The organism is Erwinia sp. TECH1 (genome assembly GCF_054057575.1).
Genome location: NZ_JBSRZK010000001.1, coordinates 228,400 through 343,742, shown reverse-complemented (window position 1 = coordinate 343,742; position 115,343 = coordinate 228,400). Strand labels below are relative to the sequence as shown.

The window sequence follows — 115,343 nt, the reverse complement described above, 5'->3', positions numbered from 1 at the left end:
GGTCTTTAACGACGGCGAACTGATGCAGCGCTGGCTGGATGAACGGCAGAAGAGCGCGGACGCCCGCACCGCCACCTTCTATAACCTGATCCCACTGCACGACGGCACCCGCGAGCTGGGCAGCACCAAAACCGCCGCCTGGCAGCCGCGCGCTAAGCTGCTGTTCGATCAGCTTGATACCTTCCTGACCAATCTGGATAAATCGGGTCGTCGGGTAATGGTGATGATCGTGCCGGAGCACGGCGCGGCGCTGGAGGGCGATAAAATGCAGATGTCCGGCCTGCGCGATATTCCCAGCCCGAACATCACGCACGTGCCCGTCGGCATTAAGTTTGCCGGGATGAAAGCGCCGCACCAGGCGCAGCCGATGACCGTGGAGGCGCCGACCAGCCTGCTGGCGCTCTCCGATCTGGTTTCCCGCGTGGTGGACGGCCAGGTGTTCAACGCCGCCAACGTCAATATGTCGGTGCTGACCGAAAACCTGCCGCAAACGCAGGTGGTGTCGGAAAACGACAACGCGGTGGTGATGATGTATCAGGGCAAGCCGTGGATCCGGCTGAACGGCGGCGACTGGGTGGCCTATCCGCAATAGCGGAAGGGGCATCGGCAGATGCCCCTGAGGTTGTTGACAAACTCATTCTCCGCCATCAAGTCGCTTTCAGGCCGGTGAAAAGCAGCAGAGGCAGATCGGAACACGGACACGCCGTGAATCCGTCCATGGAGGCTCGTTTCGCGCGTCCATGCGCGACCGCCTATCCGCTCAGCCTCTGCCGCTGAGAAACAGCTGAGTTGCTGTAAAAAACGCCAGGATACCTCGGCTATTTAGGTTTGTCAGCAGTCTGAGGGGCATCGGTCGATGCCCCTTTTTGCTCAGGTCATTTTTTTGCCGTTAAGATCGTACACCGTGCGCCGCCAGCGGTTATCGGGACGATTAACGAAAGCACCCTGCTCAACCGGCCTGACGGCATGAATAATGTTGCCGTCAGCATCGGTTTGCACCTCGTTCCAGTTGGCCGAACAGTGCAGATAGTCTGCCGCCAGTAAAGCGATTTCCTCCTCGCTGAAGCCGACCGCTTCCCGCCCGTGGCGAGCGGCATGGCTCAGCGCCAGCGCTTTGTCACACAGCTGCAGCAGCTTATCCGGTAACGCCAGCGCCTGGTCGGCTCCATCAATAGCGGTAAATACCACGCCCGCCGCCCGGGCCGCCTCCATCATCACCCTCAGCGCCACTTTCGCCCAGTCGTTGCGCACGGTGCGCCGCAGTACCGCCGCCGCGCCGCTGCGTTTTTGCAGCATTCCGTAGCGATCGGCGGGCATCCTGTCGTCAAACCAGCTGCGTATTTCTACCTCGCCGTTATCAACGTAAGGCGCAATCGCCGGATAGCCGCGCAGGGCCTCCAGCGCTTTGCTGGCGGCGCGGTAGACCCTGGTCTCTTCGTCCGGGGTAGAGAGCGGCACGGTTTCAAACTGCGGGCGGGTCAGAAAACAGCTTTCCTGTTCGACAGCGTGATAGCCGCCGCCGATATCCGAATGGGCGCCCGGCAGCGCCACCTCAGGCCAGGCAGGCCGCACGCTGTTCAGCGCGAAGTTAAAGCGGCATTCGTGCTGCGCGGTAAGATGAAAGACTTTCTCCGCCACGCCGGGCCGCAGCGCCAGATTGACGTCGCCGCTGTCCGCGCTGTTAGGGTTCAGACCGTTCGCCAGCGTCGCCACGGCGGCTACCGTATCAAAGAGGCCCAGAAAACGGGTTTTCCCGGCTGGCGAACCGCGATATTCCACGCCCTCCAGCCCTCTTTCGATCGCTTCAATAAGGGCGCTGTCGCCATTAAACACGCGATTGGCAAAATGGCGCGCGGCGGCGGCGCCCCGGCTGAAGCCGAAAAGATCGAATTGCAGCTCGTTGATAACCAGGTTCGGCTGGCGGATAGCGTAATTGCGCAGCGCCTCAACCAGCGCGGCAACGGCTTTGTTGGTTTTCGCCACGATGCCCCGGCTGCCCGTGCCGAACGCCATATTCAGCGCCCTGTCCGCCGCGCCCGCTTCCGTGCCGATGCCGTCGATATAAAGACGCTGCTGGCTCTGCCCACCCGCAAGGTCGGTAGCGTACAGCGAATGCAGCCGATGGATGTTGGTGTAGTGACCAATATGGCTGCCGAGGGCGCTATCGCGAAAGCCCAGCGTCTGCTTTGCGGCCTGCCGCCAGGCCGCCAGCGCTTCGCTGTCCTCCGGCGCAGGGCCGCCCGTCTCCAGACTGCTGCGGGCGTTCAGCGCGTTATTGCCCGTGCCATCAAAAAAGATGCCGAGGGTGAGAGTGACGACGGCTTGCTGCTGTGCGCTCTGGTCGTCCGCAGAGGCGCGCAGTAGCAGGCTCATCTGGGTATCCGGTCAGTTTCAGGGGCGGCCAGTAAGCCGCTATAGCCGGATCAATACAAGGGGTTTACCGTCGCCAATTTTGCCGGGCACGCGGTAAAAATTAGTAGGGTATTCAAATTGTTAATTATTTCAGGCGGGGAAGGAGGTGGTCTTGTATCGCCGAAGAGAACGCGCACGACGGCTGACGGGAAACCTTCCGCAACAGACAGGCCGTTGCGGAAGGTCAATCGTCACGGAAAGGATATTACTGGCTCTTATAAGCCAGCCAGGCCAGCAGCTGCAGGCTGGCAGAGTAATAATCCTGATCCTCCGTCAGCTGGTCGCTGAGGTAGCCGGTCTGATTCAGGGTTAAATCACGCACCGCCAGCAGGCCGCCAGCCATATTGTAAGGCGCCTTATTACCGTTGCTGACGTCGATCCACGCGGGCGTTTTACCACGCGCGAAGCCCGTCCAGAAATGCTGGAAAGGCACCAGCCGCAGGCTCTGCGCATCGTACCAGTAGAGATAAAGCGGCACGCGGATAGCATCGTAAGAGAAGCGCGGCGGCCAGCCAATGCCGGGCGCGACGCTGCCGTCAGCGTTCAGCGCTACCCAGTCGGTTGGCAGCGCGGCGTCGCCGAAACGCATTTTCGGCAGCAGATCCATCCCGCTGTCGATCAGGTTCGTCCACACCTTAAGATGGCTGCGCGCGGCAAAATCCCGCCAGGCCGGGAACAGGAAATAAGAAGGATTCAGCACCACGTAGCTGGTTTTATTAAACCCCCGATCGCCCGGCAGCATCACGGTGTGGCCCGCGTAGGTAATCACTTCTTTGGCGACAATGGCGCGCTGAATAGCATCGGACGCCTGCAGCCAGGCGTTGTTCTGCCATTTCTGGCCCGCTTGCAGCAACGCCCAGGCGATCAGCACATCGCCGTCGGAGGCGCTGTTCTTATCCGCTACGGGATCGGTCGCGTCAGGCACGTATTTCCAGTAGAACAGCCCATTTTGCGGGTTTTTCAGGTGCTTTTGCGTCCAGTTCCACAGGTTAGCGAAGCTTTCGCGATCGTTATTGGCGACCGCCAGCAGCATGCCGTAGCCCTGGCCTTCGGTGTGGCTGATATTTTTGTTGCCGGTATCCTGAATACGGCCTTCACTGGTTAAAAAGCGGCTTTTAAAGGTGCTCCAGCCGTCGGCGGCGCTGGCCTGCATACAGCCCAGCACCATTACAATCATCAATACGCTCGCCCTGAGCAGAGTCATGGATAGATTCCTTACAGCTGATAGCGAAAAGTAGCAGTCGTGCTGCCGGTATCGAGGCAGGTCAGCGAAACGGTCGGGCTGCCGCCCTGCTCGCCCAGCCAGCGGGCGTAGAGGCCGCTCAGCACCGCGCCCAGCGCCTGCCGCCACTGTCGGTCATCCATCTGACCGCCTGCCGACGGCAGGGCCATATGGTGGATCAGCATCGCGGTTTCATGCGGCTGCACGTCGACAAAACCCCAGTTAAAACGCGCCAGCGCCAGATTGATCTGCTGTTCCAGCTCGCCAACGGTGCGCGCCGCGCCCAGCGGATAACGACCGGCCAGGCTGTCGCCCATCTGCCGTAAAAACGCGTGGCTTTCCTGCTCGCCCGCGTTGTTCAGCATGCCGTTAATCATCAGGCTCAGCAGATCGAACCAGCCGGGCTGATACTGCTGCTGGCGGTAGTAGTTCAGGGTACGTTCCTGAAATTCACTCATTATTTGTCTCCGAGCCTGTAACGGAAGTAAAGTTGAGCCGTGCTCTCGTTGTAGTCACCAAAGGTGTCGTAACCCAGCTGACCGCCAACGGTGACGTCCTTGCTGACCTTATAATCCGCGCCCGCATGAAGATTATAGCCAATGCCGTTTTTACTGCCGCCCGCGTAGTAAGCCTCGGTGGCGTAACCGGCGTCATAGTAGCTTTGCAGCTCTGCCTGTTTGCCCGGATCGGTCGGGAAGTAGGCGCTGCGATCCTGGGAGTAAGACTGATAGCCCACGGAACCGCCCATTTTCACCTTCAGATCGTCGTAGTTTTTGCTCCAGTCCACCGGGAACGACACGGCCACGAAATCCTGCGGGCTGAAGTAGCCGCCCTGGCCGTAGCTGTAGTAGCTGAGGTTCTTTGAGAAATCCATCCAGCTCATGCTGATGCCGGTTTTCAGCTCGCTGTTACCGTCGTGATAAGGACGCACGTAGGCGCCGGCCGTGCCGTTCAGGCTCTGGTTGCTGGCAACGTTCTCACCGATATAGCTGTAGCCGCCTGCGCCAACATAAAAACCGGCGTCGCCGTTGTCATAGCTCAGCAGCGCGTTGCCGCCGTTTTTGGTGACGGCGCCCCATTTTTTACCGCTCAGCTTGTCTTCGGTGCCGACATAAGAGAGCAGGCTGTCGGTGACGGCGCGCCGTTCGCCGGTCAGGATCAGCGTCAGATAGTCGGTGAGCTTCGGCGACCACTGGATGCCGCCCACCAGCGTGCTGAGATCCTGGCCCAGCGGCGTCGATCCCAGGTCGATCTTAAAGTTGTCATTGGTCAGGCCCAGGTTGACCTCTACACCGGAGGCGGTCTGCGATCCTGGCGAGTTGAGCAGCACGGCCGAAGGCGCGCTGTTATTCGCCTGGGCGATGCGGCCCTGCTCCAGCGCCTGGGTGCCGACGCGCGCGAGCGACGTGCCCGACGCGCTGCCCGCGTTCAGCGTCACCGGCGTCAGCGTAAAGTTGAAGCGCGTATCGCCGTAAGGCACGCTTGACCAGCTCAGCGGCGCTTTGGCCTCGGTCAGCTTGCTCAGGCCCGTTTCGCCGTCGCGTCCTCTGACCTGCACACCGCCCTGCGCCCAGCTGCCGGTACGTTCCTGTAAGCCGTCTATCATGGTATCGATCTGGTGCAGCGTTCGCGCCTGCTGTGAGGCTGCTTCGGTGTCGGCACCATTACCCGTCGGCGCCTGCTGCCACGGCATTACGCCGCCGTAGGCGGAAGGCGATTTGCGCGCTATCAGCGTGGTGCGATCCACAAACGGGTTATCCGCCAGCGCCATGCCACCAATCACCGGCGTCGGGCCACCCTGCACACCAATCATCCTGCCGCGCGCGCTGCGCAGATAAGCCAGCGCCTGCTGGTGGTCACCGTCGGCTTCGGCCACGCGCGCCATCAACAGCAGGCGCTCCGGCGTCTGTTCGCCCTGTAATCCCGCCATCAGCGCTTTGGCTTTCGCTAGGTCGTGCGTCGCCAGCGCCACGTCGATAGCGCCCACGCGCGCATCCTGCATTGGCGTGTCGCGGGTCATCAGATAGTCATAAACCACGCCCGCTTCTTTGTTCATTTTGCCGGACTGATAAAGGCGGCCCATCGCAAACATCAGATCGCTGTTCTGCGGATCGCGCTGCAGCGCGCCGATCAGCTTGTCGTAGGCCGCCGCATATTTGCCCTGAGTGCGCAGACGTTCGGCTTCGTTGATCAGATAGCCGTTCTGGATACCGGCCAGCTGGTCTGGCGTACTGTTAGCCTGAAGCGTCGGGCTGCTCAGGAAGCTTTGCGCTTCGCCGCTCAGTCCGGCCTGGTTCAGCACCGCGACCTGAAGCGCGTAATCGCCCGCGTTGCCCTGCACGCCGCGCTGCATATTGCCGCGCACCACGGCGACGGCCGCATTGAGATCGCCCGCGTCGGCCAGCCCTTTCGCCAGGCTGCCCGCATCCGCCGGGTTGGTTGGCGGATTCACCGTCAGCGCCCGCAGCGTGTTGGCCGCTGCGACCGTCGATCCCTGCGCCAGATACTGCTGCGCGACCGCCATTTGCAGATTGAAGTTCACGCGGCGAGAAAGTTCACGCATGTCGCCGTTCTGCTGATGAACGCGCGCCAGCAGCGACTGCGCCTGCTGCCAGGCACCGCTTTCGCTGGCGAACAGCGCGGCGGCATAGATTTCACTGCTGCCGGCGCTGGCGCGGAAAGCGGGCTGCATCACGCCAGCCGCCTGCGCGGTGTCTCCCTGCTGCTGATAAAGGCGAGCCAGGTCAAGCCGCAGCCAGGCATCGTTCGGAAAACGCTGCATCCCGGCGGACAGCAGCGCAATAGCCCGCTGAGGATGGCCGGACTGCGCCGCCTGTTTGGCTTCGCGGCGCAGCGGATCGCTGGTAACACCGGGACGCGGCGCGACGCTGGCCCGCACGCTTTCCGGCAGCGCGGCGAGCAGCGCGTTGGCCTCGCTGCCCCGGTTCTGCTGGCGCAGCACGTAAAACAGGCCTTCCTTCGCCGGACGGTTATCCGCATCGCTTTGCAGAATGGCGCGATAGGTTTGTTCGGCGGCGTCCAACTGATTGTTGCGGCGCTGCACGTCCGCGCGGAACAGCTTCGCCGCCATGCCTTTTTCGCCTTCCGCCTGGCTCAGCGGCTCGCTCAGACTCAGCGCCTGCGCGACGTCGCCCGTCTTCAGCGCCTGCTGCGCGGCGGCCAGCTGGCCGTAGAAACGGGCATCGGCAGCCTGCTGCTGGCGCTGCTGGCCGTTATCGCCGCCCTGCTTCGCCGCGCGTTCGAGGTAGTCGGCGGCCGCCGCATAGTTGCCGCTGCGCTGCGCCACATAGCCCAGCCCCGCCAGCGCGTCGGCGTCTTCGGGATTGGCCTGCAAGACATGATCGAAGGCGTTCTGTGCACCGGACACGTCGCCGCTGTTCAGCGCGGTAAAGCCTTCGCCTTTTTCCGCACCGCCCGCGTTTTTACGGAAATAGTCCATTACCGCGCTGTCCTGCGGATGGCGTTGCTGCCACGCCTGGTAGAGCGGCGCATCTTCCGGCTTCGCGGCCAGCCACAGCATCGCCTGGCGCAGCGAGCGATCGGCATCGTCATTGCCCTCTGCCATGCCGCTTAACGTCTCCATGCCTTCGCGTCGGGTGGCGGCGTCGTAGGTCAGCGCCTTGCCCAGCGCCAGCCTGGCACCGGTATCCTGCGGATGGGCGGCGGCGAACTGGCGCAGCGCGTCAACCGCCTGCGGCAGCAGCGTGCGGTCGCCCGCCATCGTCAGATAGTATTCGGCGGCCACGCTGGCCGGCGGCTCGTTGCCGCTGAAGGTGTTGCGCCAGGTTTGCAGCGAGGCGGCGATATTGCCGCTGCGGGCCTGCTGACGCGCCAGCGCCAGCTGCGCCGCAGGGATGGACTGAAGCTGACGGGCGTTATCCAGCTCGCTCAGCCGTGTATCCTCTGGCGACGCTTTGCTGAGCCGCTCGCGGAAGGCGGACGCCGTTGTTTTATCGCCGCTCTGCTGCGCCCACAGCGCCATCAGATACAGAGCCTGGACGTTATTGCCGTCCACCATCAGCACCTTATTCAGCGCGTCACGCGCCAGCTCGTCATGCGCCTTCTGATGCCAGTAGTTAGCCTGGTCGAACAGCGCCTGCAGGGCCGGATTAGCGCCGGTGGAAGCCGCGCCCGCCGCCAGCGTAATGCACGGCAGGCCCAGCGCGATAAGCGTTTTGATCGTCATAGTCATTTTTTCTCGCCCGGCGTCTGCCGCTCGTGCTGCGGATTCAGCCGTTTCCAGGCGTGCCGCTTCAGCAAAATAAAGGTGCTCAATCCCACTATGGTGGAGAGCAGCAGCGCTATCAGCGCCAGCACGACCGCGTGCTGGCTGGCATACCACACCACCATCATGTACCACGGCATTTCCCCGCTCGGGAACTGCGCGCCGACGCGGAAACTGCGGATGCCGTTTTCGCCGGTGATTATCGCGGTATCGCCCCGGATCCCGGCGTTAATGCGCTGCAATTTCAGGTCATTATGCAGGCTCGCCAGCTGCGCATCGTCGGTCGCTACGGTCGCCACCACCACGTGTGAAGGGCTCCACGGCGAGCGATAGCTGATAAAACCGCGCCAGTCTTCGTTAGAAGAGAAATAGCGATCCGCATCCACCGCCTGGCGACTCCAGTCGCCGGCCAGCCAGCCGCGCAGGTTATCCAGCAGCGTCGGCTCTTTCACGCCCAGGGTGTGGCCGTTTACTTCAAACGGCGAATGCCGCAGCAGCGCCTGGTTGAAGTCGCTTTGCGCCAGCGTGGAGAACGCCAGCACGTCGCTGTTGCGCAGCCAGTCAGGCTTGCCGGCGGGCACGCCGAACAGCACGCGGTTGCCGCTCAGCGCCACGCCGGTAGCGCTACCGGCACGTCCCGCCATATCCAGCAGCGCGCCGATCTCCGCATCGCTGGGCGAGGCAGGCAGCAGCAGCACGGTTTGCGAATAGTCAGCAAAGCGCGTAAACGGAAAAGCGGCGCCGACAAAATAGGAAAGATTCGGCAGCAGAGTGAAGTGGCGCGTATGGCTCAAATCGATCCAGGCGTCATCCTCGATGCGGCTTTTGATGTTGTTATTGGTCAGTACGCTGCACGGCGCGCTGGCCTTCGGCTTGATGTTGAAATAGAGCTGGAGCTGGTTGTCGCCGTAAATCAGATAAGGGTCGAACTTCAGGGTGTATTTCTCCTGACGCGCGTCGCCGCCCAGCCGGTGCCAGATGTTTTCCAGCAGCCCGACTTTATTTACGGTCAGATTGCGCAGGAAGGTGCCGTTCAGACTGACGTTGAGGAAGGAGTTATCTTCATCAATCCAGCTTTCCGACGGGAAACGATAGTTCAGCTGCACCGGCACCGTTTCGCCATCCCACAGAAATAAATCAGGCGCGGCGCGGAAGTTTACCTTCAGGGCATCGTGCCAGAGGCCGGTAGTGGTCAGGCTTTGATCCTTGCGCAACAGCTCGCTCAGGCGCACCGGCCGATCGGTGTTGATCCAGCGCGGCGCATCATAGGCCTTGCTCGCGGGAATTGCCTGGCGACCGACCGCCAGCGAGTCGCTGTCAACGCTCAGCGGCTGGGTCAGTCGCCACGCGGCCTGACGCAGATCGTCATCATTATTGCCGATCACCAGCATCAGCTTGTAAACCGGGTTAATCGGGTTATCGACCATCTGCAACGTCGGCCCGTTCACCTGCGGCACGGTTAAGCCTGCGATGGTTTCGCCTGGCTTCGCGAAGACAATGCCGTTTTTCTCCGGCATATCGTTACGCAATACCGGGAAGTTGACGCCGCGATAGTCGGTCTGGATCCCCAGCCAGGAGGAGACGGTCGCCGCCGCGCTGACTTTGCCCGGCGTGACGGCCGCGCCAAACACCATCGCGATGCTGGCGGGCGTCATGCGCTGCGCATCAATAAACGGGCGCGGGAAATTACGCAGTTTATTGCCGATATTCAGCTGCTGCCCTTCAAGCGCCAGCGTGGTGGCAGGCAGAATAGTCACCTGATAGCGATCGTTATCGCGCTCGCACAGCAGCCGATCCGCGTCGTTGATCTTAAAGCTCAGGTTGTTGCTGGACACCACCATCGCGGCCGGAATATCCAGCTGATACTCTTCGCTGGCGCTGTCGGAAGCGCTCAGCGGCAGCGTGCCCAGCGGCTGACCGTTCAGCATCAGCTGCATGGAAGCGTTGCGCGCCGCCAGCGCTTTGGAGACCCTGAGCGACAGATTCAGCCGCGCATTGGTGATCACCTCATCAGCGGGCAGCGTAAAGACGATGCCGGACTGCAGCTGGCTGCCGGTCAGCAGAATGCCGTTGGCCTGGCCCATCTGCGCCACGGAGATGGTGCTGGTCAGCGGCTGATTCAGCAACGCCACCGGCGCGGCGTTATCGGCGATGGGCGGCAGCGGCGGCAGATCTTCTGCCGCTCCGGTTCCAGCCGGCGGCGGGATCTGCGACAGCGCGCTGCTGTCCTGCGTCACGCTGTCGGCGGCATACGCCTGTCCCAGCGTCATTACGCCAAGACAAAGGATGGCTAAAAGCTTTTTCATGCCGCGCTATCCTCATTGGCCTTGAGTGCCTGACGTTTGGCGCGCCGGTCTTTCCAGGTGAGCCAGAACAGTTCGAAGACGGTGCGGACGATGGTCAACAGCGAGCGCAGCGGCTTGTCCTTCGGCCCTTCCGGCTTGATCCACGCATCGGCGCGGGCGAGCACCACGCGCACCAGTTCACGACGGCGCGACAGCGGGATTTCAGCAAATTGCAGGCGGATCACGCCGTCATCTGCGCCAATCGTGCTGACAGGAAGCGAGATCGCGCCGGAGTGCAGCATCAAATCGATCGCCTCAATAACATCCGTTTCATGACGGCTGTCCGGCGCCGTGACCTGCACGCCGCCCATAGAAAGGTTCACCGTGGTGGAGCGCGACGAAATGCCGCTGGCGTAATGCATGATCACCGGAATATCGACGTCGATACGAATGGTTTTGCGCGTCTGTTTGGTTTCACGCGCCACGGCAATCGCGGCCATCAGAATAATCAGGCTGAACAGCGCCCAGCCAACGTTAAGCGCGATAACGTAAGGATCGACGCCAAAATAGTTATGCGCTGCGGCGCGCACGACGCCGCTGACCACGCCCGCCAGCAGCAGGGCGGCGCAGATTACGTGCGGACGCACGATGTTAAAGTCGAAAAAGCCGGTATTCAGCAGGCCGCCTTTGTCGGTGACGTTGAATTTGCCGTGCTTCGGCGAAATCATGGTCAGCAGCGTGGGGATAACCAGATGGAAAGCCATCACCGTTTCGTAGATCTCGCCCCAGAAGGTGGCGCGGAAACGCCCGTTCATCCTGGAGTTGACGTACAGCGACATCACCAGATGCGGCAGCACGTAGGCGAAAATCAGGCTGGCGGAAGAGTGAATAATATTCAGGTCAAACAGCAGGTAAGCCAGCGGCGCGGTCAGAAAGATCACGCGCGGCAGGCCAAACTGGAAGTGCAGCATGGCGTTCAGGTAGCACAGACGCTGCTGCCACTTCAGACCGCGCCCCAGCAGCGGATTATCGACGCGGAAAATCTGCGTCATGCCGCGCGCCCAGCGGGTACGCTGAATAATATGCAGGCCCAGACGTTCGGTCGCCAGACCGGCGGCCAGCGGCAGCGCCAGGAAAGCGGATTTCCAGCCGCGACGCTGCATTTTCAGGGCGGTATGCGCATCTTCGGTCACGGTTTCGGTGGCGAAGCCGCCGATCTCTTCCAGCGCGCTGCGGCGGATAACCGCACAGGAGCCGCAAAAGAAGGTCGCGTTCCAGTTATCGTTGCCCTGCTGAACCGGGCCATAGAACAGCGCGCCTTCGTTCGGGATTTCACGCGCGGCCTTCAGGTTACGCTCGAAGGGATCCGGCGAATAGAAATAGTGCGGCGTTTGCAGCAGCGCCAGCTCGGGATCTTTCAGGAAAGGCGCGACGGTGGCCTGCAGGAACGTTCGGGTCGCCACGTGGTCGCAGTCAAAAACGGTAATCAGCTCGCCTTTGGTGATGGTCATCGCGTGATTCAGGTTGCCCGCCTTGGCGTGGCGGTTGTCGTCGCGCGTGATGTAGCCCACGCCGACATCGGCGGCGAAAACCGCGAACTCGCTGCGCTTGCCGTCGTCCAGCAGATAAATTTTGAGCTTGTCGCGAGGGTAATCGATGCACTGCGCGGCCAGCACGGTATCACGCACCACGTCCAGGCTTTCGTTATAGCTCGGCACGTAAATATCGACGGTCGGCCACAGGCTGATATCATCCGGCATCGGCTCAATGGTTCTTTTTAACGGCCATGACGTTTGCAGATAGCCTAAAAGCAAAATTACCCAGACATATACCTCGGCAATAAATAAGCCGACGCCCAATATAGCTTCGATTTCGGAATTAAAAGCCAGGGTCTCCGTCGCGCGCCAGTATATATAGCGCGTTGACATCAAGGCCGAAAGAAACACCATTACCATGGTAATTTTACGGCTTTTGCTGAGGCCCAGCACGAAAAGAAGGGCGATGGCGATCAGGCCGAAAATATATTGTTTCTGGCTGTCCATCGGCGTGATAACAATCACTGCGGCCAGCGGAAATAATATCAGCAGCTGCAGGTAATACAGGACTTTTTTCATAAGTCATCCTGAAAACAAAACGAGAACTTGCGGAGCGCAGCAGCGCCCCGGCATGGAAGCTATCTTTACGGGCGGTTTAGCGCGAGGTCAGCGGCGCCTGCAGCTCGCCGTCGCCGACTTTAATATCCAGCAGCGCGGCAACCCTTTTGCCGACCAGCTCAATATCGAAAGCGGCTGCGGAAACCTGGCTGAAATCGAATATCGACTGCTGTGACGCGTTCGCTTCCGCCACGCTTTCGTCGCGGTTAACCACGCCAAGCAGCCTGTCGCCCAGCCGCTGCTGCATAAAGGCCGTCACGTCGCGGCTGATATTGCGGCGGCTGTCGCTCTGGTTAAGCACGAAAAAATGGCCGGCTTTGTGATTGAGCGCGCCGCCGATCATCTTTTCGTTTTCGATTTGCGGCAGCAGCGACAGCGAAGCGGTATCCGCCAGCATCACCACCAGGTGTAAATCGGCCAGATCGGTCATCGCCTTCAGGGCCGGGCCGGGGCCGGGCGGAAAATCCGCCACGATAATCAGGCCGGGATAGTTGAGCACCGTTTGCAGTCCACGGGCGAGAAAGTGGGCATCGTTGGCCAGATTGCTTTCAAATTCAATGCGCTGCGCTTCCGACACGTCGCCGTACGGCAGCACGAAAATATTGCCGCCGGTGGTCAGGATCGCCTGGCTCCAGTCCGGCGATTCCGCCGACCTGGCCACGAAACCGCGTCCGTCGGAGAGCGGCACGCCAAAGTGCAGGCGCAGGGCGTTCTGCACGTCGAAATCGATCGCCAGCACCTTGCTGCCGCCGCGTGCCAGCGTATAGGCCAGGTTGGCGGCCAGGGTGGTTTTCCCTACGCCGCCCTTTGGAGAACAAACACAAACTAACGGCATAGGGCGATTTTCTCCAGCAGGGGTTGTAGCAGAGTCTCTTTCGGTAAGGCTTTTTCTTCCGCCGCGCGGACGCCGGAAACGCTGAACAGCGGCTTAAAACGCGCTGCCTGACCGGCTTCTGGCGGGACGGACGAGGACGCCGGGCGGGCGATGTCTGACGGCACAGGCTGGGCGCGCACCGCATCCAGCAGCGAAGCGCCTGGCAGACATGGGGCTATCGGCGACGATGCGCGAGCGGTTTCCGGCATCCGCGCGCCGATAGTTTCCGACGGCAAAGCGGATCCCTGCAGACGAACCGCTTCCGCCAGCGAAACCGTATCCTGCATGCGAACGGTTTCCATCGGCGAAGCTGTTATTTGCGTGCCGACAGTTTCCGACGGCGAAGCAGATCCCTGCGGATAAGCGCCTGCCGACAGCGAAACCGTTTCCTGCACGCGAGCGGCTTCCGGCAGCGAAGCCAACCTAGGCTGGGCCGCAGGCTTCAGCGAAGCGGAAATGCTCTCCAGCAGCGATCCACTCTGCGCCGCCGGTTTAGCCGCCACAAACGCGGCCACGCGGGAGGAAAGCGGCGCTGAAGCTTGCGCCGGGATTTTCACCGGCGCGGGCTGGCTAAAGAGATCGGCGGCGGCAGGCTGCGGCGCGGCAACATCCGTACGCTGACCGTTCCCCAGCGCTGGCGCTGCGCCCTCGTTCATCAGCTGCCTGATGATGGCCCAGTTGGTCTGGTCGGCATTCCGTGTCTGTTCAGACATATCTTTGAATTCGATATGGTTTGTTAGCGTTTTTTCTTTAAAACGCTGCAGGTCGTCATAGCTTTTCATGGGAACGATCGCGGGATAATAAGAAAACTGGCGGCAATATATCATACAATTTTTAACTACATCAGATTATTCTTACCGCTGATAAAAAAAGCTGTTGGCCTGTAATTATATTAACCGCTTGCGGCGCAATAATAATTACGCAGGCTATCAATCAGGTCAGTTATTATTTGGCTTAATTAAATAATTGTCTTACATTAAGTCAATGGCATGCTGCTTTAATCGCGGACAGAGACGGCATAAAGCGCGCCGCTTTTTACGCGGCGCGTAAGCCAAACATTCGTCAGACGGCGGTTAATTTGACATAAAGCACTTTATTGCCTCTGACGTTTGACGTTATTACGTGCTCACAGGCCTTTATCTGTCAGTGGCGATAAAATACTTACGCTAAGTCAAATCTGCCACCATCGCTCGTTTTTGCTAATCGTTTGCACAGGGCACCAGGCGAACGGCAAGTGGAAAAAACCTGATTGATTCATACGGGGCTACTATGTCAGAAGTTTGCCAGGCCGCAGCAACGGTAGAGTAAGGGACAGACGCAATCCAACGCCGTTGTAAGGAGTCTGCACGCTGCGGCACGATGAGCTGGAGTTAACTCAATCAGCAGAACCGGAAACCGTTTTGCGTAAGATGATGGTGGCTGTGAAGCAAGCCACGCTAATGCGCGGTGTCTGTGAGGAGTCTGGTCATGATAGTGCCCGCCAGACGGCGGGCCGCATCTCTACCCGTCACGTTTTTGCTTCAGGGAGGCTGAAAGCCATCTCAAAAATTCTACGGGCGAAGGGCGCAAAAAAGCCATACTTGTCCCACATATTTCTTCCAGAGCCGGGTTGGCTGATTTATTGTCCGGATAGCGCTCTAAAAAATCGTCAATTTCCTCAGCGAGATTATCATCAGCCCCATCCAGATGATCAACATAGGAGTTCACGATTTCTTGGCTGGTGTCCCCCCAATCCGGATTAAAAAAAATCCGGAAGAAGAGACGAATCGATTCGTATCTTTTCATAAATTAATCCAGGATTGGGTAAGCAGTCAGAATATAGTAAGGGCGATTATTATATTGCTCTTTATAAATGACCAATTCGAATTTATTTGTTTCAGCTAACTTTCCCGTTTGTACTTTAATAACAGTACCAACCGAGCTACTGTGCGCATATCGCAGTTCGAGGTATAAATCCTTTCGGTCAGCAGGAGTACTTCTGGCCCACGCTCTGATCCTTCCCCGGTTAGCTTTAATCGCTTTACTTAATGCCTTTTCAGCCGTTTTCAAATCATAAAACGAACTCACACTGCCAGTAACAGGGGAAAGCGTGCCTGATTGCAGACCGCGCTGAATTTTATCCCTCATATCCGACTCTGTTTTGCCAACATGTTTCTTAATAGTGTGTCCACCTCCTTTTAGTCCCTTTTGCGCTTCGTGTTCCATCAACCGGATCTGCCCCATTTTGACCGAGGCTACGCGCGCAGATCCTGCCACAGCAAACGGTATCACCATATCAACAGCTATACCAATCTGCTTAGCCGTTTCATTTGAAGCTCCGAGTTCACTGGCAATACCCGCCGTAACGCGAGCGGTCATTGATGCGGTCTGTTTGCCGGTATAGATCTGGTAGGCTGATGAACTAATACCATCGAGGCTATGTGCGCCAACAATGATGCAGCCTGCTTTAGTTAAACCGGTTGGCTCTGGCACCAAACAGAGGGCTGTCGCGCTCGCCAGTTCAAGAATACTTCCGAGAAAGCCCACTCCGCCCCAGATGCGGTTACTGATTGAGTCACCCGTTGCCGTTTCATCTTCCATTACTGCGGCAAGCTGAACCGGCGTCATCGCAATACTGAAACCGTTTTCCATAACGTTTCCTTGTCCGATAATTTGCAGAGCAAATAGTAAGGCTCTGAGCAACAGTGAGAAAGCTAATCCCGCCACTGATTTTATCTTTTAAGAAAAAAGCCCGCTTTTGCATAACCCTGATATATTATTTCTTCTGGTAAATCCGCTGTTGATAAATTATAAATATCGACATATCACCAGACGTTTTCCAATATTTTAGTCCAATCCTATGCTGATGTAAGAAACGTTCTAATTGTAGCTTATTCACTAACAGAAGCTATTTACCGTAAAGCTATGGCCGCAGCTCAACAGCGGCCTGTAGACACCTTGTCAGATACAATGACATTAAAAATCCACGGGAGAATATTAAATACCCATTAAATCGGACGTAACATCCGTCATTATTTAACAAGCTGGAGGAAATATAGGCATTTTTTGCACCTTTAGCATTGACGAGGTGTATTTCACCGTTAAATTCATGACACCATTTTCGTGGTAAATACCGTAGTAATCTTTGAGCGAGAGACTATTACCATTTTTCGCGTCTTTTCGAGAAAACTGACGTGCCAGAGCCTCGGAAACGGGAGAGATGTTAAGCACTTCGACCGTTTTTTTATCCCGTTCAATACCTTTAACGCCTTCTTTAGTTATAGCAGATAAGAGCATCTCTTCAGCATAATGACCACGTGCGGCACATTTGCTGCCGGGTATACAGGGTAATGATTAGCGGGGCTTTGCTCGTTCCGGCACTGCCGATTTTCCACGTTCCTCGCGGGATTGGCCCCATACCGCGAACCTGCTCCCGATCAGGGTTATTTTTGTTTGTCAGTATGCCGGAATAACCTCTTTCGATTAATTTTCCATCGAGATACAATTCACCGGTAATTTGTTTATAAATTCATTTGGCCATTGTGATTTCCTGATGCTTTTTTCCGGTCTTTCCAACTATCGGCGTGCTTAATTTCTTTGCCTTTATAATTATAACGCAGCCCGACAAGTGCTATATGTCCGTACTTTTCAACTTCAGGATATTTGGTGTCAAAAATATACCTTCTTTCTTTTAATTTATTGAGAAGTAGCCCATAAAAATGAAAGCCAGTGGCAGAAAACGCAGCCGTTTTCTGAGACAACGTCCGGAAGCAGACGGCACCGAAAAGCCGCGCCGCTGTAACATAAAAGGCCGCCAGTTTTACCCTGGCGGCCTTTGGTCGGTAAGCTTAAGGCTGCGCCACCGCCTGCTGGCCGCCCGGCACCGGCTGTCCCTCATCCTGATCGACAGCGAAGCAGGCGATCTGCTGCTCGCCATACTGTTTCAGCTGCGGCTGGATCTGCGGACAGGGCGCAAAGCGACGGCGGCAGCGTGCGTTAAACGCGCAGCCCGGCGGCGGATTCAGCGGGCTTGGCAGCTCGCCGGTCAGCTTGATACGCTCGCGGCGCTCGTCCGGGTTCAGGCGCGGCGTGGCGGAAAGCAGCGCCTGGGTGTACGGATGGCGCGGATTGGCAAAAATCGCCTCTTTGCTGCCCCGCTCCACGCAGCGTCCCAGATACATCACCATCACCTCGTCCGCGATATGTTCGACCACCGACAGATCGTGCGAAATAAAAACGTACGAGAGGCCCAGCTCCTGCTGCAAATCCATCATCAGGTTCAGCACCTGCGCGCGTACCGACACGTCGAGCGCGGAAACCGGCTCGTCGGCGATCAGCACGTCGGGATCGAGCATCAGCCCGCGCGCGATGGCGATACGCTGACGCTGACCGCCGGAAAACATATGCGGATAGCGATCGTAATGCTCCGTTTTCAGCCCCACTTTCGCCATCATCGCCAGCGTTTTTTCGCGGCGCTCTGCCTTGCTCAGGCTGGTATTAATCAGCAACGGTTCTTCCAGGATCTGACTGACCTTTTTGCGCGGGTTCAGCGAGCCGTAGGGGTTCTGAAACACAATCTGGATCTTTTGCCGGCGCAGCTTTTGCGCCGCCGGGTCATGCTTTAACAGATCCTGGCCCTGATAAAACAGCTGCCCTTCCGTTGGCGTTTCGATCATGGTCAGCAGGCGGCCCAGCGTCGATTTGCCGCAGCCCGACTCGCCTACCACCGCCAGCGTTTTGCCGCGCTCCAGGTTAAACGAGACGCCGTCCAGCGCCTTCACCAGGCGCTCCTGACCAAACAGTCCTTTCTTCACCGGGTAGTGCTTTTTCAGGTCGATCGCCTGCATCAGCAGGGTGGAATCAGATGGCTTCATAGGTTGGTCTCCCGGCATCATCCAGAGGGTAATGACATTTGGACTGGCGTCCCGGAATATCACGGAGTTCAGGTTCTTCAATCCGACAGCGACCGGTGGCGTACGGGCAGCGCGGGTTCAGCAGACAGCCGTTTGGCCGATCGTACTTGCCCGGCACCACGCCCGGCAGCGAGGCCAGCCGCGCCTTGTCGGCCGCAAACTCCGGCAGCGCGCGCAGCAGCGCCTGGGTGTACGGATGGCGCGGCGCCTTAAAGATATCGACCGCCTTACCGGTTTCCACCACCTGGCCCGCATACATCACGATGATGTGCTGGGCCGCTTCGGCTACCAGCGCCAGATCGTGCGTGATCAGGATCAGCGCCATGTTTTCCTGCCGCTGAAGATCCAGCAGCAGCTCGATGATCTGCGCCTGGATAGTCACGTCCAGCGCCGTGGTCGGCTCATCGGCAATCAGCAGCTTTGGCCGACAGGCGATAGCCATGGCGATCATCACGCGCTGGCTCATCCCGCCGGAAAGCTGATGCGGATACACGTCCAGCCGCGAGGCCGGATCGGGAATGCCGACCTGGTTCAGCAGATCGATAGCCCGCTGACGACGCGTGCTTTTGTTGCCGCCCTGATGCACCTTGATCGCTTCCATAATCTGGTAGCCCACGGTGTAGCAGGGGTTCAGGCTGGTCATCGGATCCTGGAAAATCATCGCCACTTCCGATCCCACCAGCTGACGGCGCTCTTTTTCAGAAATGCGCCTCAGATCGCGCTGGTTAAAAAGCAGGTTGTCGGCCATTACTTTGCCGGGGAAATCGATCAGCCCCATAATCGCCAGCGAACTTACCGATTTGCCGGAGCCGGATTCGCCGACGATGCCGACCACCTGGCCCTGCTCAACCTGATAGCTGATGCGGTCTACCGCACGGAACGGCGCTTTTTCGTCGCCGAAATGCACCGACAGTTTGTCTACAGTTAATAACGCCATCGCTGCCTCTTACTGCTTGAGTTTCGGGTCAAGGGCATCGCGTAAGCCATCGCCCATCAGGTTAAACGCCAGCACGGTCAGCAGGATCGCCAACCCCGGGAAGGTCACGACCCACCAGGCGCTCTGCGCATACTGCAACACGTCGGAGAGCATGGTGCCCCACTCCGGCGTCGGCGGTTGCGCCCCCATTCCCAGAAAACCCAGCGCGGCCATATCAAGGATGGCGTTGGAGAAGCCCAGCGAAGCCTGCACGATCAGCGGCGCCAGACAGTTGGGCAGGATATTGACGAACATCTGCCGAATAGCGCCCGCGCCCGCCACGTTGGAAGCGGTGACGTAGTCGCGGCTGACCTCGACCAGCACCGCCGCGCGCGTCAGGCGGATATAGTGCGGCAGCGCCACAAAGGTCAGCGCGATAGAGGCGTTGACGATCGACGGCCCGAAAATCGCCACCAGCACCAGCGCCAGCAGCAGGCTCGGCAGCGCCAGCATGATATCGACCAGCCGCATAATCACGGCGTCGGTGGTGCCGCCGACGTAGCCGGCGATCAGCCCGAAAATCACGCCCAGGATCAGCGACAGCACCACCACCAGGCAGCCGACCAGCAGCGACAGGCGCGCGCCGTACATCAGACGCGACAACACGTCGCGACCGACATCGTCGGTACCAAGGATATAGTGCCAGCTGCCGCCTTCCTGCCAGACCGGCGGATGCAGCAGCGCGTCGCGGAACTGCTCGGCCGGCGCATGCGGCGCGATAAAATTGGCGAAAATAGCGATAAAAAACACGATGACCACGTAAGCCAGACCGACAACGGCGCCTTTGTTACGCTTAAAGTAGTGCCAGAACTCCTGTAAAGGGGTCATCGGCTTGGGTGCGGCGGGCACGCTGCCCGGATCGACTAAAGACATACGAAGCCCCCTATTTCTTGTGGCGAATGCGCGGGTTAACCACGCCGTAAAGCACGTCAACCAGCAGGTTGACCAGAATGATCAGGATGGCTACCATCAGCACGCCGCCCTGCACTACCGGGTAGTCGCGACGCTGGAGGGCATCGATCAGCCAGCGGCCCAGGCCGGGCCAGGAGAAAATCGTTTCGGTCAGGATCGCGCCGGCCAGCATGGTGCCAACCTGGAGACCGATAACCGTGACCACCGGCAGCATCGCGTTACGCAGCGCGTGCACCACGATCACGCGCATCCGCGTCAGCCCTTTAGCGCGCGCGGTGCGGATATAGTCCTCACCCAACACTTCCAGCATGGCCGAGCGCGTCATACGCACAATCACCGCCAGTGGGATAGTACCGAGCACGATAGCGGGCAGGATCATATGCATCACGGCGTCTTTAAAGTCGCCCTCTTCGCCCCAGAACAGGGTATCGATCAGCATAAAACCGGTCAGCGGCTGGCTGTCGTCCAGAAACACCGTGTCGCCGATACGTCCAGCGACGGGCGTCAGGTTGAGCTGCACTGAAACCAGCATGATCAGCATCATGCCCCACCAGAAAATCGGCATGGAGTAGCCGGTCAGCGAGATGCCGACGGCGGTGTGATCGAAAATGGAACCGCGCTTTACCGCAGCCAGCACGCCGACCGGGATACCTACCGCGACGGCAAAAATCATCGCGCAGATGCCCAGCTCCAGCGTCGCCTTAAAGCGCGGCACGAACTCCTGCCAGACAGGAATACGGCTTTTCAGGGAGATGCCCAGATCGCCGTGCAGCACGCCCCAGACGTAGGAGGCATACTGTTGCCACAGCGGCTTATCCAGCCCCATCTGCGCCAGCAGCTGGGCGTGACGTTCGGCGGACATGCCGCGCTCGCCCGCCATAATCAGTACCGGATCGCCTGGGATCATATGGACAAAAGCAAAGGTTAACAGGGTGATACCAATAAACGTCGGGATAACAAGCCCCAGACGTCGGAGTATGAACTGCAGCATAATCCGGATTCTCTTTAAGTTCCCGCAGACCGTAGCCTGGGGGATTATAATTGCTCACATCTTACGGTCGGGCAGCCCGTCCGCGACGCCGCTAACGGCGCCTTGACCAGATTGACTTAAGCCTTGCGACGGGCCGTCGAACACGACCCACAGGGATGGGTAAAGCAGCCGGCGAACCGGCCGCTCTCTTTACTCCTGGATATCGACGTTTTCGAAGTGATGCTTACCTAACGGATCGACCACGTAGCCGGAGACTTTTTTGCTGACCGGCTCAAACACGGTGGAGTGAGCGATAATCAGCGCAGGCGCCTGCTCGTGCATCATGACCTGAGCCTGCTTGTAGTACTCGATACGCTTGTTGTGGTCGGCTTCACCGCGCGCAGGCTGGATCAGATCCTCGAATGGCTTGTAGCACCAGCGAGAGTAGTTAGAGCCATCCTTCGCCGCGGTGCAGCTGAACAGCGTGGCGAAGAAGTTATCCGGGTCGCCATTGTCGCCCGTCCAGCCCATCATCACGGTCTGGTGCTCGCCAGCTTTCGCGCGTTTCAGGTATTCGCCCCACTCGTAGGTGACGATTTTGGCCTTCACGCCAATTTTCGCCCAGTCGGCCTGGATCATCTCTGCCATACGGCGAGCGTTCGGGTTATAAGGACGCTGTACCGGCATCGCCCACAGATCGATAGCGAAGCCGTCCGCCATGCCCGCTTCCTTCAGCAGCGCTTTGGCTTTGGCCGGATCGTAGGCGTCATCCTGCACCGCGTCGTTGTAGCTCCACATGGTCGGCGGGATCAGGTTTTTCGCCGCCTGGCCCGCGCCCTGGTAAACCGCGTCGATAATCGCTTTCTTGTTCACCGCCATGGTCAGCGCCTGGCGAACCTTGACGTTATCCAGCGGCTTTTTCTCGGTGTTATAGGAGAGATAGCCGACGTTCAGGCCCGGCATCTGCATCAGGTTGATATTCTTGTCTTCCTTCATCCGCGCGAGATCGGCCGGATTCGGATAAGGCATGATCTGGCACTCGCCCTTCTGCAACTTGGCGTAGCGCACCGAGGCATCCGGCGTGATGGAGAAGACCAGGCGATCGATTTTCGGTTTGGTGCCCCAGAACTGGTCAAAGGCTTTATAGAGAATGCGGGAATCTTTCTGATATTGCAGCAGCTGGAACGGGCCGGTGCCGACCGGATTCAGATCGACTTTTTCCGGCGTGCCCGCTTGCAGCATCTTGTCGGCATATTCCGCAGAGAGAATAGACGCGAAATCCATCCCCAGATCGGCCATGAACGGCGCTTCCGCACGGGTCAGCACAAAGCGTACCGTGTGGTCGTCCACCTTCTCAATTTTGCTGATGAGCTTCGGCATGTCCATGCCTTCAAAGTATTCGTAGCTGCCGCCGGAAACGCCATGATACTTGTTGTTTTTATCCAGCTGACGCTCGAAGGAGAACACCACGTCGTCGGCATTAAAGTCACGCGTAGGTTTGAAATCTTTAGTGGTTTGCCACTTCACGCCTTTACGCAGGTGGAAAGTATAGGTTTTGCCGTCTTCGCTCACGTCCCACTTTTCCGCCAGGCCGGGCTGTAGCTCGGTGGTGCCGACTTTGAACTCCACCAGGCGGTTATAGATCGGTACGGAGCTGGCATCGTAAGTGGTGCCGGAAGTGAAAAGCTGTGGGTTAAAGCCTTCAGGCGATCCTTCGGAACAATAAACGAGGGTTTTGGCCTGGACGCTGGCGGCCACGGTCAGGGCGACCAGGCTCAAACCGACCTTCAGCATCCTGTTTTTAGCCAGGGAATTACGCATGCTTCTGCTCCAGTTGTGATGTTGTATTAGGCAGTTCGTCAGGCCTGTATTTTTTTATAGTGGCCCGTACGTATCAGAAGGTTTGGGTAGAAGACGCGGCGAGGCTGATGCCATCAGACAAATCCTTATCCTTTCTCTTCTGAGCGATCAATTTGTCAACAGTTGCAGAAAACGTCAATACGGCCGTTGGCTATTTACACAGAGGATGAGAGGCGACAGACAAATATAAAAAATAACCAAAAGCGACCTTTTCCAGCGCATATAATGCGCCGTTAACTTTTAATGCCGCTTAAAATAGCGCCAGAAAATCAGCAGCCAGTGAAACGCGTTGCAAAAAAACCCTTGAAAATAGTCGCCTGTATCCCATTTTTTTAACAATACGCTTTGCTTATACCTGCCATTCCAGGCAAAAATTCTGCAACGGCAGGATAAAAAACGGCCAATAACGCGTTTTTTTGGTCATGTACAGCGCAGCGCGAATTAACGCGGCGGTAGCGGGCGGGAAAGGCTTTTTTACGGATAGTAAGGGCATAAAGCGAGACGGGTATTTTTACACCACAGCACGATCGGCTGCCGGTGTCGGCGGCGCTTCAGGGCCGCCGATAACGGATAATCAGTGCGAAACGGCGCGGGAAAGCGTGTTGATAATAACCACGCCGACGATGATAAATGCCATGCCGATTAGCGCGGGCAGATCCAGCCGCTGGCCGTGCCACAGCCAGGCGACCAGCGAGATCAACACGATACCCACGCCCGACCAAATGGCATAGGCGATGCCGGTCGGCAGATGCTGCAGCGTCAGGGACAGACAGTAAAAAGCGATGCCGTAGCAAAATACGGTACCCAGAGTTGGCCACAGCCGCGTAAAACCTTCCGACGTTTTCAGCAAGGTGGTACCAATCACTTCCGCCACAATGGCGATAAATAAAATGAGATACATCATTATGACCGTTCTCCTGGGTTATCCGTTCAGTTAGAGGAAGAAGCGCACAGCGCTTCCGCGGCTTATCTTGCAAGAATCTGCCCCGGTTTTTTTGATCCCACGCATGACTCTCTGCGCCAACCTTAATACGGCCTTAACGGCAGGCAATAAAAAACCCCCGGCCGCTAAGGCTCGGGGGTTAGCAATTTGACGCGGCGCGTCAGATTTTGCCGCCAGAAGCTTTACGCTTTGTCGGATCCGCACACCAGTCGTTCGCCTCTTTGATGCCGCCATCCGGAGAGGTGTAGCCCAGGCAGCCCAGCACCGAGTCGAACAGCTCAACGTGACGATGCGTCGCGCCCACGCGCTGCTGCGCCTGCAGGCGTTCAAAGCGGCTCTGGTTAGCCGGGTCTGCCAGATACTTATCGGAAGCCCACACGATCATCGGCACGCGGAACTGCTCCGGCGGCGCCATATGACGCGGCGTGCCGTGCAGGTGCATGTTATCGCTGATCGATTCGCCGTGGTCGGCCGCGTAGAAGACAATCGCTTTCTTATCGCGCAGCTGATCGAACACGCTTTCCAGCACCGTATCCGTATAAAGTACCGAGTTATCAAAGGCGTTGATCAGCATCGCTTTGCTGCATTTATCGTCCACGCCCATACATTCAGGCTGATAACGGGCAAACTCGCGCGGATAGCGCTGCGAGTAAAGGTAGTGCGAGCCTTTGGTATGCAGCACCACCAGATGCTTGCCTTCAGGATGGCGATCGAGCGACTTTTTCAACTCCGGCACCAGCAGCATATCGTCCACCGACTTGCCCTGGTTCTGCTTTTCCGAACCAATCTGCTCGCGGAACGCGAAGTTATCCGCATCGGTATTGTTATAGAACCAGACTTCACTTTGCATAGCGAAAAGCTCCGAGCTAAAGCCCAGCGACTTCATCACCGCAAAAACGTTCTGTTCTTTCAGCGTGCGGCCTGGCCCTTCATCGGTGCCGCCTTCACGCACGAACATACAGCGCAGCGAAAGCTTGGTTGCGGTGTCGCAGGATTCCCCCCGGAACGCCACCAGGTTTTTCTCGTGGGAAAGCTTTGGCGTGGTATCGCGGTTATAGCCCAGCAGGCCCATATGATCCCAGCGGGTGGTTTCGCCAATCACGAATACCACATAGGTGTCGTCCAGCCCGGCCGGTGCGTTATAGGTAAACTGCTTTGCCGGATCGAACAGGTCTTTACCGTCCATCGTCTCGTCGTAGCTGGTGTAGGCAAACAGCCCCAGCGCCGACAGCCAGTTGGAAGGCAGATAAGAGTGCGCCACCACGCCGCCATAGCTCGGCAGATCGACATTGGTCAGCTTCTCGTTGATGTTCTGCTGCTTGTCGAAATAGCGGATAGGCAGCCAGACCAGCGCCACGGCCAGCAGCAGCACGCCCAGCGGCTTCAGGCGCTGTCCCGGCGTTTTCAGCTGCTCAATCAGCGTCAGGCGCAGCGAGTTGCGCCAGATCAGCAGCAGCGGCAGCGCGCTGACCAGCACCATCCACAGCACAAAATGGTAGCCAATCACCTCTTTCGACAAATCGGTATCCGTGGTCATCACCGACGCGACGATGCCGTAGCCGATCACCACGTTAAAGAAACTCATGTAGTAGCTGGCGGCTACCGAAATCAGCACCAGCGCGGTAGCGGTCACGCGCCAGAAAATTTTGCCGCCCAGCGACAGCAGCCGCATCAGGAAAAAGGTCAGCAGAACGATGGCGACGACTTCCGCCACGGCGGAAAGCCATTCCGCCACGCTGAAGTGGGCCAGAAAGGGATCGAAACGACGATAAAAAACGGGAATATTCAGAAAGATACCGATGTAAAACGCCAGCAAAAACGAGAGCTTTTGCTGCGTCAGTGTTTTAATGTAATTCATGCAACCTTTATCCCGGCGTAGCTTTAGAGTAAACGCTAATCAGACCATACCGTTTCGCCAGAGTTCGGTTATAGGGTCGATTATCACCCTGAGAAACTTTCCCCGGACGATTCTGAAGGGAAAAAATTCACCTCCACGCGCAAGCGGCGTAGTTAACCACATTATCGGGGATTTATCAGTTCAATCGCGGGAATAAGCAGAGAAACGCGGCGGGTCGCAGGGTTACAGACAGCCGGAGCGCCATAGCGGCTCCGGCCAGCGCCGTTATCAGTTGATGATATTCAGCGTTACGTCGATATTGTCGCGGGTTGCGTTAGAGTAAGGGCAGACGATATGGGCCGCGTCCACCAGCTTTTTCGCTTCCGCCGCGTCCATTCCTTCCAGATGGATATTCAATTTAGCTTCGATACCAAAACCGGTCGGCAGCGGCCCGATGCCCACTTCCCCTTCGATAAAGGCTTCTTTTGGCATAGTGATTTTGTCGCGGTTGGCGACAAACTTCATCGCGCCCAGGAAGCAGGCCGAGTAGCCAGCGGCAAACAGCTGTTCAGGGTTGGTGGCTTCGCCGCCCGCGCCGCCCATTTCTTTCGGTACGCCCAGCTTTACGTCCAGCACGCCGTCTGAAGAGGTAGCACGACCGTCACGACCACCGGTGGCTTTTGCTTTGGCACGGTAAACGACTTTTTCTAAAGACATCAGGCAACTCCTTTCATTGGGTTTTATATGCGCTATTAAATCGCGAGCGACTTAATGAGGCGTCTGTAATCAGTATAGACTTTCCGGAGCGAGACTACGGTCTAGCCGTTGAGGCTGTCGCGCAGGCTTTCCAGTTCGGCTTTCAGCACGCGCATTTTTTCCGCATCACAGGCGGCGGCGCAGCTGACGGCCTGAGGTAAATCGACCGCTTTATGGCGCAGCTCGCGACCCTGTTCGGTCAGCGTTACCACGACCTGGCGCTCGTCTTTGCGCGAGCGCTGACGATCCAACAGACCCGCCGCCTCCAGCCTTTTCAGCAGCGGCGTCAGCGTGGCGGAGTCCAGAAACAGCCGTTCGCCGATTTCGGAAACCGTCACGTCATCGCGCTCCCACAGCACCAGCATCACCAGATATTGCGGATAGGTGATATCGAGCGGTGCCAGCAGCTGGCGGTAAAGCTTGTGCAGCGCCAGGTTGGTGGAATAGAGCGCGAAGCAAAGCTGTTGATCAAGCAACAGTGGCGAGGCTTCCGCTTTTTTGTCATCTTTATCTGTGGTCATGGCAAAAAATATAAATAGTGCGCTATATAATTGCAAGCGAATCTTAATGTTCAGGGGAGAAAACCGATGTATTCACTGGAAGAAAAGGCCCGACGCTACGCCAGCAAGGCTCATGCTGACACGGGTCAGCGTCGCAAATATACCGATGAGCCTTATATCGTACATCCGGCTGCGGTAGTGGAGCTGGTGCGCAGCGTAACCGATAACGAAATCATGCTGGCCGCCGCATGGCTACACGACACGGTCGAAGATACGTCCAACACGCTGGCGGATATCGAGAGCCATTTTGGCGCGGAGGTCGCCTCGCTGGTGGCGATGCTGACCGACAGCAAGCAGCCCGACGCAAAAAATCGCGCAGCGCGTAAAGTGGCCCATTTTCGCCATACGGCACAGGCCTCGGGCGACGCCCAGACCATCAAGCTGGCCGATATCATTGATAACACCCGCTCGATTATTCATTACGATCCGCATTTTGCCCGCGTTTATCTGACAGAAAAACGCGTGCAGATCGCCTTGCTGAAAGACGGAAATGAAGCGCTGTGGCGGCAGGCTTCCACTATTATCGAAAGCGGCATTGAGCAGCTGACGCAGGCGCCCTATTACGTGCCGCTTGCCTGGTTCACCCGCCAGCAGCAAAGATATCAGCTGCCGAATTAATCCTTAACCGGGATTTTCGGCGCTTTTCTGCATTAATTAACTCAAATCGGCGCCGCTGCCGCAGGCCGGCGGCATTAATTGGTAAGCCTGCGTCAACTCAGTGCCTATAATCGCCTCGAAAAAATAAGGGGCGTTATGCAATCTGATTTACTTTTTATCCGCCGCAAGGCGTTGGCTTTTATTGGCTGCGCGCTGTTTCTGGCCGCCATGATGGGAATGGTTTTTATCGATGTTCGCTGGATGAACGATGGCGTACACGAAACCTCATTTACTGAAATCGCTCAGGAACTGATGCTGCTGGCTATCGCGCTGCTCTATTTTCATGGCGCATATCGACAGCCTGCCATCAGGCCGACGCTGATATTAATCGGCGGCTTCTTCACCTGTATGCTGATCCGCGAGCTGGATTTCCTGTTCGACGAGCTGTCACACGGCAGCTGGGTGTGGTTCGCGCTGGCCACTGCCGCCGCGTGCGTCGTTATTGCCGTGCTTCAGCCAAAGCGCGCCGTGAAAGGCCTGGCCGATCTGCTGCGTCATCCTGCCTGGGGCATGTTGTGCGCGGGTTTGCTGACCATTCTGGTGTTTGCTCGCCTGTTCGGTATGCGCGACCTGTGGCAGCACCTGATGCTGGATGGCTATAACCATACGGTGAAAAACATGGCGGAGGAAGGCTGCGAACTGCTGGGCTATAGCCTGTGCCTGCTGGCTTCGCTGGGGTATCTGTATGGCGATCGGGCAAAGGCGGAATAAAAAACGCCGCCTTGCCAATACTCGTAAAGCCCGACGTTTAACGCCGGGCTTTTTTATAGCTTATTGCTTGTAAAAAATGTCGCCGGATTCCACTTTCAGGATGCGGCCATCTTCTTTAGAAATCTGCACGTAGTTGCCGCCCATATAGGTCCAGCTGGTGCCCTGCTCAGGCGCAGGCAGGTTGCGGGTTTTCCAGTCCACAATTTCATATTTTTTAGTGCGGTAGCGGTCAGGCACAACGCTGCCGATAGTGAAACGCTGGAAATCGGCAAAAAAGTACTGAATTTCATAAGGATGGGCCGGATCGCGCTGCGGCGCGGCCGTTTCGCCTGAAGGCGTCTGCGCCTGAGAAGGCGTTTGTGCTTCCGGCGCGATCGGCGCGGCGGATGGGGCATCCGTAGCTGGCGCATCCGTAGCTGGCGCATCCGTAGCTGGCGCATCCGTGGCTGGCGTATTCGCAGCTGGGGCATCCGTGGCTGGCGCGGCGGCGGCAGGATCCTGCTGCGTCTGAACATCTTCTGCAAAAGCCGTAGACACTAACGGCGTGGCAGCCAGTAAAAAAGCAGAAAAGAGAATGGACGTCGACTTACTCATGAGTTTCTCCGCTGAAAATGAAATTATCAGGTGGCACCGGTCAGCGAGGAAGCGCCACTTCGTCACGCGCACATTATCGTTTCTTTTCAGGCAAGGGAAGCAGGAAAAAGCGTGGTCTGCCCTTTTCGCCCAGCGTTATCTTTCGCGTAGCGCCTCTTTCGCCCGGTTCAGCGGTTTCAACAGGTAAGCCATAATGGTTTTGCTGCCGGTATGGATTTCCGCCATCGCGATCATCCCCGGATGCACCGGGAATTTTTTCCCTTTTTTATTAAGCAGATAATCTTTTTCGGTACGCACATAGACGCGATAGTAGTAGTTGTCCCGATGCACCTCGTCCTGGAGGGTATCCGGCGATATGGAAGCCACTTTCCCCTCAAGGCCGCCATAGATATTAAAATCATAGGCGGTCAGCTTGACCACGGCGCGCTGGCCCGGCGTGATAAAAGCCACGTCGCGCGGCGAAATCTGCGCTTCAATCAGCAGCTGTTCATCCAGCGGCACCAGCTCCATCAGGTTGCCGCGCTGCGGGATCACGCCGCCCACCGTGTTGACCTCGATCGCTTTGACGATACCCCTGACCGGCGCGACTATCGTCGTGCGCTTCAGCGCATCGGCGCGTCCGATGATGACCGATCGCTGCGAAGCGGCCTCGGCATTGGCTTTCGCCAGGTCCTCCCGCGCGTGCACGATGTACTGATTTTGCGCGTCGTTCAGCTTGCTTTGCAGATCGTTAGCCTGTCTTTTCAGCCGCAGCACTTCCACGTCGCTGGCCGCGCCCTGCGCCACCAGCGAAGCGGTCAGCTTAAGCTCGCGGTTGATCAACGTCAGCGCTTCACGCAGGCCGCTCAGCGTTTTGTCCAGGTTCTCCCTGCGCGAGCGATACAGCGCCGTCTCGGCCGCCACCAGATCGCCGTCCTCCAGCACCTCGGGCGGAAAATTCAGCTCGCTGCCCGCCGTTTCCGCCTGTAAACGGGCCGCCGTCGCCAGCGCCGCCCGCATTCTTGCCGTGCTCTCCTGTAGCCCGGAATCCAGCTGCGTGGGATCCAGCAACGCCAACACCTGGCCCGCCTCCACCACGTCGCCTTCACGCACTTTCAGCGTTTGCAGAATGCCGCCTTCCAGCGACTGCACGATCTGCGCGTGGCTGCTGGGGATGACTTTGCCGACGCCGACCGTGACCTCATCCAGTTCAAACAGGCTGGCCCAGAGAAAAAACAGCAGCAGCATCGTCAGCAGCGACCAGACGATCAGCGCGCTGCCGCGCGCGGCCGTTTTTTTGCGCCCTCTGAAGCGTCCGCTCATGATGACGCCTCCGTTTTGCGGCGCGGCGCGGCCGGTTTAACCAGCAGCTGCTCCTTCGTCCCGTCACGCACGATTTTGCCGTTATCCAACAGCAAAATACGATCCACCAGCTGCATCACTGCCGGTCGGTGCGTGGCGATAATCAGCGTTTTCTCGCCCGACCAGGCCTTAAGCTTTTCGATCAGGCGGCTTTCGGCGGCGTCGTCCAGCCAGGCCGTCGGCTCATCCAGCAGCAGCACGGCGGGCTGGCGCAACAGTGCGCGGGCCAGCAGCAGCAGCTGGCGCTGCCCGCCGGACAAGCCTTTGCCGCCCTCGTGAAGCAGATAGTCCAGGCCTTCCGGCAGCTGGCGGATAAAGGTCATAGCGCCAGCGATAGCCAGCGCTTCCTGCATCTCCTCCTCCGTAGCCAGCGGCATTCCCAGGCGCAAATTCTGGCGGATGGTGCCGAAAAACAGCGACGAGGACTGGCTGACCAGGCTGACGTCGCGCCGGACATCCAGCGGATCGAGCGTGTCGAGCCGGACGCCATCCAGCAGCAGCGCGCCCTGCGTAGGCCGCAGCAGCCCGGCCAGCATTTGCAGCAGCGTGGATTTGCCAGATCCGTTGCGGCCCAGCAGAGCGATTTTTTCGCCGGGCTTGATGGTCAGCTTATCGAGCGCCAGCGCCGCCTGGGCGGCTTCAGGGCTGTAGCGATAGACAATACCGTCCAGGCTGTAGTCGCCGTACAGTTTTGCGCGATGCACCTGCGCCCCGCGCTCGGGCTGGTCTACCTCGCTGTTTAGCAGGCTTGCCAGCCCTTCTCGGGCGACTTTCGCCTGCTGCCAGCGGCTAAAAATCATCGCCAGCTGGCCCAGCGGCGCCATCATGCGCGAGGCCAGCATCGAGCAGCCAATCAGCACGCCGGTGGAGATATCGCCGTCCATCGCCAGCAACGCCCCCACCAGCACCACGCTGACATAGGCCAGCGTCTGTACCTCGCTGGTCCAGCTGGCCAGCAGCCCGCTGATAAAACGCTGCCTGACCGTCGCCTTGCCGATCGTTTCGTTCAGGTGGTTCCACTGGTTCTGAAAGTAAGGCTCGCCGCGCAGCAGCTTGATATCGTCCGCGCCCTGCACCGACTCCACCAGCATGGCGTTACGCAGGGCCGACTCGCGCATGGTGGCTCTGGAAAGCTTCGCCAGCGGCCGCTGCGCCAGCAGTCCCGGCAGCACAATCAGCGGGATCGCCACCAGCGGCACCAGCACCAGCCAGCCGCCCAGCAGCCAGAGCACGATCAGAAAGAGGATCAGAAACGGCAGATCGGCCACGGCGGAGATAGTGGTGGAGGCAATCAGCTCGCGCAGCTGCTCCAGCTCGCGGATCTGCGCGATAAAAGATCCGGTTGATTTTGGCCGCGCGTCGCTACGGATGCGCAAGGCGTGGCCGAAGACCTTGTCGGAAATACGCAAATCGGCGCGCTTGCCCGCCCAGTCGGAAATGTAAGTGCGGGCCATGCGCAGGATAAAGATAAAAGTCAGCGCAATCATAACGCCGCCAAACAGTACCCACAGTGACGGCACGGACTGCGAAGGAATAATGCGGTCGTACACCTGCATGGTAAACAGCATCGCCGCCAGGCCCAGCACGTTGATCATCAGCGAGGCGAACATGATGTTGATCCAGCTCGGCCACTCCCGCAGCAGCGTCTGCCACAGCCAGCTGGCGCGGTAAGGCTGAATATAGTCGTCGACTCTGGCGTCGGGCACGGCGGTTTCAGGGCGGGCAAGCAGCACGCGCTGCGCATAGCGGCCCAGCTCGTCCACGCTGAGCACGCTTTGCAGCTGTTTTTCGCCGGTCAGCATCACGCTCGCCTGGCCTTGGGCGCTCAGCGACGTAACCACGCCGACGCCGCGCGCGCCGAAATCCACCACCAGCGGCAGCCGCCAGGCGTCCAGCCAGTCGGGATGGAAGTCGTCAAACAGCACCAGCAGGCCGAGCTGGCGCGCCATGTTTTCAATCAGCTTGTCCTGCGGCAGCTGTCGCAGCTGCCACTCCGCCTCGCCTTTTACCCGCTCTGGCGAAGCCTCAAGGCGATAATGCCTGGCGATCAGCAGCAGGGCTTCCAGCCACGGCAGGTAGCGGCTTTTTTCAGCATGGCCGGTGGCGTCGTTATCTGAGAAAGGGTTGTTCATAAGGCTCATTTTTCACTGTTTGCCGCTGCGCCTGGACGGCCGGCATATTGATGCTGAAGGCGTCTCTGGCCATACCGGCCAGCGCAAGATAAGTTACTTCGGCGGCCCAAAGGTCGCGGCGGGCGTTGATAAGATCCAGCTCCGCGCGGCTGATTTCCTGTTCGGCGTTGAGCAAATCAAGCACGTTCCTGTTGCCCAGCGCCAGATATTGCTCGCGGTAAAGCGACCGCGTCTCGGTAATGGTGCGCAGCCGCCGGGCGAGGATGCTGATGTTGTTTTGCAGACCAGCCATGCTCTGAAACGCGCTGCGCTGCCGGTCGGTCAGCTCCAGCTTCTGGCTGCTGATGGTTTCTCTGGCCGCGGCCAGCGCGCGGGCGCTGGCGTTTTCCTGCGCCGCCAGCGCGCCGCCCTGATAGAGGGTGCTGTTCAGGGAGAGATAGACGTTTTGATACTGGCTACGGCTCTGATAGCGGGCGATATCGCCGATATATTTGTTGCTGCTGGCCTCCAGCGACAGCGTGGGATAACGCTGCGCTTTGCTGCTGCGCAGGTCAGCGCTGGCGATGGCGGCGTCGGCCTGTGCGATGAGGATGGTGGGGTTTCTGTTCAGATCGAGCGTGGCGCCCAGTTTGCGGATCAGCGGTTGTAGATCCAGCGGCGTGGCGAGCGGCCTGTCCGCGATCGGCTGGCCCAGCAGCGCCTGAAGGTGGTACTTCGCCTGGCGAAGTTTGATCTCGCTCTCCTGCTGCTGCGCCTCGGCCGCTTCAACGCGTGCCTGCGCCTGTACGGGATCGACGCGCGTGCTGGCGCCCGCCGTCGCGCGCAGCTGCGTAAGCCGTAAAATATCCTGCAGCGCCCTTACCTGTTTGCGTGCGTTATCAAGCTGCTGCGTATAGCGACAGACCTCGTTCAGCGCCAGCGCCGTTTGCTCAATCACGCTATCGACCTGCGCCAGCAAAGCGGCCTGCTGTCGCAGATAACCGGCCGTTGCCCGATCCACCGCGCCGCCGGTTTTGCCAAAGTCATAAAGCATTTGCGACAGCCCCAGCGTGGCGATTTGCCCGCTGCCTTCGTCCTGCTGTCGGCCCGAGGTAACCCCCGCTTTAATCGCGGGAAGGTAGCCCGCGCTGGCGTTATCGATGCTAAAGCCCGCCGACTCCAGCGAGGCGATGCTGCTGCTGATGGCCGGATGGTGCTGCACCGCCAGCAGGATCGCGGCGTGCCAGTCGACGGGCAGCGTTTTGCCGTCGCCCGTCGGCAGCATATCGGTCTGGTCTGCGGCGGCCTCAGGCAGGGTGTCCGGCGCGCCGGAAAAAAGCCCCCAGAATCCATCAGGCGCTTCTTTCGGCGGCGACGGCTGCGCAAGGCTGACACAAGGCAGCGCCAGCAGGCAGCAAAAGGCGGTAAAACGTCTTTCCATAGCTTCATCCTGAAAATCCCTGGCCAGGCCGGGCGGCAGGCGCGTCGCCCGGCGCTTGCTCAGCCAATAACGATATCGTCTTCGATATAGAGCTGCACCAGCGAGCCGTCGGCGGCCGTGCTGGTGTAGTGCTCGTAGCTGATGCCGTCCGCCAGCAGGGCCGTCGATTGCGTCCAGCTGCCGTTTAGCGTCACCGTATCGCCTTCCGCGCCCCTGACGTAGAGCGTGTTATTGTCGTCGGTGATATTGAACAGGCTTTCCGCGCTGACGGTCAGGCTGTCGTTAACGCTGTCGTCCAGCATATCTACGGCTTCGATATTGCTGACTCGGGCGGAGATAGCGCTCAGATCCAGCGAGCCGCTGCCGTGCCAGGCCAGGGTATCACTGCCGTCCGCGCCGTTTATCGAGGTGAAGTCGGTATCGTAAAGCTGGAATATATCGCTGCCGCCGGAGCCGCTAAAGGTGAGCGCGCCGCCCGCGCTGCCGTCCACCGTCACCCCTAAGCTGACGCTCAGCGACGCGCTGCTGCCGTCCGATAAGGTGTAGGTGAAGGTATCGGTATGGCCGCTTTGCGCGGCCGCCTCATCCGGCACGTAGCGGTAGTGGCCCGCGCCGTCGATAGCCAGCGTACCCCAGTAGCCTTGCAGACTCGCGGCCTCGCCGTCGACCACGGCGGTTTCGCCATTCTGGCTGACGGAGACGAGCGTCAGATCCTGCATTTCTTCGGCGCTCAACGAGCCTTCAATCCCGGCGGTTACTTCGTTAAAGGTTATGCCTTCCTGTACGTAAAGCTTAATAGCCGTGCCATTGAGCGTGGCGCTGGTGTAAAGCGTATAAACGATGTTATTCAGCGTTTCCACGCCGCTGACCAGCCACTCGCCCGCCAGAGAAAGCGAATCCTCGCTGCCGCCGCGTACGTAAAGCGAGTCGCCGTCGCCGGTGACGCTGGCGATATCATCAACGTTCAGCGTCAGCACCGCCGCCGCACCGTTATCCTGAAGATCTATCGCCTCGATATTGCTGACCTTACCGGCAAGATCGCTCAGCCGCAGCTCGCCCTCGCCGCGCCAGACCAGCGTATCGTGACCGGCCTTGCCGTCCAGCACGGTCAGCTGCGTGTCGTAAATCGCAAAGCTGTCGTCGCCGACCGTGCCCGCGAAGGTCAGCGCGCCGCCGCCCAGGCCATCCACCGCCACGCCCGGCGTCACCGTCAGCGTTTGCGTGGTGCCGTCGCTCAGCAGATACGTAAAGGCATCTTCGCTGCTGGCAAGCGGGATCGTCGAGCCGCTGGCCAGCGTATAGGTGTAGCTGCCGTCGCTGTGAATGGTCAGCGAGCCATATTCGCCAACGATCGTCGTACCCGCCGCTGCTACCAGCGTGTAGCTGGCCGCGCCGGTGACGATGCCTGCCGCAATAGATTTCACTATCAGGCCGTTATCGCTGGTAAAGACGGATCCGGCGCTGCTGGCATCGGCGGTAACCTGATAGTCGGTGGTGCTGATGATATTGACCGCCACCTCGATCGCCAGTTCGTCATAAACCGTGAGCAACAGCAGGCTGGTGTGGCCGCTCTGCGTGGTGTCGATGGTCAGACGATAAGTGCCGACCGGCTGGTCAGAAAGCGTCACGTTCAGCGCGCTGCTGCTGGTCAGCGCCTGTGAGCCGCCGGTGACGGTTTCCCAGGCGAAGGTCTGCCCGTTGTAGCGCTGCAATGACCACGTGGCCGACACGCTGTTATCGGCATCGATCGAGGCGCCGGAGACGCTGAAGCCGATCGCCTGTTGGTCGCTACTGCTGGCGATGACGAAGCTGTCGCTGATAAAACTGTTGCTTTCCTCCTCCACGGTAACCGTCTGCGCCACGCTGTCGCTGAGCAGTGTCACCTGGCCGGTGACGTCGGCGGCATTGTTTTCCGCTGCGGTTTCCGTGGCGCTGAAGGCTATTTCGCTGTCGACCAGCAGGGTAACGCTTTGCCCGTCGGCCGCGGTGCTGACGTAGCGGTCGTAGCTGGCGTTGTTAAGCACCTCGCTGCCGATCCACTGCCAGCTGCCGCCCAGCGTCAGCGTATCGCCAGCCTCGCCTTTCACATAAAGCGTGTTGTCGTCATCGGTAATATCCGCCACGTTTTGCGCGGAAATCAGCAAATTGCCCGCGTCGGCGGCCAGCTCGATCTCTTCAATATTGCTGACTTTGTCCGCGATCTCACTGACCGTCAGCGTGCTGGCGCGCCAGACCAGCGTATCCAGCCCGGCGCCGCCATCGATACTGGCGAAGTCGCTGCCGTCAACGTTAAAAAGATCGTTGCCGTCCGTGCCCGTAATCGCTTCTGCGGCGACCACGTCATATTCACTGCCTGACGAGCTGTCCTGGTAGCTCGCCGCCGAAAGCGCAACCGACTGCTGCACGTTGAGATCGACAGCGACGCCCGCCCCGGTCGTGCCTGTGTAATGCGTGTACAAAACGCTGTTTATCACCGTGGTGCCGCTGTTGATCCAGCTTCCCACCAGCGTAACGGTGTCGCCCGCTGCGCCGGTAACGGTGAGCGTATTCACGTCGTTGGTGATATCGACCACGTCCTGAGCAGTGACCACCACGCTGCCGCTGCTTTCTGCCGCGAGCGCCAGGGTTTCGATATTGCTGACTCTGGCGGCGACATCGCTCAGCACCAGTTCGGCCTTGCCGTACCAGGCCAGGGTATCGCTGCCGTCCGCGCCGTCCATCTGCGCAAAATCCGTATCGTAAACCGCGAAAACGTCATTCGCCTCCGTGCCCTGGAATACCAGCGCGCCGCCATTGCTGCCGTCAACCTCCACGCCCAGGTTGACGGTAAGCGTGGCCGTAACCACCTTGCCGTTCACCCCTTGCAGCGCGTAGGTAAAGATATCCTGAGAGCCTGACGGCAGCGTGGTGGCATCCGGCGTATAGAGATAGGTGCCGTCGCTATAGAGCAGCAGCGTGCCATATTCGCCGACCAGGGTGATGCCGCTTTCGGTTACGGCAACGTAGCTGCTGTCGACGTCGGTATCGGCACTGCCGTCGCCCGCTTTGGCGTAAAGCCGGGTATAAATGGAGCTGAGCTTGTCGATGGCGCCGTCGATGCCCTCGTCGGTCAGCAGGTTGCCTGAAGCGGCCTGGCTGGCGGTGATCTCATAGTCCGTGGTGCTGGTTACGGAGACAGCCATATCCAGTATCACGTCGTTGTCCGCGCCCGTGGTGACGATGGCGAGGCGCCAGGTCCCGGCCTCCTCAACCAGCGTCGATATATCCAGCGTCAGCAGCACCTCGCCGTTGTGATCGCCCGCCGGCACCACAAGATTATCGGTCGTTACCGTCGTCCAGCTGCCGTCGCTGCCCAGCTGCTGAAGTTCATAAGCGATGTTTTTATCGGTGGCAAAATCGTTGCCGAACAGCCCCTGCCCGGTTTTCAGCGTCAGCGTGCCGGACACCCGATCGTCGGCGGAGACCAGCGTAAAGGCGCTGGTATAGTTCACCGTGCCGCCCGTTGTCAGCACCACATCCGTATCGCTGGCTTCGGTGGTGCGCCAGCTTACGGCTACGCTGGCGTCGGCAGCATTGGCGGAAGCAATATCCGTGACGGCGTCGGCGCTGGGATCGGTAGCATCCCAGCTGAGCGTCAGCGCATCGTTGGTGCTGCCGATCTGGATATAGAGCTGCGCTGAAGAGGTCTTGCCGGTGGCGGAGTCGGTCAGGGTATAGGTAAAGACTTCGACCTTGCCGATACTGTTCATCGAGACGGCAGGGATATATTCATAGCTGCCGTCGCCACCGATCATCAGCATGCCGTACTGGCCGACCAGCGTAGTTTTGGTGATGGCGCCCAGCGTCACTTTAGTCACGTTGCCATCGCTATTGGTAACGCTGACGGAAGAAACCAGGGTCGAGGCGCCGTGCGGGATCGTGTCTGGGCCGTAGATCCCGTCCGCATCGCTCATTACGTTGCCTGCCGCCGTGGTGTAATCGGTGGTGGTGGCCTCTTCGGCCAGGGTATAAACCGTCTCCCGCGCTTCGAGATCGAAGCTGGCGCCAATGTTAATGCCCGCCGTGGTATAAACCAGCTGATAGGTTCCGGCGGTCAGACCGGACAGCGTCAGCGTGGCAGTATTGGCTCCTGAGCCAAACAGGCCGAACAGATTGCTGCTGCCTCCCTGCGAAACATCTACCCATTCGCCGGTGGCAGAGTGGTACTTTTGCAGGATCAGCGTGGAGTTGCTGGCAACGTTCAGGAAGGCGGACGAGGTAGCCGTTACGTTAAGATCGATAAAGGTGCCGTCCGCCACCACGATCGCATCGCTGACAATGGTGTTATTAATCGCAATCAGGCCGCTGTCGCTGATTAAGGTGCCCAGATCGTCCTCTACGCTGACCGGATAGGTAAAGCCGACCGCGGCCTCCGCGCTGATATTGTCCATTGCCGTCAGGATAACGGCCTGCACATCCAGGTTGAGCGTGGCGGACGGCGCGCTGCTGTTGCCCGCCCCATCCGTCACCGTAAACGTCAGCTCGTGGCTGCCATCGTATAATCCGTCTTCATCGGTAAACTGCCAGCTGCCGTCTTCGGCTACGGTGGCCTCTCCCACTTTTTCACCTTTGTCGTAAAGCGTGACGGTTGCGCCCGGCTCCGCGCTGCCGCTGAAGGTGGCTTTGCTGTCGGTCAGCGTCTCTGTGCGGTCTACGACGATACCGGCTTCATCCGTAATCACGATGGAGGCGGGATCGATGCCTTCCGGCGCGATGGTGTCGACGGTGTAGTCAATCGCCGCTGATGCGCCGCTGGTATTGCCCGCCTCGTCGATTACCTCAAAGGAAATATCGTGATCGCCTTCCGCCAGCGGTTGGTCCGGCGTGAACGACCAGCTGCCGTCTTCGCTTACCGTGGTTTCACCGAGCGCCGTATCGCCGTCGCTGATTATCACGGTCGCGCCCGGTTCGGCGCTGCCGCTGAAGGTTGGCGTGGTGGCGGATGTGGCGCTGGCCGAATCGATGGCTGTACCGTCGGGATTGGTGATGATGACGGCCGGTGTTTCAATACCTTCCGGCGCGGTGGTATCGACGGTGTAGTCAATCGGCGCTGACGCGCCGCTGGTATTGCCCGCCTCGTCCACCGCTTCAAACGAGAAGCTGTGTTCGCCCTCCGCCAGCGGCTCGTCCAGCGTGTACGACCAGCTGCCGTCTTCGTTTACCGTGGTTTCGCCGAGCGCCACATCACCGTCGCTGATGACGACGGTCGCGCCCGGCTCCGCGCCGTTGCCGCTGAAGGTCGGCGTGGTGGTGGTGGTGTCGCTGCCGGGAACGATAGCTGCACCGTCCGGATCGGTGATGACGATGGCCGAAGTGTCCGGCACGTCCGGCGCGGTGGTATCAACGGTGTAATCAATGGAGTCTGAAGGGCCGCTGCCGTTGCCCGCCTCGTCGATTATTTCGAAGGAGATATCGTGGTCGCCCTCCGCCAGCGGCTCCTCTGGCGTAAACGACCAGCTGCCGTCCTCCGCCACGGTCGCTTCGCCGATGGCCGTTTCACCGTCGCTGATGACGACGGTCGCGCCCGGCTCCGCGCCGCCGCCGCTGAAGGTTGGCGTGGTGGTGCTGGTGTCGCTGCCGGGAACGATAGCTGCGCCGTCCGGATCGGTGATAACAACGGCCGAGGCGTCCGGCACGTCCGGTGCGGTGGTATCAACGGTGTAGTCAATGGAGTCTGAAGGGCCGCTGCCGTTGCCCGCCTCGTCGATTATTTCGAAGGAGATATCGTGGTCGCCCTCCGCCAGCGGCTCGTCCGGCGTGTACGACCAGCTGCCGTCCTCCGCCACGGTCGCTTCGCCGATGGCCGTTTCACCGTCGCTGACCACCACGGTTGCGCCCGGTTCGGCGCCATCGCCGCTGAAGGTTGGCGTGGTGGTGCTGGTGTCGCTGGCCGGATCGATGGCGTTGCCGTCGGGATCGGTGATAACAACGGCTGAGGCGTCCGGCACATCCGGCGCGGTGGTATCAACGGTGTAATCAATGGAGTCTGAAGGGCCGCTGCCGTTGCCCGCCTCGTCGATTATTTCGAAGGAGATATCGTGGTCGCCCTCCGCCAGCGGCTCGTCCGGCGTGAACGACCAGCTGCCGTCTTCGTTTACCGTGGTTTCGCCAACGACCTCGCCACCGTCGCTGACCACCACGGTCGCGCCCGGCTCCGCGCCGTCGCCGCTGAAGGTCGGCGTGGTGGCGGATGTGGCGCCGGACGGATCGATGGCGGTGCCGTCGGGATCGGTGATAACAACGGCTGAGGCGTCCGGCACATCCGGCGCGGTGGTATCAACGGTGTAATCAATGGAGTCTGAAGGGCCGCTGCCGTTGCCCGCCTCGTCGATTATTTCGAAGGAGATATCGTGGTCGCCCTCCTCCAGCGGCTCGTCCGGCGTGTACGACCAGCTGCCGTCTTCGTTTACCGTGGTTTCGCCAATGACCTCGTCGCCGTCGCTGACCACCACTGTGCTGCCCGGCTCCGCGCCGTCGCCGCTGAAGGTCGGCGTAGGATCAGAGGACGCGCTGCCCGGATCGATGGCGTTGCCCGCTTCATCCGTAATCACTACGCCGGCAGTATCCACCCCTTCCGGCGCAGTGACATCAATCACCAAATCAACACTGTTGCTACTGCTGACGCCGTTTATATCGGGGCCAATAACCGTGATAGTGTGGGCACCTTCCGGTAATGCTTCCGGCGTAAACGTCCAGCTGCCGTTTGCCTCGACTACCGTTTCGCCCAGCAGCGCATCACCGTTAGCGATCGTCACCGTGCCGCCCGGCTGATAATTGCTGCCGCTGAACATCGGCGTGCTGTCGCGGGTCGCCTCGCCGCTGTTGATAATGTTGCCGCTGTCATCAGCAATCACTACGACAGGCACTATGCCTTCAGGCGCGGGGATATCCTCGTCCAGGATATTTTCCGGATCGATTACGCCTTCTTCGACGCCCTCATTGTCGTTTTCGGCATTACCCTGGGTGTTTACCACCAGGTCCACGCTGTCGCTAACGCTATTGCCGTTTAGATCCGTGCCGTCCACCGCGATAGTATGTCCGCCATCCGCCAGCGCCTCGCCCGGTGTAAAACTCCAGCGCCCGTTTTCATCCACAATGGCTTCACCGATTACGGCACGCCCATCGCTGATGGTTACCGTGGATCCCGGCGCCATGCCTTCTCCACTTACTGTAAGCATGCTGTCGCTAATGACGTCGCCGTTATTGATAATATTGCCGCTGGCGTCGGTTAAAACTATGGATGGGCTGACCGTGGAGGTGGCGTTATCGTCGGATGAAGAGCCGCCGCCGCTGGAATGATTCGAGACGCCGATGCCGATCAGCAGCGCGGCCGCGCCAATCCCCCCTCCCGCCGCCAGCATGACGTTATTGTCCCCCACGGTCAGAAGTTCAGCGGAAGTATCGGTGAGCTCATACACGGCAGAAGTCGGGTCATAGTCAAAGGCATACACGACGCCGTCCGGATCGGAGGCGGTCACGGCTGGCGGCACGTCAGGTGCGTAATTATCCAGCAATACCTCATAATTTTCGCCGGTGGCTTCGTCTGCCCATGTCAGCCTGAGGCCGCTATTGCTTTTGGTGGCTTTGATTTGCGCGGGAAGGTTACCATCATTACTGTGCACTTCAAAGGTAGAGGCGTTTGCAGGCGGCGTCAGAGAAAGAGGCTGTTGTGGAATTAAGTCGTGTCTGGCAATAACTTTACCGCTGACATCTTTGATGATTAATTGTAGGTTCATTTTTTCACCGATAATATATTTAAAATATATGAATAGCTTTCAGAAAATCACTACCCCGGTTTGAAAAAACAAATCATTACGGCCTGTTCAGAAACGGGCATCTTTTTATTGAAAGGATAAGCGCCAAAAAAATAGCTTAAAAAATTAAAGCAGAGTCAATAATATTCTGTCGTATTTACTCATTTTTTTATTATCACGACCGTGCATTAAACAGCGTCGGCTGCGCTTGTTTTTTTCTGGAAATAATAAGGCCTGATCATATCGCCTTTAAGGTAAACCCCTTTTCCGCCCGTCATCTGGCAAAAGGTAATAAAATCATGAGGTACATGCAGCGAAAGCAGACGAAACTGCAACAGCTGCATCACCTGCCACAGCCGTTGATTAGAAGATTGCAGTCCATGACGATCCCAAACGTGATAGAGAATATCTTTGAACAGTACGGCATTGTCGTTGGCGTTCTGTAACAGGAAAAGAAGCAGACGCAGCATGGTCTCCCGCAGCCGATATTCTTTGATAGCGCTGTGGTTTCTCTTATCGAAATTGGAAATTCTACGATGGCTCAGATCAAACTGGACGTATTGTCCAATGTAATAGCCTGCAATAATTCTCCCCAACGGTGCCTCCGATATAAGACGCTTACGGAAATCTTATTGCATTAATATTACATGTTTAAATTAATAATTTAAGCACTTTGTTAAGAATGGTAAAGATAAACAGATACATCTATACAATAAAATAAAAGCAGCATAAAATCCTAATCAGTTTATTCACAAGCTGTTAATAATAACATCCGTATAACAACATCCCAGAATTCTCCCTGTCGTGACGTCGTTTTTTACTTAACGGATTATTTTAACTTCCCGGATAATTCAGGATTTAATGCTAATGATAGCGGGCCAAAACGAGCCAGTTATTTTTTTATACTATAAAAATAAAGAGTTATATTTAAATCGGGTTTTGTCCTGGCAACCTGCTTTTCTGACGCTGACGCCTTCCCGCCGCAAGGGTTTGGCCGTAACGACCTGGTTAAAAGTGGTTAAAGGAAAATTTGGAAAACGGCCAGGTGGGAGCCGACACCCTGATGACCTGGTCGGGCCGGAAAAGCAGAGCGTGGATGCCATGCATTATCCCGGCGTGATCTACAGCCCCCTGCCTGTAGGGCTGACTGGCCCGAAAAAGCGTATTACCCAACTGACCGGCAATCGCGCGCTTTATAAATAGGGCGTTCCTCAGGCCAGACGGCGAAAACGATCGCAGCGAATGCCGGTAATGCTATACTGCCGCTCCCTTTGTCGCTGGGTTATCGTCATTTCCATGAAAACGTCTGGCAATAAATCGCCCACTATCACCGATATCGCCCGACTTGCGGGCGTTAGCAGTATCACGGTCTCGCGAACGTTCACCGCGCCGGAAAAAGTCAAAGCTAACACGCGTGAAAAAATATTACGGATTGCTGCTGAGGTCGATTACGTTCCCAATGTTTTTGCACAAAACATTAAAACGGCGCAAAGCCCGATTATCGGCGTCGTTACGGACGATACTTTTAACCAGAGCTACGCCCACGTTATCCAGGCACTGTGCCAAAATGCCGAAGCCAAAGGCTATTCCGTGATGATTTTCACCACGGGCGGCAACCGGGATTCCGAGGTCAAAGCGGTGAATACCCTGGTCGGTTATAAAGCCGCTGGCGTGGTGCTGTCGGTGATCAGCGATGCGCCCGATTATGACGTCAGCCATTTAAGGATCCTGCATAATTCGCCGACCAGACTGATCCAGTTCGATCGTCAGTTTGATACCCATCTTCCTGCTGTCTGCGTTAACGATCGGCGCGCGGGAGAATTGATCGCTTCTGTGATCCGCGATAAAGCCTACCGTAAAATTTTGATCGTTGGCGGCCAGGAGAATTCACGGATTACGCGTGGACGGATCGACAGCATTTGCGACAATATTCCGGCAGAAACAGAAGCAACCTGCCTCTATGCTGATTACCGCTACGATCGCGCACGCGACATTATTGCCAATCACTTTGCCAGCGGCGCGATAGATTATGAGGCAATTATCGGCATTAACGGTGCGATCTCTTTAGCTGCTCGCAATGTCGCCACACGCTGGTCGCTGCATCATGTTGATTATCTTTCCGTTGATGAGATGCCCCACGCGGAAGATTTCGGCCTCTTTTATCCCTGCGTGGTGCACGATTATAAACAGTGGGCAACTATCGTGGCGGACAATCTGATTGCGGCGATTGAACAACGGCCCTGGCAACAGCGTACGATCGTTAACGGTATCCTGAAAAACTATCAGCCTGGTTAAAACGCTTTGCCTGGCACATAGTTTATACGCCTTAAAAAGATGGTAATGACAACATTTAACTACCCGTACTTGCTTCTCTTTCTGCTCCTCTCATTGCAAAATCAGTAGCGAATAAAATCTATCTTATTGATTTAAAAATAATATATAAATAACTTTGCCTAATCGATCACAGAAAAACCTACAACTATTATAAATGTTCACGAAAACATTTTACCGTAGAGCTTCTTCTACTGTACGGGAAATGCGCTATGGCTCTCACAATCAAACAACTCGTCAATTTTGGCCCTCAGGATTATCGCCTTGTCTCCGCGCCGCTCCCTGAACCGGGTGAAAATGAACTGCTGGTCAAAGTTGGCGCCTGTGGTATCTGCGCCTCTGATTTTCACTGCTATCACGGCGCGCCCATGTTCTGGGGAAACGAGACTTTTCCTCGCTATGTCAAAACGCCGGTAGTGGCCGGGCATGAATTCTATGGCGTGGTTCATGCGGCAGGCCGCAATGCGCTGAAGCATTTTGCCGTTGAGCTGGGCGACCGCGTTATCGCTGAGCAGATTGTCCCTTGTGACCAGTGCCGCTTCTGCCGCAACGGTCAGTACTGGATGTGCGAAAAGCACGATATTTACGGCTTCCAGAAGCAGGATGCCGACGGCGGCATGGCGGATTACATGCTGTTTAAGCCCACCAGCCGGGTACATAAAATTCCTGAAGAGCTGTCGCAAGAGGAGTGCGCGCTGATTGAGCCTTTTTCCTGCTCCGTTCATGCGGTAAACCGCGCCGATATTCAGTTCAATGACGTCGTGGTGCTGGCGGGCGCCGGCACGCTGGGGCTGGGCATGGTGCAGGCGATTAAGCTTAAAACGCCGAAAAAACTGATTGTTATCGACACCCTCCCGTTCCGTCTTGAGCTGGCGAAAAAACTGGGCGCGGACGTGGTGCTCAATCCGCTGAACGAAGATGTTATCGCAAAAGTTAAAGCGATGACGGAAGGCTACGGCTGCGACGTATATATCGAAGCCACGGGTAATCCGGCCGCCGTCAATCAGGGATTGCAGATGATCCGCAAGCTGGGGCGCTTCGTTGAGTTCAGCGTGTTCAGCAAGGAAACCACGGTGGACTGGTCCATTATCGGCGACCGTAAAGAGCTGGATATCCGTGGCGCACACCTCAGCCCCGGCACTTATCAGACGGTTATCGATCTGTTTCGGCGCAAGCTGATAACGGCGGAAGGCATTGTGACCCATCGCTTTTCGCTGGACAACTGGCAGCAGGCCTTCAGCACCTTCGGCACGCCGGAAGCGGTAAAAATATTGCTGGTGCCAGAGGGCTGATCGCGCTTAACCGGCGTGACGGCGCTGACCGCTCTTTGCTTTCGCCGTTATCGCCTGTCTGAACATCAGGTGAAGGATAACCTTATGACTATTTACCCGGTAAAACAGAGCCGGCTATTGCGCCAGCCAGAGCATTTTATTACCCGTGCTGAAGTACATGCACTGATCAAAAAAGTGGCGCAGAATCTTATCAATATTGAAGATACGTCCGGCGAGTTTGCGCTTCATCTTGATGACGGTCGCATTATCGATGCCAAAGGCTGGAAAGCGGGCTGGGAATGGACGCACGGCATCGGACTCTACGGCATTTATCACTATTATCAGCTGACGGCCGATCCGCAGATGCTCGCCATTATTGACAACTGGTTCAGCTTCAGGCTGGCGCAGGGCCTGCCGACTAAAAACGTCAACACGGTTTGTCCGCTGCTGACGCTGGCGTATCGCTATGAGGAAACCGGTAATCCCGTCTGGCGACCGCTGCTGGAGCGCTGGGCGGAATGGGTCATGTATGAGATGCCGCGTACGACCGGGGGCGGTCTTCAGCATATCGTGATCCATAAAGAGAACGCGCAGCAGCTGTGGGACGATACGCTGATGATGACCGTCATGCCGCTGGCGAAAATCGGTAAAATTCTGCACCGACCGGAATTTATCGAAGAGGCGAAGTTTCAGTTTCTGCTGCATATTCAGTATCTGATGGACAGAGAAACCGGCCTGGCTTTTCACGGCTGGACTTTCGACGGTAACCACAATTTCTCGCGCGCGCGCTGGGCGCGAGGAAACAGCTGGATTACGGCGGCCATCCCCGATTTTATCGAGCTGCTGGCGCTCCCGGAGCAGGATGCGACCCGACGTTATCTGTTGCAGATCCTCAGCCAACAGGTCGAAGCGCTTGCCCGCCTGCAGCACAAAAGCGGGCTGTGGCATACCCTTCTGGATGACGAAAGTGCCTATCCTGAAAGCTCCGCTACTGCGGGTTTTGCTTACGGCATTCTGAAAGCTGTACGTAAGCGTTATATTGACGCCCGCTACGGCAAGGTAGCGGAGCTTGCCTTACGCGGCGTTATCAACCATATCAGTGAAGAGGGCGAGCTGCTTCAGGCTTCTTTCGGCACCGAAATGGGCGCCAGCCTGGATTATTATCGGCAGATCCCGCTGACGCCGATGCCCTATGGTCAGGCGATGGCGATACTTTGCCTGTCGGAGTATCTGTATCTTTATTTATAATCCCGTGGCCGTTAACTCTCTGTGGGACGGGCCATTAAACCAATAGCCCGTCACTTTTTTATTACAGGTAACCATTTATGAACCATGCTCATAGTCTCGTTTCCAGATAAGCCATTATCAGCCCGGATGATTACGGTAAAATAAACGACCTTTCCTTCAGATAATCATTTATGACTCCTTCTCAGGCTGGCGCGCTGACGGCGACTCGCAAAACCTCCGGCTTTCTTTTTGTCGCTATTCTTAGCGCATTAATGGCCTTTACCTCGTTATCCACCGATATCTATCTGCCCGCCATGCCCATAATGGCAAAAGAATTACAGGGCAATGTGGAATTAACCATTACCGGTTTTTTGATTGGCTTTTGCCTGGCCCAGCTGATTTGGGGGCCGTTGAGCGACCATTTTGGCCGTCGGCTACCGCTGTTTATCGGCATGGCGCTGTTTATTATCGGCTCGGCGGGCTGCGCGCTTTCCACGACCCTGACGCAGATTGTTTTCTGGCGCGTATTTCAGGCTTTGGGTGCCTGTACCGGCCCGATGCTGGCGCGCGCGATGATCCGCGATCTGTACAGCCGTACCCGCGCAGCACAGATGCTCTCTACGCTGATGGTTATTATGGCGATTGCGCCGATTATCGGCCCGCTGCTGGGCGGACAAATGATTAAGGTCGCCTCCTGGCATGCTATTTTCTGGCTGCTGGCCGTGATTGGCGTGCTAATGCTGATACTGTTAGCCTGGCTGCCGGAAACGCTGCCCGCAGAGAAACGCGTCAGGGCGTCTTTAACCAGCGCCTTTCATAACTATGCTCTGCTGCTGAAAAACAGCCAGTTTATGCGCTATACGCTCTGCGTAACCTTCTATTACGTGGCCGCCTACGCGTTTATTACCGGCTCGCCTTTTGTCTACATTACTTATTTCGGCATCGACCCGCAGTATTACGGCTGGCTGTTTGCGCTGAATATTGTTAGCGTGATGAGCGTCAGCCTGGTTAACCGGCGCCTGGTGCATCGCTATCCGCTTGAAACCCTGCTGAAATTCGCCGTGGTCGTTGCGGCCGTCGCCACCCTGGTGCTGGCGCTGGCTGCAAAACTGGCTATCGGCGGTGCCGTACTGATTGCGCTGCCGATTTTTATTTTTTTCGCCATGAACGGCATTGTCGCCGCCACGTCGACGGCCGCCGCGCTGGATAGCGTGCCGCATATGGCCGGTTCCGCCTCGGCATTGGTTGGTTCGCTACAGTACGGCAGCGGCATCGTCTCTTCCCTGTTGCTGGCAGGGTTCAGTGACGGCACGCCCTGGACCATGGCCTGGATTATCGCGCTCTTTACGGTCGCCAGCGCGATGATAGCGCTGACCACGCGGCCGGGGAATTAGCCGGTCAGCTGCCGACAGGATAGGTCAGCACTCGCTACAAGCCTGCCGCCGCTGGCTTCAGTTATGAGCATGGCTAATAAGCTCTTGCGCATTATCCCCTCTAATCGAATAAATCTTTCTGCCGTATGCTTTTTGGACTCGTAAACAAAAGGCAACGTCATGCAAACAGTCACGCTAAACAACGGAATTGCCATGCCCCTGCTGGGCTTTGGCGTTTTTCAGATGACGGATGCGGCAGAATGCGAACGCGCGGTTATCGATGCTCTGGCAACCGGCTACCGCTTAATAGACACCGCCGCGTCTTATCAGAATGAAACCCAGGTCGGTAACGCGCTGAAGCAGAGCGGCATTGCGCGCGACGAGCTGTTTATCACCACTAAATTATGGTTACAGGACGCCAGCTACGAGGGGGCAAAAGCGCAGTTCGAGCGCTCGCTGAACCGCCTACAGCTGGACTATGTCGATCTCTACCTGATCCACCAGCCCTATGGCGACGTACACGGCGCGTGGCGCGCGATGGAAGAGCTGCATCAGTCTGGCAAAATCCGCGCGATTGGCGTCAGTAATTTCCAGCCGGATCGGCTGGCCGATCTGATGGCTTTCAACACTGTGCCGCCTGCCGTGAATCAGGTGGAGGTGAATCCGTTTAACCAACAGCTGCACGCGGCACCGTGGATGCAGAGCCGTGGCATCCAGCCGGAAGCCTGGGCGCCTTTTGCCGAAGGCAGGAACGGCCTGTTCCAGCATCCGGTTCTGAGCGCTATCGGTGAAAAACAGGGCAAAAGCGTGGGCCAGGTGGTTTTACGCTGGCTTTTCCAACGCGGCATCGTGTCGCTGGCGAAATCCGTCCGTAAAGAACGGATGGCAGAAAACATCAATATTCTCGACTTTACGCTGATCGACGCGGAAATGATGCAAATCGCCGCGCTGGATACGGCCACCAGCGCCTTCTTCTCGCATCGCGATCCGGCCATGGTGGAGTGGCTCACTAAACGCAAACTCGACGTCTGATGCCGTTCGCTAATCAGGCTCTCTGTTCAATCGCAAGGGGTTCAACAATGCAAAAACGTATTCTTGGTCAATCCGGGCTGGAAGTGTCGGCGCTGGGACTGGGCTGTATGGGGTTAAGCTTCGGTTATGGCCCGGCAACCGGGACGAAACAGGCCGTGGAATTAATCCGCGCCGCCGTCGAGCGCGGCGTGACTTTTTTTGATACGGCCGAAGTCTACGGGCCTTATTTAAATGAAGAAGTGGTGGGAGAAGCGCTGAAGCCTTTCCGCGATCGCGTGGTCATTGCCACTAAGTTCGGTTTTACCTTTGGTGAAGACAATAAGCAGCAGATCTTAAACAGCCGCCCGGAGCATATTCGCGAGGCAGTTGAAGGATCGCTGCGCCGCCTGAAAACCGACGTGATCGATCTGCTTTATCAGCACCGCGTCGATCCTGAGGTGCCGATTGAAGATGTGGCGGGAACGGTGAAGGATCTGATTGCCGAAGGCAAAGTAAAACACTTTGGCCTGTCTGAAGCGGGCGCAAAAACCGTTCGTCGTGCACATGCGATCCAGCCGGTAGCCGCGCTGCAAAGTGAATATTCGATGTGGTGGCGCGAGCCGGAGCAGGAAATTCTACCGGTGCTGGAAGAGCTGGGCATCGGCTTTGTGCCCTTCAGCCCGTTAGGCAAGGGGTTTCTTACGGGCGCGATCAAAGCGGGCACCGCTTTCGGCGAAGATGACTTCCGCAGCAAGGTGCCGCGTTTTGCCGCCGAGGCGCTGGAAGCCAATGAAAAACTGGTTACTTTACTGGCGCAGCTGGCCGCAGAGAAAAATGCCACTTCCGCGCAAATTGCGCTGGCCTGGCTCCTGGCGCAAAAACCGTGGATAGCACCGATTCCCGGCACCACTAAGCTACATCGTCTGGAGGAAAACCTGGCCTCGGTCGCGATCCAGCTCGATCAAAGCGATCTGCATAAAATCAATCAGGCGCTGGAGACGATAAAAATCGTCGGCGAACGTTATCCGGCTGCGCTACAGGCGCGCGTCGGGCGCTAACGGTCAAGGCTTGCGGGGCACCGTAAGCCTTTTCTTTTCGGGGATTTTCCTGCCCTGCGGGCTTCCCGCCGTTAAGGAGCAGGCTAAGCCATTCTCCGTTGATTAACGCAATCTTTCGCTCGCCAGTTTATAGGCCTGGCTGCGTTCTCGTTTACCTACTGCTACCACGGCAATAATGAGTACATTATCCAGCACCTGGTAAACAAGGCGAAAACCGGAGGCCCTGAGTTTAATTTTATAGCAGTCTGGCATTCCGGATAATTTTGCTGAAGGTATGTGTGGGTTTTCGCGCAGCTTTTTGAGCTTGTTTTTAAATTGCTCACGCACGCTGCTGTCCAGCCCATTCCATTCCTTCAGCGCCTCTTCCCTGATTTTTACCGTATAGCTCATGGCGGTCAGTCCAAATCCAGATCGAGTAAAGGCTGGCTTTCCCTTGCCTTAACCAGGGCGGCCAGTTCCCGATCGTCAATAATTTCAAGCATCTGTTCGTAAAGCTGCGCCGGAATACAATAGAACGCCGGCTGATTACGGTTAAGAATGGCTACCGGAAGGCCGGCACCGGCTTCTACCGTAGCCATAGGGTTCTTTTTCAGTTCGCTGACGCTTGCGCTTGTATCACTGAGAATAATGCTAGCCATATTACCTTCCTGAAAGACCTGTTAAGCAGTCTTATTGTAGAGCGGCTCAAGACCTGTTAACAAGTCTTTTTATCATCATGTTGCGCTGGCAGGAGGCAGTCTCAGGCAAACTTTTTTCGTTTTGCGTTGAGCCGACATACTGTTGTCCTTCCCACACGCGATCCTGTCCGTTTATGGTCTTCTGCGCGGCGTCATTCCTCGTCATTATTGACGTCTCAGCCCTACTCAACGGAGTCCCAAAATGACCGCTACCGTACTGTTAGTGATTGACGCACAGGAATCTTTCTATCATCGTGGCTACCGCGAAACGTCAGAAACGCCCGCTTTTGAGCAAAAGCTCAGCGAGCTGATTGCCGGCTGCCAGGCCAGGGAAATCCCGGTGGTGGATGTGTTCCACGTCGAGGCGGACGGCCCGTTTTCGCTGGCGTCCGGCCTGGTGAAGCGCCTGCCTTTTTTGCAGCATCACGCCGTCGCTACCGTGCAGAAAACAGTGCATAACGCGCTGACCGATTCCGGGCTGGCAGACTGGCTGCGTCAACATCAGGTTAAACATTTAATTATCAGCGGCCTGCGTACCGAGCAGTGCTGCGAAACCACTGCCCGCGTCGCATCCGATTTGGGCTATAAAGTTACCTTCGTTACCGAGGCGACCCTGACTTTCCCGATTACGCATCAGGGCATTACGCTCAGCATCGCGGATCTGCGGCACCGCACCGAAAGCGTGCTGATCAACCGTTTTGCCGCTGTCGCTACCGTGGAAGAATGTTTGCTGGCGCTGGCGTAACGCGTCAGCTGCACTGGAGAAAAAGTATGGCGGTCCCGGTCTGGTTTTTAACGCTGCCCGGCGTGATGACGCTGGATATCACCGGCCCGGCGGAGACGCTGCAGCTGGCCGGCGATGCCTTTAGCCTGCGCTATATCGGCCCGCAGGAGAGCGTGCCGACCTCGACCGGCATGACCATAGGCCAGCTGGCACCGCTGCCGGAAAACCTGCCTGACGGCAGCCTACTGGTGGTGCCGGGCGTCGCGGATTCCAGCGTCGCTTTTGATACGCCGCAGGCTATTGCCGCGCAGCACTGGCTGATGCGCCTGCAACCAGCCATTCACGCCAGGCAAATTACGCTGGTTTGTATCTGTTCCGGCGCCATTCTGGCGGCGCGCAGCGGCCTGTTGCGCGGCATACATTGCACGACCCATCACGAAGTCATCCATCGGCTGAAAATTACTGAACCTACCGCTATCATCAAAGAAAACCGCATTTTTGTGGAAGATCGCGGTATTTGCACCAGCGCAGGCATTACCGCCGGCATCGATCTGGCGCTGCACCTTATCCATCGCCTGTGCGGCCCGCAGACGGCGCTGGCGGTGGCGCGGGAAATGGTGATTTGGTTCCGCCGTTCGGGCGACGATCCGCAGCTTTCACCCTGGCTGCGCTATCGCAACCATCTCAATCCGGCCATTCATCGTACGCAGGATTTGCTGATTGCCCGGCCGGAGCGGGACTGGTCGCTGGAGGAGATCGCCGGACGCGTGCACGTCAGCGCCCGTCATCTGACGCGCCTGTTCAGGCAGCATTTGGGGATTAGCGTGCGGGACTATCACGAGCAGCTCAGGCTGGCGCTGGCCCGACAGCGATTACAGCAGGGCGAAGGCGCGGAAAAAGCGGCGCTGGCGGCAGGATTTTCTTCTTCACGGCAGCTCAGGCGGGCGCTTCAGCGCTGGCAGGAATAAAAAAGAGCGTCGGCGATAATCCTGTGCCGACGCGCTGTTTTTAATGCTTTACGCTGTCGATAAAGGTCTGGCGGGCCGTTGTGGAACCCAGCCGTTCGGCCTCGTTCAACAGTTTCAACGCTTTATCCACGTCTCCGGCCTTCACGGCCTTTTTAATCGCCTCGTTAAAGTAGCGATCCGACTCGGCCAGCATCGGTTCCGCCGGTTTCGCTGCCGGAGCAGGCTCCGCCCGTGCAGAATGACCGATAACCGCCGGCGCGGCAGGCGCAGGCTCGGAAGATGGGAACAGCTGGCCGATCATAACGTTACCGGCTTTCTGCTCGGCGGTGACCTTCAGGCTGATCTTGCCCGTTGGCGTGTGCGTGGCGATGGGATCGGGGATATCCGGCACCGCATTGCCCACGCCCGCCGCATAGGCTTTGGCAGGATTGACCATTTGCGTGGTCGACTGAAGGTTTTGTTGCGTGGTGTAAACCAGCAGGTAAATCTGCTTCTGGCCCAGCGCCGGGGTCAGCTTCAGCGTGCCCTCCAGCCTGTCGCTGGAGACCAGGCCCGGCTTTTGATAAGGAAAATAGCTGGCAGGATAAAACGCTGCTGGCCGCATCTGTTCGTCAAGCACCAGCACGTTTGGCGCATATACCGTTTTGCCCGTCACCAGGCTGGTCAAAACGATCTCCAGCGAGCCGCGATCGGCAGGCAGTGAGAAGGCCGCAGCGGCGCCCTGAATTTCGCCCTGATTAATCTTCGTTGCGGTGCTGCCGAGCGTCACATCCTGCGTGACGGGCGGCACCAGCGGCGTCCAGGCGAGGCTACGCAAGGTTTGGGCAGAAATTTTCGGGGCGGCGGAGGCATCCTGCTGAGCCGCCTGCGCGCCAGCGATCAGGCTGAGCGACAGACAAAGAGAGAGCAGCGTCTTTTTCATCAGAGTTTCCTTGTTTGCATTACCACCAGACTTCCATCTGCGCACCGAAAGTCACTTCGTCGTCGTTGCCACGGCTGAAGGTGCGCGCGGTGGTGTCGTTCATCGCCAGGCCGTTATCGACGCCGCTGTCGGTGTCGTAGCCCCATTTTTCATCCCAGTTGGCGTAGGTGGCAAAGACGCGGATGGCCGGACGTGACCAGATGCTGTCGCCAGCCTGCCACTGCTGCGCCAGCGTTACTTTGTACTGGCCGTTGCGGTCGCCGGTACGCTGGGATTTCACGTTGTCATAGCCCGCTTCCAGCAGCGTGCTCATGATCGGCGTCCATTTATACATTGGCCGCACGCCCACGGTATACCAGGTCGTGCCGTTATTGTTGTCGCGATCGGTATCCTGATACATCGCTACGTACATCAGACCCCATTTGTCGTTGAAATCCAGCGCGCCGTGGTCGAGTACGCGCACCATGCTGCCGTTATTGTTGATGGCGGCGCCGGTCGAATGGCCGTTAGCCGTGCCGGTACTTTCCGCCGTCATGGCGTCGGCGGCGTATTGCAGCACCAGCTTGTTGTAGCCGTTATAGATGCTCTGCGTATGTTCCGCCGTCAGCAGCCAGCCGTCTTTGGTGGCGTCATCGGCCAGCGAATAGCCGTCGCGCGCGTTGGCGCGGCCGTAATCCACGCCCAGCTCTAACACGCCGCCGGGGTTGGTTTGCAGCCCGGCCAGGCGCACGTCGAAGACGTCATTCGAGGTAGGCAGCTCGTCGCGTTGATCGGCGATATAGCCAAAGGAGCCGCCGCTTTCGGTGTTGCGCGTGGCGGCAAAAGAGAGCTTGCCGAAGCCGACGTCGATATCTTCCAGACCGGCACCCGGCCCGGAGATATCCCAGTAGTAGAAGTCGATCATATGCACGTCGTGGCGCTGGTAGAAGCGCTTACCGGCCCACATCGTGGCGCCAGGCAGCCATTCAATCAGGTTTTTGCCCTTAACGTTGGCTTCGCGGAAGGCCGGATCGGTCGATTCCCAGTCGTTCTGCTGCGATACGGAATAGGCGACGTTAGTATCAAAATAGAAACTTTTATCCCCTTCTTTCCACACTTCCTGACCCAGTTTCAGCTCCGCATAAGTTTCGCATTCGTTGCCGAGGCGATATTTGCTTTCCGCGCCGGTGGCCTTAAAACACTGCTGCTCGCCGCCGCTGCCGGACCAGCCAATGCCGGAACGGGCATAGCCGGTAAAATCTACCGCCATCGCCTGGGTGGAAAGCGCGCCGGCCACGGCCAGCGCCAGAGAGGAATTACGTATTGTTATCATCATCTTCTCCTGTAGGGGACTGTTGCTTAAACGCCAGGCTCGGGATGTAACCGACGGCAGGCCGTCCCGTCTTCACGGAACAGATGACAGCGGTGCGGCGGCAAACCAATGGCGAAAGTGGTACCTTCTTCTACCAGCACTACGTCATTCTGGCGGGAGACCAGGTTCTGACGGATGGCCGGGATCTGAATATGGATCTGCGTTTCATTGCCCAGCTGCTCGACGACCTGCACTTCGCCCGTGAGCTTTACCTCTGCGTTCTCACCCGGCAGAAGATGCTCGGGCCGGATGCCAAGCGACAGGTTGCTGCCCGGCACGACGCCGTTGCCTTCGACTTCCAGCCAGACCGCCTGCCCGTTGGGCAGTTCGACCTGCACGCGTTCCGGCTCGGCGGCAAGGATTTTCACCGGCAGAAAGTTCATCCTGGGCGAGCCGATAAAACCGGCGACGAAACGGTTGGCAGGATAGTGATAGAGCGCCAGCGGACGGCCGACCTGCACAATGCGTCCGGCGTTCAGCACCACGATTTTGTCGGCCAGCGTCATCGCTTCAACCTGATCGTGAGTGACGTAAATCATCGTGCGCTTCAGCCGCTTGTGCAGGCGGGAGATTTCAATGCGCATCTGCACGCGCAGCGCGGCGTCCAGATTGGAAAGCGGTTCATCCAGCAGGAACACCGTGGGTTCCGCCACCAGCGTGCGGCCAATCGCGACGCGCTGCCGCTGCCCGCCGGAGAGCGCTTTGGGACGACGATCCAGCAACGGCGCGAGCTGGAGGATTTCCGACACCTGATTAACCCGCCGCTCGGTTTCCTCTTTTTTCGTTCGTGCCAGCTTCAGGCCAAACGACATATTTTCGGCCACCGTCAGATGCGGATAGAGGGCGTAGGACTGAAACACCATGCCGATGCCGCGCTCGGCGGGCGGCACCTCGTTCATCCGCTTCCCACCGATTTTTAGCTCGCCGGACGTAATTTCCTCCAGCCCGGCAATCATACGCAGCAGAGTCGATTTCCCGCAGCCGGATGGCCCGACGAACACCACAAACTCGCCCTGTTCAATCTCCAGATTGATATCGCTGGAAATTGCGGTTTCGCCAAAGACTTTATATACGCCGCTAAGGGAAACGTTCGCCATCCTCTCTTCCTCTTCATCCGTCAGTAAACCGATTACGCCGCAGCATGACGCGCCGCCTGCCAGGAGTAATCAGCCGTCGCGCGGTTTTTGCTGGCGGAGAGGCCAGGAGGATAAAAAGCGAAGACCCACGCTCAGCGCCGGTGGCGAAAGGGGAAATACGTGATCTGCATTGCAAAAAACAACCTCTGATGGGCTGCATAAGGCCTCATTAACGACAGCCGTGCAGGCGGAGTCACAGTTTGGGCGGTGGGGGCGTAGAGCGGGGGAGGATGAAGCCGCTACCGCTTGATTGCACACTGACCGGTACGCTCTTCGCTGTCTGCAACGTGAAGAAACCTGGGGCTTACCGCTATAAGGACTCGATCATGCTCAGTATCAAGAACATTGTTAAGCACACCGCCGCCCTGTCAGCGCTGGCTACGCTGGCGCTCTCTTCCGCCGCCTTCGCCAAAATCGAAGAGGGAAAGCTGGTGATCTGGATCAACGGCGACAAGGGCTACAACGGCCTGGCGGAAGTGGGGAAAAAGTTTGAACAGGATACGGGCATCAAGGTGACGGTTGAGCATCCTGACAAGCTGGAAGAGAAGTATCCGCAGGTGGCCGCGACGGGCGACGGCCCCGACATTATTTTTTGGGCGCACGACCGTTTCGGCGGCTACGCGCAGTCCGGTCTGGTGGCGGAAGTCAGCCCGGACCAGGCTTTTAAGGATAAGCTGTTTCCGTTTACCTGGGATGCCGTGACCTTTAACGGCAAGCAGATCGGCTACCCTATCGCGGTAGAGTCGCTATCGCTGATTTATAACAAAGATTTGGTGAAGGAAGCGCCCAAAACCTGGGAAGAGATCCCGGCGCTGGATAAGACCCTGCGCGCCAAAGGCAAAAGCGCCATTATGTGGAACCTTCAGGAACCCTATTTCACCTGGCCGGTTATCGCGGCCGACGGCGGCTACGCCTATAAATATGTCGACGGCAAATACGACATCAAAAACACCGGCGTGAACAATACCGGCTCGCAGGCCGGCCTGCAGTTCATCGTCGATTTAGTCAAAAACAAGCATATCAGCCCGGATACCGACTATTCGATTGCCGAAGCGGCCTTTAACAAGGGCCAGACGGCGCTGACCATCGACGGCCCCTGGGCCTGGGCCAACCTGGATAAAAGCAAAATCAACTACGGCGTCGCCCCGCTACCGACCTTCCACGGCAAGCCTTCCCGACCGTTTGTCGGCGTGCTGACCGCCGGCATCAACGCCGCCAGCCCGAACAAAGAGCTGGCGAAAGAGTTTCTGGAAAACTACCTGATCACCGATGACGGCCTGGCGATGGTCAACAAAGATAAGCCGCTGGGCGCCGTCGCGCTGAAATCCTACCAGGCGAAGCTGGAGCAGGATCCGCGTATCGCCGCCACCATGGCTAACGCGAAAAACGGCGAAATCATGCCGAACATCCCGCAAATGAGCGGCTTCTGGTACGCCGAACGCAGCGCGATTATTAACGCCGTCAACGGCCGTCAGACCGTGCCGCAGGCGCTGAAAGACGTTGAAACCCGCATCACCCGATAGCCACTGCTGAACAAGGGGCGGCCGCTGGCGGCCCCGCGTCGAAAAGGATAGCTCCATGTCTCTGGCTCACATTCGCCGCTCTGACAGAAGATCGCCGCTAAGCCGCGTGCCCGGCTGGTTTACCCTTATCTTCTTTGCCCTGCTGGCAGGCTATTTGATCGTGCTGATGTACGCACGGGGAGAATACCTTTTTGCCATGCTGACGCTGGTGCTTTCCGGCCTGGGGCTGTTTATCTACGGCAACCGCCGCGCTTACAGCTGGCGTTATATTTATCCCGGCCTGGCCGGAATGGCGCTGTTCGTGCTGTTCCCACTGGCATGCACCATTACCATCGCTTTTACCAACTACAGCAGCCTGCATCAGCTTACCTTTGAGCGCGCGCAGGGCGTGCTGCTGCAACAGCAGTTCCGCGCCGATAAAGCCTGGGATTTCGCTCTCTGGCCGGTGGACGACAAATGGCGGCTGACGCTGACCTCGCCCGATAACGGCGACGTGCTGGTTTCTGCGCCCTTTGCCTTTACGCCTTCCGCGCCGCAAACGCTGACGATGACCCCGCAGGCCGCACCGACCGGCAACAAAGCCGGGCTGCGGGTCATTACGCAAAATCGTCAGGCGCTGGGCCAGCTGGCCGCCAGACTGCCCGACGGCACGCTGCTGCGGATGAGTTCGCTACGGCAGTTTTCCGGCACCCGGCCGCTTTATCAGCTGGGAGAGGACGGCAAACAGCTGACCAATATCCAGAACGGGAAAGTTTACTCTCCTGATATGAGCACGGGCTTTTACCAGTCGGCGGATGCGGACGTCCTCAGTCCGGGCTTTACCGTCGGCATCGGCTGGAAAAACTTCCTGCGCGTGTTTCAGGATGCCGGTATCCAGAAGCCCTTTCTGTCGATCTTTCTCTGGACGGTGCTGTTCTCGCTGCTGACGGTGCTGCTGACCACGGCGGTCGGCATGGTGCTGGCGTGCGTGGTGCAGTGGGATCAGCTGAAAGGCAAGGCGGTTTATCGCATGCTGCTGATCCTGCCTTACGCGGTACCCGCTTTTATTTCTATTTTGATTTTCAAAGGGTTATTCAATCAAAGCTTTGGCGAAATCAACCTGCTGCTGGGCAATCTGTTCGGCATCAAGCCCGCGTGGTTCAGCGATCCCCTGACCGCCAAAACCATGCTGATTATCGTTAATACCTGGCTCGGCTATCCCTATATGATGATTTTGTGCATGGGGCTGCTGAAAGCCATTCCTGACGATCTTTACGAGGCCTCGGCAATGGATGGCGCTTCGCCGATCCAGAACTTTTTCCTGATTACGCTGCCCCTGCTGATCAAGCCGCTGACGCCACTGATGATCGCCAGCTTTGCCTTTAATTTTAATAACTTTGTGCTGGTTCAGCTGCTGACCAACGGCGGCCCCGACCGGATTGGCACCACCACGCCGGCCGGGCACACCGATTTGCTGGTCAGCTACACCTGGCGTATCGCCTTTGAGGGCGGCGGCGGACAGGATTTTGGCCTGGCCGCCGCTATCGCCACGCTGATTTTCCTGCTGGTGGGCGTGCTGGCGGTGATCAACCTGAAAGCCTCCCGCATGAAATTTGATTAAGGAAGCATTATGGCGATGGTAAAACACGAAGTCGCAGCGCCTCAGGCTGCTGGCGACGCACCTTTTCCTGCTGGGCTTTATCGCCCTGATCCTGTTCCCGCTGCTGATGGTGTTCGCCATTTCGCTGCGGCCCGGCAATTTTGCGACCGGCAGCCTGATCCCCGACACCATTTCGTGGGACCACTGGAAGCTGGCGCTGGGGATAGCGGTCACCAACGAGAACGGCACGGTGACGCCGCCGCCGTTTCCGGTGATGCTGTGGCTGTGGAACTCTGTGAAAATCGCCCTGATTACCGCCGTCGGCATCGTGGCGCTCTCCACAACCTGCGCCTACGCCTTTGCCCGCATGAAGTTTCGCGGCAAAAGCCCGCTGCTGAAAGGGATGCTGATTTTCCAGATGTTTCCGGCCGTGCTGTCGCTGGTGGCGCTCTACGCCCTGTTCGATCGTCTGGGCCTCTATATTCCTTTTCTGGGGCTGAATACGCACGGCGGGGTGATCTTCGCCTATATGGGCGGCATCGCGCTGCATGTCTGGACGATCAAAGGCTATTTCGAGTCTATCGATAACTCTCTGGAAGAGGCGGCGGCGCTGGATGGCGCCACGCCGTGGCAGGCGTTCCGGCTGGTGCTGCTGCCGCTTTCAGTGCCGATCCTGGCGGTGGTGTTTATCCTGTCGTTTATTGCCGCTATTACCGAGGTGCCGGTGGCTTCCCTGCTGCTGCGTGACGTCAACAGCTACACGCTGGCGGTGGGAATGCAGCAATATCTGAACCCGCAAAACTATCTGTGGGGCGATTTTGCGGCGGCGGCCATTCTTTCCGCTATCCCTATCACCGCCGTGTTCCTGATTGCTCAGCGCTGGCTGGTGGGCGGCCTGACCGCTGGCGGGGTCAAGGGGTAAGGCAGTTCCGGGTAGCGCCAGGCTGCCCGGAAGTAATGCGTTATTGCACGCTGCTACAGGATTAGCACTGAAAATAGCGGTACTTTTACCGTTATTGCTCAATATACCTTTCCTCATTTTTGCCGATGTTTATTACCGCTGCGCCTTCTGCCGTTGTGTAAGGATCTGCTTTATCCACCGCAACCTTGTGATGTTTCCATGTTGGAAACATCACAAGGTTGCGCTATCATGTTTCCACGTTGGAACGTGGCTGAGGGAAGCATGCACGTTATTTCAAGGGAGCCGTTCAGGGAAGCGGCAGAAAAATTCCCAAACGATGCAGCCGCACTGGATGCGACCTGGCTGGTTTTAAAAAGCGGTGTTTTTGCCAATCCGGATGTGTTAAAGGCACAGTTTCCCAGCCTCGACCGAATGAAATACAGGAACAAATGGTGGGTGATTGATGTCGGCGGCAATAACCTGAGGATGCTGTTTTTTGCAGACTTTGAGCGGGGCAAGATGTTTATCAAGCATATCGTTACCCATGCTGACTACGACAAGCTGGTTAAGAAGTATCGGGAGAGTAAAGAATGATTACCGAAGCCATTCAGGCAACCAATGACCTGGTTAAAATTGTCCCTTTTTTAGGCGGCAGCACCAGCAAAAAAGATTACGAGCAGGCGCTTGAACTGGTGGAGTATCTTATCGAACACGATCCTGATAGCCCATTAGTGGATATGCTGGCTGATAAAGTCGCCCGCTATGAAGATAACGCGCCTGAATTCGCTGAGTTCAATGCACGCATTGCAAGGCTGCCTCGCGGCGTTGCCTTACTGCGGGTGTTGATGGATCAGCACAAGCTGACGCAATCCTCCTTTGTGGAAGAAATCGGCCAACGCTCTTACGTGAGTCGTATTCTGCGCGGTGAGCGCGCGCTCACCGATAAGCACAAGGCGCGTCTGGCGGCGCGGTTTAAATTACCGTTTGAAGCTTTTAATGAGTAAATGCGGCAGTTAAACCGTTTTTGTGGGCATGTGGCATGGAGAAGCGCCCTTCAGGCCGTTTCAGACTGCTGACAAACTTAAAAGTCCGGGGGATAGCGCTCCTTGCGTCCCGATTTTTTGCAGCAACACCGCCGCTTCACTGCGGCAGAGGCTGAGCGGATAAGCGGACCGTTTTCGCGCATGGACGCGCGAAACGAGCCTCCATGGACGGATTCACGGCGTGTCCGTGTTCCGATCTGCCTCTGCTGCTTTTCACCGACACGAACGCAACTTAATGACAGAGTATGAGTTTGTCAGCAAGCTCAAGCGGCCTTCAGGCCGCTTTTTTAATCCACCGACACCTTACGCCGCCGCCGATCGACATCCCTGATTAACGCATTCACCTCCGGGTCGGCAAACATCGCCTCCAGCGTATGGCTGAGCTTGCGCCGCCAGTTGGGATATTCGCTGCTGGTGCCGGGAATATTGACCGGCGTCGCCATATCCAGCCAGTCTTCCGGCTGCAGGCCCAGCAGCGCGCTGGCGCTGTCGGCCACATAGCGTTGCAGGCCCCGGCGGATGGCAGGCGTCAGCGTGGCGCCCGCGCTGGCGCTTCCCTGCGGAAGACAGCCATAATGCTCCAGGCTGGCGAGCAGGCTCTGGCGCGCCCTTTGCCGATCGGCGCAAAGCCCCTGTAGCACCATTTTATCCGGGTAGAGGCCCAGCTTTTCGCCCAGCGTCAGATCGTCGCTTTGCCAGTAGCCGCGCAGCGTCGGTAAATCGTGCGTCGTCAGGGTAGCCATCGCCTGGAGCGGCCAGGACTGCGGCGCGCGAAAGCCGTTCTGCGCATCCCGCTCAAACCACAGCACCTTGTAGGAATAAACGCCTCTTTCCCGCAGCTTAGTGACGATTTCTACCGGCACCGTTCCCAAATCCTCGCCGATCACCATGCAGCGATGCCGCTGGCTTTCCAGCGCCAGCACCGCCAGCAAATCGTCAACCGGATAGTGGACATAGGCGCCTTTATCCGCCGTTTCGCCTGCCGGGATCCACCACAGGCGCAGCAGCGCCATGACATGATCGATCCGCAAAGCGCCGCAGTGGATCATGTTCGATCGCAGCAGGTCGATAAAAGGCTGGTAGGCACGGTCGATCATCGTGCGGGGATCCATCGGTCGTAAATCCCAGTTCTGTCCTTTTGGCCCCAGAATATCCGGCGGCGCGCCTACGGAAGCCTTCAGGCAGTAGAGATCGCCATCGCTCCAGGTTTCCGCGCCGTCGGCCACCACGCCGACTGCCAGATCGCGATATAACCCCGTCGGCATTTTCCGGCTGGTTTGATAGCACTGCGCCAGCTGCGTTTCGGCCAGCCATTGCAGCCAGAGGTAAAACGCCACCTCCTGCGCATGCTGTTGGCAAAAGGCTCTGACCTCTGGCCCCCGCGCGTTGCGGTACGCTTCCGGCCAGCGATCCCAGCCCCGCGCCTCGCCGCTTTCCGCCTGAAAGTGTTGATATAACGCATCAAAGGCGGCCTGAAACCAGAGGCTTTCTCCGCCCTGTTCGGTAAAGCGGGTAAAGGCCTGCCGTTCAGCTTCCTGCGGGTCACGGCCGAGAAAATGCTGCCAGGCCAGCCGCAGTCCCGCCAGCTTCAGCGCCATAACCTGCGCGTAATCCACCCACTCCGCAGCCCGCGCCGCCTGTAACGCCTGCTGCGTAGCCGCAGAATGCCACCAGCGCTGTGCGGCTTCGCTCAGGCGAAAGTCAGCCACCGCGCTGACGTCGATATAGATAACGTTCAGCCAGCGGCGGGACGAAGGGCTGTAAGGGCTGGCCGCTTCCGGGTTGCCGGGAAAAAGCGCGTGGATAGGGTTCAGACCCACAAAGGCGCCGCCCCGCGCAGCAATGTTGTCGATCATTACGGTCAGATCGCCAAAATCGCCGATGCCCCAGTTGCGCTCAGAACGCAAGGTGTAAAGCTGCACGCAGGCGCCCCACAGCTTTTTACCGGCCAGCAGCGCCTCCGGCTCGTGGCAGCGCCTGGGCGCCACGATGATCCGGCATTCCCAGCGCTGGCCGGGACGGCTCAGCGTCAGCAGGTGATAGCCCGTGGCAAGGTTTTCCGGCAGGGCCAGCGTCATGCTGCCGTGGACTCTGCCCGTCAGGCTCGCGCCCTCTTCCGGGCAAAAGTGCCAGTGGTATTCGCCTTCGCCCTCTACGGAAAGCGCAAAGCGTTCGCCGCTGGTAAAAACCTTTACCGTTGGCACCGGTCTTAGCGGCAGCTGCCGTCCCGCGCGCCAGCCCATCGCCTGCAGCAGCTCGCGCCGGGTTGCTGCCGAGATGGTCTGGGTTTTCCCGTGAGCGTTAATAAAACCGGAAGCGATACCCGCCTCCGTCGCCGCCTGCTCCAGCATCTTCTTTTCCATCTGCGCTCCTTAGCGTTTCGCCTGCCAAATGCGCTGCTGATAGTCACGGATGGCGCGATCCGAACTGAACATGCCGACTCTGGCGGTGTTCAGGATGGTGCTGCGCGTCCACTGCTGCGTGTCGCGGTACAGCGCTTCAACCTGCCGCTGTGCGGCGCAGTATTCCGCGAAATCCGCCAGCACTAAATAAGGATCGCCGCCTGCAAGCAGGCTATCCAGCATTGGCCTGAACGCCTCTTTGTCACCGTCGCTGAAGAAGCCGTTTTCCAGTTCGGTCAGCAGCTTATTAAGATGCTTATCCTTTTTACGCACGCTCAGCGGGTTATAGCCTTTGCGCAGCAGCGCTTTTACCTCATCGACGGTATGACCGAAAATAAAGATATGCTCGCTGCCGACCTGTTCAGCAATTTCCACATTGGCACCATCAAGCGTGCCGACGGTGATAGCGCCGTTCAGCGCCAGCTTCATATTGCCGGTGCCGGAGGCCTCTTTGCCGGCGGTGGAGATTTGCTCTGACACATCGGCCGCCGGGATCATCAGCTCCGCCACCGACACTTTATAGTCAGGAATAAACACGACTTTCAGGCGATCGCCGACCAGCGGATCGTTGTTGATTTTTTCCGCTACCTTGTTGATGGCGTAGATAATATTTTTGGCCAGATAGTAGCCCGGCGCGGCCTTGGCACCGAACAGGAACACGCGCGGCACCATGTCCAGCTGCGGATTATCACGCAGCTGGCGGTAAAGCGAGAGGATATGCAGCAAATTCAGGTGCTGGCGCTTGTACTCGTGCAGGCGCTTGATCTGCACATCGAAGATCGCCGCCGGGTTGAGCGTAATCCCCATCGTATGCTGCACCCAGGCCGCCAGCCTGTGTTTGTTTTCCTGCTTGATTTGCCGATAGCGCTGGTGGAAGTTTTGGTCGTCGGCAAAAGCCTCCAGCCCTTTTAACGCATCCAGATCCGTCACCCATTCGGCGTTCAGCTTGCTGTCGATCAGCGCGGAGAGCGCAGGATTACACTGCCTGAGCCAGCGACGCGGCGTGATGCCGTTGGTGACGTTATGAAATTTCTCCGGCCACAGCTGGTGATAATGCGGAAACAGATCTTTGACCACCAGCTCGGAATGCAGCGCGGCGACGCCGTTGACCGCAAAGCCGCTGACCACGCAAAGATTCGCCATCCGCACCTGGCGGTTATGGTGGATAGCCACCCGCTCCCAAACGTCGGCATCGTCCGGCCAGCGCTGCTGCACCAGCACTTTAAAGCGCGCATTGATCTGCTTAATCAGCGAAAAATGACGCGGCAGCAGGCTGCGCACCAGCCTTTCATCCCAGCATTCCAGCGCTTCCGGCATCAGCGTGTGGTTGGTATAGGCAAAGGTACGGCTGACGATGGACCAGGCCGCATCCCAGTCGAGCTGGTGCTCATCCAGCAAAATGCGCAGCAGCTCCGGGATGGCGATGGTCGGATGGGTATCGTTCAGCTGGATCACCTCGTACTGCGGCAGATCTGCGATTTTTCGACCCGCCACATGGTGACGACGCAGGATATCCGCCACCGAACAGGCGCACTGAAAATATTGCTGCATCAGGCGCAGCCGCTTGCCCGCCTGGTGGTTATCGTTCGGATAGAGCACTTTCGTCAGCTTTTCCGCCTCTACGCCCTGCCGCTCCGCCTCCAGATATTTGCCGTCGTTAAACAGGCCCAGATCGAAGGGCTGCATCGCGACGGCCTGCCACAGGCGCAGCGGCTGGGTGATGCCGTTTTGATAGCCGACCACCGGCAGATCGCTCGCCTCGCCCATCAACGAAAAAGCGGGCTGCCACTGCTCCCGGCCCTGCGCGTCTTTGCTGAGCTTGCCGCCGAAGCCGACGCTCACGGCAAGCGAGCCGTTGCGCCGAAACCAGGGGTAGGTTTCGCGGTGCCAGCTGTCCGGCGCTTCCTGCTGTGCGCCGTCGTAAAAGGACTGCCGAAACAGCCCGTACTGATAATTAAGACCATAGCCCACCGCAGGCTGGCCCACGGTTGCCATCGAATCCAGAAAGCAGGCCGCCAGGCGCCCCAGTCCGCCGTTGCCCAGCGCCGGATCGACTTCCTGCTCCAGCACGTCGGTCAGGTTAACGCCCTGTTTTTTCAGCACTTCGCTGACATCATCCAGCCAGCCAAGATTGATCAGATTATTGGCGGTCAGGCGGCCGATCAAAAATTCCATCGAAATATAGTTAACGTGCCGCTGCTGCCCTGACGGCGGCGTTGGCGGGCTGGCGAGCAGCTGTTCGGCCAGCGCGGCGCTGACCGCCTGCCACCACTGGTGCTGCGTCATCGCCTGCGGCTGATACGGCGCGCACTGGCGCGTCAGCGCCGCCATAAACGTGGTTTTACTGAATGTTGCCTGCATGACCTGTCCTCATAATCCCTGAATTTCCCTCATGCTGCCGATTTGCAGCGTGCGGATCATCCTCCCAACGGCGATAAGAAAGGGAGGAGCAGCAGGGCGTAGGGGAAGGCGCGACTAAGGCGAATAGCACAGCGAAAAGCGTGATTAAAAAAATGTGACGAAGTACGACTAAATGCAACATAAAAGCTTATCCTGCTTGCAATCAACGGATTGGAGGCGGACTTTAGAAAAAATGATTAATTACGGGCTTTGAAATAATTAGTCGCCCCGCTGACGCTTCCTATAAGAATCCAAAATTATGCTTATCCCTTCAAAACTGAGCCGCCCGATGCGGCTGCAAGATACGGTGGTACGCGAACGTTTACTGGCCCGGCTGGCGGTCGTCCCGGACTATCGTCTGACGCTGGTTACCAGCCCGGCCGGCTACGGCAAAACAACGCTGATGGCGCACTGGGCGGCAGGAAAAAACGCGCTGGGCTGGTATTCGCTGGATGAAAGCGACAATAAGCCGGAACGTTTTGCCAGTTATTTGATTGCGGCGGTGCAGCAGGCCACCGGCGGCCACTGCGTGAAGAGCGAAGCCTTAAGTCAAAAGCACCAGTACGCCAGCCTGAACGCGCTGTTCGCCCAGCTGTTCGTCGAGCTTGCCGACTGGCAGCAGCCGGTGATGCTGGTAATCGATGACTATCATCTGATTACCAATGCGGATATTCATGAAGGGATGCGCTTTTTTCTGCGCCATCAGCCCGATAATTTCTCACTGGTGATCCTGTCGCGCACCTTGCCGCCGCTGGGCATCGCCAATTTACGCGTGCGCGGCCAGCTGCTGGAGCTTATCGTCTCCGAACTGGCCTTTACCCACAGCGAAACCCAGCAGTTTTTTGACTGCCGCCTGAAAGAGCCCATTGAACAGGCGGACAGCAATCGCTTTTGCGACAACGTTGCCGGTTGGGCCACGGCGCTACAGCTGATTGCGCTGTCGGCCAGCCAGTCCTCCACGCCGGCTTTACAGTCTACCCAGCATTCCGCGCGCAAGCTGACCGGCCTGAACGCCAGCCATTTATCGCAATATCTGGTCGAGGAAGTGCTGGATCGGGTCGATACGCCCACCCGCGATTTTCTGCTGCGCTGCTCTTTGTTGCGCTCGATGAACGACGCGCTGATCGTCCGTCTGACCGGCAGCGATAACGGGCAGCAGCGGCTGGAAAATCTGGAAAGCCAGGGTCTGTTTCTTCACCGCATGGACGGCACCGGCGAGTGGTTTAACTTCCATCCGCTGTTCGCCTCTTTTTTGCGGCAGCGCTGCCAGTGGGAGCTGGCCGCAGAGCTGCCGGAAATCCATCGCGCCGCTGCACAAGGCTGGCTGGCGCAGGGTTTTCCGGCCGAAGCTATCCATCACGCGCTGAGCGCGGAAGATACCGGGCTGCTGCGCGATATCCTGCTACAGCACGCGTGGGCGCTGTTTAACCAAAGCGAGCTGGCCCTGCTGGAAGAGTGCCTGAACGCCCTGCGCTATGACCAGCTGATCGTCAATCCTAAGCTGGTGCTGCTCCAGGCCTGGCTGATCCAAAGCCAGCACCGCTATGTTGAAGTCGACGCGCTGCTTTCCCGCGCGGAAAGCGAGATGCAGCGCAGGAATATCTCCATGACGCAGGAGCTTGCCGCTGAATTTAACGCCCTGCGCGCTCAGGTGGCGATCAACGATGGTCGTGAGGAAGAAGCCGCCCGGCTGGCGACGGAAGCGCTGCGCTTTTTGCCGCATAACAGCTATTACAGCCGCATAGTGGCGACCTCGGTCACCGGCGAAATCCAGCACTGCAAAGGCGATCTGGCGCGCGCGCTGCCGCTGATGCAGCAGACCGAACAGATAGCCAGACGCTTTCAGGTGTACCATTACGCGCTTTGGGCCTTGCTCCAGCAAAGTGAAATTTTAATTGCGCAGGGATTTTTACAGGCCGCCTTCGAGATGCAGGATCGCGCCTTTGAGCTGGTGCATGAACAGCACCTTGAACAGCTGCCGATGCACGAATTCCTGCTGCGCCTGCGCTCTCAGGTGCTGTGGTCATGGTCAAGGCTGGACGACGCCGAACAGGCTGCTCGCCAGGGGCTGGAAGTATTAAGCAATTTCCAGCCGCAGCAGCAGCTTCAGTGTCTGGCAATGCTGGCGAAATGCGCGCTGGCTCGTGGTCAGCTTGATAACGCGCAGCACTATTTGCAGCGCTGCGAGAACCTGATCAAAACCGGCCAGTATCATAGCGACTGGGTGACCAATACCGATAAAAGCCGGGTGATTTACTGGCAGCTGACCGGCAATAAAACCGCCGCGCAGCGCTGGCTCCAGCAGGCCGGTAAACCGGGCGGCGCGGATAATCATTTTCAGCAGGGCCAGTGGCGCTCGATTGCGCGCGTACAGATCCTGCTGGAGCAGTTCAGCGAGGCGGAGGTGGTGCTGGACGAGCTGAACAGCAACGCGCGCCAGCTGCGCCTCACCAGCGATTTAAACCGTAACCTACTGTTAAGCAACCTCTTATACTGGCGAACGGGCAGGAAAAGCGACGCGCAGCGCGTGCTGATCGAAGCGCTGAGCCTGGCAAACCGCACCGGTTTTATCAGCCATTTCGTGATTGAAGGCGAAATGATGGCGCAGCAGCTCCGGCAGCTGCTGCAGCTGAACCTGCTGCCGGAGCTGGAACAACGCAGGGCGCAGCAGATCCTGCGTGAACTTAATCAGCACCATCGGCATAAGTTTGCCCATTTTGACGAAAGCTTTGTCAGTAAACTGCTGAGCCATCCGCAGGTGCCGGAGCTGATCCGCACCAGCCCGTTAACCCAGCGGGAATGGCAGGTGCTGGGGCTGATCTATTCGGGCTACAGCAACGAGCAGATCGCGGGAGAGCTGGACGTCGCGGCGACGACTATCAAAACTCATATCCGCAATCTTTATCAGAAGATGGGCATTGCGCACCGTCAGGATGCGGTACAGCACGCCCGACAGCTGCTGGAAGTGATGGGCTACGGCACCCCGGATACGGCGGTGACCTGTCAGCCTTAACTGACAAAATGCCGCTTATCCAGTTTTCTCAGCGCCAGCGCCAGCAGCAAACTGCCCAGCAGCGTCAGCGTAAACACCAGCGGGATATCCAGCAGCGGCCGATCGGTATGATCAAGATGATGCGTCCGCATAAAGTGGATAAACAGCGCGTGGAAACCATAAATTGGCAGGGAATTACGGGAAATAACGCCTAAGATCGGTAAAATTCGCGCGTTCAGCACGTTTTTAAACAGCACCAGCAGGCTGACCGCCGCGATAAAGACCGCCGGGCCGCAGTAGAGATACCAGGTATCGGCAAAGGCGCCGTTAATCGCCATCTGCTTTTTAGTGCCCAGCGCGATAACCGCCACGCAGGCGATAAAAACCGTGCCGGCCAGCCAGCTGACGGCGCGTCCGCCGGTATTCATCGTGCCGATAGCGCGGCCAAACAGCGCGTAGAGCACGTAGTAGAAGCTGTCGCCGTTGATATAAAGATTAAGCGGCAGCCAGTGAAAATGCCCGACCGACTGATCCACCGTGTTGGGATTCGCCAGCACCGCCAGCACCAGCGTCACCGCCGCCAGATAGCCCGCCCGCACGTTTTTGACCTGAATAAGGGGCGAAAGCAGGTAGATAGCGATAATCGCGAAGAAAAACCACAGGTGATAGAACACCGGCTTCTGCAAAAGCAGCCGGATGGAAATCCCCTGGCTGATAGGCGTCAGCCACGTGATATAGGCCAGCGCCACCGCGCTGTAAAACGCCAGGCAGAGCACGATGCGCAGAAAATGACGGCCCTGCGCGCTGCGCTCGCCAAAGAACAGAAAGCCGGAAATCATAAAAAAGAGCGGCACGCAGACTCTGGAAGCGGAGTTCAGCAGATTGGAGAGATCCCACGTATGTTCGCCTACTTTTGGCGCGTTGGTCACGTACCAGGTGGTGGTGTGGATCATAATCACCATCAGGCAGGCCACCGCCCGCAGGTTATCTATCCAGGCTATCTTGTCCTTCATGTTTTCCTCTGCTGGCACCAATGCGTATCAGAGGGTAGCCAGGCGGCAAGTTTTCAACAACCTGCGCCAGGGGAATATCAGACAGGAGCAGGCCTGCATCTTTCCACGCCATGATGTTTTTTTAATTGGTTAGCTTTTTTAACACCAGCCCGTCGTCCTGCAACCTTTACCTCTCTTGAAATTATAATGAATTCATTATAAATTTGATTATAACTTAAACGTTATAATTACAGATCAGGGACGATCATGTGGAAAATCATAACAACAAAACGGTTTGATGCCTGGTTTTTTGCGCAACCCGAAGATTTGCAGGACGAAATCTTAGCGGCGTTTCTCGTGTTGAGAAAAGAAGGCCCCCATACTGGACGGCCATTGGTCGATACCCTGAATGACTCAATCTATCCGAATATGAAGGAGCTACGTCTGTCATTCAAAGCCAGGCCGATAAGGGCGTTATTTGCTTTTGATCCTGTTCGTCAGGCTATTTTCCTTTGTGCTGGCGACAAAACAGGCGACCGTAGGTTCTATAAAAAATATATCACTCTCGCTGAGGCTGAGTACAAAGCTCATCTGGCGAAACTGGAGGCCCGGTAATGGCAACGTTAGACGAACTGATGAACGAAGTAAGCCCCGCACGCCGCGCTAAAATCGAGGAGCGGGCCGAAGAAATGGTGCGCGAAATCACGCTGGCGCAGATGCGTGAAGAGCTGCAAATTTCACAAACTGAACTCGCCGCAACGCTTGGCGTTAAACAACCCGCCGTCGCCCGTATGGAGCGTGTTGATAACGATCCGCGCCTGTCCACGCTTAAACGCTACGTGGCCGCGCTGGGCGGAGAACTTTCTATTGATGTCAAACTCCCGTCGGGTAAGCGAGTTGCTTACCCGCTATAAGTGTTTTCAGGCAGGCACGCAGACGGAACAGAGAACAGCCAAAGAGGCTTTGCGGCGGCATCCGCGCCTCTTCGGCCAACATCGGGCTGACTAACCGACGGTCAAAGGGTATACTGACGCCCACTTTTAAAACCGTCTCGCGTGCGAAAACAACATGCAAAAGTTTGATACCAAGACATTTCAGGGTCTGATCCTGACCTTACAGGATTACTGGGCACGCCAGGGCTGCACCATCGTGCAGCCGCTGGATATGGAAGTCGGCGCGGGCACCTCTCACCCGATGACCTGTCTGCGCGCGCTGGGGCCGGAGCCGATTGCCGCGGCCTACGTGCAGCCTTCCCGCCGTCCTACCGACGGCCGCTACGGCGAAAACCCGAACCGCTTACAGCACTATTATCAGTTCCAGGTGATCATCAAGCCGTCACCGGACAATATTCAGGAACTCTACCTCGGCTCGCTGAAAGAGCTGGGTATGGATCCGACTGTCCACGATATCCGCTTCGTGGAAGATAACTGGGAAAACCCAACGCTGGGCGCGTGGGGCCTGGGCTGGGAAGTCTGGCTGAACGGCATGGAAGTGACGCAGTTCACCTACTTCCAGCAGGTCGGCGGCCTGGAGTGCAAGCCGGTGACCGGCGAAATCACCTATGGCCTGGAGCGTCTGGCGATGTATATCCAGGGCGTGGACAGCGTTTACGATCTGGTCTGGAGCGACGGCCCGCTGGGGAAAACCACCTACGGCGACGTGTTCCATCAGAACGAGGTGGAGCAGTCTACCTATAACTTTGAGTATGCCGACGTCGACTTCCTCTTTACCTGCTTCGAGCAGTACGAAAAAGAAGCAAAAAGCCTGCTGGAGCTGGAAAAACCGCTGCCGCTGCCGGCCTACGAACGCATCCTGAAGGCAGGTCATACCTTTAACCTGCTGGACGCGCGTAAAGCTATCTCCGTGACCGAGCGCCAGCGCTATATTCTGCGCATCCGCACCCTGACCAAAGCCGTGGCTGAAGCTTACTATGCGTCTCGCGAGGCGCTGGGCTTCCCGATGTGCAATAAAAAATAAGAGGCAGCCATGACTGAAAAAACATTTCTGGTGGAGATCGGCACCGAAGAGCTGCCACCGAAGGCGCTGCGCAATCTTGCCGAAGCCTTTGCCGCGAATTTTACCGCCGAACTGGATGCCGCCGGCCTGACGCACGGCGAAGTAAACTGGTATGCCGCGCCTCGTCGTCTGGCGCTGAAGGTCGCAGACTTAAGCGCTGCGCAGCCCGATCGCGAAGTGGAAAAACGCGGCCCGGCCATCGCCGCAGCTTTTGATGCCAACGGCGTCGCCACCAAAGCGGCGGAAGGCTGGGCGCGCGGCTGCGGTATCACCGTCGATCAGGCCGAGCGTCTGAGCACCGACAAAGGCGAATGGCTGCTGTATCGCGCCCATATGAAAGGCGAAAGCGCGCAGTCGCTGCTGCCTGCGATGGTTGCCACCTCGCTGGCGAAGCTGCCTATTCCTAAACTGATGCGCTGGGGCGATTCCGACGTGCAGTTTGTGCGTCCGGTACACACCGTGACGCTGCTGCTGGGCGAAGAGAGCATTCCGGCCACCATTCTGGGTATCGACTCCGCCCGCACTATTCGCGGCCACCGCTTTATGGGCGAGCCGGAATTCACTCTCGATAATGCCGATCAATACCCGCAGATCCTGCTGGAGCGCGGCAAGGTGCAGGCCGACTTCGAGGCGCGTAAAGCGCAGATCAAAGCCGATGCCGAAGCCGCAGCGAAAGAGATTGGCGGCCATGCCGATCTGAGCGACAGCCTGCTGGAAGAGGTCGCCTCGCTGGTAGAGTGGCCGGTAGTGCTGACGGCAAAATTCGAAGAGAAGTTCCTCGCGGTGCCGGCCGAAGCGCTGGTTTACACCATGAAAGGCGATCAGAAGTATTTCCCGGTTTACGACGATGCGGGCAAGCTGCTGCCGCACTTTATCTTTGTGACCAACATCGAGTCGAAAGATCCGTCGCAGATTATCGCCGGTAATGAAAAAGTGGTGCGTCCTCGTCTGGCCGATGCGGAATTCTTCTTTAATACCGATCGCAAACAGCGTCTGGAAGACAATCTGCCGCGTCTGGAAACCGTTCTGTTCCAGAAAGAGCTGGGCACGCTGCGCGACAAAACCGACCGCATTCAGGCGCTGGCTGGCTGGATTGCCGCGCAGACTGGTGCTGACGTTAATCATGCGACCCGCGCCGGTCTGCTGTCCAAATGCGACCTGATGACCAATATGGTGTTCGAGTTCACCGACACGCAGGGCGTGATGGGCATGCACTACGCCCGCCATGATGGCGAAGCGGAAGACGTTGCCGTGGCGCTGAACGAGCAGTATCAGCCGCGCTTTGCCGGTGATGAACTGCCGTCCAACCCGGTCGCCTGCGCGCTGGCGATTGCCGACAAGATGGACACGCTGGCGGGTATTTTCGGCATCGGCCAGCATCCAAAAGGCGATAAAGATCCGTTCGCGCTGCGTCGTGCCGCGCTGGGCGTGCTGCGTATTATCGTCGAGAAGAATCTGCCGCTGGATCTGCAAACGCTGACCGAAGAAGCGGTGCGCCTGTATGGCAGCAAGCTGAGCAACGCGAAAGTGGTCGATGACGTGATCGACTTTATGCTGGGTCGCTTCCGCACCTGGTATCAGGAAGAAGGCCACAGCATCGACACCATCCAGGCCGTGCTGGCTCGTCGCCCTACTCGTCCGGCGGATTTCAACGCGCGTATGAAAGCCGTGTCCCACTTCCGCACCCTGGAAGAGGCGGCTGCGCTGGCGGCGGCTAACAAGCGTGTCTCCAACATTCTGGCGAAATCCAGCGAAACGCTGAACGACAGCGTGCAGGCCTCGCTGCTGAAAGAGAACGAAGAGATCCAGCTGGCGACCTACGTGTCTGCCTTAAGCAGCAAGCTGGCGCCTTACTTCGCGGAAGGCCGCTATCAGGATGCGCTGATCGAGCTGGCGCAGCTGCGCGCCGCCGTGGATAACTTCTTTGAGAAAGTCATGGTGAACGCGGAAGATCGTGAAGTGCGCATCAACCGTTTAACCCTGCTGACCAAACTCCGCCAGCTGTTCCTGGAAGTTGCGGATATTTCTCTGCTGCAGTAAATCTTCTTCCCACCTGAGGGAAGGGGTTTAAAGCTGACGGTAACAAACCCGCCATAACGGCGGGTTTTTTTTAGCCTTTCGCTTTCATATCAATCACAAAGCGGTACTTCACGTCGCCTTTCAGCATCCGCTCAAACGCCATTTCTACATCTTCCAGCCGGATAACTTCCACGTCTGACACAATGTTGTGCTCGCCGCAGAAATCCAGCATCTGCTGCGTTTCCGCAATGCTGCCGATAGAGGTGCCGGAAATGCTCAGACGCTTAAAGACGACCGGCGTCACGTTTGGCGACTTGTGCGGCGCATCCGGGATGCCGACCAGCACCAGATGACCGTTGGTTTTCAGCGCGTTGAGATAAGGATCGAGATCGTGCGGCGCGGCCACGCAGTCCAGAATAAAGTCGAGGCTGTTGGCCTGCGCCGCCATCTGCTCTGCATCTTTAGACACCACCACGCTGCTGGCGCCCAGGCGCAGCGCATCTTCGCCTTTGGCCGGCGAAGTGGTAAACAGCACCACTTCCGCGCACAGCGCGCTGGCCAGCTTGACGGCCATATGCCCTAAACCGCCCAGGCCAATAACGCCCACGCGCTGGCCGGGCTGAATATTCCAGTGTTTAAGCGGCGACCAGGTGGTTACGCCCGCGCACAGCAGCGGCGCGACCGCGCTCAGCGTCAGGTTTTCCGGCACGTTAACCACGAACTTGCTGTCTACGACGATGCTGTCGGAATAGCCGCCGAAGGTTTTACCACCGATCGTTTTCTCTTCGCCGTTATAGGTAGCGGTAAAGCCCGCTTCGCAATATTGCTCTTCGCCCTGACTGCACTGCGAGCAGTGGCCGCAGGAGTCGACCATCACGCCGACACCGACCAGGTCGCCCGCTTTGAAGGTGCTAACGTCGCTGCCGGTAGCAATCACGCGGCCTACAATTTCATGGCCGGGCACCAGCGGAAACGTGCTGACGCCCCATTCGTTGCGCGCCATATGCAGATCGGAGTGGCAAACGCCGCAGTAGTGGATATCAATATGCACATCGCCGGCTTGCAGTTCGCGGCGTTGAAATTCGAATGGTTCAAGAGAAGTAGTGGCAGATTTTGCTGCCAGGCCTTTAACCTGCATGTGGCTGTCCCCTGTTGGGCAAAGCCGCGTAGAGTAGAGAAATGCGCGGGCCGGGGCAAGCCGGAATTGTAAAAGAGAGTGGAAAGGCTTTAGTTAATTAATATACAATCAACGCTTTAGGTACAATGGTATGAAACCCGCTTTTCGTTACCTTTTGTGTTGCACTGCACTCTTCGCTTTTCCGCTGCTTATCGCTAACAACTATTATATTGACGATATTGGCCGCTCGACCCTGGGCTATACCAACTGGGGGGCAGATGGACGTCCTCTTGCTGATATAGTGATGAAGCTGCTTTTTCTCAGCTCGCATATGACCGATATATTTCCCCTGCCTTTGCTGCTGAGCATTTTTATGCTGGCATTCAGTCTGCATCAAGTCACGAAAAAAGCGCTTACAGGCTGGCAGTTACCGGGCCTTGTATTAATCCCGCTGACTTTTTTTGCCAACCCCTATCTGGCAGAAGTCTTTTCCTACCGATTTGATGTTCTTACGCTTACGGCAGCCATCAGTCTCAGCCTGCTTTACTTTTGCCTTCCTTCACACAATCGCTGGCTAAGGTTTGTGACAGGCACGATGATGTTGATTGCTATTTATTGTCTGTACCAGACGGCGATCAATATTGCGGTTCTGCTGGTAATGGCAGGGCTTTATCAGCAAATGGCCAGACAGGATACGGCGAAGGCAATCCTCACCACGCTCTTGCATCGCGTCGTTGAAGTGCTGCTTGCCACGGTAATCTATCTGAAGCTTATTCTGACGGTCACTTTCTCCGGAAAAAACGAGGCCAATCACCCGGCGCTGGCGGTTGGCAACCTGTGGAAAACATGGACAGAGAATAGTGAAGCCTACAGCCAGTTTATTGCCGATACGCTGGTTAAAAATCATGGCGGAATGCACTACCTGCTTGGCATAACGATCGCTATGTGGCTATCGGCTCTGGCGTTAAGCCTGCTTTTTTTACGCCGTCAGCGCGACGTCATGGCCGCTGCCGTTGCCGTTATCGCATTGATTACGCCTTTTATTGCCCTGTTAATGATCCCTGGCAGCCTGCTGCTGTTGCAAAATCCATTGCTCTCCGCTCGCTCGTTGATCGCTGTCAGTGGCTTCATGCTTCTTGCCGCTTTAGTCATTAATTATGCCCTGACGCCCCGCCTACAACAGGCTAACTGGCTGCTGCTGATCCCTGTTGTATACGGCATGACGGCTTATTACGCTTACGGCAACGCGCTGCGCCAGCAGGATAAATTTAATCAGAGCCTGGTTCAGGAAATAAAATGGGATATGCGGGAGCTACCGTCTGAAAGTTTTTATTTGTTCTTTAACGGACAGGCGCCGCGATCGCCTGTTTATACTAACTCATTGAAAAACTATCCGATGCTTTCAGTAATGGTTCCTGATTATTTCGCTAACTGGTACTGGCCTTTCCCTTATATGAAAAATAATGGGTTTTCAGCGCTGTGGCCTGCGCCAGACAGTGGCGTCACGACGGATACCGCCCAATACCTTTGTCACGGAAAACCTGTTGCGCAGAATCAGGATTATATGATGTACAGAAAAGATAAGGTGATATTGATTGATTTCACTCATGCCAGCTGCGGCAGCTAAGACAAAATCTTAAAACACAAAACCCGCCAGCGGGCGGGTTTTTCAATTACTGGCACAGCAAAAGGTTTTTTACTATCCCAGCAGCTCACGGCTGAGACAAGGATTTGATTGGATCAACAGCATTAATTTTTGAGCACTGCGCGAAGGTTTACTGCGCTTCGCTTCCCAGCTCTTAACCGAGGAAACACTAACGCCCATTGCCAGGGCAAACTCATCAACTTCCATGCCGGTAATTTCCCGTATGCGTTTTGGTTCGGGCATTAACACTTCACCCTTTAATGCGGGAGCGGCCTGGATAACTTCACGCGTAAGCACAATGTGCTCAAGGCTGGACAACAACTCACCCATTGGGTCTTTAACTTCCATAGAGCACTCCTCATAAAAATCACGAATGTGAACAACCAGAGGGAGGATCTGAGGCCCAGATCCCGAATGCTGGCGAACAACAGCCTGAGGAGCTCATCGAGACAGCGCAGGTTAACGCCAGGATTTTTAGTATGGGCGCAAACTCAAACTTTTGCGCTCAAATTTTTGACTAGTTTTTTAAACCTGAACGCCAAAAATCTTTACATCCCGACAGACGGCTTCAGGCTACGCCATACGGGGCCTGAGGTGGTAACGATTACAGGAAACTGGACAGAGAGTAAGCAGAACGGTAGTTATCAGAAAATTCCTAACACATGGATAACTTTGCTGCTGACAGAAAAAATAAAGCGGCGCGTCAGGGCAGATTAAGCGTAGCCGTCAGCGTGGCGGTTTTGCTCTTTGCCGCTGGCGTAGAACAGAGCGTTTCTGCGCCACATTCGGCCCGGTTAAGCGTTTGATTATTCACAATCTGGCAGAGTGAGTATTCCGCGCCGCTAAAAATTCTATTAATAACAATCCGACAGATGGATTATTCGGCGGCGCTAAAAATCCTGTTAATAACAATCTGACCGATTAATTATTAAAAATGCCATTACTAACAATCCGGCAGATTGATTATTTGGCGCCTCTCCTTTACCGCTACAGAAAAAGCTATCTGGTCAATTTGCTATGCCCCGCCATTAATCTGCACGCCGGTGGCGCTTTATATCTGCCCACATCTGCACCAAAAAGCGGCATCTTATTGCCTGACGTTTCCCACCCGGCTGAACAGGTAAAATTTATAATATTTAAATTCAAACGCTTACGTAAATAACCGCGCCGCTCCGCCGTACCAATTCAATATTGGTTCGCTTTTTGCCTCTGTTATCTCCGTGGCTGGCCGTTCGATTACCGCTGCCGTCGCACTATTTCAGGGGCTGAAGAAGCGAACCAATCATGACTGATACAACAAATTCCACCAGTTCCCATTCCGCGCTGGAAAAGCTGCGCCAGCTGATCCAGCAGCAGGAAGCCCAACCAGCTAACCCGCTGCCTACTGAACGGGAGCTGGCCGAACGGTTTTGCGTGGGCCGTCGTGAGATCCGCCGGGCGCTGGACGTGCTGGAAGAAGAAGGCCGTATCTGGCGCAAGCAGGGCAAAGGCACGTTTGTCGGCCCGGCCGCGCCGGTTCAGCCGCTGGCGCTGCACGATTTGCCGCAGCGCTCAAATCTGCTGGAAGTGATGGAGGCCCGTATTCAGCTGGAGCCGGGGCTGGCTCGTCTGGCCGCCCTGCGGGCCAGCGGCGAGCAGGTTGCGCTGATGCAGCGGCTGATGGAGAGGATGCAGAGCATCGCCCCGGACGACAGCGATCGGCACGAACTGTGGGACAGCGCGTTTCACCGGGCTATCGCCGAAGCTGCAGGCAACCGTCTGATGCTGGGGTTGTTCGACGCGGTCGACGCGGTTCGCCGGGATCCGGGCTGGCAGCACCTGCGCGTGCTGGCGCGAACGACGGATCGGCTGCACAGCTACGACGACCATCACCAGCGGCTGGTGCAACATATCGCGGAGCGGCAGCCGCAGGAGGCCGCCGCGGCCATGCGTGAACATTTACTGGCGCTGCAACAGGCGCTCATCGAAGCGCTCAGCGGTGATAAAGAGGAGCTGCCATGAAGGCCACAACGCCGGTGCTGGCTCTGCGCCAGCTCAACGTTCGTTTTAAAGGCAGTCCCGTCAGCGTGCTGGACGATATTTCGCTTCAGGTCGAAGCTGGCGAAACGCTGGCGCTGGTCGGCGAATCCGGCTGCGGTAAAAGCATCACCTCGCTGGCGCTGATGGGCCTGCTACCCGACAGCGCGGAGATCGTTCAGGGCGAAATCACTTTTCTCAATCGGCCGCTACAAACCCTGAACGCACGCGACTATGCCGATCTGCGCGGCAACGAGCTGGCGATGATTTTTCAGGAGCCGATGACCTCGCTCAATCCCGCTTTCACGCTGGGCGATCAGCTGAGCGAAGCCGTGATGCGTCATCATGCGGTAAACCGCCGTGAAGCGATGGCCGTAGCGCTGGCAATATTAGAAAAGGTGCAGATCCCGGCGGCGGAAATGCGGCTGAAAGCCTATCCACACCAGCTTTCCGGCGGGATGCGCCAGCGCGTGATGATCGCGATGGCGCTCATCAACCGGCCAAAGCTGTTGATTGCCGACGAGCCTACCACCGCGCTGGACGTTACCATCCAGGCGCAGATCCTGGCGCTGCTTAACAGCTTGCAGAAGGAAACCGGCACGGCGGTGCTGATGATTACGCATGACCTGGGCGTGGTTGCCGAAGTGGCGCAGCGCGTGGCGGTGATGTATGCCGGACAGGTGGTCGAAACCGGCGACGTCGCGGAAATTTTCCGCGATCCGCAGCATCCCTACACGATTGGCCTGATGGGTTCCATTCCCGGCGCCGCTACCCGCACCACTACGCTGGCCACCATTCCTGGCGCCGTGCCGCTGCCGGAACAGATGCCCCAGGGCTGCCGCTTCGCCACCCGCTGTCCGTTTGCCGAAAAACGCTGCCACCAGCATAAACCCGCCCTGCAAGCTATCGGCGTCCGCCATCAGGTCGCCTGTTTTCGCGCCCCGCTGGAAGAGCACGTGACGTCTGGAGAATGCGCATGACCTTACCCATCCTTGAATGTAGCGATTTAACAAAAACCTTTCCTGGCCCGACGCGGCTATTTAAGCGCAACCCTCACGTCACGGCTGTCGATCGCATTTCGTTGCAGGTGATGCCGGGCGAAACGCTGGCTATTGTCGGGGAATCAGGCAGTGGCAAATCGACGCTGGGTCGGCTGCTGCTGCGGCTGCTCGCCCCTTCTCAGGGGCAGGTTTTTTATCAGGGCGAAGAGATCACCAAAGCCAGCGGCGCACGTCTGAATCAGCTGCGTCGTGAACTACAGATTATTTTTCAGGATCCCTTCGCCTCGCTTAACCCGCGCATGACCGTGGAGCATATCGTCGGCGAACCCTTATGGCTGCACGAGTCGCTATCTGGCAGCCAACGGCAGGAAAAAGTCGCCGAACTGCTGCAAACGGTTGGCCTTCCCGCCGTCTGGGCACGGCGCTATCCGCATGAGTTTTCCGGCGGCCAGCGCCAGCGTATCGGTATTGCCCGCGCGCTGGCTTCCGGCCCGAAGCTGCTGCTGGGCGATGAGCCGGTTTCGGCGCTGGACGTGTCGGTACAGGCGCAGGTAGTGAATCTGCTGGAAAGCCTGAAGCAGCAGTTCGGCCTGACCATGATCGTGGTGGCGCACGGTCTGGGCGTGATCCGCCATATGAGCGATCGCGTCGCGGTGATGTATCTGGGGCAGATTGTAGAGCTGGCGACGGTAGAGGAAATTTTCGATGCGCCGCTGCATCCCTATACCCAGGCGCTGATCGCTTCGGCTCCCCGATTGCAGCCGGGTGCCGCTCGCCAAATTCCCGTTTTGCAGGGCGACTTGCCCAATCCCGCCGCGCCGCCAAAGGGCTGTCGTTTTCATACGCGCTGCCCTTACGTCAGCGACGAATGCCGCGTGCTGGAACCCATTCAGCAGGTCATTGCCGGTGGCCGCCAGGTGGCCTGCCACCGCTGGCAGGAGATCAATCGTGACCGCAGCGTGATTACCGTTACGCCGCCTTCAGACGCTTTTCTGCGCCGTCGCGCGCTATTCGATCGGGCGGTAAAACACCGCGCTTTAACCTCTTTGGGAGAGATAACGCCATGAATCTACGCCATACTTCACTCGCCGCCCTTAGTGGCCTGCTGCTGCTGGGCAGCTTACCGGCGCAGGCGGAAAGCACGCTGCGGATCGGCCTGGGCGCCGATCCGGATATGCTCGACCCGCACCTTGCCCGCACCTACTATGGCCGCTTTGTCTTTGCCGCGCTCTGCGATCGTCTGGTGGATATTGATGAAAAGCTACAGGTGGTACCGGGCCTCGCGACCGACTGGAAATGGAGCGAGGACGGCAAAACGTTAACCATGAACCTGCGCCAGGGCGTGACTTTTCAGGACGGCGAAAAGTTTGATGCTGCTGCGGTAAAATTTAATCTCGATCGTGCCATGACGCTGCCCGGCTCGCTGCGTAAAAGCGAGCTTTCTTCCGTTGAGTCGGTGGAGGTGGCTTCGCCTTCTCAGGTTATTCTGCATCTGAAAAATGCCGACGCGGCGCTGCTCAGCCAGCTGACCGATCGCGCTGGCACAATGCTGGCGCCGAAAGCCGCCGTAAAGCCTGATTTTGCCATGCATCCGGTCTGTTCCGGCCCTTATCAGTTTGCCAGCCGGGTGCAGCAGGATCGCATCGTCCTGAAACGCTTTGACCACTACTGGAATAAGTCGGCCTATCATTTTGATAAGGTGGTTTTTTTGCCCATTCCCGATGCCTCGGTGCGCCTGGCTAATCTGCGTTCCGGCGATCTCGATCTGACCGAAGGCATTGCCGCCAGCGATGTCAAAACCGTTACCGCCGACAGCCGCCTGAGCCTGGTCAAAGTCACCGGACTGGGCTATCAGGGCATCATGTTTAATATCGCTAATGGCAAAACCGCGCCGGACAGCCCGTTTGCAAAAGATGCCCGCGTGCGTGAGGCTTTTTCGCTGGCTATCGATCGCGACGCGCTGAATCAGGTGGCGTTTGAAGGCCAGTACACGCCGGCTAATCAGGCTTTCTCCACCGTCAGCCCTTACCACGTTAAGCTGCCCGTTCCCGCGCGCGACGTGGAAAAAGCCAAAGCGCTGCTTGCCGCCGCCGGCGTGAAAACGCCGCTCAACGTAACGCTGCTGGTCACCAACAATCCCACCTCGCAGCAGGTAGGCCAGGTGATCCAGGCGATGGTCAGCGAGGCGGGCTTTAACGTGAACCTGCAAATGAGCGAGTTTGCTACCTTGCTGGATCGCCAGCAGCGCGGCGACTTTCAGCTCAGCCTTTCCGGCTGGTCAGGCCGTCCCGATCCTGACGGCAGCATCTTCGCGTTTATCAACAGCAAAGGCACCCTGAACGATGGCCGCTACGGCAATCCACAGGTGGATAGCTGGCTGACCGAAGCCCGCCAGACCAACGATATAGCCGCCCGTCAGGCGTTGTATAACAAGGTGGTGCAGCAGCTACAAAGCGATATGCCGATCGCTTACCTCTATTTTGAACCGCGTATTTTTGGCATGACCAAAAAACTCCAGGGCTTTAAGGCCTGGCCGGACGGGCTGGTGCGCCTGGCTGGCGTAACGATGACGCCGTAAGGCGCAGGAGCGACCATGCTGGAACTGATCTGTAAACGCGTGCTGCTGGCGATCCCGACGCTGTTTCTGGTGAGCATAATGGTCTTCTCGCTGCAAAAGCTGCTGCCGGGCGATCCGATCCTCGCGATGGCGGGCGAAGAGCGCGACCCGGCGGTAATTGCGCAGCTAAGAGAGCATTATCACCTGAACGATCCGCTGCCTTCGCAGTACTTTTACTGGCTGGGCAACGCGCTGAAGGGCGATCTCGGCACTTCTATTCGTACTCAGGAACCGGTGACCGCGCTGATTAGCAGCAAGCTGCCGGTGACGCTGGAACTGTCGCTGCTGGCGATGCTAGTGGCGCTGCTGGTTGGCATCAGCATGGGCATCGTCGCGGCGGTGCGGAAAAACAGCTGGGTCGATCACGCCACCAATTTCGTGGCGCTTTCCGGTATCTCCGTGCCGCATTTCTGGCTGGGCATTCTGCTGATCCTGCTCTTTTCCGTGCATCTTCAGTGGCTGCCCGCTTCCGGCTACGTCAGCCTGAGCGAGAGCGTGTCGCAAAATGTGAAAACGCTGCTGCTGCCCGCGCTGGTGCTGGGAACGGGCCTGGCCGCGTCGCTGATGCGCCATACGCGCGCTTCGATGATTGCCGTGCTGAAGGCGGATTATATCCGCACCGCCAGAGCCAAAGGGCTGCTGCCGAAAAAGGTGATCCTGAAGCACGCTTTCCGCAACGCGCTGGTGCCGGTGATCACGCTGACAACGCTATTGTTTGGCGAACTGCTGGGCGGCGCGGTGCTGACCGAACAGGTTTTTACCCTGCCCGGCTTTGGCAAGATGATCGTCGATGCGGTGTTTAACCGCGATTACGCCGTGGTGCAGGGCGTGGTGCTGGTGGTGGCTATTGGCTTTCTGCTGCTGAACCTGCTGGCCGATGTGCTTTACGTGCTGATTAACCCGAAAATGCGAGGCTGACCATGAGTGAAGTTCTGACGGCTGGCGGCGCGGTGGCCCTGCGCAAGCCCACTAATCGGGTGCTGAAAAAATTTCTCGGCAATAAAAGCGCGATGATCGGCGCGGTGATTGTGGCGCTGTTTGTGGCGATGGCGCTTCTCGCGCCCTGGCTGGCCCCTTTCGATCCGATCAAAGCCGATTTCCTGGCCGTGCGCAAAGCGCCTTCCGCTATGCACTGGCTCGGCACCGATGAACTGGGGCGCGATATTCTGTCGCGGATGATTTGGGGAGCGCGCACTTCGCTGCTGGCAGGCTGTATTTCCGTGGCGATCGCCATTCTGATTGGCGTCCCGCTGGGGCTGATTGCCGGTTACCGACAGGGCCTGTGGGACGGCGTGATTTCACGCTTTATCGAAGCGCTGCTGGCCTGTCCTTTCCTGATCCTGGCGATTGCGCTGGGCGCTTTTCTTGGCCCCAGCCTGGGTAATGCGATGATCGCTATCGGCCTGTCGGCCATGCCCATCTTCGCCCGCCTGACGCGTGGCCAGGTGATTGCTATCCGTAACGAAGAGTATATCGACGGCGCGCGCGCTATCGGCCTGCCCGATCGCTGGATCGTGCTGCGCTATGTGCTGCCCAACGTGCTGTCGCCGATCCTGGTGCAGGCCACGCTGGCCGTCGCTTCCGCCATTATTACCGAGGCGAGCCTGTCGTTTCTGGGCCTGGGCCAGCAGCCGCCCAATCCTTCCTGGGGCGCGATGCTCAACACCGCCAAAGGCTTTCTTGAACAGGCACCGTGGATGTCCATTTTTCCCGGCCTTGCCATTTTTTTGATTGTGCAGGGCTTTAATCTGCTGGGCGACGGACTGCGCGACGCGCTCGATCCGCGCAACGATTAACTTTAAGGAACCGCTATGAGTGGAATCAGTGATTTTAACGTGGGCTATCCGTCTTATCGCGTGCCGATGATGGGCCGCAACGCCGTCGCCGCCTCGCAGCCGCTGGCGGCACAGGCCGGGATCAAAATGCTCCAGCTTGGCGGTAATGCGGTGGACGCGGCGATTGCGACAGCTATCGCCCTGACCGTGGTGGAGCCGACCGGCAACGGCATTGGCAGCGATGCCTTCGCTATCGTCTGGGACGGCAACGAACTTCATGCGCTGAATGCTTCAGGCCGCGCACCCGCCGCCTGGTCACGCGAAACCTTCGCCCATTTGCAGGCGATGCCGGAGATTGGCTGGGATTCGGTAACCGTGCCGGGCGCGGTGTCCGCCTGGGTTGAGCTGGCGGAGCGTTTCGGTACGCTGCCGTTAACCACGCTGGCCCAGCCGGCCATCGACTATGCGCGTAACGGCTTTCCGGTGTCGCCGCTGATAGGGCACCTGTGGGAACGCGGCTACCAGAAGCTGCGCGATCAGCCAGGCTTTAGCGCCTGCTTTGCGCCCGAAGGCCGTCCGCCGCGCGTCGGCGAGCTGTTCCGCAATCCTCGCCAGGCGGAAACCCTGGAGAAAATCGCCGCCACCAACGGCGAAGCTTTCTACCGCGGCGAGCTGGCAGAAAAAATCGCCGCTTTCGCCAAAGAGCACGGCGCGGCGCTGACGCTGGAAGATTTGCACAACCACCGCGCCGACTGGGTGACGATGCTTTCCCGCCCTTTTGCCGGCGGTTCGGTGCAGGAGCTGCCGCCGAACGGTCAGGGCATCGCCACGCTGATGGCGTTGGGCATTCTGGAACAGTGGGATATTGAGCGTTACGAGCCGGATTCGGCGCAGTGGCTGCATCTCTCTATTGAAGCGATGAAGCTGGCGCTGGTGGATCTGGAACGTTATATCGCCGACGAAGAGCACATGGAGTTTCCTGCTGAACTGCTGCTGAGCGACGACTATCTGCGGGAACGCGCCGCGCTGATCGATCCCCATCAGGCCGGCGATTTTACCTTTGGCGCGCCGAAGCAGAGCGGAACGGTTTACCTTTCTACCGCCGATGCTAACGGCATGATGGTGTCGTTTATTCAGTCAAATTATATGGGCTTCGGCTCTGGCGTCGTGGTGCCCGATACCGGCATCAGCCTGCAAAATCGCGGCGCAGGCTTTGTGCTGGAGGAAACGCATCCCAACGTGGTGGCGGCCGGCAAGCGCGCTTTCCATACCATTATCCCCGCTTTCGCACTCGACGGCGACGGCCAGCCGCTGATGTCGTTTGGCGTAATGGGCGGCCCGATGCAGGCGCAGGGGCATTTACAAATGGCGCTGCGCATTATGCTGCATAAGCAGAATCCTCAGGCGGCCATTGACGCGCCGCGCTGGCGCGTGGTGGCGGGCCGGGAAGTGATTGTCGAACCGGCGTTAGATCGCAACGTCATTGCCGCCTTACGAGCGATGGGCCATCACATCGTGGTGGAAGATCCGCTGCAGACCTACAGCTTCGGCGGCGCGCAGGCGATAGTTCGCGATCCGCAGGGATTCTGGATAGCCGCCACCGAAAGCCGCAAGGACGGCCAGGCACTGGTATTTTGAGGCTTATGCTCTGCCTTTGAGCAGCCACAGTTTCGGATTGCCCGTACTGCAACGGGCATGGCCGGCAGATGGGCAAGCGGCGGATCGGCGTACAGGCGGGCTATATCAGTGCCAGAAATGATCCAGTCATCCTGGTGCCGGAACTGGCCGCCCTTTTTCGAAAAGCTGGTAGCTAAATGCGAAACAGCAAAGGCCATGTAGATCACCTTTTCAGAAAGTGGCCCGTTCATAATTCTGCTTTTCTCTTAAAATCTTTCGGGCGGCTATAATATGCCTCCCGAAGGTTTTCCAACCCACAAAATACTATATTGCATAATAGATTCGGGTTAAAATTGCTCATAATGGATTTGCAAATAAAGGAAAGGTGCGATGGATAATGTGGATTTAAGCAAACTTAGCGAAAAGGAAAGGATTTACGTTGAACGTATGTCAGAAGGTGAGGGCTGGACAATACATGAAACCTTAAGGCGCCTGCTCAGAGTTTTTAAAGTTGTCTTACTCATGGTCTTTATTATTACAGCTATTGGTGTTGTTGAGTTTATCAGGTCTGATAATGGTAGCTTTTACTCTTACCTTTTTGTTTACTTTATTGTCCTTGTGGTTTTTTATTTTATGGCCCCCGTAAAATTGGGAGCCAAGATAATTTATTATAAGTTAATATAATTCTTAGCGTTGGTCGTAAATGCTTTTAAGAGTAATGCTATCTCCCAGCGCCTCCAAAGCTAATGAAGGCGCTCCAACAACTTTTACATTTCTGATAAAATCTGATGGCAGATAACGGTAAAGTCGCCAGGAATCTGGTTTAAGAATCATTCTTGCTAAACCATATCCTGAAAGAGATATGTCAGCCACACTATATGCTACACGGCCTGTAGTCGCGCTGAAACCGAGGAATTTGGCAGTTTTCACATAACCACTACGCAAGAATCCTTGTGTATCATTCTGATTAATTTTTATATTTTGAAAACTTTCGTATACATTATTTGCTCCATGCAAAACTATAGTTGCTCCTGCAATAACACCTATTACATTACCGGTGAGTATAGAAGTCACCACTATACCTGCTCCGGCCACTATTTGTCCGGTCCCTATAATCACACCCACACCGTTAATAAAATACCCCCATGTTCCGAGAGTATTGGTCAGCTCTGCTGACACCACAACCCTGGCCTTTTTAATATTAAGAGAAAGGCTCTGCTCACTAATAAACGCTTTTTCCTGATGCAGATTATCCAGGAAGAACTTGCATTCTCGTTCACTACTGGCTCTGTTAATCGATTTCAGCTGTTCTTCTATAAAACTGCCCATTTCACGATTAAAATTTTCGCGTAATATCAGGCTTTTGATATGCCGTATTCCAGCCTGTCTGGCCATGTCTCTGAGCGCATCCGCCTTACCCATTGCCTGTATGCGGTAAACTTTTTTAAAGCGATTCTTATCCAGATAGTTATCCATAACGATTCCTTGTTATCAGTGCCAGAAATGTATACCACAGCGGTAATGCCAGGCACAAAGCTACGGCGCTTAACCAGAAGCTGAAAATTTGCTTCTGCATAAAACGGGTCTATTCCCGCTGGCAGGTAGGATTTCTGTGCCTATGCCGTTTACAAATTAGCGGTACAGAAAAAATCAACAAACCGGTATAGGAGGAATAACGCTGGCTGGGAGCGTTATATTTTGCATATGAAAGGCTATACAGGATGTGGCACAGGATTATTTTTTCGGGGCCCAGAAACGCCCGGCAGCTCGAGCAGAGAAAAGAGAGATACACAGGCTATGGATTTATTCGGATGCCGTAATCCAGGCCCAACATTGCTGGCGCGAACCCCACAAAATTTGTGAAAAAGGCAGCCCGTCCTCTTCATGAAGTCAGGCAAAATCAGGCTGGCCTTCCCGCATGTAAGAAGACATAAGCGACAAGGCTACACAACCTGTGGAAAAGCGACCGCACAGGCAGAAATCTGAGTGCTTTCCAACCGAAAATTAAATTTTCTTCACGTATAAGCAACCGATTTCCGTATCCTCGTCAGTCGAGTTGAACTATTCTTCAGAGGCGACACAGGTCGCCTTTTGCTTGTAGCATTTCTATTACAGGAGTTACTTCCGATGACGACAGGAACCATTCGCGGCTGGACGCGTCTGCTGGCGCCTTTTATGGCGCTGATGCTGGTGTTTCAGCTAACGGGTTGTGGCGATAAAGAAGCGGATCAGCGCAAAGCCTTTATCGATTTTCTGCAAAATACGGCGATGCGCAGCGGCGAACATCTGCCCGCCCTTAGTGAAGATCAGAAACAGCGTGTCGGTAATTACGCCAGCGACTACGCTATTGTTTATGGCTTCTCCCAGCAGGTTAACCGCGCGGTGGATAACGGTCTGAAGCCGGTAGTGGATGAATTGTCTGCTATCCGTGCGCCGCAGGACTACCTGACCCGTCGCGATTCTCTGCGTCAGGCCAGCGGTTCGCTGGAGGTGCTGGCACAACAGATCCAGACGGCGAAAACGCAGGCCGACAGCAGCAAAGCCGGGCTGAAACAGCCAGCGGAGCTGAAAACGGTGTATGACAACCTTTATAACAAGGTCGTCACGCAGCCAGCCGATACGCTGCTGCCGCTGCTGCCTGCATTACAGAAGCTAAGCCAGGACGCGGTGCAGACGGGCGATTTCCTGCAGCAGCAGGGTTCGCAGGTGACCTTTAACGGTCAGACCATACAGTTCCCGACCCAGCAACAGGCGACCCAGTACAACACGCTGATGAGCAATATTTCTGCCAATGCGCATGCACTTGGTCAGGCGCAAATCGCGCTGCAGGGCCAGTAACATTTTGCTGCGGGCCGCTCGCTTTAAACGGCCCGCCTCTTCTTCCGCTCAACAGCCCTTATCACTCACAGACAATTTTCGCTCAACAGCCCTTTTCAGCCACAGACCATTTCGGCTCATCAGCCCTTCACAGCCACAGACCATTTCCGCTCAACAGCCCTTCTCAGCCACAGACCATTTCGGCTCAACAGCCCGTATCAGCCACAGACCATTTCGGCTCATCAAATCTTTTCAGCCACAGACAATATTAGCGGTTGCCCAGCCGCTGTAAATAAATTGTGAACCACATCACGTATCAGGCATAAAGTCCCGAAAACAAAGTGTGATATCAATCACATAACACTCCCAGGCAAGCCCATTTAATAAACAGCATCAGCCTGTTTTTTGTCCTTTATGTGATCGGCTTCACGTAAAAACCCCCTGTTCACCGCGCTATGTGGTGATAGAGATCACACTTTACCCGGTGGCTACGCAGCGCTGCGGACGCGTGCTAGAGTCCGCCTGCACAGGGCAACGTTTTAAACAAAAATCAGCGCGCTCTCTTGTCGGCGCGTACCAATAAGGGGTGTGCTTGTATGTCCTCATCAGATATCAAGATTAAAGTGCAGAACTTTGGTCGCTTTCTGAGCAATATGGTAATGCCAAACATCGGCGCCTTTATCGCCTGGGGTATTATCACGGCGCTGTTTATTCCAACCGGCTGGCTGCCAAACGAAACCATGGCCAAGCTGGTTGGCCCAATGATCACTTACCTGCTGCCGCTGCTGATTGGCTACACGGGCGGACGCCTGGTCGGCGGCGATCGCGGCGGCGTAGTAGGTGCCATCACCACCATGGGCGTGATCGTCGGCGCGGATATGCCGATGTTCCTCGGCTCCATGATTGCCGGGCCGCTGGGCGGCTGGGCGATCAAGAAGTTCGACCGCATCGTTGACGGCAAAATCAAAAGCGGCTTCGAGATGCTGGTCAACAACTTCTCTGCCGGTATTATCGGGATGCTGCTGGCGATCCTGGCCTTCCTGGCTATCGGCCCGCTGGTGCAAGGCCTGTCGCATATTCTCGCCGCTGGCGTGAATCTGATGGTGCAGAATAACCTGCTGCCGCTGACTTCCATCTTTGTTGAACCAGCGAAAATCCTGTTCCTGAACAATGCTATCAACCACGGCATCTTCTCGCCGCTGGGCATTCAGCAGGCCAGCGAAGCCGGCAAATCTATCTTCTTCCTGATTGAAGCTAACCCAGGCCCCGGCATGGGCGTGCTGATGGCCTATATGTTCTTCGGTCGCGGCAATGCTAAACAGTCCGCTGGCGGCGCGGCTATCATCCACTTCCTGGGCGGTATCCACGAAATCTACTTCCCTTATGTGCTGATGAACCCGCGCCTGATTATCGCCGTAATCCTGGGCGGCATGACCGGCGTCTTTACGCTGACGCTGCTGAACGGCGGCCTGGTTTCTCCGGCCTCTCCGGGTTCTATCCTGGCGGTGCTGGCGATGACGCCAAAAGGCGCGTACTTTGCGAACATTGCTGCGATCGTAGCGGCTTTTGCCGTCTCTTTCGTGGTTTCCGCTATCCTGCTGAAAACCAGCAAGGTGAAGGAAGAGGATGATATTGAAGCGGCAGCGCGTCGCGTCACTGAAATGAAGGCGCAGTCCAAGGGCCAGACCGTGTCCACCGCCACGGCCACCGATGCCATGAACGGCGACCTGAGCCACGTGCGTAAAATCATTGTTGCCTGCGATGCCGGTATGGGCTCCAGCGCCATGGGCGCAGGCGTGCTGCGTAAAAAGGTCAACGATGCCGGACTGAGCAATATTTCCGTGACCAATACCGCCATCAACAACCTGCCGGGCGATGTGGATCTGGTGATTACCCACCGCGATCTGACCGAGCGCGCGATACGCCAGGCGCCGCACGCGCAGCATATCTCGCTGACCAACTTCCTGGACAGCGGCCTGTATACCGACCTGACTTCGCGTCTGGTGCAGGCAAACCGCAGCGAGGGCCACCGTGAAAAAGTGACCGCCGCGCTGAGCGACAGCTACGACGACGGCGAGCAGCATCTTTTCAAATTGGGCGCAGGCAACATCTTCCTCGGCAATCACGCTACCGATAAAGAGCAGGCGATCCGCTTTGCGGGCGAGCAGCTGGTGAAGGGCGGCTACGTGGAGCCGGAATATGTCGATGCGATGCTGGATCGCGAGAAGCTCACGCCAACCTATCTGGGCGAGTCCATCGCCGTGCCGCACGGCACCATCGAAGCGAAAGATCGCGTGCTGAAAACGGGCATCGTGTTCTGCCAGTATCCGCAGGGCGTGCGCTTCGGCGAGGACGAAGAGGATATCGCTAAGCTGGTTATCGGCATCGCGGCCCGTAATAATGAGCATATTCAGGTGATTACCAGCCTGACCAACGCGCTGGATGACGACAGCGTCATCGCCCGCCTGGCGACCACCAATGACGTGCAGGAAGTGCTGGATCTGCTGTCAGGCAAGCCGTCAGCGTAAGCGCACCGGATATTACCCTAGGGCCGGGCATGCCCGGCTCTTTTTCGGGTCGGGCCTGTCCGGCCTTTCATTAATATGGGAAAAATTATGAAAGCTCTTCATTTTGGCGCCGGTAATATCGGTCGTGGTTTTATCGGCAAGCTGCTGGCGGACGCGGGCGTACAGCTCACTTTTGCCGACGTTAACCAGGTGGTGCTGGATGCGCTGAACGCCCGTCACGAATACCCGGTGCACGTGGTAGGCGAGCAGGCGCAGGTAGAAATCGTTAAGGGCGTCAACGCGGTCAACAGCGCCAGCGACGAGATTATTCCGCTGATTGCGGAAGTGAATCTGCTGACCACGGCGGTCGGCCCGCAAATTCTGGAACGCATCGCGGGCGGCGTCGCCAAAGGGCTGGTGCAGCGTCATGAAAGCGGCAACGCGCGCCCGCTGAATATTATCGCCTGTGAAAATATGGTGCGCGGCACCAGCCAGCTGAAAGACCACGTGCTGAAAGCGCTGCCGGAACAGCATCACGCCTGGGTGGAAGCGAACGTCGGCTTTGTCGACTCGGCCGTGGATCGTATCGTCCCACCGTCCGCCGCCGGCACCACCGATCCGCTGGAAGTCACGGTAGAAACCTTCAGCGAATGGATCGTCGATAAAACCCAGTTTAAAGGCGAACCGCCTGCCATTGCAGGCATGGAGCTGACCGATAACCTGATGGCATTTGTCGAGCGTAAGCTTTTCACGCTGAATACCGGCCATGCGATTACCGCCTATCTGGGCCAGCTGGCAGGCCACGCAACCATTCGCGATGCCATTCTGGACAAGAAGGTGCGCGCCATCGTTCAGGGCGCGATGGAAGAGAGCGGCGCGGTACTGATTAAGCGCTACGGCTTTGAAGCGGCGAAACATGCCGCCTATATCCAGAAAATTTTAGGCCGTTTCGAGAATCCTTATTTGCAGGATGATGTGGAGCGAGTGGGACGTCAGCCGCTGCGCAAGCTGAGCGCGGGCGATCGCCTGATCAAGCCGACGCTGGGCACGCTGGAGTATCAGCTGCCGCACGACAATCTGGTGAAAGGTATCGCCGCCGCCCTGCACTACCGCAGCGATCAGGATCCGCAGGCGCAGGAGCTGGCCGAGCTGATTAACCGTCAGGGCGTGCAGGCCACGCTGGCGCAGGTTTCCGGCCTGGAGGCCGAAAGCGAAGTGGTGAAGGCGGCGGTCGCGGCCTGGAACGAGATGGCGTAACGGCAGGCCGGGCCAGTAGGCGGCCCGGCTTTTCCCGCCACGTTGAGTACGGTTTTACGGATAAAATGATGCAGGCTCTGATGGAAAAACCCCAGGCTTTTGAAAATCGGGTGCTGGAACGCCTGAACGCCGGCCGCACGGTCAAAAGCTTTTTCGCGGCGGCCGTCGAGCTGCTGGGCGAAGCGATCGATCTGTTGGTGGTACAGGTGTTCCGCAAGGATGACTATGCCGTAAAGTACGCGGTAGAGCCGCTGCTGTTGGGCAACGGCCCGCTGGGCGAGCTGTCGGTTCGGCTGAAGCTGGTGTATGGTCTGGGCGTGATCGGCCGACATGAGTACGAAGATGCCGAGCTGCTGCTGGCGCTGCGTGAGGCGCTGAACGACGACGGCACCGACTACCGCTTTACCGACGACGAGCTGCTTGGCCCGGTTGGCGAGCTGCACTGCGTTGACGCGCTGCCGCCCCGCCCCGATTTCAGCAGCGCCGATGCCGAACTGCGCGCCATGCTGCAACAGCGCTACCAGCAGATGGTACGATCGACGCTGGTGCTGTCGCTGACGGCGCTGATTTCCCCTATCGGCACCCGTCAGGCTTTCAAAAAGTAACCCGCGCTTCCTGCTCTTCCCTGCGCTTTCGTGTATCCTTGCCCCATGATCCACTCTACGGTTAATGATAATGAAAGAACAAATCCAGGCAGAAATTAAAATGCTCAGCGACAAGCTGGATGCCCTGACGCGTAAGGAGCCGCTGCTGCTGGAATCCGGCGATGCGGAAAAACTCGGCGAGCTGCTGAAAGAAAAAGAGAAGCTGGTTATCGAGCTGGAACGCCTGCGCGGCGCACGCGAAGAGAAGCTGAGCAAAGAGGCGCAGAAGCTGAAACAGCTGCCTTTTAACCGTGCCATCACCAAAAAAGAGCAGGCCAATATGGGCGCGCTGAAGAAAAGCGTACGCGGCCTGATCGTGGTGCACCCGATGACCGCGCTGGGCCGCGAAATGGGACTGACCGAGGTAACCGGCTTCGCGAAAGCCGCTTTTTAATCCTCAGGCGGGCGCCAGCCGCGCCCGCTTTCTTAAAACCGCCAGTTAACGCCAGCCGTCGCGCTCCACGGCGATTCAATATGACGTCCCTGCATATAACCTGCGCTAACGTGCAGCGAAAGCGTTGATGACAGCGCCGCTCTGACCCCTGCCTGATAAACGCCCCGGCTGCCGCTCAACTCGTTTTTGAAAGACTCGCCGTTTATCCTGACGCGATTTTTAGTCACCGTTTCCCTTTCCAGGCCGATGCTGGCCCAGGGATGCAGCAGCGTTTCCCTGACCTGTATCGCATACTCCGTTCTGACGCCGACAGCGCCCGTCAGCGATCGCTGCGGCCCGATGCGCGCCTTCATGCCGTTATTCAACGACAGCGTGCTGCTGTTGCTCGTAAAACCGGTTACGCCGATCCACGGCGTGACTTTCGCCGCCCCGACCAGAAAGTGTTTGCCCGCCCTGATGCCGGTGCCGATGCCCGTGGTATTAAAGCTGCCGTTGGCCGCGCCGCCGCTGGTCATGCGCGCGCGCACCTCGTGCGTAAAGCGGTTGAGCTTGAGAACGCCATCCAGCCAGTAACCGGTATCATGCTGCCAGCTGCCGTAAAACCCGCCGGACCAGCTGTCGATATCCGCCTTGCCAATCCCTTTGCCGCGAAAACGCATATCGCTGTGACCATAGCTGAAGAATACGCCCTGCCACGCCGCGCTTTCCGCTCCCTGCTGCGCCCGATCGATGCCGATAGTCAACGAGTTGAGGCTGAGCCGATAATCCGCGCCCGCCTCGTTGCTGACGTTCAGTCGACCGTTGCGCACCGTGCCCCAGACATTATGGTCATGTTCAGGCGAGTCGCTATTGGCAAGGCGCTCGCTGAGCGTTTCCAGCTCCTGACGGAATATCAGCGGATCGACGGTCGCTACCGACAGCACCGCCGCTGCGGCAGGCGTAATGACATAGTCAGCGGGCGGCGACGGCTCTACGGCCGCCTCCTCTCCGGACGTCCCGTCCTGCTCGTCTGGCGTCACATCCGGCTGGTTATCAGGTAAAACGTCCGCCTGATTATCCGGCGCGTCTTCATCCTCTGTCGGCGCGTCCGTTTGCGCGTCGTCAGCCGGGGAAGGTTTTTCCGCCTCCTCATCCGAATCTGGATCTGGATCGTCTTCGGCCTCCGCTTTATGCGGCGTCAGCGACCAGCCGCCCTGGCCGTCAGCAATCAGATAATATTGATAAGTACCCAGATCCACGACCTCACCGCTGTTCGCCAGCGCAAACGTCGCGTCGCCATCGCCAATCTGGACAACCTGAAGGCTGTCGCTGTGGGTTGGGCTGACGCCGTTGTCGATCACATAAAGCGCGAAATCACCGGTCGCGCGGCCCGTCACCGTCAAAAAATCGCCCTGCAAGGCGGAAATTTTCGTATCCATCAGAAACGTGCCGCTGCCGGACAGCGTTTTCAGGGTCAGCGTGGAATAGCCTTTGGGATCGTAAATAACCGTGCCGCCTGCCAGGGCGACATCGCCCAGGGCAAAATAATACTCGCCGCTAAAGGAAGCGTTACTGGAAAGGTAGACCGAGCCGGACACGTGATAGCTCGCCTTATCCGTATCGGCGCCGGTAACGATAATAAGGCGCCCTGCGTCATTTACCGTAATATTCCCCTGTAATGAGGACAAAACTTCAGGATTGATATTATTAGGCGTAACAATCAGCGAGCCATTTATGGTGGCATTATTAATAGTCCCGGAATTCAGATTTCCATATCCATTGCTGTTTATGGTTAAATTTTCCGAGTAGGCCTGCCGGGTGCCGCCCAGAAAGTACGTCCCGCCATTGATAACGGTATCAATATCGCTGCCTTCAACATTGACGAAATAGCCGCTGTTTAGCGTTGTATTTAGCGTTTTCCCGGTCTCCATCCAGAAACGTCCGGCATTAACAGTGGTGTTTTTCATTACCGAACTGGAACCATCCATATAAATATGGTCCAGCTTACCGGCATTAATCGTCCAGCCCTCCGTCTGCACATAATTATTAATAACAACAAGCGCAGCGCTTTCAATCAGCGCGTTATTCGACAGGGCGTAGCTGTTCGCCTGGCCCGCCAGCAAAAAGGCGCCGCCCGATTTTACCGTCGTCGCGCTATCCTTACCGCCGTTGTTTTGTAACTTCCCACCGTTGTTCACCACGGTACTGTCAGTGACGCCGCCAGCGTTGATTATCTGCACACCTCCGGCATCGATAGTGGTATGCATAGTGGTCCCGTATACCTGCTGCGTGCTTTCCCCATCGGCACTGCCGATGATTTCGCCCTCCACCAGCACGCCAGCGGCGACGTTTTCCGTAAACGCCACGGATACCTCAGGAAGCAGCAAAAGGATGAACGAAGCCGCGACACCTGATAATATCGATTTTGTCGTTTTCATGATTGCTCATTTTCCATCAGAAAATAAAATGAATGAAACGACGCGCGGTATGTGTTGACGCACATACCGCTTCCCACCCGCTTGCTACCGGCCAGAATGTTTCATTCGATTGTTTTAACGCTACAAATTAACCGTAAATACTATTCATAAACCCCCACTCTTATCCTTATATAAAAGAAAGATAATTTCCTGATATGCGCGATATAATCACCCTGAAACAAAACAAATTAAAGACATCCGCCTATCACAGAGGAAACTTTATTTTAACAGAGTATCTTTATACCAAAACAGGGCGGAAAGAAAAGCGCGCTTTTACGGCGTTTATTTTCGGAGAAAAAAGATAAGATAAGAAAAAGAAAGGAGATTAACGTCATTACCAGGAAAACTCCTGGCAATTTTTATCGTAAAAAAACCCGCACGGGCGGGCTTTTATCGTCTTTATTTTTTCGCCTGCTGTGCCGCCAGCGTGGTAAACCACGGTGCGACGAAATCGGTTGATTCACCCCAGCCAGCAATAAGCTTATTCAGCGTGGCGACATTCACCGCCTGTCCGGCCAGCTGCTCCTGCGTGATAGCCGATGCCTTGAACTGATAAGTCGCGGGCGTTGCTTCGCCTGCCAGCTTGTTCGCTATCAGCCGCATATTGACCGCGCCAATCAGTTTGCTGTCCACCGCGACCGTCTGCTTCCAGGGGCTGTTTTTCTCTCGCATCAGCTGGAGATCCTGGTTAGAGGCATCGATGCTGTAGAGTTTGATCTCGGTCCGGCCGTTTTCCTGGAGCGCTTTATAAGCGCCCTGGGCAAAAGCGTCCCAGGCCCCCCAAATCGCGTCAATTTTGCCTTTAGGGTATTTAGCCAGGATCGCGCCCACCTTGTTCGCGGTATCGCCCTGCACGTCAGAAGAGACCGCGCCGATAGATTCCAGCTGATGGATGCCCGGATTGGCCTGCAGCACTTTTTCATAGACCACCTGACGGCGCTCCATGGCCGGAAAGCCCGCGACCCACAGCTTGACGATATTGGCTTTACCGCCGCTGTCTTTCACCAGGCGATCGAGCGAAAGCTGCGCCAGCGACGCGTCATCCTGCGCGGTCACGGTTACGCCCGCTATCGGCTGATTAACCGGCGTGTCGAACACCGACACTTTAATGCCCGCATCGGCAATACGCTTTACCAGCGCCGTTGCGTAGGGATCTTTGCCGTGCGACAGAATGATGCCGTCATACTTCTGGCTGATGGCCTGCTCCACAAAATCCTGAAAGCGGGCGTCGTCGCCGTTGCTCAGAAAGGCGCTGACCTTAAAGCCCAGCTGGCGGCCCTGCTGGATAGCGCCCGCGACAAACTGGGTGGTGTTGTCGTCAGATCCCAGATTGCGGATCACCGCCACGCGAACGGGGCCGTTATGGCTGGCGATAGCGGCAGGCACCGCAGCCGTATCGGCAAAGGCGGTAGTGCTGGCCAGCAGGCTGACGGCCAGCAGTGAAAGCGTTAATTTTTTCATCGTTATCCCTACGCCTGGCGGCGCTGAATGTAAGTGATTGCCAGCGCAGCGGCCAGCACCAGACCTTTGATAATATCCATGGCGTAATAAGGCACGGAAAGCATGACCAGACCGTTTTGCAGCACGCCGAGGATCACCGCGCCCAGCAGCGTGCCCAGCGCATTCGGCTTGCCGGAGCCGGCCAGCGACAGGCCGATCCACGCCGCCGCAACGGCATCCATCAGATAGCCGCCGCCGGCATTCACCTGCGACGAACCAATGCGCGAAGCCAGCAGAATGCCGCCTAGTCCCGCCAGCAGCGAGGCGAGCACGTAAGCCAGTACGCGATAGCGATTCGTGCGAATGCCGGAAAGCCGCGCCGCTTCCGGGTTGCCGCCGATGGCATACATGCGGCGGCCATGCTTTGTCAGCGACAGGCCAAGCTGCGCCACCACGGTAACCACCAGCATAATGATAACGATGGTTGGCACCTGGCCCAGTAGCGAAAAGTCCGGCGGCACGATCCCTTCGGCCATCTCGCCGCTCGGCATCACCATATTCTCCGTGACAGAGCCGCCGAAGCTCCAGGTCATCGCCACGCCCTGCACGATAAACAGGCTTGCCAGCGTGGCCAGCATATCGGGAATTTTCAGCACTACGATCAGAAAGGCGTTAAACAGCCCGACCAGCGTGCAGAGCAGCAGCGTCAGCGTTATCGCGGCTGTCGGGCCAAAGCCGTACCAGACAAACAGCGAGATCACCAGCGAGTTTGCCAACGATGCAGTAGATCCCACGGAGAGATCGAAACCGCCGATGGTCAACGAGATCGAGACGCCTACGGCAATCACCGTCACAATGGCGATGGCGCGCAGAATATTGATGATATTGGCTGGCTCCAGAAAGCTGTCCGAGGCCAGGCCGAAGGCGGCGATCAGCGCCACCACCGTTAACAACATTCCCCATTTATAAAGGAATTCAAACAGCTGGTGACGCAGCCCAGGCGTCGCCTTCAGGGAAAGTTCTTTGCTGCTCACGCAGGGGTTCCTCCGGTGGAATAAAGTAAAAGCGTTTCTTCATCAGCCTGACGCGCATCCATCTCCGCCACGATTTTACCGTCCCACAGCACGCAGATGCGGTCGCATAGCCCTACCAGTTCGGCAAACTCCCCCGAGGCGTAAATAACCCCTTTTCCCTGGCGGGCCAGCGCGTCGATTAGCGTGAAGAGATCGGTTTTGGCCTTGATATCAACGCCCTTGGTTGGCTCATCAAAAATCAGGACGTCAGCGTCGTTGCGCAGCCATTTGCCGATGGCCACTTTCTGCTGATTACCGCCGGAAAGACGGCGCAGGGATTGTTCCGGGCCGAGAGTGCGCACGCCCAGCTGTTGAATAATCTCTTCGGCCCAGCGCCAGGCCTGCCGGTGACCGAAAAGCCCCCAGCGGGAAAAGCTGGTGTCCGCGCTGATGCTAAGGTTCATTGCCACCGACTCGTCGATAAAAATGCCCTCTTTGCAGCGCTCCTCCGGGATCAGCGCCATGCCGTTCGCTACCGCAGCGGAAGGCGAAGTGGGCCGCCACGGTTTGCCATGCAGCTCGCCCCGGCCGATGCGGCTTTTGCTGGCGCCGAACAGCGCTTTGCACAGCTCCGTTTTTCCCGCGCCCGCCAGGCCGGCGATACCCAGGATCTCTCCCTTGCGCAGCGTTAAAGAGATATTGTGCAGCAGCGCGTCGTCGTGCAGCGCCTCGACATGCAGCAGCGTTGCGCCGTTGCTGGCCGGACGACGCGGCGGATAGATATCCGCCAGCTGGTGACCCAGCATCTTTTCCACGATTTGTTCGCCGCTCAGCGCGCTCATCGGCACGGTTTCAATCAGGCGCCCGTCGCGCAGCACCGTAAGCCGATCGCAAATCGCGCGCAGTTCGTGGATACGGTGGGAGATAAACACTACGCCGATACCGCTTTTTTGCAGGCGGCGAACCACCGCAAACAGGCGTTCGCTTTCATGCCGATCCAGCGGCGCAGTGGGTTCATCCAGGATCAAAAAGCGGCAGTGATGGGAGAGCGCACGGGCCAGCAGGATTTGCTGTTTCTCCGCCAGCGTGCAGCGATCGATGCGGCGATTGACGTCAATATCCACCTCCAGCTGTGCCAGCAGCGCGCGAGCCTGGCGACGGATAGCACGCCAGCGATAAATTTGTCCGCCTTCGGCCAGGCGATCCAGCATGATGTTTTCCGCCACGCTGAGCGTGGAAACCAGCGCCACATCAACTTCCTGCTGCACCAGATGAATGCCCAGCTTCTTTGCATCACGCGGAGAACGAATCGATACCGGCTCGCCATCCAGCAGGATATCGCCGCTGTAATGCTCATGGGCACCCGACAGCACGGCCATCAGCGTTGATTTTCCTGCGCCGTTAGCGCCGGTCAGCGCATGAACACTGTGGCCGTCAAGGCGAAAGTCAACGTCGGTCAGCGCGGCAAAACCGCCAAAAGCGATGGCGATCTGCCGCATTTCAAGATGGTTCACTGCGGTCATAGCGAGCGCTCTCTGAAGGGTAAGCTGCCTTATTTTTTAATGGATTATCACGACAGGCAACGAACGAAAGGAGATAAGCTAACACGAAATGTTATTAGCCATCCAGACGCCCAGCCATTTAAGCGGTTAAAACCAGCGGCATCCCGTTACGCAGCATGAACAGAGGTAATCAGAAGATTAAGCAGGGTTTCGCTCGGTCAGGACGGCGAGGAAAAGTACAGAAAAGAAAAAGGTGAAAACAAAAGACCGCCAGCATCCAACAGGATCGGGGAAACAGACGCAGGTCACCCCATCAGCCGTCGCTGGCGTACATTCGCCAGTCATTGCGGCAACCGCAGTATGGACGCACCGTTAACAGTAAAAGAATTTTAATGATGGTTTTCATATAGCCGCGCGTTCGTTTTTCAGAAAACGGCGAGTAATTTCGGGCAAATAGCAGCCAGGCTATATCCACTGGTTACTTAACAAGGCGTATTAATTCCGCCTTGAATATGGCCGCAGTTATCCAGGATTATTTACAGAACTTTGGATAACCGCGGCCTCTCTATAGCTTCAGGACTTGTGGTGTCTTAAGTTATCAGGGGCGAGATCCGGAATCGCCAGGATAAACGCAACCATATCCGGGGACATAAATACCATCAGTACCACACTGACCAGCTTTATATTGCGTTTGAGATGAAGACACCGTGGCATATGACAAGGTTGATACCCCAAAAGACAGACATGCACCGAGTAACAATAATTTTACTAATTTCATATTTCCTCCAGAGTTTAAAGTACCTAAAATCAATAAAATTATTAGCATAATAAGTATGAACAGTGTCTAAACACTTGCCTGATACCACAATTAGGCGAAGGGCTTTATGCTCGGTTGATAAAATCCAGATCACCTTTATTCTTCTTTAATAACAGCGACTTACTTATATTATTATTTTATATCTGTCAAAAGGGCACCGAACAATGTTCTTATAAAGTGGCGGACTTACTGTAAAAAATGAAAAATCGAGATGGTGCAGGAAGCTATTGTTTGTAGCAGTTGAATGTACGCTCCGTATAGGCTAATTTCTGTGTTAACAGATTAAATTCCTTAACAACCATTTATTTTAACAGGCGTTAATCTTACGTACCATCTGGTAAATGCATAGCTTTTATGCCGATAAAAATTATGATATTGCAACGCATCAGCCATTTTCATACAGCCGTCCCTTTTTTAACGAGATAAGGGACGAATGCCAGTTACAAAAGCTTAATTTTTAATATCGTCTTAACAACAGCAGATTAAAACCTCCTTAAAAAAAGTTCCTGTCACAAAAAAAGGACGATTAATAATGGCGCTTCAGGATCAAATTAACGCCGCTCTTAATAAAAAATTAGAAAGCAGTCAGGCAAGAAAGGCTGGCGGGGGATTTTTACGGCAAAAAAATACCCCGCTAACTTAGCGCCAGCAGGGTATTTATCAGACGCTTAGCCTACAAACGCCTGTCGTTTTCGTCCGGAACGGGCTTATTTAGCCGCAGCGAAATTCTCTGCCGCCACGTCCCAGTTAACCACTTCCCAAAACGCTTTGATGTAGTCAGGACGTTTGTTCTGATATTTCAGGTAGTAAGCGTGTTCCCACACGTCCAGGCCCACGATTGGGGTACCGGAAGCGCCAGCGATCGCTTCGCCCATCAGCGGGTTGTCCTGGTTAGCGGTAGAGACTACAGCCAGCTTGCCGTCTTTCTTAACCAGCCACGCCCAGCCGGAGCCGAAACGGGTAGCGGCCGCTTTTTCAAACGCTTCTTTGAAGGCATCAACGCTGCCGAAATCTTTTTCGATAGCCGCTTTCAGCTCGCCGCCCAGCGTGGTGCCGGTTTTCAGACCTTTCCAGAAAAAGCTGTGGTTAGCGTGGCCGCCCGCGTTGTTACGCAGTACGGTTTTCTTATCGGCAGGCACCTGATCCAGTTTGGTGATCAGCTCTTCTACCGGCAGGTCAGCGAACTCGGTGCCTTCCAGCGCGGCGTTCGCGTTGTTCACGTAAGTCTGGTGATGTTTAGTATGATGGATCTCCATCGTCTGCTTGTCGAAATGCGGTTCCAGTGCGTCGTATGCGTAAGGCAGGGATGGCAGTGAATAACTCATGTTCATCATCTCCATTGGTTTTTTTGGCAGCACGTCCCGATGGAGTGCCGCGTAAGCAGTCGGATCATTATAGTTAAATTAATGATCTGGAAAAGGGTTATCAATGCCCCGGTCTTTATAAGGTTATTATAGACAGCACGCCGGTGAAGGGCGTCAGAACCTTATTGATGACCTACAGAGCAAAATGGTCTAAGCCGTTTACGCCTGACAAAACAGAGCCGACGGCTGCGGCCCAGGCAATAAAAAACAGTACCTGCATAAAAAGGAGAAGCACAGGGATGAAAAGAAAGGACTATTTAAGCTGGACGGGTATCTTTTGCGGCTCTGCGGCACTACTGCTTGTATGGGTTAGCTTTATGGCCGGGCCGTTTTCTCCCCGGGCCACGCTGGAAGGTATGCTTGCTATCAAGGCCGTAGCGATTAAACAGGCAACCTTTGCCGCGCTACAGGGAAAAGAGCTGATACCGGCAGCACAGCATTGGGATATCGACAGAATAATCGACATGGTTATCGCCATACTGTCTGCCGCCGCTATCATCTGTGGCGTTATTGGCGGCGTACTCAGAGAAAACAGGCACGCCGCAGGCGCCGCAATACTCTTTGGGATAAGCGTTGCCGCTTTCCAGTTTGCGTTACTGATGTTAGGCGGATTGCTGCTGGCGCTGTTAATCTTCAGCCTCGCCCACGGCATTTTTACCTGATTTTGGGCAGGAAAAATGTTCGTTTCGCTTTTCCACCGCCCCCCAAGCCGGGCTTTATATTTTCTCCGTGCTGGCACGAAGCTGTAGCGTTACCGGCAGCTCGTTCCAGACCGGCGGATCTTCTCCCTGTAGCGCAGCCAGCAGGCGTTTACCGGCCAGCTTGCCCATTTCGCCGTAGGGCAGCGTAACCGTGGTTAGCGGTGGCGAGCAGACGGCGGAAAGCTGTCCGCCGCCGATACTGGCTATCGCCAGCTGACTGGGTACCGCAATCCCCGCTGCGTGGCAGGCCATCATCGCGCCACAGGCTACCTCTTCTGCCGTGCAGATCAGCACGTCGATTTCGGGCCAGGTAAGCTGAATATCCGCCAGCAGCGCGTGGCCAGCGGCAAAGCCGGGCGGCAAAGGCGACGTTACGACGCGATGCGGCGACAAATTATGCGCCAGCATCCCGCTGTGCCAGCCGTTCAGCAGCTGGCTGAACAGCGTGTTGCTGGTTTGCGTGCAGAGCAGACCGGGATGACGAAACCCTTTCTCCACCAGCGCCTGTACCAGCAGCCGTACCGCTTTGGCATAGTCGACGCCCACGCTGATGCCCGCCGAATCATGATGCACGCCGCCTATGTCGATAACCGGCAGGCCGGAGTTGCTCAGCAACCGATGCGCCGCCTCCACGTTATCAAAGTTAAAATGCACCATCGCCGCAGGATTGTAAGAGAGCAACATTTCTATCAGCTCGTTCTCGCCCGCCGCAGAATGGTTGGCCTCTGCCAGCATGACGTTGTATCCCTCAGGCCGCAGTATCGCCTGTAACGCTTCCGACACCGCCGCGCAGCCTGGCGTAACGAAAGAAGGCACCACCATCGTGATTAGCTTTGAGGAAGCCGACGCCAGATTGCGCGCCTGCACGTTAGGTACGTAGCCCAGTTCGGCTATCGCCGCCTCAATCCTTTCACGAATATCGGAAGAGACTTTTTCCGGCATCCGCAGCGCGCGTGATGCGGTCATCGTACTGACGCCAACCAGACGGGCGACATCGGCCAGCGTACTTTTCCCGGTACTGCGCCGCCGTTTTTCTGCCATGCATTCTCCTGCAGCCAGCTGTTTCAACTGGACGCAGCTTAAAACCAAAAGCCCGGTCGCGCCACGTTAAAAGCGATCCTTCACCTTGTTATGCGAGGCGGCGCAGAAAGGTTGCAGGCGGCGCTCATCCTTGTTTCCCTCCGGGCCAGGCGGCATAAAGCGCCGTTGATCATGCTTCGTGTGCAGCAGAAATGTTAGCGATAACACATATTTTAACATTGCTGATGTTAGCGCTAACTTTTGCGACAACAATCACGGAAAAGCGTACAGAAAACCGCCTAAAGTGCAGGCAGACCCTTACCGGAGAGCGAACATGCTGTCGAACTGGCTTCAACCTGAAAATATTCAGCTGACCGAAAGCGTCGGCCACTGGCAGGAAGCAATCCGCCAGGCTGCCGCGCCGCTGCTGGCGCAGCAGGCTATTACACCGGACTACCTGGAGGCGATTTTCCGCTCTCATGCTAAGCTTGGCCCTTACTACGTGCTGGCGCCCGGCCTCGCCATGCCTCATGCGCGCCCCGAAGAAGGTGCGCTGAAAAACGGGCTTTCTCTGCTGCGTATTAATCAGGGAGTCAGCTTCGACAGTGCTGAAAACGATCCCGTATACGTGGTGATCCTGCTGAGCGCCGTCTCCGGCGAAGAGCACATCAGAATGATCGGCGAACTGGCCGGTTTGTTCAGCGACGACTTCCGTCTACAGCAGCTGCTGTCGGCGACCACGCTGTCGGCCCTTACGGCCGCCGTTAGCGATCCCTCTCTGGAGAAAACCTCATGAAAAAAGTGCTGATTGTGTGTGGCAATGGTTTGGGCAGCAGCTTTATTGTCGAAATGAACGTGAAAAAAATCCTGGCGGAACTGGGAAAGACGGCGGAGGTCAGCCATACGGATTTAACGACCGCGCGCTCGGAACCGGCAGATTTAATTTTAAGCGCCCAGGATATCGCCGATCGGCTTGCCGATCACGAGGCGCAGGTATTTGGCCTGAGCAACCTGCTCGATAACGCCAGAATTAAAGAGATCCTGGCCGAGCACTTATAAAAACGCGGCAACTCAAACGCACGGAGTCGTTTATGCTTCAGTTTATTATTAATGACGTTCTCGGAACGCCAGCGATTTTGGTCGGCCTTTTTTCCCTGATCGGCTTATTGCTGCAAAAGAAAGCTTTTTCAGAAGTCATTTCCGGCACGCTGAAAACCATCATGGGATTTTTAATTCTGATTGCCGGCGCTAACCTGATTGCGACAACGCTGACGATATTCAGCCAGCTGTTTGAGCACTCTTTTAATATTCAGGGCGTGGTGCCCAACACCGATGCAATGGCCGCGCTGGCGCAGAAAAGCTACGGCACGGCTACGGCGATGATTATGGTGTTTGGGATGCTGATTAATATTCTGCTGGCACGCATTACGCCGCTGAAATATATCTTTTTAACCGGCCACCATACGCTTTATATGTCTGCGATGCTGGCGGTGATCCTGTCGGTCGGCGGCTTCAGCGGTTTCTGGCTGGTGGCAACCGGCTCGCTGATTTTAGGCGCGATGATGGTGATCAGTCCGGCTATCCTGCAGCCCTTTACCCGCAAGATTACGCGTTCCGATGATTTGGCGCTGGGCCACTTTGGCTCGACCGGCTACCTGCTGGCGGCGCTGGTCGGCAAGGTGGTGGGCAAAGGCAGTCCTTCCACAGAAGAGCTGAAGGTGCCGAAAACGCTGAATTTCCTGCGCGACTCATCGGTGGCGATTTCGCTTACCATGATGATCCTGTTTGTGGCGCTGGTGCTGGTGGCCGGCAAAACCTTTACCGAAAGCCAGGTCAGCGGCGGTCAGAACTTCCTGGTTTTTGCCGTTATCCAGTCCATTACTTTTGCCGCAGGCGTTTATATCATCCTGGCGGGCGTGCGGATGGTCATAGCGGAAATCGTGCCGGCTTTTAAAGGCATCGCCGACAAACTGGTGAAGGACGCTAAACCGGCGCTGGACTGTCCGACGGTGTTCCCCTTCGCGCCCAATGCGGTAATTATCGGTTTTCTGTGCAGTTTTGCCGCCGGTTTGATCAGCATGTTCCTCTGCCCGCTGTTCGGCCTGAGCGTGATCGTACCGGGCCTGGTGCCGCATTTCTTCTGCGGCGCAACGGCCGGCGTCTATGGCAACATTACCGGCGGTCGCCGTGGCGCGATGATTGGCGCTTTCGTGCAGGGCCTGCTGATCTCTTTCCTGCCGGCCATCCTGCTGCCGCTGATGGGCGAGCTTGGCTTCGCTTCCACCACCTTTGGCGATGCGGATTTCGGCGTAATCGGCATTATCCTCGGCAAGCTTATCGCTCTGTTCCATTAAGGCCGCATAACAGGAAAACTTCCATGAACGCGAAATTTTCACCTTCTTTAATGTGTATGGATTTAACCCGGTTCCGTGAGCAAATAGAGGCAATGAATGATAAAGCCGCTTTTTATCATGTCGATATTATGGACGGCAGTTACGTAAAAAATATTACGCTGTCGCCGTTCTTTATCGAGAACCTGCGCAAAATAACCGATGTGCCGATTGATGTGCATCTGATGGTTAATCATCCGGAAGATATTATTCCAATGTGCCTGGAGGCGGGCGCGGACATTATCAGTTTTCATCCCGAAACGGCGAATAACAAAATATTCCGCCTGCTGATGCAGATTAAAGAAGCGGGTAAACGCTGCGGCGTGGTGCTTAATCCGGCCACGCCCGCGGCAGCCATTATGGAATATGCGCATCTGCTGGATAAAGTTACGGTAATGTCAGTGGATCCGGGCTTTGCCGGGCAGCAATTTATTCCGCAAACGCTGGATAAAATTCGTCAGCTGATCCGGCTGCGCGAACAGCATGGCTGGCGCTACCTCACGGAAATCGACGGCTCCTGCAATGCGGCCACCTTCGGGCAGATTGCAGCTTCCGGCGTCGAGGTGTTTATCGTCGGCACCTCCGGACTGTTCAGCCTGGCGGACGATATGAACGACGCCTGGGCGCGGATGGAAGCTAACTTTTCTCAGCAGATCGCCGCTGCCTGAGCAAGCTTTCCGGCTGCCTGAAGGAGCTTGACTGCCGCCTGAGTGAGCTGTTCAGTCCATGAGTAAGCTTTCTGGCCAGCAGACGGCGCGCGGGCCGCCGCTGTGGTTAGCGCAGTACGGCCCGCAGGGAGTTATCCAGCGCGCCGACCAGCCAGTCGATATCGCTTTCCTGAAAAGCCAAAGGCGGACGCAGCTTTAACACGTTGCCGTAAGGCCCGGCCACCGAGGTCAGCACGCGGTTTTCACGCAGCTTTTCGGTGACATCCAGCGCCAGCTGTTTGTCCGGCGTTTTGCTACTCTTGTCTTTGACCAGCTCAAAGCCGATAAACAGCCCCGCGCCGCGCACGTCGCCTACGCATTCGTACTTCTCTTTCAGCGTCAGCAACTCTTTCAGCAGTTTTTCGCCCACGACGCGGCTGTGTTCCTGCAGCTGTTCTTCTTTAATCACCTGTAACACTGCCTGCGCCGCCGCCATCGCCACCGGATTGCCGCCAAACGTATTGAAATAGGGAATATCGTCGCTGAAAGCGGCCAATACGTCGCTTTTCGCCAGCAGTCCGGATACCGGAATGCCGTTGCCCATCGGCTTGCCGGTGGTAACGATATCCGGCACGACGCCGTGCCGCGCAAAGCCCCAGAATGCCTCACCGGTACGGGCAAAGCCGGGCTGCACTTCGTCGGCGATAAAGATGCCGCCGTTGTTGTGCACCACTTCAATCGCCTTTTGCAAAAAGCCTTTCGGGCCGGGCAGCACGCCATCGGAGGAGAAAATCGAGTCGGCAAGGAAGCCGGCGAATTTAATACCGTGTGCGGCCATATCGTCGATCTGCCGCTGGATTTCGTTGGCGAACCAGTCGCCCAAATCCGGCGCGGTGACGCGATAGCGATCGGGCGGCGAAACCAGGCGGGTGGTGGTGGCCAGCGGCTGGCCGGAGCCTAAAGCAGGCGAAACGCCGGAGGTCAGATCGCTGGTGCCGTGATAGGCCTCCTGGCTGACGATAATACCCGTGCCGCCGCTGAAGGACCGCGCCACACGGATAGCCAGGTCGTTCGCCTCCGAACCGGTGCACATATACATCGCCCGATCGATTTTGCCGGGCAGCGTCGACAGCAGCGCTTCCGAATAGTCGAGAATGCGCTCATGCAGATAGCGAGTATGGGTATTAAGCTGCTGCATTTGCTGATATACCGCATCAATGACCGCAGGATGGCAGTGGCCGATGCTCGCCACGTTGTTATAGGCATCCAGATATTTTTCTCCGGCGGCATCCCATAGATATTGCCCTTCGCCCCGCACCAGATGCACCGGCTTGCGGTAAAACAGCCGGTAGGATTCGCCCAGCACCCGGCTGCGTTTATCGGTAAGTTTCCGCACGTCGGCGTCCAGACCGGCGGCGTGCTCTGCGCGAAAACTGTTGGTATCCATGATGGTCGAACGTGTAGCCATGATAACTCCCGTTGCGAAAGGATGAAGGCGTGCAGCCGTCTTTTTATAATGACTCTTTTTTGTTTTAATGCAACAAAATACACATATGCAATAAAATACACATGCACGGCGATCGTTTGTCGGTTAGGCTGGTGCCCTTGTCCGGTTAAGGAACGCAATCATGCTTCAGGAATCGCGTCTGCATCGCATTCGCGCGCTGCTGGCTACGCTGGGTCATGTCAGCACCGAGCGCATTATCAAAGAGTTAGGCGTTTCACGCGAAACCGCCAGAAGAGACATTATCGAGCTGGAGGCGCTGGGCGCGGCCCGTCGCGTACACGGCGGGCTGATGTCGCTGACGGCGGAGCCGGAACCGCCGCTGACGGTGCGCAGCGAAGTCCGCGCCAGAGAAAAACGCGCTATTGCGCGTGCCGCCGCGCGGCTGTTAACGCCGGGCCAGACGCTGTTTATCGACGCTGGCAGCACCACCACCATGCTGGCGGAAGAGCTGCGCACCATGTCCGGTCTGACCATCATCACCAACAGCCTGCAGGCGGCGCTAAAACTTTCCGCTGCCGAAGAGGGCGAGCAGCTGAACAACAGCATTATTCTGCTGGGTGGTGCGATGCTGGCCGGTGCGCAGGAAACGCGCGGCGAGCTGACGGTGGCGGAAATTTATCGCTACCGCGCCGACGTGGCGATGCTGTCGCCGACCGGCATCGACAGCAAAAACGGTGCCAGCAGCTTTCATCCTTACGAAGCGGCCATCGCGCGCGCAATGGTGCATCAGGCGGCGCGATCGATCCTGCTGGCCGATCACAGCAAGCTGGGCGTGAGCAGCCGGATGCAGTATGCCCGGCCTGAACAGATCGCATTGCTGGTCACCGACAGCGGCGCGGCGGGCGTTCAGGCTTTCGCCTCGCTGCAAACGGCACTGCCGCAGGTGGTGATGGCGTAACGCTTTAAACAGACCGGCTATCTTTTAAAAAAAGTAGTGTGCAAAAAAGGGCAAATTGATGACTCAGCAGAAAATGACCTGGTGGGAGAAAACTGTCGAATACACTTTTATCCTCCAATTTCAGCGCCATTTAAAATTTCTTTCTCCATTAGAGGATTTCTATGAAAAAGGCGGCGATACAATATTTAACGATAGCAATCGATGGATTTTGATCGAATTTAAAAAAGATGCGAGCAGCGTAAATTCAGAAAAAAGCAAGTTTGGTGCCGACGCTAAAACCGCTGCCGTACGCTATAAAGAGGCGCTAAAAGCGCTTAATGAACACGACAATCATCATGTCATTATCTACGGACGTATTGGTAAAAATTCAGAAAACTCCTCCGCTATGAAAAATGGTGCACCGTTGGAACTGGTATGTCGCACCTATTTTTCTAGCAAAGCCAGGACAAATTATCCGGAAATAGTTAATCACGGCAAAAATTATCAGGATTTTTTCAATTATCTTGAGCAGTTTACTGCCTTTAAGTATGACAAGAAATCAGGCAGCAGCGGCCGGGGTCTGACCGCTGCTGTTTATGAACAGGTAGCCTGTATTGATGCCGATGGCAACGTAGCCGCCATGATGAGCAAGGATGACTTCACCAAAGGATATAACCTGACGCCTTCTTACCAACCAAAGCCGCCAGAGTTGAGGTCAAATACTTCTTCTTACACACCCTGACTCAACCAGCTATTAACCGCTGCGGATGGGTATAAACCGTGGCGCGGCCCGGCTTGCTGAAGCCGACCAGCGTCAGATTGCTGCGCTGCGCCACCTCAACCGCCAGTTTGGTCGCGGCGGAAACCGCAAAGAGAATTTCCACGCCGCACATGGCGGATTTCTGCACCATCTCGTAGCTGGCGCGGCTGGAAACCAGCACCGCGCCCTGCTGCCAGCTGGCCTGCTGACTGCGCAGGCCGAGCAGCTTATCCAGCGCCACGTGGCGACCTACGTCTTCACAGCCGCCCGCCAGATTGCCGTCTGGCGCTATCCAGGCCGCCGCGTGCGTGCAGCCGGTCAGCTGCCCAACGGGCTGGTAGCTTTTCAGCTGCAACAGCGCGCCGTCCAGCCGATCCAGCGAAAAGGTTTGGCTGAAAGGCAGCGGCTGCACGGGCTTGCCGATTTCCGCCAGCTGCTCCACGCCGCAGACGCCGCAGCCCGTGCGGCCCGCCATTGCCCGGCGCTGCGCTTTCAGCCCCATAAAACGGCGGCTGGACAGCTCTATCTGCACCTCAAGCCCGCCGCAGGAAGGCTGAATATCAATGCCGTAAATATCGCCGGGCGAGCTGATAATCCCTTCGGAGAGGGAAAAACCGATGGCGAATGCCTCGAGATCTTTCGGCGTTGCCATCATCACCACATGCGAAATGCCGTTATACACCAGCGCCACCGGCACCTCATCGGCCAGCCAGTCCTCCTGTGCCGTCTCCAGCGTACCGCGCTGCCAGACCTCAATCTGACTGACGCCGGCCATGCTCTGTTCACCCGCCTTGCTCATTTCACTCACCTGTCTTTCCCGTCACTCAAGCCGCGCCGCTAATTTTTTCGCCTGTAATTTTGAACCCGCAAGAGAACGACCGCAAAACAATAATCCGCGCAACGGTGTTTTCCGGCGGCAAAAAGCACAAAAAGAAACGGATAACCAATCGCTGCCAGGGCCTCGGGTTGCAACCGGCCTGGTGGACAGCGACGGTCGCAGACCGGAACACGGACATGCCGTAGAGGCTTTTTTGCTGCGTGCAGCAAACCGTCGTGGTTAAAAAACATCCCTTAAATTACGCTTAACAAGGAAGTTGACGAGAGCGGACGCTATAATTTTAGCCATAAGCGCATTTTTCAGGCCGCCGCAGGCGCGCAATACGCGATGCGGCGGCCCTGCTTTACCGGTAAGTTGAGCGTGACAGGAGATTGACCACCGCGCGCCATGCGGGTTTACGCCGCTTTAGAGGCGAAACAGACTATTTGAAGACCGGGTGCCCGACTACCGGGCAAAAAGTGCGGCTAATGCGCGTTCCGCCGACGATATTAGCGCGCCAGATAACAGGAATTCCTGATGACTATTCGCATAATCCCGCAGGATCCGCTGGAGAAAAGCGAAACAAAAATGGCGGAGACGATCCCGCCGTTACTTTTCCCCAGGCTGAAAAATTTGTATGCCCGCCGCGCCGCGAGACTGCGTCAGCTGGCAGAGAAAAATCCGTTGGGCGACTATTTGCGCTTTGCGGCCGTTATCGCCAGCGCGCAGGAGATAGTGCTTTACGATCATCCGCTGCGGCTGGATTTGCAGGCGCGCCTGGCGGAAGCCGCACGCATCGGCAAACCGCCGCTGGATATCAACACGCTGCCCCGCGATCCGCACTGGCAGCGTCTGCTCCATTCGCTGATCGCTGAAATGAAGCCGGAAATGTCCGGTCAGGCGCTGGCGGTACTGGAGAATCTGGAAAAAGCCTCTGCGCCGGAGCTGGAAGCCATGGCTAACGCGCTGTTCGCAAATGACTTTTCACAAATAGCCAGCGACAAATCGCCTTTTGTCTGGGCGGCGCTCTCGCTGTACTGGGCGCAGATGGCGGCGCTGATCCCCGGCCGCGCGCGCGCCGAATATGGCGAACAGCGGCAGTTTTGTCCGGTGTGCGGCAGCGTGCCGGTTTCCGGCGTAGTGCATATGGACCAGCAGGAGGACGGCCTGCGCTATCTGCACTGCAATCTGTGCGAAAGCGAATGGCACGTGGCGCGCGCGCGATGCAGCAACTGTGAGCAAACGCAGGACCTGCACGCCTGGTCGCTGGAAGGCAATCTCGCGTCCATTAAGGCCGAAAGCTGCGGCGACTGCGGCACCTATATGAAACTGCTCTATCAGGCAAAAGATCCGGCCGTAGAAGCGGTTGCCGACGATCTCGCCTCGCTGGTGCTGGATGCGCGAATGGAACAGGAGGGCTTTTCACGCAGCAGCCTGAATCCATTCCTGTTTCCGGGAGAATAACATGATAAACAGGCCATTCGGTTTTGAAGGGGAATTCGCGTAATGAAATTAATCGGCAGCTATACCAGTCCTTTTGTACGGAAAATTTCGGTCATTTTGTTGGAAAAAGGCATCACCTTTGAATTTATCAACGAATCGCCCTGGACCGACGAAAGCCACGTTCCGCACTACAATCCGCTGGGTAAAGTCCCGGCGCTGGTGGCTGGGGAAGATACCTGGTACGACTCGCATATCATCGCCGCTTACCTGGAGCAGCTGGATATCGCCCCGGCGCTGATGCCGCATGATCGGCTGGCGGCGCTGAAGGTACAGCAGCTGGAGGCGCTGGCGGACGGGATCGGCGATGCGGCGGTGATCCTGCTGCGCGAACAGATGAGGCCGCCGGAGCTACAGATGGAGAGCCAGCTGCTGCGCCAGCGCGAAAAAATCGCGCGCGGTCTCGACGCGCTGGAACAAGAGGCGGCCAAAGGCACTACGATCAACGGCGAGGCCATCAACGTGGCGGATATAGCTGTCGCCTGCCTGATAGGCTTCCTGAATTTTCGCCGCGTGATCCCTAACTGGTGCGTGGAACGGCCTGCGCTGGTCAAACTGGCGGAAAAAATGTTCCAGCGGGAAAGCTTCGCCCGCACGGTGCCGCCATCGGCCTGATGGTGAACCCGTTTACCGCCGCCCGGATAACGGCGCCTCCGCCGCGGCGCCTTAGCGCCGGGGCAAGCTGATGGTCATCGTCAGCGCAGGTCATGCCGCACACGGTAAAACTACGCTGCTGCAGGCGCTGACCGGCGCGGCGCTCGATCGGCTGCCGGGTGAAAAGCCTCAGGACAGCACGGTCGATCTCAACTACGCCTGGTGGCCGAGGCCGGATGGACGGATCTTCAGTTTTATCGACGTGCCGGGCCATCAAAAGCACCTCGCTAATATGCTCAGCGGCGTCACCGGCCCGGATCACGCGCTGCTCGCCGTGGCGGCCGATGACGGCATCATGCCGCAAACCCGCGAACATCTGGCGATCCTGCAACTGAGCGGGCAGCCGCCGCTGACCATCGCAATTACCAAAGCCGACCTGGCCAACGCCGCACGCATCAGCGACACCGAGCGGGAAATCCGTACGCTGGCCGCGCTGATGGGCTGGCCGGACGTCACGCTGTTTGTCACCAGCGCGCTGAACGCCACCGGCATCAGCGCCCTTGCCGACCATATCAGCCAGCTGCCACCGCGCGCGATCGCGCCCTGTAAACGCTTTCGCCTGGCTATCGATCGCGCCTTCAGCGTGCCGGGTACGGGCACTGTGGTCACGGGCACCGCGCTGGGCGGCGAGGTTCGCGTCGGTGACAGGCTCTGGCTGACCGGCATGAATAAAAGCGTCCGCGTGCAGGGTCTGCGGGCGCAAAACCAGCCTGCCAGCGTCGCCTGCGGCGGCCAGCGGCTGGCACTTAACCTTGTTGGCGGCGTCGAAAAAAGCGAGCTGTCCCGCGGCGACTGGCTGCTGCAAGAGCCGCCCGCCGTGCTTTCCAGCCGGGTGGTGGTGGCGCTCCAGCCGCTTCAGCCGTTAAAACAGGCGCAGCGGCTGCATATTCATCATGCCGCCAGCCATATCACCGGCAGCGTGACGCCGATGCAGGATAACCTGGCCGAGCTGACGCTGGATAAACCGCTGTGGCTGGCGGATAACGATCGGCTGATCCTGCGCGATATCACGGCCCGGCAAACGCTGGCGGGCGCTCGCGTGGTGCTGTTGATGCAGAAAAAAGGCTGTACGCCACAGCCCGACGCGACGCGCTGGCTACAGCAGCTGGCCAATGCGCAGGACGATGAGGCAACGCTGCGGCTTTTGCTTCAGGCCCGCCCCTGGCGCAAAACGCAGCTGGCCTGGGCACGCCAGCTGACCGCCGAAGGCTTTTCCGCTGCGCTCAGCGCCATTGCGCCGGTTGAAGCGGGCGACTATCTGCTGCTGGCAGAGGTTACCGCAGGATGGCGGCGGCAGGTGCTGGATACGCTGGCGGGCTACCATCGCAAGCACGAAGACAGGCCGGGGCTGGGGCGAAGCCGCCTCAGAAGGATGGCGCTGCCCGGCCTGCCGGAAGCAATCGGGCTGGCGGTTATCGACTTATTGCTGGCCGACGGCGCGCTGGCGTTTCGCTATGGCTGGCTGCGTCTGCCTGCTTTCTCCGTCAGCTTTACGCCAGAAGAGCAGGCGCTGTGGCAGCAGGCCAAACCGCTGCTGGCGCAGGATAGCGGGTGGGTACGCGATATGGCAGCCTGCCTGAACGCCGACGAGGCGCTGATGCGTCTGACGCTGCAAAAAGCCGCCAGCAGCGGCGAAATTGCGGCGATTGTTCACGATCGCTACTACTCCCGCGCGCTGATTGAACGGTTTGCCGACACCATTCGCCAGCGGCATCAGCAGGGGCTTGCCACCCGCGCGGCGGACTTTCGCCGCCTTTTCGCTATGGGCCGCAAGCTGGCGGTGCAGATCCTGGAATTTTTCGACCACAGCGGCTTTACCCATCGTCAGGGCAGCGATCATCTGCTGCGCGACAACAGCATGTTCCCCTAATCCTCCTTTTTCCCTAACGCTTCCCTTATTGATGCGACACAAATTTAGCCCGCTGATTTTGTGGGATAAATAAGCCTGTTTTTTAAACAAAGGGATTTGAGCTTATATGAAAATTTTCAGTAAGCGCCGCTGGCCGTTTATCGCGCTGATTGCTATCGCCACGCTGCTGGTCGTCGCCGGCAGCGCGGTAGTGCTGCACAAAACCAGCGACACCGCTTTTTGCGTTTCCTGCCACAGCATGTCGAGGCCGCTGGCGGAATATCAGGGCAGCATTCACTTCCAGAACCATGCCGGCATCCGCGCGGAATGCGCCGACTGCCACGTTCCCAACGAGCCGCTGGCCTGGATGGCGACCAAGCTGGGCGCGAGCAAGGATCTGCTGGGCGAACTGACCGGCAAGCTGGACAGCGAAGAGCAGTACAACGCCCACAAGCTGGCGATGGCGGAGTCGGTATGGCAAAAGATGAAGGCCAGCGATTCTGCGACCTGCCGCAGCTGCCACAGTTTTGCCGCGATGGATATGCTGGGCCAGCGGCCGGAAGCCAGGAAAGCGCACCCTGTTGCGCTGAAAAGCGGCGAAACCTGCATCGACTGCCATCGTGGCGTGGCGCACATCCTGCCCGATATGCGCGCCAGCAACGCTTCCGGCGCCGCTCAGCTAACCGCGCTGGCCGCCGCAGCCAAAACCGATAACCGTCCTCTGTATCCCATCAGCACGCAGCCTTTCACCCTGGCATCCCATGACGGGCCTGCCGCAGGCACGCTGTTTCCGGCGGCGGAGCTGCTGCCGTACCGGCATAAAAATGGCCGTACTGAAGCACAGCTGAAAGGCTGGCAGCAGGATGGCTCGACCGGCGCGATTTACGCGGCCAAAGGCAAACGCATTATCAGCGCCATCGTCGCGCCGGAAGCCGCGCCGCAGATAAAAATCCTCGCCACGGAGGAAGACAGCCAGACGGAAACAAGCTGGCACCGCGTTTCGCTCGATATAGCGGTCGCCAGCGACGCGCTGATTGCCGATCGGGACAAGCTCTGGCAGCAGGCCGCCAGCCTGATGACCGCCAACTGCACGGGCTGCCACGGACTCACCGCGCCCGACCACTACACGGCGAACCAGTGGACGGGGGTGATAAAAGGCA

The 115,343-nt window shown here is 57.3% G+C and carries 91 protein-coding genes and 1 pseudogene (2 of these 92 only partly in view); 47 read left to right on the top strand and 45 right to left on the bottom strand.

Features of this window, described 5'->3' with window-relative positions; translation table 11 throughout:
* On the top strand, positions 1-592 hold the 3' end of the coding sequence (gene bcsG / locus ACVWZ0_RS01510) for a cellulose biosynthesis protein BcsG (RefSeq protein ID WP_253456503.1). It extends 1,061 nt beyond the left edge of the window; 592 of the gene's 1,653 nt are visible here — the last part of the coding sequence; its start codon lies beyond the left edge, outside the window; the stop codon is at positions 590-592.
* A 278-nt stretch (positions 593-870) separates the two neighbouring features.
* Here the strand turns inward: bcsG and ACVWZ0_RS01505 are convergent, their stop codons facing one another.
* From ACVWZ0_RS01505 to ACVWZ0_RS01410, 20 genes are all read right to left on the bottom strand, one after another.
* On the bottom strand, positions 871-2,373 hold the full coding sequence (locus ACVWZ0_RS01505) for a T6SS phospholipase effector Tle1-like catalytic domain-containing protein (RefSeq protein ID WP_253456506.1): 1,503 nt from the start codon (positions 2,371-2,373) through the stop codon (positions 871-873).
* 244 nt (positions 2,374-2,617) lie between these two features.
* The gene (locus ACVWZ0_RS01500) at positions 2,618-3,616 is read right to left on the bottom strand and encodes a glycosyl hydrolase family 8 (RefSeq protein WP_253456509.1); all 999 of its coding nucleotides are present in this window, start codon (positions 3,614-3,616) and stop codon (positions 2,618-2,620) included.
* Between the two features lie 11 nt (positions 3,617-3,627).
* Positions 3,628-4,092 (bottom strand): cellulose biosynthesis protein BcsD, encoded by a 465-nt coding sequence (bcsD, locus tag ACVWZ0_RS01495; RefSeq protein WP_253456512.1) that lies wholly within the window; start codon positions 4,090-4,092, stop codon positions 3,628-3,630.
* A complete protein-coding gene (locus ACVWZ0_RS01490) occupies positions 4,092-7,841 on the bottom strand; it encodes a cellulose biosynthesis protein BcsC (protein WP_253461164.1) in 3,750 nt (1,249 codons plus the stop codon). Before ACVWZ0_RS01490 ends, bcsD begins: the two co-directional genes overlap by 1 nt.
* A 2-nt stretch (positions 7,842-7,843) precedes the next feature.
* Positions 7,844-10,186, bottom strand: coding sequence for a cellulose biosynthesis cyclic di-GMP-binding regulatory protein BcsB (gene bcsB, locus ACVWZ0_RS01485; protein WP_253456515.1), 2,343 nt, complete (start codon positions 10,184-10,186; stop codon positions 7,844-7,846).
* Positions 10,183-12,279: a UDP-forming cellulose synthase catalytic subunit gene (gene bcsA / locus ACVWZ0_RS01480; RefSeq protein ID WP_253456518.1), complete on the bottom strand. Its 2,097-nt coding sequence runs from the start codon at positions 12,277-12,279 to the stop codon at positions 10,183-10,185. Before bcsA ends, bcsB begins: the two co-directional genes overlap by 4 nt.
* A 76-nt stretch (positions 12,280-12,355) precedes the next feature.
* On the bottom strand, positions 12,356-13,153 hold the full coding sequence (bcsQ, locus tag ACVWZ0_RS01475) for a cellulose biosynthesis protein BcsQ (protein ID WP_253456521.1): 798 nt from the start codon (positions 13,151-13,153) through the stop codon (positions 12,356-12,358).
* Positions 13,144-13,974 (bottom strand): cellulose biosynthesis protein BcsO, encoded by an 831-nt coding sequence (gene bcsO, locus ACVWZ0_RS01470; protein WP_253456524.1) that lies wholly within the window; start codon positions 13,972-13,974, stop codon positions 13,144-13,146. Before bcsO ends, bcsQ begins: the two co-directional genes overlap by 10 nt.
* 718 nt (positions 13,975-14,692) lie before the next feature.
* Positions 14,693-14,977 carry a contact-dependent growth inhibition system immunity protein gene (locus ACVWZ0_RS01465; RefSeq protein ID WP_253456527.1) on the bottom strand — a complete coding sequence of 95 codons (285 nt, stop codon included), beginning with the start codon at positions 14,975-14,977 and terminating at the stop codon, positions 14,693-14,695.
* 3 nt (positions 14,978-14,980) lie between these two features.
* Positions 14,981-15,823, bottom strand: coding sequence for an RNase A-like domain-containing protein (locus tag ACVWZ0_RS01460; protein ID WP_253456530.1), 843 nt, complete (start codon positions 15,821-15,823; stop codon positions 14,981-14,983).
* Between the two features lie 384 nt (positions 15,824-16,207).
* On the bottom strand, positions 16,208-16,468 hold the full coding sequence (locus ACVWZ0_RS01455; RefSeq protein ID WP_253456533.1) for a hypothetical protein: 261 nt from the start codon (positions 16,466-16,468) through the stop codon (positions 16,208-16,210).
* Between the two features lie 551 nt (positions 16,469-17,019).
* A complete protein-coding gene (dppF, locus tag ACVWZ0_RS01450) occupies positions 17,020-18,045 on the bottom strand; it encodes a dipeptide ABC transporter ATP-binding subunit DppF (protein ID WP_253456536.1) in 1,026 nt (341 codons plus the stop codon).
* Positions 18,032-19,021: a dipeptide ABC transporter ATP-binding protein gene (gene dppD / locus ACVWZ0_RS01445; protein WP_253456539.1), complete on the bottom strand. Its 990-nt coding sequence runs from the start codon at positions 19,019-19,021 to the stop codon at positions 18,032-18,034. Before dppD ends, dppF begins: the two co-directional genes overlap by 14 nt.
* Positions 19,022-19,030: 9 nt before the next feature.
* On the bottom strand, positions 19,031-19,933 hold the full coding sequence (gene dppC / locus ACVWZ0_RS01440) for a dipeptide ABC transporter permease DppC (protein ID WP_253456542.1): 903 nt from the start codon (positions 19,931-19,933) through the stop codon (positions 19,031-19,033).
* 10 nt (positions 19,934-19,943) lie between these two features.
* Complete coding sequence (gene dppB / locus ACVWZ0_RS01435; protein WP_253456545.1) at positions 19,944-20,963, bottom strand: dipeptide ABC transporter permease DppB; 1,020 nt, start codon at positions 20,961-20,963, stop codon at positions 19,944-19,946.
* 189 nt (positions 20,964-21,152) lie between these two features.
* Entirely contained in the window at positions 21,153-22,763 is a 1,611-nt protein-coding gene (gene dppA / locus ACVWZ0_RS01430) for a dipeptide ABC transporter periplasmic-binding protein DppA (protein ID WP_253456548.1), read from the bottom strand.
* A gap of 613 nt (positions 22,764-23,376) precedes the next feature.
* The gene (locus ACVWZ0_RS01425; RefSeq protein ID WP_301251515.1) at positions 23,377-23,706 is read right to left on the bottom strand and encodes an SMR family transporter; all 330 of its coding nucleotides are present in this window, start codon (positions 23,704-23,706) and stop codon (positions 23,377-23,379) included.
* Between the two features lie 199 nt (positions 23,707-23,905).
* Positions 23,906-25,603, bottom strand: a complete 1,698-nt coding sequence (gene eptB / locus ACVWZ0_RS01420) for a kdo(2)-lipid A phosphoethanolamine 7''-transferase (RefSeq protein WP_253456550.1) — start codon at positions 25,601-25,603, stop codon at positions 23,906-23,908.
* 267 nt (positions 25,604-25,870) lie between these two features.
* The gene (locus ACVWZ0_RS01415) at positions 25,871-26,299 is read right to left on the bottom strand and encodes an organic hydroperoxide resistance protein (protein WP_125289275.1); all 429 of its coding nucleotides are present in this window, start codon (positions 26,297-26,299) and stop codon (positions 25,871-25,873) included.
* Positions 26,300-26,400: 101 nt separating this feature from the next.
* Positions 26,401-26,859, bottom strand: a complete 459-nt coding sequence (locus ACVWZ0_RS01410) for a MarR family winged helix-turn-helix transcriptional regulator (RefSeq protein ID WP_125289274.1) — start codon at positions 26,857-26,859, stop codon at positions 26,401-26,403.
* A gap of 66 nt (positions 26,860-26,925) precedes the next feature.
* On the opposite strand from ACVWZ0_RS01410, the gene ACVWZ0_RS01405 reads away from it, so the two are divergent.
* Both ACVWZ0_RS01405 and ACVWZ0_RS01400 read left to right on the top strand, forming a co-directional pair.
* A complete protein-coding gene (locus ACVWZ0_RS01405) occupies positions 26,926-27,516 on the top strand; it encodes an HD domain-containing protein (protein ID WP_253456552.1) in 591 nt (196 codons plus the stop codon).
* 135 nt (positions 27,517-27,651) lie between these two features.
* A complete protein-coding gene (locus tag ACVWZ0_RS01400) occupies positions 27,652-28,266 on the top strand; it encodes a hypothetical protein (protein WP_253456554.1) in 615 nt (204 codons plus the stop codon).
* A 60-nt stretch (positions 28,267-28,326) separates the two neighbouring features.
* Here the strand turns inward: ACVWZ0_RS01400 and ACVWZ0_RS01395 are convergent, their stop codons facing one another.
* The 6 genes from ACVWZ0_RS01395 to ACVWZ0_RS01370 form a co-directional block, all read right to left on the bottom strand.
* A complete protein-coding gene (locus ACVWZ0_RS01395) occupies positions 28,327-28,860 on the bottom strand; it encodes an RcnB family protein (protein WP_253456556.1) in 534 nt (177 codons plus the stop codon).
* 135 nt (positions 28,861-28,995) lie between these two features.
* Entirely contained in the window at positions 28,996-30,162 is a 1,167-nt protein-coding gene (locus ACVWZ0_RS01390; protein WP_253456558.1) for an HlyD family efflux transporter periplasmic adaptor subunit, read from the bottom strand.
* Positions 30,159-32,333 (bottom strand): type I secretion system permease/ATPase, encoded by a 2,175-nt coding sequence (locus tag ACVWZ0_RS01385; protein ID WP_253456560.1) that lies wholly within the window; start codon positions 32,331-32,333, stop codon positions 30,159-30,161. The genes ACVWZ0_RS01390 and ACVWZ0_RS01385 overlap by 4 nt, the downstream gene beginning before the upstream one ends.
* Entirely contained in the window at positions 32,311-33,753 is a 1,443-nt protein-coding gene (locus ACVWZ0_RS01380; RefSeq protein ID WP_253456562.1) for a TolC family outer membrane protein, read from the bottom strand. Before ACVWZ0_RS01380 ends, ACVWZ0_RS01385 begins: the two co-directional genes overlap by 23 nt.
* A gap of 59 nt (positions 33,754-33,812) precedes the next feature.
* Positions 33,813-41,528 carry a BapA/Bap/LapF family large adhesin gene (locus tag ACVWZ0_RS01375; RefSeq protein ID WP_253456565.1) on the bottom strand — a complete coding sequence of 2,572 codons (7,716 nt, stop codon included), beginning with the start codon at positions 41,526-41,528 and terminating at the stop codon, positions 33,813-33,815.
* A gap of 206 nt (positions 41,529-41,734) precedes the next feature.
* Positions 41,735-42,016 carry a hypothetical protein gene (locus tag ACVWZ0_RS01370; protein ID WP_253456568.1) on the bottom strand — a complete coding sequence of 94 codons (282 nt, stop codon included), beginning with the start codon at positions 42,014-42,016 and terminating at the stop codon, positions 41,735-41,737.
* A 469-nt stretch (positions 42,017-42,485) separates the two neighbouring features.
* Here ACVWZ0_RS01370 and ACVWZ0_RS01365 point away from each other — a divergent pair, with 469 nt between their 5' ends.
* From ACVWZ0_RS01365 to ACVWZ0_RS01335, 7 genes are all read left to right on the top strand, one after another.
* Positions 42,486-42,749: a hypothetical protein gene (locus ACVWZ0_RS01365; protein ID WP_253456571.1), complete on the top strand. Its 264-nt coding sequence runs from the start codon at positions 42,486-42,488 to the stop codon at positions 42,747-42,749.
* A gap of 93 nt (positions 42,750-42,842) precedes the next feature.
* Positions 42,843-43,841, top strand: coding sequence for a LacI family DNA-binding transcriptional regulator (locus ACVWZ0_RS01360; RefSeq protein WP_253456573.1), 999 nt, complete (start codon positions 42,843-42,845; stop codon positions 43,839-43,841).
* A gap of 248 nt (positions 43,842-44,089) precedes the next feature.
* Positions 44,090-45,169: an alcohol dehydrogenase catalytic domain-containing protein gene (locus tag ACVWZ0_RS01355; protein ID WP_253456574.1), complete on the top strand. Its 1,080-nt coding sequence runs from the start codon at positions 44,090-44,092 to the stop codon at positions 45,167-45,169.
* A gap of 84 nt (positions 45,170-45,253) precedes the next feature.
* Positions 45,254-46,396 (top strand): beta-galactosidase BglB, encoded by a 1,143-nt coding sequence (bglB, locus tag ACVWZ0_RS01350; protein WP_253456576.1) that lies wholly within the window; start codon positions 45,254-45,256, stop codon positions 46,394-46,396.
* 170 nt (positions 46,397-46,566) lie between these two features.
* Positions 46,567-47,769, top strand: a complete 1,203-nt coding sequence (locus tag ACVWZ0_RS01345; RefSeq protein ID WP_253456578.1) for a multidrug effflux MFS transporter — start codon at positions 46,567-46,569, stop codon at positions 47,767-47,769.
* Between the two features lie 159 nt (positions 47,770-47,928).
* Positions 47,929-48,780: an aldo/keto reductase gene (locus ACVWZ0_RS01340; RefSeq protein WP_253456580.1), complete on the top strand. Its 852-nt coding sequence runs from the start codon at positions 47,929-47,931 to the stop codon at positions 48,778-48,780.
* 47 nt (positions 48,781-48,827) lie between these two features.
* The gene (locus ACVWZ0_RS01335) at positions 48,828-49,817 is read left to right on the top strand and encodes an aldo/keto reductase (RefSeq protein WP_253456583.1); all 990 of its coding nucleotides are present in this window, start codon (positions 48,828-48,830) and stop codon (positions 49,815-49,817) included.
* 102 nt (positions 49,818-49,919) lie between these two features.
* On the opposite strand, the gene ACVWZ0_RS01330 is transcribed toward ACVWZ0_RS01335, so the two are convergent.
* Positions 49,920-50,207 (bottom strand): type II toxin-antitoxin system RelE family toxin, encoded by a 288-nt coding sequence (locus ACVWZ0_RS01330; RefSeq protein WP_253456585.1) that lies wholly within the window; start codon positions 50,205-50,207, stop codon positions 49,920-49,922.
* A 5-nt stretch (positions 50,208-50,212) separates the two neighbouring features.
* A complete protein-coding gene (locus tag ACVWZ0_RS01325; protein WP_253456587.1) occupies positions 50,213-50,455 on the bottom strand; it encodes a type II toxin-antitoxin system Phd/YefM family antitoxin in 243 nt (80 codons plus the stop codon).
* 241 nt (positions 50,456-50,696) lie between these two features.
* Between ACVWZ0_RS01325 and ACVWZ0_RS01320 the strand changes: the two genes are divergently transcribed.
* Both ACVWZ0_RS01320 and ACVWZ0_RS01315 read left to right on the top strand, forming a co-directional pair.
* On the top strand, positions 50,697-51,239 hold the full coding sequence (locus ACVWZ0_RS01320) for an isochorismatase family protein (protein WP_253456588.1): 543 nt from the start codon (positions 50,697-50,699) through the stop codon (positions 51,237-51,239).
* Positions 51,240-51,265: 26 nt separating this feature from the next.
* Positions 51,266-52,186 (top strand): GlxA family transcriptional regulator, encoded by a 921-nt coding sequence (locus ACVWZ0_RS01315; RefSeq protein ID WP_253456590.1) that lies wholly within the window; start codon positions 51,266-51,268, stop codon positions 52,184-52,186.
* A gap of 40 nt (positions 52,187-52,226) precedes the next feature.
* Here the strand turns inward: ACVWZ0_RS01315 and malM are convergent, their stop codons facing one another.
* The 3 genes from malM to malK are packed head-to-tail and all read right to left on the bottom strand — an operon-like array spanning position 52,227 to position 55,556.
* Positions 52,227-53,108, bottom strand: a complete 882-nt coding sequence (gene malM / locus ACVWZ0_RS01310; RefSeq protein WP_253456592.1) for a maltose operon protein MalM — start codon at positions 53,106-53,108, stop codon at positions 52,227-52,229.
* A 19-nt stretch (positions 53,109-53,127) separates the two neighbouring features.
* Positions 53,128-54,423, bottom strand: a complete 1,296-nt coding sequence (locus ACVWZ0_RS01305; RefSeq protein WP_199746425.1) for a maltoporin — start codon at positions 54,421-54,423, stop codon at positions 53,128-53,130.
* 23 nt (positions 54,424-54,446) lie between these two features.
* Positions 54,447-55,556 carry a maltose/maltodextrin ABC transporter ATP-binding protein MalK gene (gene malK / locus ACVWZ0_RS01300; RefSeq protein ID WP_253456594.1) on the bottom strand — a complete coding sequence of 370 codons (1,110 nt, stop codon included), beginning with the start codon at positions 55,554-55,556 and terminating at the stop codon, positions 54,447-54,449.
* A 365-nt stretch (positions 55,557-55,921) separates the two neighbouring features.
* On the opposite strand from malK, the gene malE reads away from it, so the two are divergent.
* The 5 genes and pseudogenes from malE (at position 55,922) to ACVWZ0_RS01275 (ending at position 60,602) form a co-directional block, all read left to right on the top strand.
* Positions 55,922-57,118, top strand: a complete 1,197-nt coding sequence (malE, locus tag ACVWZ0_RS01295) for a maltose/maltodextrin ABC transporter substrate-binding protein MalE (protein ID WP_253456596.1) — start codon at positions 55,922-55,924, stop codon at positions 57,116-57,118.
* Between the two features lie 55 nt (positions 57,119-57,173).
* Positions 57,174-58,718, top strand: a complete 1,545-nt coding sequence (gene malF / locus ACVWZ0_RS01290; RefSeq protein ID WP_253456598.1) for a maltose ABC transporter permease MalF — start codon at positions 57,174-57,176, stop codon at positions 58,716-58,718.
* Positions 58,719-58,746: 28 nt separating this feature from the next.
* A pseudogene (gene malG, locus ACVWZ0_RS01285) lies at positions 58,747-59,619 on the top strand (maltose ABC transporter permease MalG); the annotation flags it as partial.
* Between the two features lie 261 nt (positions 59,620-59,880).
* On the top strand, positions 59,881-60,192 hold the full coding sequence (locus ACVWZ0_RS01280) for a type II toxin-antitoxin system HigB family toxin (protein ID WP_253461169.1): 312 nt from the start codon (positions 59,881-59,883) through the stop codon (positions 60,190-60,192).
* Positions 60,189-60,602, top strand: a complete 414-nt coding sequence (locus tag ACVWZ0_RS01275; RefSeq protein ID WP_253456603.1) for a helix-turn-helix domain-containing protein — start codon at positions 60,189-60,191, stop codon at positions 60,600-60,602. Before ACVWZ0_RS01280 ends, ACVWZ0_RS01275 begins: the two co-directional genes overlap by 4 nt.
* A 326-nt stretch (positions 60,603-60,928) precedes the next feature.
* Here ACVWZ0_RS01275 and malQ read toward each other — a convergent pair whose 3' ends face one another.
* Together malQ and malP are read right to left on the bottom strand one after the other, a co-directional pair.
* The gene (gene malQ, locus ACVWZ0_RS01270; RefSeq protein WP_253456606.1) at positions 60,929-63,004 is read right to left on the bottom strand and encodes a 4-alpha-glucanotransferase; all 2,076 of its coding nucleotides are present in this window, start codon (positions 63,002-63,004) and stop codon (positions 60,929-60,931) included.
* Positions 63,005-63,013: 9 nt separating this feature from the next.
* Entirely contained in the window at positions 63,014-65,404 is a 2,391-nt protein-coding gene (malP, locus tag ACVWZ0_RS01265) for a maltodextrin phosphorylase (protein ID WP_253456608.1), read from the bottom strand.
* A 298-nt stretch (positions 65,405-65,702) separates the two neighbouring features.
* On the opposite strand from malP, the gene malT reads away from it, so the two are divergent.
* Positions 65,703-68,456 (top strand): HTH-type transcriptional regulator MalT, encoded by a 2,754-nt coding sequence (gene malT / locus ACVWZ0_RS01260; protein ID WP_253456610.1) that lies wholly within the window; start codon positions 65,703-65,705, stop codon positions 68,454-68,456.
* Here malT and ACVWZ0_RS01255 read toward each other — a convergent pair.
* Positions 68,453-69,448 (bottom strand): acyltransferase, encoded by a 996-nt coding sequence (locus ACVWZ0_RS01255; RefSeq protein ID WP_253456612.1) that lies wholly within the window; start codon positions 69,446-69,448, stop codon positions 68,453-68,455. The genes malT and ACVWZ0_RS01255 overlap by 4 nt on opposite strands.
* 246 nt (positions 69,449-69,694) lie before the next feature.
* Here ACVWZ0_RS01255 and ACVWZ0_RS01250 point away from each other — a divergent pair, with 246 nt between their 5' ends.
* The 4 genes from ACVWZ0_RS01250 to glyS all read left to right on the top strand — a co-directional run bounded on the left by ACVWZ0_RS01250 (position 69,695) and on the right by glyS (position 73,483).
* Positions 69,695-70,042 carry a type II toxin-antitoxin system RelE/ParE family toxin gene (locus tag ACVWZ0_RS01250; RefSeq protein WP_253456614.1) on the top strand — a complete coding sequence of 116 codons (348 nt, stop codon included), beginning with the start codon at positions 69,695-69,697 and terminating at the stop codon, positions 70,040-70,042.
* Positions 70,042-70,341 (top strand): helix-turn-helix domain-containing protein, encoded by a 300-nt coding sequence (locus tag ACVWZ0_RS01245; protein ID WP_253456616.1) that lies wholly within the window; start codon positions 70,042-70,044, stop codon positions 70,339-70,341. The genes ACVWZ0_RS01250 and ACVWZ0_RS01245 overlap by 1 nt, the downstream gene beginning before the upstream one ends.
* A 154-nt stretch (positions 70,342-70,495) precedes the next feature.
* Positions 70,496-71,404 carry a glycine--tRNA ligase subunit alpha gene (glyQ, locus tag ACVWZ0_RS01240; RefSeq protein ID WP_253456618.1) on the top strand — a complete coding sequence of 303 codons (909 nt, stop codon included), beginning with the start codon at positions 70,496-70,498 and terminating at the stop codon, positions 71,402-71,404.
* Positions 71,405-71,413: 9 nt separating this feature from the next.
* On the top strand, positions 71,414-73,483 hold the full coding sequence (gene glyS / locus ACVWZ0_RS01235; RefSeq protein WP_253456621.1) for a glycine--tRNA ligase subunit beta: 2,070 nt from the start codon (positions 71,414-71,416) through the stop codon (positions 73,481-73,483).
* 70 nt (positions 73,484-73,553) lie between these two features.
* Here glyS and ACVWZ0_RS01230 read toward each other — a convergent pair whose 3' ends face one another.
* Complete coding sequence (locus ACVWZ0_RS01230; RefSeq protein WP_253456625.1) at positions 73,554-74,600, bottom strand: NAD(P)-dependent alcohol dehydrogenase; 1,047 nt, start codon at positions 74,598-74,600, stop codon at positions 73,554-73,556.
* 130 nt (positions 74,601-74,730) lie between these two features.
* Between ACVWZ0_RS01230 and ACVWZ0_RS01225 the strand changes: the two genes are divergently transcribed.
* Entirely contained in the window at positions 74,731-76,206 is a 1,476-nt protein-coding gene (locus ACVWZ0_RS01225; RefSeq protein WP_253456628.1) for a glucosyltransferase domain-containing protein, read from the top strand.
* 72 nt (positions 76,207-76,278) lie between these two features.
* On the opposite strand, the gene ACVWZ0_RS01220 is transcribed toward ACVWZ0_RS01225, so the two are convergent.
* Positions 76,279-76,572, bottom strand: coding sequence for an HTH-type transcriptional regulator (locus ACVWZ0_RS01220; RefSeq protein ID WP_125289253.1), 294 nt, complete (start codon positions 76,570-76,572; stop codon positions 76,279-76,281).
* Between the two features lie 936 nt (positions 76,573-77,508).
* Between ACVWZ0_RS01220 and ACVWZ0_RS01215 the strand changes: the two genes are divergently transcribed.
* The 8 genes from ACVWZ0_RS01215 (at position 77,509) to ACVWZ0_RS01180 (ending at position 85,934) form a co-directional block, all read left to right on the top strand.
* A complete protein-coding gene (locus tag ACVWZ0_RS01215; RefSeq protein ID WP_253456634.1) occupies positions 77,509-78,225 on the top strand; it encodes a FadR/GntR family transcriptional regulator in 717 nt (238 codons plus the stop codon).
* Positions 78,222-79,220 (top strand): ABC transporter ATP-binding protein, encoded by a 999-nt coding sequence (locus ACVWZ0_RS01210; protein ID WP_253456636.1) that lies wholly within the window; start codon positions 78,222-78,224, stop codon positions 79,218-79,220. Before ACVWZ0_RS01215 ends, ACVWZ0_RS01210 begins: the two co-directional genes overlap by 4 nt.
* Complete coding sequence (locus ACVWZ0_RS01205; protein WP_253456639.1) at positions 79,217-80,308, top strand: ABC transporter ATP-binding protein; 1,092 nt, start codon at positions 79,217-79,219, stop codon at positions 80,306-80,308. The genes ACVWZ0_RS01210 and ACVWZ0_RS01205 overlap by 4 nt, the downstream gene beginning before the upstream one ends.
* Complete coding sequence (locus ACVWZ0_RS01200; RefSeq protein ID WP_253456642.1) at positions 80,305-81,819, top strand: ABC transporter substrate-binding protein; 1,515 nt, start codon at positions 80,305-80,307, stop codon at positions 81,817-81,819. The genes ACVWZ0_RS01205 and ACVWZ0_RS01200 overlap by 4 nt, the downstream gene beginning before the upstream one ends.
* A gap of 15 nt (positions 81,820-81,834) precedes the next feature.
* Entirely contained in the window at positions 81,835-82,776 is a 942-nt protein-coding gene (locus ACVWZ0_RS01195; protein WP_253456645.1) for an ABC transporter permease, read from the top strand.
* 2 nt (positions 82,777-82,778) lie between these two features.
* A complete protein-coding gene (locus ACVWZ0_RS01190; RefSeq protein WP_253456648.1) occupies positions 82,779-83,654 on the top strand; it encodes an ABC transporter permease in 876 nt (291 codons plus the stop codon).
* Between the two features lie 15 nt (positions 83,655-83,669).
* Complete coding sequence (locus ACVWZ0_RS01185; RefSeq protein ID WP_253456651.1) at positions 83,670-85,271, top strand: gamma-glutamyltransferase family protein; 1,602 nt, start codon at positions 83,670-83,672, stop codon at positions 85,269-85,271.
* Positions 85,272-85,640: 369 nt separating this feature from the next.
* A complete protein-coding gene (locus ACVWZ0_RS01180; protein WP_253456654.1) occupies positions 85,641-85,934 on the top strand; it encodes a hypothetical protein in 294 nt (97 codons plus the stop codon).
* A gap of 3 nt (positions 85,935-85,937) precedes the next feature.
* Here ACVWZ0_RS01180 and ACVWZ0_RS01175 read toward each other — a convergent pair whose 3' ends face one another.
* Positions 85,938-86,726, bottom strand: a complete 789-nt coding sequence (locus tag ACVWZ0_RS01175) for a DUF4225 domain-containing protein (protein ID WP_253456657.1) — start codon at positions 86,724-86,726, stop codon at positions 85,938-85,940.
* 651 nt (positions 86,727-87,377) lie between these two features.
* On the opposite strand from ACVWZ0_RS01175, the gene ACVWZ0_RS01170 reads away from it, so the two are divergent.
* The 5 genes from ACVWZ0_RS01170 to ACVWZ0_RS01150 all read left to right on the top strand — a co-directional run bounded on the left by ACVWZ0_RS01170 (position 87,378) and on the right by ACVWZ0_RS01150 (position 92,869).
* Positions 87,378-88,088, top strand: a complete 711-nt coding sequence (locus tag ACVWZ0_RS01170) for a DUF3053 domain-containing protein (protein ID WP_253456659.1) — start codon at positions 87,378-87,380, stop codon at positions 88,086-88,088.
* 575 nt (positions 88,089-88,663) lie between these two features.
* Positions 88,664-90,595 carry a PTS mannitol transporter subunit IICBA gene (locus ACVWZ0_RS01165; protein ID WP_253456662.1) on the top strand — a complete coding sequence of 644 codons (1,932 nt, stop codon included), beginning with the start codon at positions 88,664-88,666 and terminating at the stop codon, positions 90,593-90,595.
* A gap of 87 nt (positions 90,596-90,682) precedes the next feature.
* Positions 90,683-91,831, top strand: a complete 1,149-nt coding sequence (mtlD, locus tag ACVWZ0_RS01160) for a mannitol-1-phosphate 5-dehydrogenase (protein ID WP_253456664.1) — start codon at positions 90,683-90,685, stop codon at positions 91,829-91,831.
* A 65-nt stretch (positions 91,832-91,896) separates the two neighbouring features.
* Positions 91,897-92,436, top strand: coding sequence for an MltR family transcriptional regulator (locus ACVWZ0_RS01155; protein ID WP_253456667.1), 540 nt, complete (start codon positions 91,897-91,899; stop codon positions 92,434-92,436).
* A 70-nt stretch (positions 92,437-92,506) separates the two neighbouring features.
* Positions 92,507-92,869 carry a YibL family ribosome-associated protein gene (locus tag ACVWZ0_RS01150; protein WP_253456670.1) on the top strand — a complete coding sequence of 121 codons (363 nt, stop codon included), beginning with the start codon at positions 92,507-92,509 and terminating at the stop codon, positions 92,867-92,869.
* 32 nt (positions 92,870-92,901) lie between these two features.
* Here ACVWZ0_RS01150 and ACVWZ0_RS01145 read toward each other — a convergent pair whose 3' ends face one another.
* The 5 genes from ACVWZ0_RS01145 to sodA all read right to left on the bottom strand — a co-directional run bounded on the left by ACVWZ0_RS01145 (position 92,902) and on the right by sodA (position 101,422).
* The gene (locus ACVWZ0_RS01145; RefSeq protein ID WP_253456673.1) at positions 92,902-95,286 is read right to left on the bottom strand and encodes an autotransporter outer membrane beta-barrel domain-containing protein; all 2,385 of its coding nucleotides are present in this window, start codon (positions 95,284-95,286) and stop codon (positions 92,902-92,904) included.
* A gap of 438 nt (positions 95,287-95,724) precedes the next feature.
* On the bottom strand, positions 95,725-96,786 hold the full coding sequence (locus ACVWZ0_RS01140; protein WP_253456676.1) for a sugar ABC transporter substrate-binding protein: 1,062 nt from the start codon (positions 96,784-96,786) through the stop codon (positions 95,725-95,727).
* 8 nt (positions 96,787-96,794) lie between these two features.
* On the bottom strand, positions 96,795-97,799 hold the full coding sequence (locus ACVWZ0_RS01135) for an ABC transporter permease (RefSeq protein WP_253456679.1): 1,005 nt from the start codon (positions 97,797-97,799) through the stop codon (positions 96,795-96,797).
* On the bottom strand, positions 97,796-99,301 hold the full coding sequence (locus ACVWZ0_RS01130; protein ID WP_253456682.1) for a sugar ABC transporter ATP-binding protein: 1,506 nt from the start codon (positions 99,299-99,301) through the stop codon (positions 97,796-97,798). The genes ACVWZ0_RS01135 and ACVWZ0_RS01130 overlap by 4 nt, the downstream gene beginning before the upstream one ends.
* 1,503 nt (positions 99,302-100,804) lie before the next feature.
* On the bottom strand, positions 100,805-101,422 hold the full coding sequence (gene sodA, locus ACVWZ0_RS01125) for a superoxide dismutase [Mn] (RefSeq protein ID WP_253456685.1): 618 nt from the start codon (positions 101,420-101,422) through the stop codon (positions 100,805-100,807).
* Between the two features lie 278 nt (positions 101,423-101,700).
* Between sodA and ACVWZ0_RS01120 the strand changes: the two genes are divergently transcribed.
* Entirely contained in the window at positions 101,701-102,123 is a 423-nt protein-coding gene (locus ACVWZ0_RS01120) for a hypothetical protein (RefSeq protein ID WP_253456688.1), read from the top strand.
* 54 nt (positions 102,124-102,177) lie between these two features.
* Here the strand turns inward: ACVWZ0_RS01120 and ACVWZ0_RS01115 are convergent, their stop codons facing one another.
* Complete coding sequence (locus ACVWZ0_RS01115) at positions 102,178-103,203, bottom strand: LacI family DNA-binding transcriptional regulator (protein ID WP_253456692.1); 1,026 nt, start codon at positions 103,201-103,203, stop codon at positions 102,178-102,180.
* Positions 103,204-103,516: 313 nt separating this feature from the next.
* On the opposite strand from ACVWZ0_RS01115, the gene ACVWZ0_RS01110 reads away from it, so the two are divergent.
* From ACVWZ0_RS01110 to alsE, 4 genes are read left to right on the top strand one after another with little or no spacing between them, the layout of a single operon-like run.
* Complete coding sequence (locus ACVWZ0_RS01110; protein WP_253456695.1) at positions 103,517-103,978, top strand: PTS sugar transporter subunit IIA; 462 nt, start codon at positions 103,517-103,519, stop codon at positions 103,976-103,978.
* Positions 103,975-104,241 carry a PTS sugar transporter subunit IIB gene (locus ACVWZ0_RS01105; RefSeq protein WP_253456698.1) on the top strand — a complete coding sequence of 89 codons (267 nt, stop codon included), beginning with the start codon at positions 103,975-103,977 and terminating at the stop codon, positions 104,239-104,241. The genes ACVWZ0_RS01110 and ACVWZ0_RS01105 overlap by 4 nt, the downstream gene beginning before the upstream one ends.
* A gap of 32 nt (positions 104,242-104,273) precedes the next feature.
* Complete coding sequence (locus ACVWZ0_RS01100) at positions 104,274-105,536, top strand: PTS ascorbate transporter subunit IIC (RefSeq protein ID WP_253456701.1); 1,263 nt, start codon at positions 104,274-104,276, stop codon at positions 105,534-105,536.
* A 23-nt stretch (positions 105,537-105,559) separates the two neighbouring features.
* The gene (alsE, locus tag ACVWZ0_RS01095; RefSeq protein ID WP_253456703.1) at positions 105,560-106,240 is read left to right on the top strand and encodes a D-allulose 6-phosphate 3-epimerase; all 681 of its coding nucleotides are present in this window, start codon (positions 105,560-105,562) and stop codon (positions 106,238-106,240) included.
* A gap of 106 nt (positions 106,241-106,346) precedes the next feature.
* Here alsE and ACVWZ0_RS01090 read toward each other — a convergent pair whose 3' ends face one another.
* The gene (locus ACVWZ0_RS01090) at positions 106,347-107,687 is read right to left on the bottom strand and encodes an aspartate aminotransferase family protein (protein WP_253456706.1); all 1,341 of its coding nucleotides are present in this window, start codon (positions 107,685-107,687) and stop codon (positions 106,347-106,349) included.
* Between the two features lie 160 nt (positions 107,688-107,847).
* Here ACVWZ0_RS01090 and ACVWZ0_RS01085 point away from each other — a divergent pair, with 160 nt between their 5' ends.
* Positions 107,848-108,624: a DeoR/GlpR family DNA-binding transcription regulator gene (locus ACVWZ0_RS01085; RefSeq protein WP_253456709.1), complete on the top strand. Its 777-nt coding sequence runs from the start codon at positions 107,848-107,850 to the stop codon at positions 108,622-108,624.
* Positions 108,625-108,682: 58 nt separating this feature from the next.
* Positions 108,683-109,345 carry a hypothetical protein gene (locus ACVWZ0_RS01080; protein ID WP_253456712.1) on the top strand — a complete coding sequence of 221 codons (663 nt, stop codon included), beginning with the start codon at positions 108,683-108,685 and terminating at the stop codon, positions 109,343-109,345.
* Position 109,346: 1 nt separating this feature from the next.
* Here the strand turns inward: ACVWZ0_RS01080 and fdhD are convergent, their stop codons facing one another.
* Positions 109,347-110,162, bottom strand: coding sequence for a formate dehydrogenase accessory sulfurtransferase FdhD (gene fdhD / locus ACVWZ0_RS01075; protein ID WP_253456715.1), 816 nt, complete (start codon positions 110,160-110,162; stop codon positions 109,347-109,349).
* A gap of 555 nt (positions 110,163-110,717) precedes the next feature.
* On the opposite strand from fdhD, the gene fdhE reads away from it, so the two are divergent.
* From fdhE to ACVWZ0_RS01055, 4 genes are all read left to right on the top strand, one after another.
* Positions 110,718-111,644, top strand: coding sequence for a formate dehydrogenase accessory protein FdhE (gene fdhE, locus ACVWZ0_RS01070; RefSeq protein WP_253456717.1), 927 nt, complete (start codon positions 110,718-110,720; stop codon positions 111,642-111,644).
* A gap of 42 nt (positions 111,645-111,686) precedes the next feature.
* Positions 111,687-112,295: a glutathione S-transferase gene (locus tag ACVWZ0_RS01065; protein ID WP_253456720.1), complete on the top strand. Its 609-nt coding sequence runs from the start codon at positions 111,687-111,689 to the stop codon at positions 112,293-112,295.
* A gap of 70 nt (positions 112,296-112,365) precedes the next feature.
* Complete coding sequence (gene selB / locus ACVWZ0_RS01060) at positions 112,366-114,204, top strand: selenocysteine-specific translation elongation factor (protein ID WP_253456724.1); 1,839 nt, start codon at positions 112,366-112,368, stop codon at positions 114,202-114,204.
* A 106-nt stretch (positions 114,205-114,310) separates the two neighbouring features.
* Positions 114,311-115,343, top strand: partial view of a NapC/NirT family cytochrome c gene (locus ACVWZ0_RS01055; RefSeq protein ID WP_253456727.1) — the 5' portion only. The gene runs 113 nt beyond the window's last position; the window shows 1,033 of its 1,146 coding nt (coding positions 1-1,033); the start codon lies at positions 114,311-114,313; the stop codon falls past the right edge of the window.

Coding starts and splice junctions, on each gene's coding strand:
- ACVWZ0_RS01505 (WP_253456506.1), bottom strand. CDS start 2,373: ATGAGCCTGCTACTGCGCGCCTCTGCGGACGACCAGAGCGCACAGCAG.
- ACVWZ0_RS01500 (WP_253456509.1), bottom strand. CDS start 3,616: ATGACTCTGCTCAGGGCGAGCGTATTGATGATTGTAATGGTGCTGGGC.
- bcsD (WP_253456512.1), bottom strand. CDS start 4,092: ATGAGTGAATTTCAGGAACGTACCCTGAACTACTACCGCCAGCAGCAG.
- ACVWZ0_RS01490 (WP_253461164.1), bottom strand. CDS start 7,841: ATGACGATCAAAACGCTTATCGCGCTGGGCCTGCCGTGCATTACGCTG.
- bcsB (WP_253456515.1), bottom strand. CDS start 10,186: ATGAAAAAGCTTTTAGCCATCCTTTGTCTTGGCGTAATGACGCTGGGA.
- bcsA (WP_253456518.1), bottom strand. CDS start 12,279: ATGAAAAAAGTCCTGTATTACCTGCAGCTGCTGATATTATTTCCGCTG.
- bcsQ (WP_253456521.1), bottom strand. CDS start 13,153: ATGCCGTTAGTTTGTGTTTGTTCTCCAAAGGGCGGCGTAGGGAAAACC.
- bcsO (WP_253456524.1), bottom strand. CDS start 13,974: ATGAAAAGCTATGACGACCTGCAGCGTTTTAAAGAAAAAACGCTAACA.
- ACVWZ0_RS01465 (WP_253456527.1), bottom strand. CDS start 14,977: ATGAAAAGATACGAATCGATTCGTCTCTTCTTCCGGATTTTTTTTAAT.
- ACVWZ0_RS01460 (WP_253456530.1), bottom strand. CDS start 15,823: ATGGAAAACGGTTTCAGTATTGCGATGACGCCGGTTCAGCTTGCCGCA.
- ACVWZ0_RS01455 (WP_253456533.1), bottom strand. CDS start 16,468: ATGCTCTTATCTGCTATAACTAAAGAAGGCGTTAAAGGTATTGAACGG.
- dppF (WP_253456536.1), bottom strand. CDS start 18,045: ATGAAGCCATCTGATTCCACCCTGCTGATGCAGGCGATCGACCTGAAA.
- dppD (WP_253456539.1), bottom strand. CDS start 19,021: ATGGCGTTATTAACTGTAGACAAACTGTCGGTGCATTTCGGCGACGAA.
- dppC (WP_253456542.1), bottom strand. CDS start 19,933: ATGTCTTTAGTCGATCCGGGCAGCGTGCCCGCCGCACCCAAGCCGATG.
- dppB (WP_253456545.1), bottom strand. CDS start 20,963: ATGCTGCAGTTCATACTCCGACGTCTGGGGCTTGTTATCCCGACGTTT.
- dppA (WP_253456548.1), bottom strand. CDS start 22,763: ATGCGTAATTCCCTGGCTAAAAACAGGATGCTGAAGGTCGGTTTGAGC.
- ACVWZ0_RS01425 (WP_301251515.1), bottom strand. CDS start 23,706: ATGATGTATCTCATTTTATTTATCGCCATTGTGGCGGAAGTGATTGGT.
- eptB (WP_253456550.1), bottom strand. CDS start 25,603: ATGAATTACATTAAAACACTGACGCAGCAAAAGCTCTCGTTTTTGCTG.
- ACVWZ0_RS01415 (WP_125289275.1), bottom strand. CDS start 26,299: ATGTCTTTAGAAAAAGTCGTTTACCGTGCCAAAGCAAAAGCCACCGGT.
- ACVWZ0_RS01410 (WP_125289274.1), bottom strand. CDS start 26,859: ATGACCACAGATAAAGATGACAAAAAAGCGGAAGCCTCGCCACTGTTG.
- ACVWZ0_RS01405 (WP_253456552.1), top strand. CDS start 26,926: ATGTATTCACTGGAAGAAAAGGCCCGACGCTACGCCAGCAAGGCTCAT.
- ACVWZ0_RS01400 (WP_253456554.1), top strand. CDS start 27,652: ATGCAATCTGATTTACTTTTTATCCGCCGCAAGGCGTTGGCTTTTATT.
- ACVWZ0_RS01395 (WP_253456556.1), bottom strand. CDS start 28,860: ATGAGTAAGTCGACGTCCATTCTCTTTTCTGCTTTTTTACTGGCTGCC.
- ACVWZ0_RS01390 (WP_253456558.1), bottom strand. CDS start 30,162: ATGAGCGGACGCTTCAGAGGGCGCAAAAAAACGGCCGCGCGCGGCAGC.
- ACVWZ0_RS01385 (WP_253456560.1), bottom strand. CDS start 32,333: ATGAACAACCCTTTCTCAGATAACGACGCCACCGGCCATGCTGAAAAA.
- ACVWZ0_RS01380 (WP_253456562.1), bottom strand. CDS start 33,753: ATGGAAAGACGTTTTACCGCCTTTTGCTGCCTGCTGGCGCTGCCTTGT.
- ACVWZ0_RS01375 (WP_253456565.1), bottom strand. CDS start 41,528: ATGAACCTACAATTAATCATCAAAGATGTCAGCGGTAAAGTTATTGCC.
- ACVWZ0_RS01370 (WP_253456568.1), bottom strand. CDS start 42,016: ATGCTGCGTCTGCTTCTTTTCCTGTTACAGAACGCCAACGACAATGCC.
- ACVWZ0_RS01360 (WP_253456573.1), top strand. CDS start 42,843: ATGAAAACGTCTGGCAATAAATCGCCCACTATCACCGATATCGCCCGA.
- ACVWZ0_RS01355 (WP_253456574.1), top strand. CDS start 44,090: ATGGCTCTCACAATCAAACAACTCGTCAATTTTGGCCCTCAGGATTAT.
- bglB (WP_253456576.1), top strand. CDS start 45,254: ATGACTATTTACCCGGTAAAACAGAGCCGGCTATTGCGCCAGCCAGAG.
- ACVWZ0_RS01345 (WP_253456578.1), top strand. CDS start 46,567: ATGACTCCTTCTCAGGCTGGCGCGCTGACGGCGACTCGCAAAACCTCC.
- ACVWZ0_RS01340 (WP_253456580.1), top strand. CDS start 47,929: ATGCAAACAGTCACGCTAAACAACGGAATTGCCATGCCCCTGCTGGGC.
- ACVWZ0_RS01335 (WP_253456583.1), top strand. CDS start 48,828: ATGCAAAAACGTATTCTTGGTCAATCCGGGCTGGAAGTGTCGGCGCTG.
- ACVWZ0_RS01330 (WP_253456585.1), bottom strand. CDS start 50,207: ATGAGCTATACGGTAAAAATCAGGGAAGAGGCGCTGAAGGAATGGAAT.
- ACVWZ0_RS01325 (WP_253456587.1), bottom strand. CDS start 50,455: ATGGCTAGCATTATTCTCAGTGATACAAGCGCAAGCGTCAGCGAACTG.
- ACVWZ0_RS01320 (WP_253456588.1), top strand. CDS start 50,697: ATGACCGCTACCGTACTGTTAGTGATTGACGCACAGGAATCTTTCTAT.
- ACVWZ0_RS01315 (WP_253456590.1), top strand. CDS start 51,266: ATGGCGGTCCCGGTCTGGTTTTTAACGCTGCCCGGCGTGATGACGCTG.
- malM (WP_253456592.1), bottom strand. CDS start 53,108: ATGAAAAAGACGCTGCTCTCTCTTTGTCTGTCGCTCAGCCTGATCGCT.
- ACVWZ0_RS01305 (WP_199746425.1), bottom strand. CDS start 54,423: ATGATGATAACAATACGTAATTCCTCTCTGGCGCTGGCCGTGGCCGGC.
- malK (WP_253456594.1), bottom strand. CDS start 55,556: ATGGCGAACGTTTCCCTTAGCGGCGTATATAAAGTCTTTGGCGAAACC.
- malE (WP_253456596.1), top strand. CDS start 55,922: ATGCTCAGTATCAAGAACATTGTTAAGCACACCGCCGCCCTGTCAGCG.
- malF (WP_253456598.1), top strand. CDS start 57,174: ATGTCTCTGGCTCACATTCGCCGCTCTGACAGAAGATCGCCGCTAAGC.
- ACVWZ0_RS01280 (WP_253461169.1), top strand. CDS start 59,881: ATGCACGTTATTTCAAGGGAGCCGTTCAGGGAAGCGGCAGAAAAATTC.
- ACVWZ0_RS01275 (WP_253456603.1), top strand. CDS start 60,189: ATGATTACCGAAGCCATTCAGGCAACCAATGACCTGGTTAAAATTGTC.
- malQ (WP_253456606.1), bottom strand. CDS start 63,004: ATGGAAAAGAAGATGCTGGAGCAGGCGGCGACGGAGGCGGGTATCGCT.
- malP (WP_253456608.1), bottom strand. CDS start 65,404: ATGCAGGCAACATTCAGTAAAACCACGTTTATGGCGGCGCTGACGCGC.
- malT (WP_253456610.1), top strand. CDS start 65,703: ATGCTTATCCCTTCAAAACTGAGCCGCCCGATGCGGCTGCAAGATACG.
- ACVWZ0_RS01255 (WP_253456612.1), bottom strand. CDS start 69,448: ATGAAGGACAAGATAGCCTGGATAGATAACCTGCGGGCGGTGGCCTGC.
- ACVWZ0_RS01250 (WP_253456614.1), top strand. CDS start 69,695: ATGTGGAAAATCATAACAACAAAACGGTTTGATGCCTGGTTTTTTGCG.
- ACVWZ0_RS01245 (WP_253456616.1), top strand. CDS start 70,042: ATGGCAACGTTAGACGAACTGATGAACGAAGTAAGCCCCGCACGCCGC.
- glyQ (WP_253456618.1), top strand. CDS start 70,496: ATGCAAAAGTTTGATACCAAGACATTTCAGGGTCTGATCCTGACCTTA.
- glyS (WP_253456621.1), top strand. CDS start 71,414: ATGACTGAAAAAACATTTCTGGTGGAGATCGGCACCGAAGAGCTGCCA.
- ACVWZ0_RS01230 (WP_253456625.1), bottom strand. CDS start 74,600: ATGCAGGTTAAAGGCCTGGCAGCAAAATCTGCCACTACTTCTCTTGAA.
- ACVWZ0_RS01225 (WP_253456628.1), top strand. CDS start 74,731: ATGAAACCCGCTTTTCGTTACCTTTTGTGTTGCACTGCACTCTTCGCT.
- ACVWZ0_RS01220 (WP_125289253.1), bottom strand. CDS start 76,572: ATGGAAGTTAAAGACCCAATGGGTGAGTTGTTGTCCAGCCTTGAGCAC.
- ACVWZ0_RS01215 (WP_253456634.1), top strand. CDS start 77,509: ATGACTGATACAACAAATTCCACCAGTTCCCATTCCGCGCTGGAAAAG.
- ACVWZ0_RS01210 (WP_253456636.1), top strand. CDS start 78,222: ATGAAGGCCACAACGCCGGTGCTGGCTCTGCGCCAGCTCAACGTTCGT.
- ACVWZ0_RS01205 (WP_253456639.1), top strand. CDS start 79,217: ATGACCTTACCCATCCTTGAATGTAGCGATTTAACAAAAACCTTTCCT.
- ACVWZ0_RS01200 (WP_253456642.1), top strand. CDS start 80,305: ATGAATCTACGCCATACTTCACTCGCCGCCCTTAGTGGCCTGCTGCTG.
- ACVWZ0_RS01195 (WP_253456645.1), top strand. CDS start 81,835: ATGCTGGAACTGATCTGTAAACGCGTGCTGCTGGCGATCCCGACGCTG.
- ACVWZ0_RS01190 (WP_253456648.1), top strand. CDS start 82,779: ATGAGTGAAGTTCTGACGGCTGGCGGCGCGGTGGCCCTGCGCAAGCCC.
- ACVWZ0_RS01185 (WP_253456651.1), top strand. CDS start 83,670: ATGAGTGGAATCAGTGATTTTAACGTGGGCTATCCGTCTTATCGCGTG.
- ACVWZ0_RS01180 (WP_253456654.1), top strand. CDS start 85,641: ATGGATAATGTGGATTTAAGCAAACTTAGCGAAAAGGAAAGGATTTAC.
- ACVWZ0_RS01175 (WP_253456657.1), bottom strand. CDS start 86,726: ATGGATAACTATCTGGATAAGAATCGCTTTAAAAAAGTTTACCGCATA.
- ACVWZ0_RS01170 (WP_253456659.1), top strand. CDS start 87,378: ATGACGACAGGAACCATTCGCGGCTGGACGCGTCTGCTGGCGCCTTTT.
- ACVWZ0_RS01165 (WP_253456662.1), top strand. CDS start 88,664: ATGTCCTCATCAGATATCAAGATTAAAGTGCAGAACTTTGGTCGCTTT.
- mtlD (WP_253456664.1), top strand. CDS start 90,683: ATGAAAGCTCTTCATTTTGGCGCCGGTAATATCGGTCGTGGTTTTATC.
- ACVWZ0_RS01155 (WP_253456667.1), top strand. CDS start 91,897: ATGATGCAGGCTCTGATGGAAAAACCCCAGGCTTTTGAAAATCGGGTG.
- ACVWZ0_RS01150 (WP_253456670.1), top strand. CDS start 92,507: ATGAAAGAACAAATCCAGGCAGAAATTAAAATGCTCAGCGACAAGCTG.
- ACVWZ0_RS01145 (WP_253456673.1), bottom strand. CDS start 95,286: ATGAAAACGACAAAATCGATATTATCAGGTGTCGCGGCTTCGTTCATC.
- ACVWZ0_RS01140 (WP_253456676.1), bottom strand. CDS start 96,786: ATGAAAAAATTAACGCTTTCACTGCTGGCCGTCAGCCTGCTGGCCAGC.
- ACVWZ0_RS01130 (WP_253456682.1), bottom strand. CDS start 99,301: ATGACCGCAGTGAACCATCTTGAAATGCGGCAGATCGCCATCGCTTTT.
- sodA (WP_253456685.1), bottom strand. CDS start 101,422: ATGAGTTATTCACTGCCATCCCTGCCTTACGCATACGACGCACTGGAA.
- ACVWZ0_RS01120 (WP_253456688.1), top strand. CDS start 101,701: ATGAAAAGAAAGGACTATTTAAGCTGGACGGGTATCTTTTGCGGCTCT.
- ACVWZ0_RS01115 (WP_253456692.1), bottom strand. CDS start 103,203: ATGGCAGAAAAACGGCGGCGCAGTACCGGGAAAAGTACGCTGGCCGAT.
- ACVWZ0_RS01110 (WP_253456695.1), top strand. CDS start 103,517: ATGCTGTCGAACTGGCTTCAACCTGAAAATATTCAGCTGACCGAAAGC.
- ACVWZ0_RS01105 (WP_253456698.1), top strand. CDS start 103,975: ATGAAAAAAGTGCTGATTGTGTGTGGCAATGGTTTGGGCAGCAGCTTT.
- ACVWZ0_RS01100 (WP_253456701.1), top strand. CDS start 104,274: ATGCTTCAGTTTATTATTAATGACGTTCTCGGAACGCCAGCGATTTTG.
- alsE (WP_253456703.1), top strand. CDS start 105,560: ATGAACGCGAAATTTTCACCTTCTTTAATGTGTATGGATTTAACCCGG.
- ACVWZ0_RS01090 (WP_253456706.1), bottom strand. CDS start 107,687: ATGGCTACACGTTCGACCATCATGGATACCAACAGTTTTCGCGCAGAG.
- ACVWZ0_RS01085 (WP_253456709.1), top strand. CDS start 107,848: ATGCTTCAGGAATCGCGTCTGCATCGCATTCGCGCGCTGCTGGCTACG.
- ACVWZ0_RS01080 (WP_253456712.1), top strand. CDS start 108,683: ATGACTCAGCAGAAAATGACCTGGTGGGAGAAAACTGTCGAATACACT.
- fdhD (WP_253456715.1), bottom strand. CDS start 110,162: ATGAGCAAGGCGGGTGAACAGAGCATGGCCGGCGTCAGTCAGATTGAG.
- fdhE (WP_253456717.1), top strand. CDS start 110,718: ATGACTATTCGCATAATCCCGCAGGATCCGCTGGAGAAAAGCGAAACA.
- ACVWZ0_RS01065 (WP_253456720.1), top strand. CDS start 111,687: ATGAAATTAATCGGCAGCTATACCAGTCCTTTTGTACGGAAAATTTCG.
- selB (WP_253456724.1), top strand. CDS start 112,366: ATGGTCATCGTCAGCGCAGGTCATGCCGCACACGGTAAAACTACGCTG.